The 111332-nt window shown below is 67.6% G+C and carries 112 protein-coding genes and 1 pseudogene (1 of these 113 running past the window's edge); 61 read left to right on the forward strand and 52 right to left on the reverse strand.

Going from position 1 to position 111332, the window contains the following annotated elements:
- The 3 genes from EV652_RS05625 to rsgA all read left to right on the forward strand — a co-directional run.
- Positions 1-168, forward strand: partial view of a DoxX family protein gene (locus tag EV652_RS05625; protein WP_132207918.1) — the end only. Its footprint begins 411 nt before the window's first position; only the last 168 of its 579 coding nucleotides appear in the window; the start codon falls outside the window, past its left edge; it ends in the stop codon at positions 166-168.
- A 108-nt stretch (positions 169-276) separates the two neighbouring features.
- The gene (gene aroA / locus EV652_RS05630) at positions 277-1551 is read left to right on the forward strand and encodes a 3-phosphoshikimate 1-carboxyvinyltransferase (protein ID WP_132207919.1); all 1275 of its coding nucleotides are present in this window, start codon (positions 277-279) and stop codon (positions 1549-1551) included.
- A gap of 66 nt (positions 1552-1617) precedes the next feature.
- Positions 1618-2631 carry a ribosome small subunit-dependent GTPase A gene (gene rsgA, locus EV652_RS05635; protein ID WP_132207920.1) on the forward strand — a complete coding sequence of 338 codons (1014 nt, stop codon included), beginning with the start codon at positions 1618-1620 and terminating at the stop codon, positions 2629-2631.
- Here the strand turns inward: rsgA and EV652_RS05640 are convergent.
- Positions 2624-3118 (reverse strand): DUF2231 domain-containing protein, encoded by a 495-nt coding sequence (locus EV652_RS05640; RefSeq protein WP_132207921.1) that lies wholly within the window; start codon positions 3116-3118, stop codon positions 2624-2626. The genes rsgA and EV652_RS05640 overlap by 8 nt on opposite strands.
- A 191-nt stretch (positions 3119-3309) precedes the next feature.
- On the opposite strand from EV652_RS05640, the gene hisN reads away from it, so the two are divergent.
- Positions 3310-4089: a histidinol-phosphatase gene (gene hisN, locus EV652_RS05645; protein ID WP_132207922.1), complete on the forward strand. Its 780-nt coding sequence runs from the start codon at positions 3310-3312 to the stop codon at positions 4087-4089.
- Here the strand turns inward: hisN and EV652_RS05650 are convergent.
- Positions 4073-5311, reverse strand: a complete 1239-nt coding sequence (locus EV652_RS05650; RefSeq protein WP_242001587.1) for an RNA polymerase sigma factor — start codon at positions 5309-5311, stop codon at positions 4073-4075. The genes hisN and EV652_RS05650 overlap by 17 nt on opposite strands.
- Before the next feature lie 16 nt (positions 5312-5327).
- Positions 5328-5672 carry a YciI family protein gene (locus EV652_RS05655; protein ID WP_242001588.1) on the reverse strand — a complete coding sequence of 115 codons (345 nt, stop codon included), beginning with the start codon at positions 5670-5672 and terminating at the stop codon, positions 5328-5330.
- 127 nt (positions 5673-5799) lie between these two features.
- On the opposite strand from EV652_RS05655, the gene EV652_RS05660 reads away from it, so the two are divergent.
- Genes EV652_RS05660 through EV652_RS05670 form a run of 3 tightly spaced genes read left to right on the forward strand, consistent with a single transcriptional unit; the run spans position 5800 to position 8852 of the window.
- Positions 5800-7086, forward strand: a complete 1287-nt coding sequence (locus tag EV652_RS05660) for a M16 family metallopeptidase (protein ID WP_132207923.1) — start codon at positions 5800-5802, stop codon at positions 7084-7086.
- Complete coding sequence (locus tag EV652_RS05665; protein ID WP_132207924.1) at positions 7083-8432, forward strand: M16 family metallopeptidase; 1350 nt, start codon at positions 7083-7085, stop codon at positions 8430-8432. Before EV652_RS05660 ends, EV652_RS05665 begins: the two co-directional genes overlap by 4 nt.
- Before the next feature lie 51 nt (positions 8433-8483).
- Complete coding sequence (locus tag EV652_RS05670) at positions 8484-8852, forward strand: DUF4190 domain-containing protein (protein WP_132207925.1); 369 nt, start codon at positions 8484-8486, stop codon at positions 8850-8852.
- 21 nt (positions 8853-8873) lie between these two features.
- On the opposite strand, the gene EV652_RS05675 is transcribed toward EV652_RS05670, so the two are convergent.
- Both EV652_RS05675 and EV652_RS05680 read right to left on the reverse strand, forming a co-directional pair.
- Complete coding sequence (locus EV652_RS05675) at positions 8874-9299, reverse strand: CBS domain-containing protein (RefSeq protein ID WP_132207926.1); 426 nt, start codon at positions 9297-9299, stop codon at positions 8874-8876.
- 241 nt (positions 9300-9540) lie between these two features.
- A complete protein-coding gene (locus tag EV652_RS05680; protein ID WP_132207927.1) occupies positions 9541-10221 on the reverse strand; it encodes a YdcF family protein in 681 nt (226 codons plus the stop codon).
- A 336-nt stretch (positions 10222-10557) separates the two neighbouring features.
- Between EV652_RS05680 and EV652_RS05685 the strand changes: the two genes are divergently transcribed.
- A complete protein-coding gene (locus EV652_RS05685) occupies positions 10558-11247 on the forward strand; it encodes a hypothetical protein (RefSeq protein ID WP_132207928.1) in 690 nt (229 codons plus the stop codon).
- Between the two features lie 25 nt (positions 11248-11272).
- Here the strand turns inward: EV652_RS05685 and EV652_RS05690 are convergent, their stop codons facing one another.
- The 4 genes from EV652_RS05690 to EV652_RS05705 all read right to left on the reverse strand — a co-directional run bounded on the left by EV652_RS05690 (position 11273) and on the right by EV652_RS05705 (position 15689).
- A complete protein-coding gene (locus EV652_RS05690; RefSeq protein WP_132207929.1) occupies positions 11273-12100 on the reverse strand; it encodes a carbohydrate ABC transporter permease in 828 nt (275 codons plus the stop codon).
- Positions 12097-13038, reverse strand: coding sequence for a carbohydrate ABC transporter permease (locus EV652_RS05695; RefSeq protein ID WP_132207930.1), 942 nt, complete (start codon positions 13036-13038; stop codon positions 12097-12099). Before EV652_RS05695 ends, EV652_RS05690 begins: the two co-directional genes overlap by 4 nt.
- Before the next feature lie 27 nt (positions 13039-13065).
- Positions 13066-14463, reverse strand: coding sequence for an extracellular solute-binding protein (locus EV652_RS05700; protein WP_132207931.1), 1398 nt, complete (start codon positions 14461-14463; stop codon positions 13066-13068).
- Between the two features lie 182 nt (positions 14464-14645).
- Positions 14646-15689, reverse strand: coding sequence for an ABC transporter permease (locus tag EV652_RS05705; RefSeq protein WP_132207932.1), 1044 nt, complete (start codon positions 15687-15689; stop codon positions 14646-14648).
- Between the two features lie 107 nt (positions 15690-15796).
- Between EV652_RS05705 and EV652_RS05710 the strand changes: the two genes are divergently transcribed.
- The 3 genes from EV652_RS05710 to EV652_RS05720 all read left to right on the forward strand — a co-directional run bounded on the left by EV652_RS05710 (position 15797) and on the right by EV652_RS05720 (position 19751).
- Positions 15797-16393: a TetR/AcrR family transcriptional regulator gene (locus EV652_RS05710; protein ID WP_132207933.1), complete on the forward strand. Its 597-nt coding sequence runs from the start codon at positions 15797-15799 to the stop codon at positions 16391-16393.
- A 104-nt stretch (positions 16394-16497) separates the two neighbouring features.
- Entirely contained in the window at positions 16498-17283 is a 786-nt protein-coding gene (locus EV652_RS05715) for an ABC transporter ATP-binding protein (protein ID WP_132207934.1), read from the forward strand.
- The gene (locus EV652_RS05720) at positions 17280-19751 is read left to right on the forward strand and encodes an FtsX-like permease family protein (RefSeq protein WP_132207935.1); all 2472 of its coding nucleotides are present in this window, start codon (positions 17280-17282) and stop codon (positions 19749-19751) included. The genes EV652_RS05715 and EV652_RS05720 overlap by 4 nt, the downstream gene beginning before the upstream one ends.
- Before the next feature lie 67 nt (positions 19752-19818).
- On the opposite strand, the gene EV652_RS05725 is transcribed toward EV652_RS05720, so the two are convergent.
- Positions 19819-20433: an NADPH-dependent FMN reductase gene (locus tag EV652_RS05725; protein ID WP_132207936.1), complete on the reverse strand. Its 615-nt coding sequence runs from the start codon at positions 20431-20433 to the stop codon at positions 19819-19821.
- Positions 20434-20490: 57 nt separating this feature from the next.
- The gene (locus EV652_RS05730) at positions 20491-21168 is read right to left on the reverse strand and encodes a DedA family protein (RefSeq protein WP_132207937.1); all 678 of its coding nucleotides are present in this window, start codon (positions 21166-21168) and stop codon (positions 20491-20493) included.
- A gap of 133 nt (positions 21169-21301) precedes the next feature.
- Here EV652_RS05730 and EV652_RS05735 point away from each other — a divergent pair, with 133 nt between their 5' ends.
- On the forward strand, positions 21302-22510 hold the full coding sequence (locus tag EV652_RS05735) for a sensor histidine kinase (RefSeq protein WP_132207938.1): 1209 nt from the start codon (positions 21302-21304) through the stop codon (positions 22508-22510).
- Positions 22501-23160, forward strand: a complete 660-nt coding sequence (locus EV652_RS05740) for a response regulator transcription factor (protein WP_132207939.1) — start codon at positions 22501-22503, stop codon at positions 23158-23160. The genes EV652_RS05735 and EV652_RS05740 overlap by 10 nt, the downstream gene beginning before the upstream one ends.
- 412 nt (positions 23161-23572) lie before the next feature.
- Here the strand turns inward: EV652_RS05740 and EV652_RS05745 are convergent, their stop codons facing one another.
- From EV652_RS05745 to EV652_RS05755, 3 genes are all read right to left on the reverse strand, one after another.
- Positions 23573-24685 (reverse strand): ABC transporter substrate-binding protein, encoded by a 1113-nt coding sequence (locus tag EV652_RS05745; protein WP_132207940.1) that lies wholly within the window; start codon positions 24683-24685, stop codon positions 23573-23575.
- Positions 24686-24821: 136 nt separating this feature from the next.
- Entirely contained in the window at positions 24822-25433 is a 612-nt protein-coding gene (locus EV652_RS05750; RefSeq protein ID WP_132207941.1) for a hypothetical protein, read from the reverse strand.
- Between the two features lie 145 nt (positions 25434-25578).
- A complete protein-coding gene (locus EV652_RS05755; RefSeq protein ID WP_132207942.1) occupies positions 25579-26337 on the reverse strand; it encodes an SDR family oxidoreductase in 759 nt (252 codons plus the stop codon).
- Positions 26338-26385: 48 nt separating this feature from the next.
- On the opposite strand from EV652_RS05755, the gene EV652_RS05760 reads away from it, so the two are divergent.
- Positions 26386-26958, forward strand: coding sequence for a TetR/AcrR family transcriptional regulator (locus EV652_RS05760; RefSeq protein ID WP_132207943.1), 573 nt, complete (start codon positions 26386-26388; stop codon positions 26956-26958).
- 35 nt (positions 26959-26993) lie between these two features.
- Entirely contained in the window at positions 26994-27299 is a 306-nt protein-coding gene (locus EV652_RS05765; protein ID WP_132207944.1) for an ArsR/SmtB family transcription factor, read from the forward strand.
- 218 nt (positions 27300-27517) lie between these two features.
- Here EV652_RS05765 and EV652_RS05770 read toward each other — a convergent pair whose 3' ends face one another.
- A complete protein-coding gene (locus tag EV652_RS05770; protein WP_132207945.1) occupies positions 27518-28141 on the reverse strand; it encodes an antibiotic biosynthesis monooxygenase family protein in 624 nt (207 codons plus the stop codon).
- Between the two features lie 187 nt (positions 28142-28328).
- Entirely contained in the window at positions 28329-28784 is a 456-nt protein-coding gene (locus EV652_RS05775) for a hypothetical protein (protein ID WP_132207946.1), read from the reverse strand.
- A gap of 97 nt (positions 28785-28881) precedes the next feature.
- Here EV652_RS05775 and EV652_RS05780 point away from each other — a divergent pair, with 97 nt between their 5' ends.
- Positions 28882-29640, forward strand: a complete 759-nt coding sequence (locus EV652_RS05780) for an AlkZ-related protein (protein ID WP_132207947.1) — start codon at positions 28882-28884, stop codon at positions 29638-29640.
- On the opposite strand, the gene EV652_RS05785 is transcribed toward EV652_RS05780, so the two are convergent.
- From EV652_RS05785 to EV652_RS05800, 4 genes are all read right to left on the reverse strand, one after another.
- Positions 29637-29990, reverse strand: a complete 354-nt coding sequence (locus EV652_RS05785; RefSeq protein ID WP_132207948.1) for a VOC family protein — start codon at positions 29988-29990, stop codon at positions 29637-29639. The two genes, EV652_RS05780 and EV652_RS05785, sit on opposite strands and share 4 nt — an antisense overlap.
- Before the next feature lie 3 nt (positions 29991-29993).
- Positions 29994-30815 carry a MerR family transcriptional regulator gene (locus tag EV652_RS05790; RefSeq protein ID WP_132207949.1) on the reverse strand — a complete coding sequence of 274 codons (822 nt, stop codon included), beginning with the start codon at positions 30813-30815 and terminating at the stop codon, positions 29994-29996.
- A gap of 133 nt (positions 30816-30948) precedes the next feature.
- Entirely contained in the window at positions 30949-32319 is a 1371-nt protein-coding gene (locus EV652_RS45100) for a chitinase (protein ID WP_132207950.1), read from the reverse strand.
- The gene (locus EV652_RS05800) at positions 32319-34214 is read right to left on the reverse strand and encodes a ricin-type beta-trefoil lectin domain protein (protein WP_132207951.1); all 1896 of its coding nucleotides are present in this window, start codon (positions 34212-34214) and stop codon (positions 32319-32321) included. The genes EV652_RS45100 and EV652_RS05800 overlap by 1 nt, the downstream gene beginning before the upstream one ends.
- Before the next feature lie 399 nt (positions 34215-34613).
- On the opposite strand from EV652_RS05800, the gene EV652_RS05805 reads away from it, so the two are divergent.
- Positions 34614-35837, forward strand: coding sequence for a glycoside hydrolase family 16 protein (locus EV652_RS05805; RefSeq protein ID WP_132207952.1), 1224 nt, complete (start codon positions 34614-34616; stop codon positions 35835-35837).
- A 55-nt stretch (positions 35838-35892) separates the two neighbouring features.
- On the opposite strand, the gene EV652_RS05810 is transcribed toward EV652_RS05805, so the two are convergent.
- Positions 35893-37083 (reverse strand): ROK family protein, encoded by a 1191-nt coding sequence (locus tag EV652_RS05810; RefSeq protein WP_132207953.1) that lies wholly within the window; start codon positions 37081-37083, stop codon positions 35893-35895.
- 231 nt (positions 37084-37314) lie between these two features.
- On the opposite strand from EV652_RS05810, the gene EV652_RS05815 reads away from it, so the two are divergent.
- The 7 genes from EV652_RS05815 (at position 37315) to EV652_RS05845 (ending at position 45895) form a co-directional block, all read left to right on the forward strand.
- Positions 37315-38358 (forward strand): LacI family DNA-binding transcriptional regulator, encoded by a 1044-nt coding sequence (locus EV652_RS05815; protein ID WP_132207954.1) that lies wholly within the window; start codon positions 37315-37317, stop codon positions 38356-38358.
- Positions 38359-38522: 164 nt separating this feature from the next.
- Positions 38523-40205: an ABC transporter substrate-binding protein gene (locus EV652_RS05820; RefSeq protein ID WP_132207955.1), complete on the forward strand. Its 1683-nt coding sequence runs from the start codon at positions 38523-38525 to the stop codon at positions 40203-40205.
- Positions 40206-40302: 97 nt separating this feature from the next.
- Positions 40303-41343, forward strand: a complete 1041-nt coding sequence (locus tag EV652_RS05825) for an ABC transporter ATP-binding protein (protein WP_132207956.1) — start codon at positions 40303-40305, stop codon at positions 41341-41343.
- Positions 41340-42320 carry an ABC transporter permease gene (locus tag EV652_RS05830; protein WP_132207957.1) on the forward strand — a complete coding sequence of 327 codons (981 nt, stop codon included), beginning with the start codon at positions 41340-41342 and terminating at the stop codon, positions 42318-42320. Before EV652_RS05825 ends, EV652_RS05830 begins: the two co-directional genes overlap by 4 nt.
- Entirely contained in the window at positions 42320-43348 is a 1029-nt protein-coding gene (locus EV652_RS05835) for an ABC transporter permease (protein WP_132207958.1), read from the forward strand. The genes EV652_RS05830 and EV652_RS05835 overlap by 1 nt, the downstream gene beginning before the upstream one ends.
- Before the next feature lie 115 nt (positions 43349-43463).
- Positions 43464-44468 carry an ABC transporter ATP-binding protein gene (locus tag EV652_RS05840; RefSeq protein WP_132207959.1) on the forward strand — a complete coding sequence of 335 codons (1005 nt, stop codon included), beginning with the start codon at positions 43464-43466 and terminating at the stop codon, positions 44466-44468.
- Between the two features lie 29 nt (positions 44469-44497).
- On the forward strand, positions 44498-45895 hold the full coding sequence (locus tag EV652_RS05845; protein WP_132207960.1) for a GH1 family beta-glucosidase: 1398 nt from the start codon (positions 44498-44500) through the stop codon (positions 45893-45895).
- A gap of 170 nt (positions 45896-46065) precedes the next feature.
- Here the strand turns inward: EV652_RS05845 and EV652_RS05850 are convergent, their stop codons facing one another.
- Together EV652_RS05850 and EV652_RS05855 are read right to left on the reverse strand one after the other, a co-directional pair.
- Positions 46066-46356 carry an AzlD domain-containing protein gene (locus EV652_RS05850; RefSeq protein ID WP_242001642.1) on the reverse strand — a complete coding sequence of 97 codons (291 nt, stop codon included), beginning with the start codon at positions 46354-46356 and terminating at the stop codon, positions 46066-46068.
- Positions 46357-46370: 14 nt separating this feature from the next.
- The gene (locus EV652_RS05855) at positions 46371-47054 is read right to left on the reverse strand and encodes an AzlC family ABC transporter permease (protein WP_132207962.1); all 684 of its coding nucleotides are present in this window, start codon (positions 47052-47054) and stop codon (positions 46371-46373) included.
- A gap of 169 nt (positions 47055-47223) precedes the next feature.
- On the opposite strand from EV652_RS05855, the gene EV652_RS05860 reads away from it, so the two are divergent.
- Complete coding sequence (locus tag EV652_RS05860) at positions 47224-48393, forward strand: NAD(P)/FAD-dependent oxidoreductase (protein WP_132207963.1); 1170 nt, start codon at positions 47224-47226, stop codon at positions 48391-48393.
- Positions 48394-48412: 19 nt separating this feature from the next.
- Entirely contained in the window at positions 48413-48982 is a 570-nt protein-coding gene (locus EV652_RS05865) for an OsmC family protein (protein ID WP_132207964.1), read from the forward strand.
- A 37-nt stretch (positions 48983-49019) separates the two neighbouring features.
- On the opposite strand, the gene EV652_RS05870 is transcribed toward EV652_RS05865, so the two are convergent.
- Together EV652_RS05870 and EV652_RS05875 are read right to left on the reverse strand one after the other, a co-directional pair.
- A complete protein-coding gene (locus tag EV652_RS05870) occupies positions 49020-50564 on the reverse strand; it encodes an alpha/beta hydrolase (RefSeq protein WP_132207965.1) in 1545 nt (514 codons plus the stop codon).
- Between the two features lie 78 nt (positions 50565-50642).
- Positions 50643-52445: a bifunctional metallophosphatase/5'-nucleotidase gene (locus EV652_RS05875; RefSeq protein ID WP_242001589.1), complete on the reverse strand. Its 1803-nt coding sequence runs from the start codon at positions 52443-52445 to the stop codon at positions 50643-50645.
- Positions 52446-52672: 227 nt separating this feature from the next.
- Between EV652_RS05875 and EV652_RS05880 the strand changes: the two genes are divergently transcribed.
- Entirely contained in the window at positions 52673-54286 is a 1614-nt protein-coding gene (locus EV652_RS05880; protein ID WP_132207966.1) for a beta-N-acetylhexosaminidase, read from the forward strand.
- Here the strand turns inward: EV652_RS05880 and EV652_RS05885 are convergent.
- Genes EV652_RS05885 through EV652_RS05905 form a run of 5 tightly spaced genes read right to left on the reverse strand, consistent with a single transcriptional unit; the run spans position 54283 to position 61424 of the window.
- Positions 54283-56355, reverse strand: a complete 2073-nt coding sequence (locus EV652_RS05885; RefSeq protein ID WP_132207967.1) for an NPCBM/NEW2 domain-containing protein — start codon at positions 56353-56355, stop codon at positions 54283-54285. The genes EV652_RS05880 and EV652_RS05885 overlap by 4 nt on opposite strands.
- A 32-nt stretch (positions 56356-56387) precedes the next feature.
- Complete coding sequence (locus EV652_RS05890) at positions 56388-58382, reverse strand: alpha-galactosidase (protein WP_132207968.1); 1995 nt, start codon at positions 58380-58382, stop codon at positions 56388-56390.
- A complete protein-coding gene (locus EV652_RS05895; protein WP_132207969.1) occupies positions 58379-59200 on the reverse strand; it encodes a carbohydrate ABC transporter permease in 822 nt (273 codons plus the stop codon). The genes EV652_RS05890 and EV652_RS05895 overlap by 4 nt, the downstream gene beginning before the upstream one ends.
- Complete coding sequence (locus EV652_RS05900) at positions 59197-60144, reverse strand: carbohydrate ABC transporter permease (protein ID WP_242001590.1); 948 nt, start codon at positions 60142-60144, stop codon at positions 59197-59199. The genes EV652_RS05895 and EV652_RS05900 overlap by 4 nt, the downstream gene beginning before the upstream one ends.
- The gene (locus tag EV652_RS05905; protein WP_132207970.1) at positions 60141-61424 is read right to left on the reverse strand and encodes an ABC transporter substrate-binding protein; all 1284 of its coding nucleotides are present in this window, start codon (positions 61422-61424) and stop codon (positions 60141-60143) included. Before EV652_RS05905 ends, EV652_RS05900 begins: the two co-directional genes overlap by 4 nt.
- Positions 61425-61573: 149 nt before the next feature.
- On the opposite strand from EV652_RS05905, the gene EV652_RS05910 reads away from it, so the two are divergent.
- Genes EV652_RS05910 through EV652_RS05925 form a run of 4 tightly spaced genes read left to right on the forward strand, consistent with a single transcriptional unit; the run spans position 61574 to position 65125 of the window.
- A complete protein-coding gene (locus EV652_RS05910) occupies positions 61574-62356 on the forward strand; it encodes an SDR family NAD(P)-dependent oxidoreductase (RefSeq protein ID WP_242001591.1) in 783 nt (260 codons plus the stop codon).
- Positions 62353-63114 (forward strand): FadR/GntR family transcriptional regulator, encoded by a 762-nt coding sequence (locus tag EV652_RS05915; protein ID WP_132207971.1) that lies wholly within the window; start codon positions 62353-62355, stop codon positions 63112-63114. Before EV652_RS05910 ends, EV652_RS05915 begins: the two co-directional genes overlap by 4 nt.
- Positions 63111-64256, forward strand: coding sequence for a galactonate dehydratase (gene dgoD, locus EV652_RS05920; RefSeq protein WP_132207972.1), 1146 nt, complete (start codon positions 63111-63113; stop codon positions 64254-64256). Before EV652_RS05915 ends, dgoD begins: the two co-directional genes overlap by 4 nt.
- Before the next feature lie 20 nt (positions 64257-64276).
- Positions 64277-65125, forward strand: a complete 849-nt coding sequence (locus EV652_RS05925) for a hypothetical protein (RefSeq protein ID WP_199238038.1) — start codon at positions 64277-64279, stop codon at positions 65123-65125.
- A 5-nt stretch (positions 65126-65130) separates the two neighbouring features.
- Here EV652_RS05925 and EV652_RS45105 read toward each other — a convergent pair whose 3' ends face one another.
- Both EV652_RS45105 and EV652_RS45110 read right to left on the reverse strand, forming a co-directional pair.
- Positions 65131-65886, reverse strand: coding sequence for a LamG domain-containing protein (locus EV652_RS45105; RefSeq protein WP_242001643.1), 756 nt, complete (start codon positions 65884-65886; stop codon positions 65131-65133).
- Positions 65878-67071, reverse strand: a pseudogene (locus EV652_RS45110) (sialidase family protein); the annotation flags it as partial. The gene EV652_RS45105 and the pseudogene EV652_RS45110, both read right to left, overlap by 9 nt.
- Positions 67072-67219: 148 nt before the next feature.
- On the opposite strand from EV652_RS45110, the gene EV652_RS05935 reads away from it, so the two are divergent.
- The 5 genes from EV652_RS05935 to EV652_RS05955 all read left to right on the forward strand — a co-directional run bounded on the left by EV652_RS05935 (position 67220) and on the right by EV652_RS05955 (position 70781).
- Positions 67220-67849 carry a bifunctional 4-hydroxy-2-oxoglutarate aldolase/2-dehydro-3-deoxy-phosphogluconate aldolase gene (locus EV652_RS05935; protein WP_132207973.1) on the forward strand — a complete coding sequence of 210 codons (630 nt, stop codon included), beginning with the start codon at positions 67220-67222 and terminating at the stop codon, positions 67847-67849.
- Positions 67850-67950: 101 nt separating this feature from the next.
- A complete protein-coding gene (locus EV652_RS05940; RefSeq protein WP_132207974.1) occupies positions 67951-68883 on the forward strand; it encodes a sugar kinase in 933 nt (310 codons plus the stop codon).
- A 233-nt stretch (positions 68884-69116) separates the two neighbouring features.
- On the forward strand, positions 69117-69905 hold the full coding sequence (locus EV652_RS05945; protein ID WP_199238039.1) for a poly-gamma-glutamate hydrolase family protein: 789 nt from the start codon (positions 69117-69119) through the stop codon (positions 69903-69905).
- Positions 69906-70014: 109 nt separating this feature from the next.
- Positions 70015-70365, forward strand: a complete 351-nt coding sequence (locus EV652_RS05950) for a hypothetical protein (RefSeq protein ID WP_132207976.1) — start codon at positions 70015-70017, stop codon at positions 70363-70365.
- Complete coding sequence (locus tag EV652_RS05955; protein WP_132207977.1) at positions 70362-70781, forward strand: hypothetical protein; 420 nt, start codon at positions 70362-70364, stop codon at positions 70779-70781. Before EV652_RS05950 ends, EV652_RS05955 begins: the two co-directional genes overlap by 4 nt.
- A 96-nt stretch (positions 70782-70877) precedes the next feature.
- Here the strand turns inward: EV652_RS05955 and EV652_RS05960 are convergent, their stop codons facing one another.
- On the reverse strand, positions 70878-71213 hold the full coding sequence (locus tag EV652_RS05960) for a hypothetical protein (protein WP_132207978.1): 336 nt from the start codon (positions 71211-71213) through the stop codon (positions 70878-70880).
- Between the two features lie 69 nt (positions 71214-71282).
- On the opposite strand from EV652_RS05960, the gene EV652_RS05965 reads away from it, so the two are divergent.
- On the forward strand, positions 71283-71498 hold the full coding sequence (locus EV652_RS05965; protein ID WP_132207979.1) for a hypothetical protein: 216 nt from the start codon (positions 71283-71285) through the stop codon (positions 71496-71498).
- Between the two features lie 193 nt (positions 71499-71691).
- Here EV652_RS05965 and EV652_RS05970 read toward each other — a convergent pair whose 3' ends face one another.
- From EV652_RS05970 to EV652_RS05980, 3 genes are all read right to left on the reverse strand, one after another.
- The gene (locus EV652_RS05970; RefSeq protein WP_132207980.1) at positions 71692-73161 is read right to left on the reverse strand and encodes an ATP-binding protein; all 1470 of its coding nucleotides are present in this window, start codon (positions 73159-73161) and stop codon (positions 71692-71694) included.
- Positions 73161-74822: an NAD(P)/FAD-dependent oxidoreductase gene (locus tag EV652_RS05975; RefSeq protein WP_132207981.1), complete on the reverse strand. Its 1662-nt coding sequence runs from the start codon at positions 74820-74822 to the stop codon at positions 73161-73163. The genes EV652_RS05970 and EV652_RS05975 overlap by 1 nt, the downstream gene beginning before the upstream one ends.
- 94 nt (positions 74823-74916) lie before the next feature.
- Positions 74917-76677, reverse strand: coding sequence for a chitinase (locus EV652_RS05980; protein WP_132207982.1), 1761 nt, complete (start codon positions 76675-76677; stop codon positions 74917-74919).
- 118 nt (positions 76678-76795) lie between these two features.
- Here EV652_RS05980 and EV652_RS05985 point away from each other — a divergent pair, with 118 nt between their 5' ends.
- Complete coding sequence (locus tag EV652_RS05985; protein WP_158441095.1) at positions 76796-77566, forward strand: class I SAM-dependent methyltransferase; 771 nt, start codon at positions 76796-76798, stop codon at positions 77564-77566.
- Positions 77567-77581: 15 nt separating this feature from the next.
- Here EV652_RS05985 and EV652_RS46460 read toward each other — a convergent pair whose 3' ends face one another.
- Positions 77582-77938: a hypothetical protein gene (locus tag EV652_RS46460; RefSeq protein WP_500784486.1), complete on the reverse strand. Its 357-nt coding sequence runs from the start codon at positions 77936-77938 to the stop codon at positions 77582-77584.
- 147 nt (positions 77939-78085) lie between these two features.
- On the opposite strand from EV652_RS46460, the gene EV652_RS05995 reads away from it, so the two are divergent.
- Genes EV652_RS05995 through ligD form a run of 3 tightly spaced genes read left to right on the forward strand, consistent with a single transcriptional unit; the run spans position 78086 to position 81479 of the window.
- A complete protein-coding gene (locus tag EV652_RS05995) occupies positions 78086-79312 on the forward strand; it encodes a helix-turn-helix domain-containing protein (RefSeq protein ID WP_132207984.1) in 1227 nt (408 codons plus the stop codon).
- 19 nt (positions 79313-79331) lie between these two features.
- Positions 79332-80459 carry a branched-chain amino acid aminotransferase gene (locus EV652_RS06000; protein WP_132207985.1) on the forward strand — a complete coding sequence of 376 codons (1128 nt, stop codon included), beginning with the start codon at positions 79332-79334 and terminating at the stop codon, positions 80457-80459.
- Positions 80460-80498: 39 nt separating this feature from the next.
- Positions 80499-81479, forward strand: coding sequence for a non-homologous end-joining DNA ligase (gene ligD / locus EV652_RS06005; protein ID WP_132207986.1), 981 nt, complete (start codon positions 80499-80501; stop codon positions 81477-81479).
- A gap of 63 nt (positions 81480-81542) precedes the next feature.
- On the opposite strand, the gene EV652_RS06010 is transcribed toward ligD, so the two are convergent.
- Positions 81543-82178 (reverse strand): TetR/AcrR family transcriptional regulator, encoded by a 636-nt coding sequence (locus tag EV652_RS06010; RefSeq protein WP_199238040.1) that lies wholly within the window; start codon positions 82176-82178, stop codon positions 81543-81545.
- An 84-nt stretch (positions 82179-82262) separates the two neighbouring features.
- Here EV652_RS06010 and EV652_RS06015 point away from each other — a divergent pair, with 84 nt between their 5' ends.
- A complete protein-coding gene (locus tag EV652_RS06015; RefSeq protein ID WP_132207987.1) occupies positions 82263-83639 on the forward strand; it encodes an FAD-dependent monooxygenase in 1377 nt (458 codons plus the stop codon).
- On the opposite strand, the gene EV652_RS06020 is transcribed toward EV652_RS06015, so the two are convergent.
- Positions 83636-84703 carry a substrate-binding domain-containing protein gene (locus tag EV652_RS06020; protein WP_242001592.1) on the reverse strand — a complete coding sequence of 356 codons (1068 nt, stop codon included), beginning with the start codon at positions 84701-84703 and terminating at the stop codon, positions 83636-83638. The two genes, EV652_RS06015 and EV652_RS06020, sit on opposite strands and share 4 nt — an antisense overlap.
- 122 nt (positions 84704-84825) lie before the next feature.
- On the opposite strand from EV652_RS06020, the gene EV652_RS06025 reads away from it, so the two are divergent.
- The 9 genes from EV652_RS06025 (at position 84826) to EV652_RS06065 (ending at position 92170) form a co-directional block, all read left to right on the forward strand.
- Positions 84826-85221: a MarR family winged helix-turn-helix transcriptional regulator gene (locus tag EV652_RS06025; protein WP_132207988.1), complete on the forward strand. Its 396-nt coding sequence runs from the start codon at positions 84826-84828 to the stop codon at positions 85219-85221.
- Positions 85222-85323: 102 nt separating this feature from the next.
- On the forward strand, positions 85324-86976 hold the full coding sequence (locus EV652_RS06030; protein ID WP_132207989.1) for a purine-cytosine permease family protein: 1653 nt from the start codon (positions 85324-85326) through the stop codon (positions 86974-86976).
- Entirely contained in the window at positions 86973-87275 is a 303-nt protein-coding gene (locus EV652_RS06035; RefSeq protein WP_132207990.1) for an urease subunit gamma, read from the forward strand. The genes EV652_RS06030 and EV652_RS06035 overlap by 4 nt, the downstream gene beginning before the upstream one ends.
- A 10-nt stretch (positions 87276-87285) precedes the next feature.
- Positions 87286-87654, forward strand: coding sequence for an urease subunit beta (gene ureB, locus EV652_RS06040; RefSeq protein WP_132207991.1), 369 nt, complete (start codon positions 87286-87288; stop codon positions 87652-87654).
- Positions 87647-89350 carry an urease subunit alpha gene (locus EV652_RS06045; protein ID WP_132207992.1) on the forward strand — a complete coding sequence of 568 codons (1704 nt, stop codon included), beginning with the start codon at positions 87647-87649 and terminating at the stop codon, positions 89348-89350. Before ureB ends, EV652_RS06045 begins: the two co-directional genes overlap by 8 nt.
- The gene (locus EV652_RS06050; RefSeq protein WP_132207993.1) at positions 89350-90156 is read left to right on the forward strand and encodes an urease accessory protein UreF; all 807 of its coding nucleotides are present in this window, start codon (positions 89350-89352) and stop codon (positions 90154-90156) included. Before EV652_RS06045 ends, EV652_RS06050 begins: the two co-directional genes overlap by 1 nt.
- The gene (gene ureG / locus EV652_RS06055; protein WP_132207994.1) at positions 90149-90868 is read left to right on the forward strand and encodes an urease accessory protein UreG; all 720 of its coding nucleotides are present in this window, start codon (positions 90149-90151) and stop codon (positions 90866-90868) included. Before EV652_RS06050 ends, ureG begins: the two co-directional genes overlap by 8 nt.
- A complete protein-coding gene (locus EV652_RS06060) occupies positions 90852-91520 on the forward strand; it encodes an urease accessory protein UreD (RefSeq protein WP_132207995.1) in 669 nt (222 codons plus the stop codon). The genes ureG and EV652_RS06060 overlap by 17 nt, the downstream gene beginning before the upstream one ends.
- Before the next feature lie 17 nt (positions 91521-91537).
- Entirely contained in the window at positions 91538-92170 is a 633-nt protein-coding gene (locus EV652_RS06065) for a nucleoside/nucleotide kinase family protein (RefSeq protein ID WP_132207996.1), read from the forward strand.
- Here EV652_RS06065 and EV652_RS06070 read toward each other — a convergent pair.
- Positions 92158-92898, reverse strand: coding sequence for a TetR/AcrR family transcriptional regulator (locus tag EV652_RS06070; protein WP_132208473.1), 741 nt, complete (start codon positions 92896-92898; stop codon positions 92158-92160). The genes EV652_RS06065 and EV652_RS06070 overlap by 13 nt on opposite strands.
- Before the next feature lie 104 nt (positions 92899-93002).
- On the opposite strand from EV652_RS06070, the gene EV652_RS06075 reads away from it, so the two are divergent.
- The 5 genes from EV652_RS06075 to EV652_RS06095 all read left to right on the forward strand — a co-directional run bounded on the left by EV652_RS06075 (position 93003) and on the right by EV652_RS06095 (position 97422).
- Positions 93003-93914 (forward strand): ATP-binding cassette domain-containing protein, encoded by a 912-nt coding sequence (locus tag EV652_RS06075; protein WP_132207997.1) that lies wholly within the window; start codon positions 93003-93005, stop codon positions 93912-93914.
- Between the two features lie 4 nt (positions 93915-93918).
- Positions 93919-94692, forward strand: a complete 774-nt coding sequence (locus tag EV652_RS06080; RefSeq protein WP_132207998.1) for an ABC transporter permease — start codon at positions 93919-93921, stop codon at positions 94690-94692.
- 406 nt (positions 94693-95098) lie between these two features.
- Positions 95099-95332 (forward strand): hypothetical protein, encoded by a 234-nt coding sequence (locus EV652_RS06085; protein WP_132207999.1) that lies wholly within the window; start codon positions 95099-95101, stop codon positions 95330-95332.
- Between the two features lie 174 nt (positions 95333-95506).
- Complete coding sequence (locus EV652_RS06090) at positions 95507-96778, forward strand: sensor histidine kinase (RefSeq protein WP_242001593.1); 1272 nt, start codon at positions 95507-95509, stop codon at positions 96776-96778.
- On the forward strand, positions 96769-97422 hold the full coding sequence (locus tag EV652_RS06095; RefSeq protein ID WP_132208001.1) for a response regulator transcription factor: 654 nt from the start codon (positions 96769-96771) through the stop codon (positions 97420-97422). Before EV652_RS06090 ends, EV652_RS06095 begins: the two co-directional genes overlap by 10 nt.
- On the opposite strand, the gene EV652_RS06100 is transcribed toward EV652_RS06095, so the two are convergent.
- From EV652_RS06100 to EV652_RS06130, 7 genes are read right to left on the reverse strand one after another with little or no spacing between them, the layout of a single operon-like run.
- A complete protein-coding gene (locus EV652_RS06100; protein ID WP_132208002.1) occupies positions 97394-98221 on the reverse strand; it encodes an alpha/beta hydrolase family protein in 828 nt (275 codons plus the stop codon). The two genes, EV652_RS06095 and EV652_RS06100, sit on opposite strands and share 29 nt — an antisense overlap.
- Positions 98218-99045, reverse strand: coding sequence for an ABC transporter ATP-binding protein (locus EV652_RS06105; RefSeq protein WP_132208003.1), 828 nt, complete (start codon positions 99043-99045; stop codon positions 98218-98220). Before EV652_RS06105 ends, EV652_RS06100 begins: the two co-directional genes overlap by 4 nt.
- Entirely contained in the window at positions 99042-99836 is a 795-nt protein-coding gene (locus EV652_RS06110) for an ABC transporter ATP-binding protein (protein ID WP_132208004.1), read from the reverse strand. Before EV652_RS06110 ends, EV652_RS06105 begins: the two co-directional genes overlap by 4 nt.
- Positions 99833-100675 (reverse strand): ABC transporter permease, encoded by an 843-nt coding sequence (locus EV652_RS06115; protein WP_132208005.1) that lies wholly within the window; start codon positions 100673-100675, stop codon positions 99833-99835. Before EV652_RS06115 ends, EV652_RS06110 begins: the two co-directional genes overlap by 4 nt.
- Entirely contained in the window at positions 100672-101616 is a 945-nt protein-coding gene (locus EV652_RS06120) for an ABC transporter permease (RefSeq protein WP_132208006.1), read from the reverse strand. Before EV652_RS06120 ends, EV652_RS06115 begins: the two co-directional genes overlap by 4 nt.
- A 5-nt stretch (positions 101617-101621) precedes the next feature.
- Positions 101622-103244: an ABC transporter substrate-binding protein gene (locus tag EV652_RS06125; RefSeq protein ID WP_132208007.1), complete on the reverse strand. Its 1623-nt coding sequence runs from the start codon at positions 103242-103244 to the stop codon at positions 101622-101624.
- Between the two features lie 8 nt (positions 103245-103252).
- Complete coding sequence (locus EV652_RS06130) at positions 103253-104338, reverse strand: C45 family autoproteolytic acyltransferase/hydrolase (protein WP_132208008.1); 1086 nt, start codon at positions 104336-104338, stop codon at positions 103253-103255.
- Positions 104339-104419: 81 nt separating this feature from the next.
- Here EV652_RS06130 and EV652_RS06135 point away from each other — a divergent pair, with 81 nt between their 5' ends.
- From EV652_RS06135 to EV652_RS06145, 3 genes are read left to right on the forward strand one after another with little or no spacing between them, the layout of a single operon-like run.
- Positions 104420-105310 (forward strand): MurR/RpiR family transcriptional regulator, encoded by an 891-nt coding sequence (locus EV652_RS06135; RefSeq protein WP_132208009.1) that lies wholly within the window; start codon positions 104420-104422, stop codon positions 105308-105310.
- A complete protein-coding gene (locus EV652_RS06140; protein ID WP_132208010.1) occupies positions 105310-106296 on the forward strand; it encodes a proline racemase family protein in 987 nt (328 codons plus the stop codon). The genes EV652_RS06135 and EV652_RS06140 overlap by 1 nt, the downstream gene beginning before the upstream one ends.
- A 17-nt stretch (positions 106297-106313) precedes the next feature.
- Positions 106314-106637, forward strand: a complete 324-nt coding sequence (locus EV652_RS06145; RefSeq protein WP_132208011.1) for a putative quinol monooxygenase — start codon at positions 106314-106316, stop codon at positions 106635-106637.
- A gap of 64 nt (positions 106638-106701) precedes the next feature.
- On the opposite strand, the gene EV652_RS06150 is transcribed toward EV652_RS06145, so the two are convergent.
- The 4 genes from EV652_RS06150 to EV652_RS43940 form a co-directional block, all read right to left on the reverse strand.
- A complete protein-coding gene (locus EV652_RS06150) occupies positions 106702-107124 on the reverse strand; it encodes an SgcJ/EcaC family oxidoreductase (protein ID WP_132208012.1) in 423 nt (140 codons plus the stop codon).
- Positions 107125-107141: 17 nt separating this feature from the next.
- Positions 107142-108230, reverse strand: coding sequence for a flavin-containing monooxygenase (locus EV652_RS06155; protein WP_132208013.1), 1089 nt, complete (start codon positions 108228-108230; stop codon positions 107142-107144).
- Between the two features lie 89 nt (positions 108231-108319).
- On the reverse strand, positions 108320-109888 hold the full coding sequence (locus EV652_RS06160) for a helix-turn-helix transcriptional regulator (RefSeq protein ID WP_158441096.1): 1569 nt from the start codon (positions 109886-109888) through the stop codon (positions 108320-108322).
- 10 nt (positions 109889-109898) lie between these two features.
- Positions 109899-110072, reverse strand: coding sequence for a hypothetical protein (locus tag EV652_RS43940; protein WP_158441097.1), 174 nt, complete (start codon positions 110070-110072; stop codon positions 109899-109901).
- 86 nt (positions 110073-110158) lie between these two features.
- Here EV652_RS43940 and EV652_RS44490 point away from each other — a divergent pair, with 86 nt between their 5' ends.
- Together EV652_RS44490 and EV652_RS06165 are read left to right on the forward strand one after the other, a co-directional pair.
- Positions 110159-110344, forward strand: a complete 186-nt coding sequence (locus EV652_RS44490) for an exonuclease/endonuclease/phosphatase family protein (RefSeq protein WP_199238041.1) — start codon at positions 110159-110161, stop codon at positions 110342-110344.
- Positions 110341-110940 (forward strand): endonuclease/exonuclease/phosphatase family protein, encoded by a 600-nt coding sequence (locus EV652_RS06165; protein WP_199238042.1) that lies wholly within the window; start codon positions 110341-110343, stop codon positions 110938-110940. Before EV652_RS44490 ends, EV652_RS06165 begins: the two co-directional genes overlap by 4 nt.
- Before the next feature lie 188 nt (positions 110941-111128).
- Here EV652_RS06165 and EV652_RS44495 read toward each other — a convergent pair whose 3' ends face one another.
- Positions 111129-111302, reverse strand: coding sequence for a hypothetical protein (locus EV652_RS44495; RefSeq protein ID WP_199238043.1), 174 nt, complete (start codon positions 111300-111302; stop codon positions 111129-111131).
- Between the last annotated feature and the right edge of the window lie 30 nt (positions 111303-111332).

Below are 111332 nucleotides of genomic sequence, written 5' to 3' on the forward strand. Positions count from 1 at the left end.
GACACCGAGGGCCAGCCGGGTATCGCCTGGCGGGCCACGCACGGCGCCCGGGCGGCGAAGCGCGAGACCAAGCGCGGCGCCAAGGCGGCCAAGCGGGAAGCCAAGCAGCTCGCCCACGAGGCCAAGCAGACGGCCCGACTCGCGAAGGCTGAGTTCCACCTGAGCTGATCTGCCGAAGCCCGCCCTCGGCAGAACACCCCCTCACTCACGCTCCCGGAAGGCCGCCGGGTGCAGTAACGCTAGGCTCAGTCCTGAGAATCGAGCCGAAGGAGTGGGATGAGCGAGCAGCAGGGCTGGGCGGCACCGCGGGCACAAGGACCGGTCACTGGCCGGGTCACGGTCCCCGGATCGAAGTCGATCAGTAACCGCGCGCTCATCCTGGCCGCGATCGCTGACGGCCCGTCCCACCTGACCGGCCTGCTCGCGGCCCGCGACACCTCGCTGATGCGGTCCGCCCTGGTCTCGCTCGGCGTCGGCATCGCCGAGAACGGCGCCCAGGTCACCGTGACCCCCGGCTCGCTCAAGGGCCCGGCGAGCGTCGACTGCGGTCTGGCCGGCACCGTTATGCGGTTCGTCCCGCCGGTGGCCGCGCTGGCCGACGGCGTGATCGAGTTCGACGGCGACCCGTACGCCCGCGAGCGGCCGATGAACGTCATCCTCGGCGCCCTGCGCACCCTCGGCGTGCAGATCGACGACCACGGCACCGGCCGGATGCCCTACGCCGTCTCCGGCGCGGGCTCGGTCCGCGGCGGCAAGGTCACCTTGGACGCGTCCGGCTCCAGCCAGTTCGTCTCCGCCCTGCTGCTCGCCGGAGCCCGGTACGACGAGGGCGTCGACATCCGCCACGACGGGAAGCCGGTGCCGTCGCAACCGCATCTGGACATGTCGGTCGCGATGCTGCGCGAGCGCGGCGTCCAGGTGGACGACAGCGAGCCGAACCGGTGGGTCGTTGCCCCCAGCCCCATTCGGGCGCTGGACACCGCGATCGAGCCGGATCTGTCCAACGCCGCGCCGTTCCTGGCCGCGGCCGTCCTCACCGGCGGCGAGGTCACCGTGACCGGCTGGCCGGCGCAGACCACCCAGCCGGGCGATCACCTGCGCGATATCTTCAGTCATTTCGGCGCCGAGGTGACCCGCACCGACGACGGTCTGACCGTGCGTGGCACCGGCAGGGTGCAGGGTGTCGATCTCGATCTGGGCGAGGTCGGTGAGCTCTCGCCGGTCATCGCGGCGGTGGCTGCGTTCGCGGACGGGCCGTCGTACCTGCGGGGGATCGCTCATCTGCGCAACCACGAGACGGACCGGCTGGCGGCGCTCGAGCAGGAGTTCAACGCGCTCGGCGGGGACGTGACGCAGACGGCCGACGGGCTGGAGATTCGGCCGAAGCCCTTGCACGGTGGGCTTTTCGGCACGTACCACGACCACCGGATGGCGCACGCGGCCGCCGTACTCGGGCTACTCGTCGACGGCCTGCAGATCGAGAACATCGGGACCACGGCGAAGACGCTGCCCGAGTTCCCCGAGCTCTGGTCGGGGCTAAGCCGTGTGTGACGGTCCAGCGCCTACTGCGCGGCACTCGGCACGGCGCTGGACCGTCACACACGGCTTGGCCGGCTGATGTCGCGGTACGACGAGGAGGCCCGGTACGACCGGCCGAAGCGCCGGACCCGGCCGCGGACGAAAGACCGCCCCTCGTACGACGACGCCGCCACCGGCTTCGTCATCACCCGCGACCGCGGCCGCTACACCTGCTGGGTCGAGCCCGGCGATCGGGTCGTCACCGCGATGAAGGCCCGGCAGCTCGGCCGCAAGGGCGTGATCGTCGGCGACCTGGTCAAACTCGACGGCGACGCGAGCGGCAGCGAAGGCAGCCTGGCCCGGATCGTTGAGGTCCTCCCCCGGACGACGCTGCTACGCCGCTCGGCCGATGACGACGACCCGGTCGAACGCCCGCTGGTGGCGAACGCGGACCAACTCGTCATCGTCGTCGCCGTCGCCAACCCCGAACCCCGGACCGGCCTGATCGACCGCTTCCTCGTCGCCGCGTACGACGCCGGGATGCGCCCACTGCTCTGCCTGACCAAGACCGACCTCGCCGACCCGGATCCGTTGCTGTCGATCTACCGCCCACTCGGTGTGGAGTCGGTGGCAACCCAGCAAGGCGGCGACCTCAGCGCACTCCACGAGCAACTCGACAACCGCACCAGCGTCCTCGTTGGCCACTCCGGCGTCGGCAAGTCGACCCTGGTCAACGGGCTCATCCCGGGCGCCGACCGAGCGATCGGCGTGGTCAACGAGGTGACCGGCCGTGGACGTCACACCTCGGTCACTGCCCTGGTACTGCGCTTGCCCGATGGCGGCTGGATCATCGACACCCCGGGCATCCGCTCGTTCGGCCTGGCGCACATCGATCCGGACAAGCTGATCCTTGCCTTCCCCGACCTGGCCGAGGTCGCCGAGGACTGCCCCCGCGGCTGCACCCACACCGAGACCGCACCCGATTGCGCGCTCGACGAGGCCGAGGGCGTCGACCGGGAACGCGTCGCGTCCTTCCGGCGCCTGCTCGCCAGCCGCGAAGGTCGCGAGAGTCCCCCCGCCCAGCAAGAATCTACGCAGCAAGAAGCTACTTAGGCGGCAGTTGCCCGTCCCACACGGCCTTGGCGCCGGCGTCGCCGGTGCGGATCGTCTGCCAGATGACCAGGACGCCGATCACCACGACGGCGGCGCTGGTGATCAGCTCCAGCGGCTTGCTCTTCGTTGCCTTCGCACCCTTTCCGCTGGCCAGCGCGGACGTGCCGCCGAGCAGCAGGAACGCGGCCAGCGCGACCACGGCGAAGATCAGGCAGTACCAGAACAGCAGGTCGCCCCGCTGCTGGTGCAGCCGCACCGCCTGCTCCAGGGTCGGAACCGCGGCGACGAACGCCTCCCCGCTCTCCTTCGCGACGTACGCGAGTACCAGCGCACCGACCCCGAGCAGCAGGGCCGGCCAGCGGAGCAGCCAGCGCCAGCGCGGCAGTACGGCGAAGGCGATCGCGGTGAGGGCGGCCACCGGCAGTACGACCACCGCGGCGTGGATCACCAGCACGTGCAGTGGCAGGTCACCGAAGCGCTCGAACATTGACGCCTCCAGGGCAGTCGTCGACGTGATCAGACACAGTGTCCCGTGCGTGACGTGGCTTGACGCTACCGACGCACGGGACACTTACTGCACGTTCAATGACCGCGTTCGGTTCAATCCGCGCCGCAACCGTTCCGCAACCTTTGCGGACACCTGGCCCGCTGAGCGGGGGTTCAGGCTAGCCTTCCGGCATGCCTTCGCACACGGATGACCTGCGGCTCGCCCACATCCTGGCCGACGACGCGGACTCGACCACGATGGACCGCTACAAGGCGCTCGACCTGCACGTGGCCACCAAGCCGGACCTCACCCCGGTGAGCGAGTCGGACAAGAAGGTCGAGGACGTGATGCGCAAGACGCTCTCCCGGGCCCGCCCGCGGGACGCGTTCGTGGGCGAGGAGGACGGCACCTCCGGCTGGGGTGTGCGCCGCTGGGTGGTCGACCCGATCGACGGCACCAAGAACTACATCCGTGGCGTCCCGGTCTGGGCGACGCTGATCAGCCTGATGATCGAGGACCAGGTCGTCGTCGGCGTGGTGTCCGCTCCGGCACTCGGGAAGCGCTGGTGGGCGTCGTACGGCGACGGCGCCTGGACCGGTCGCGCACTGCACTCCTCCCAGCCGTGCCGGGTCAGCGACGTGAGCAAGATCGAGGACGCGTCACTGTCCTACGCCTCACTCAAGGGCTGGGAGAAGCTCGGCAAGAAGAACCAGTGGGCCGACCTGATGGACTCCTGCTGGCGGACCCGCGCGTACGGCGACTTCTGGTCGTACATGCTGGTCGCGGAGGGCGCTGTCGACATCGCCGCCGAGCCCGAGCTCAACCTGTACGACATGGCCGCGCTGGCCATCATCGTCGAGGAGGCCGGCGGCAAGTTCACCTCGGTCGACGGCGTCTCCGGCCCGAACGGCCCGAACGCGGTCGCCACCAACGGCCGCCTGCACGACGAGGTCCTCAAGCGTCTCGCCTGATCCGCCGCATCAGGAACTCAGCCTCGACAACGTTGCTCGTGAACGCCAACGCCTCCTCGTACGCCGCACGCGACTCGGCGTCCCGGCCAGTACGACGAAGTAGCTCGGCCCGCGTGGACGCGAGGTACGGATACGTGGACAACGCCGGGTTGTCGGCCAACAACTGCAACGCGACCAGCCCCGCCTCCGGGCCGTCGACATAACTCAACGCCACCACGCGATTGAGCGCGACCACGGGCGACGGCCAGCGAGCCAGCAGCAAGTCGTACAACCCGAGGATCTCCGCCCAGTCGGTGTCCTCCCACCGCTCAGCCTCAGCGTGTACGGCGGCAATCGCGGCCATCAACCCGAATCGCCCGGCGGGCCGCGCCAGCGCCTCGTGCACCAGCTCCAGCCCCTCGGCGATCAGCGATCGATCCCACACCGCCCGGTCCTGGTCCTCCATCAACACCAACTGCCCGGCACCGTCGACCCGCGCTGCCTGCCGCGCCTGCGTCAGCAAAATCAGCGCAAGCAGCGCCGCCGCCTCACCGCTGTCAGGCAGTAGCAGTCGCACCATCCGGGCGAGATCAAGCCCACGCCGCGCGAGGTCCGGCCGCGTCAGCCCATCACCGTCCGCCGCCGTGTGCCCCGCGGTGTAGACCAGGTGTACGACGTCGAGCACCACGTCGATGCGCTCCGGCAGATCGGTCAGCCGCGGAATCCGGTAGGCGATGCCCGTCTGGGAGATCTTGTGCTTCGCCCGGGTGATCCGCGCCTGCATCGCGGTTTCCTTCACCAGGAACGCCTTCGCGATCTCGCCAGACGACAACCCGCAGACGAGCCGCAGGGTCAGGGCGATCTGAGCTTCCTGAGCCAGCGCCGGATGGCAGCAGGTGAACACGAGCCGCAGCCGGTCGTCCGGGAATACACCGGCCGCGACCTCGGCGTCGTCCACCGGATCCGGCATCAGGAGCGGGAGCTTGCGCTCCGACACCGCGGCCCGCCGCCGGTGCTCGAGAGCCCGGCGGGTGGCCACGGTCGTCAGCCACGCACCCGGTCGGCGCGGGATGCCCTGCTCCTGCCAGTGCACGAGTGCCTTGGCGTAGGCATCCTGAACACAGTCCTCGGCCAGATCCAGGTCAGCCGCGACCCGGGCCGTGGCCGCCAGGACGAAGGCCCATTCGCTCTCATGAGCCTCCTGGACCGCCCTGGCGACCGCGCCGGTACTGATGGTGTTCACATGCCGAGGCTGTTCATCACATGCCGATGATGGGCCGCACTTCGACCCCGCCCATCGGGGACGGCACCTGCTTGGCGATCGTCAGCGCCTCGTCCAGGTCCGCCGCCTCGATGACGTAGTACCCGCCGATCACTTCCTTGGTCTCGGCGAAGGTCCCGTCGGTGACCAGGAACCCACCGTTGCCGTCGGAGCGGATCGAGGTCGCGGTGTTGCTCTCCGCCAGCTGCGCACCGCCCCGCAGTGCCGACCCGTTGGCCTCCGCGAACGCCTGGTGGCGCTTGTGGTTGAGCTCGGCCGCCGAGGGGTCCGCCGCGGCCCAGGCCGACTCGTCGTCGTAGATCATCACCAGGTACTTGCCCACTGGTATCACCTCTCCTTGGAAGGTCCGGACCCGCTTCCTGGGTCCAGCATCTACCACTCCGATGCGTGAGCCTGCGCCAGATCGACATCACACGCGGAGAATTCTCGGACCACGTAGGGTGGCTGGCATGTCCTTGACCTACCCCATCGCGGAACAGACGCTGGACAACGGCTTACGCGTCGTCGTCAGCTCGGACCGCGCCGTACCGATCGTCGCCGTGAACCTCTGGTACGACGTCGGATCGCGCCACGAGCCGCCGGGACTGACCGGCTTTGCGCACCTGTTCGAGCACCTGATGTTCCAGGGATCGCGCAACGTCGCGTCCGGCCAGCACTTCAGCCTGCTGGAGACCGCCGGTGCGAGCCTGAACGCGAGCACCTTCTTCGACCGGACCAACTACTTCGAGTCGCTGCCCAGTGGCGGACTCGACCTGGCCCTGTGGCTCGAGGCGGACCGGATGGGCTACCTGCTCGACGCGGTCAACCAGGAGAACCTGGACAACCAGCGCGACGTGGTCAAGGAGGAGAAGCGGCAGAGCTACGACAACCGCCCGTACGGCGATTCCTACGAGCGGCTGGTCAAGCTCACCTTCCCCGACGACCACCCGTACGCGCATATGACGATCGGCTCGATGGCCGACCTCGACGCCGCCTCGGTGGAGGACGTGCACGCGTTCTTCCGCAAGTACTACGGCCCGAACAACGCGGTCCTGACGATCGTCGGTGACGTCTCCGAGGAGGACGCCTTCGACGCGGCCAAGCGGTACTTCGGCCACCTGCCGGCGATCCCCAAGCCACCGGCCGCTCCGGACGGCACGATCGGACCGCTGACCGAGGTACTACGCGACGACGTCGTCTCCGACGTACCGTCCGACCTGATCACGATGATGTTCCGGCTGCCGGTCGACGGGACGCCGGAGCTGGACGCGGCCGGTCTCGCGCTCGACATCCTCGCCGCCGGCCAGAGCGGCCGGCTGAACCGCCGCCTGGTCCGCGACGAGCAGATCGCGCAGTCGGTGTCCGGCGGTGCGCTTCCGTTGATCGGCGGCGTCTCGTTCGGCACGCTGACCGGGATCGCCTCCGACGGCGTCGACCTGCAGAAGGTCGAGGACGCGCTGCTCGAGGAGATCGAGAAGCTGGCCGAGGGCGGCATCACCGAGGACGAACTGGCCACCGTTCAGGCGCAGGCCGAGCGGGACTGGCTGGAGCAGTTGGCCACGTGCGCCGGGCGGGCCGACGAGATCTCCCACCACGCGCTGCTGTTCGGCGACCCGAACCGGATCAACACCCGGATCGACCAGGTCCGCGCAGTCACCGTCGAGCAGGTGCAGGCCGCGGCGGCCAAGTGGCTCCGCGCGTCCGGTCGCGCTCAGGTGACCTACCGCCGTACCGAGACGGCAGGAGAGCAGGCATGAACCAGGTTCTGACCACCCCACCGGCCGTCGGCGCTCCCCGCCCGTGGAAGTTCCCGGCGTCGACCACGACGACGACCGCCACCGGGACCCCGGTGCACGTCTTCGACCGCCCGGGCCAGTACGTCGCCACCGTCCGGGTGACGATCGCAATGCCGCTGATCGCCGAGCCGCGTGAGCTCGAGGGCGTCGCGACGATCATGTCCCGGACCCTCGACGAGGGCACCGAGCTGCGGTCGGCGAACGAGTTCGCGGCTGCCCTCGAGCGGCACGGAGCGGCGTACGGCGTGGATGTCAGCTCGGACGCGCTGCACGTGGAGATCTCGGTGCCGGTGTCACACCTGGCCCCGGCGGTGCAGCTGCTCGCCGAGGCGGTCACCCGGCCCGCGTTCAACCAGGCCGACGTCGGCCGGCACGTGACGATCCGGCTCGGCGAGATCAACCAGGAGCGGGCGAACGCCGGCTACCGCGCCCGCGAGGCGTTCGCGGCGAACCTGTTCGACCAGTCGACGCGGCGCTCCCGCCCGACCGCGGGTACGCCGGACACGGTCCGGCCGCTGACCAATGTGCAGGTGGCCGAGTTCTACCGGGACAACATCGGCCCGGGCCGGGCGCAGATCCTGTTCGCGGGTGACGCGACCGGCGTCGACGTGGCCGGGATCATCGACGAGGCGTTCGGCGGCTGGACCTCCGCGGCGGGGCCGGCGGTGGAGACGCCCGAGCCGCTCTTCATCCCGGGCGATCGCGTCGTACTGGTCGACCGGCCGGGTTCAGTGCAGAGCCAGCTCTTGATCGGCTGCGCCGGTCCGGACCGCCGCGATCCCGCCTGGGGCGCGGCCGCGGTCGCGAACCACGTGGTCGGTGGCACGATCACCTCTCGCGTCGACACCGTGCTGCGCGAGGAGAAGGGCTACACCTACGGCACGCGGACCAGCTTCGCCGCACCGCGGAAGGGCGGCACGTTCAGCCTCGGCGGCGCCGTCCGCACCGAGGTGACCGGCGCCGCGATCAGCGACGCGCTCCGGATCCTGCGGGAGGCGCGCGACGGGCTGACCGAGCAGGAGGTCCAGGAGGCTAAGGACAGCCTGATCCGGACGGCCCCGCTGCGGTACGAGCAGGCCGACTCGGTCGCCCAGCAGGTCGGCAGCAACATCGCGAACGGCGTACCGATCGGCTTCGCCGACACCTACCTGACCCAGATCGCCGCCACCACCGCCGACCAGGCCACCGAGGCCTACCGCCGGTACGTCGGAACCAACGGCCTACTGGTCGTCGTCGTAGGGGAAGCGAAGGACGTCCGGCCCCAGCTCACCGAGCTGGCGTTGGGCGACCTGATCGAACTGAGCTGACGGACCTGCCCTCCTCTGCTCAGTCACCGGGGCACTGAGCAGAGGAGCGGCATGTCGTTCACGGATCGTCCCACCGACGCGACGGACCGGACCCACACTTTCTGGGGGCCGACGTACCCGCTCCAGCCCGGATTCCCGAACCAGCCCGCGTACGGCATCCTGCGGGACCACTCGCAGGCCACCGTCTCACTCGTGCTCGGCGCGATCGCGCTGTGCACCGGCCTGCTGATCGTCTCGCCGGTGGCCTGGTGGCTCGGCAGCCAAGCCCTCGCCGAGATCGACGCGTCGCCCGGCGTCTACAACAACCGGGGCATGGCTCAGGCCGGGCAGATCTGCGGCCTCATCGGCACCGCACTGCTCGGCATCGGCCTGCTGATCGTCTTGGGGATGTTCGCGCTGTTCGCCTTCTCTGCGGCCTAGCTGCTGCTGTAGCCGCTCCGCCTACCTGCTGATGTAGTTCGACAGTTGCTCGCGCTCGAACTCGAGCTCGCCGATCCGGGACTTGACCACGTCGCCGATGCTGACCAGACCGGTCAGCGAACCGTCGACCACGACCGGAACGTGCCGGATCCGGCGGTCCGTCATCAGCCGCATCAGGTTGTCGATGTGGTCGTCCGGGCCGCAGGTGGCGACGTCGGCCGTCATGATCGAGCTGACCCGGACGTCTCCCGCGTCCGGGGTGGCGTTCCAGAGCCGGACGACGTCGCGCTCGGAGACGATACCGGCCACGGAGGACCCGTCCGGGCTCACGACCACGGCGCCGATGTTGTGGTCGGCCAGCAGGCTGAGCAGCTCGGTGATTGTGGCTTCTGGGGAGATGGTGACGACCTGGTTGCCCTTGCCGCGCAGTACGTCGTTGATCTTCACGGAGCCTCCTGCAGATCGAGGGACCAATACCCAAAGGTAGCGAAATCCGCCCCGAAGCGGCAGCCCTCACCGGTCACACCTTGTGATGAATCCCTGCATATCCACGTCACGCTCAGTAGCCAATCGCGAGGGCTTCCCCTCCATCGCCCCACCGCAACCCAGAACACCCCCGCCACCGCGCCACCAACGAACGACACTGCCGGACCCGGAGTAGTGACGAGGGCATCGACGCCTTGCGCCATCAGGTCACGAGCCGGCTGGTGAATCCCGCGTCGACGAGTCGGTTGTACGCAGCAAGGACATCGCCCGGGACGTCCTGCTCGACCGCGAAGCCGAGTGCCGGGTACTCGATGACTCGTTGGAGGTCGCCCACCAACATCTCGACGACCAGCGCCGCATCGCCGATGCTGCGCAGATACTCGGAGAACTCGATCGGCTCCGAAGCACAGACGACCTGAACTTCCGGCCAGAGCTTGCGACACGTGGCAAAGGCACGCCGCTCCATGTACGGCTTGGAGATCAGCAGAACCGACTCGACCTGCACGCCTTCACGTGCGAGCAGATCCCTGGTGTGGGTGATGTTCTGTCCCGTGTTGGCGGCCTGGACTTCGACCGAGATCGCAGCCGCGGGAACCCCGAGCCCGATCGCGTGCTCGCGGTAGTGAATCGCCTCGCCCCGGGGAAACCGCCCGGCCGTCGTCGCACTGTTCGCACCAGTGAACACGAGCCTGGGAAACAGTTCGCGCCGGTACAGCTGAGCTGCCAACGCCGCGACACCCAGATCATGACTACCAAGACCGATCCCCACTGACGCCGACCGCAGCTCGTGATGCATCTGGTGGTAATCCCAGATCAACCGCGCATCCTCGTCCTGCCCATCGGACAACCAACGCGCACGCTCCGCGCCGAGCTCGCCAACCATCGCTCAAGGCTAATCCAGCCACCGAACGCAACTCTCGTCCGGAGCGTCGCTCGAGCACTGTCGTCGAGTCGTGGATTCACGTCGTCCGACGGGCCAGTTCTCGACCGAAATCCACGACTCGGCGCAGGCCGCAGCTGGTCAGCCCTTGATCACTGCCGCGATCACTCAGCAGACACCGAGAGTTGACCGCACACGGCGCCAACCGCGCCGACCTGTCCACACCCGTCCGCGCACTGCGCCGAAGGCGGTCAGTAAGTCAGCCGCCGCGAAGCGGCGTCCTTTCACCGGGATCGCGGTTGTGGTCGCGTTGGGCTGGGACGTGCGTAGGGTGGGTGGGTGAGCTCAATCGTTCCGGGTCCCCAGAAGAAGCTCGAAGAGGAGATCACCGCGGCGCGCGCCGGCGCCAAGCCGCTCAACGCGGGTGACCTCAACCCGTCCGCGCCGAAGCAGGAACAGCTCGTCGGCCTCGACGACTGGCCGCCGACCGTGCGGACCGTGGTCGAGGCAGACCACGACCGCGTAGCCGCACTGGTGAGCAACCGGCGGAGGACCGCCGATCACTCAGTGCCCGAGGTCGTCCGCGGCCTGGACGAGTTGCTCGACCAGATCGCCGAACGGCTCCAGGCCGACAAACCACGCCTGCTGCGCAAGCCCACGGCGGCCGCCACCGAGGTCGAGCTGGACGATGTGGCAGAGCTCCTCGGCATCCCGCCCGACGAGCTCGCCGCGGCACCAGGCCGGGCCGAACGTCGTACGGCGCTGCGCACGATCAAACAGCTCCGCGGCGAGCTGAAGGAGCTCGAGACTTCACACGACCACTCCCGGCTCACCCGGCTGGTCACCTTCGTCGTCCGACTGGCCCTGGTCATCGACGGCGTCCCGGAAACAGCCGGCGCGTTGGCCCCGATCGCCCTGGACCGCTACGCCAACGCCGTGCCGGACGTCCAGTGGGACTGGACCTTCCAGCAAAAACTCGAGTTCTGGCAGGAGACCCACAAGACGCTGGCGGCGCGGTCCAGCAGCTGATCGACCGGCCGCCGCGCAGCGGTGTCTAACCCTTGATCGCGCCGCCCAGCGCGAACGCGCCGCCGAGCTTCCTGCTGAGGAGCAGGTAGAGCAGGAGGACCGGGGTGGTGTAGATGAGGGAGTACGCCGCCAGCTGCCCGTAGTTGGGTTCGCCGTACTGGCCGAAGAACGTGAAGATGCTGACGGAGGCGGGGAGGCGTTCCGGGGAGAGCAGGAGCATGAAGGGGACGAAGAAGTTGCCCCACATGCCGATGAAGGTGAAGATCAGCACCACCGCGATCCCCGGCCACATCAGTGGCAGGACGATGCTGCGCAGAGCCTGCATGCTGCCGGCGCCGTCCACCCAGGCGGCTTCCTCGAGGGAGATCGGTACGCCGTCCATGAACGTCTTGGTCAGCCAGATCGCGAACGGCAGCGAACTGGTCGCCATGAACATGATCGTGCCGCCGAGCGTGTCGATCAGGTTGAGCTGAACGAACAGGCCGTACACCGGCACCATGACCGCGGTGATCGGCAACCCGGTGCAGAACAGCACGGTCAGCAGGAACGGCCGGTTGAACTTCGACTTGAAGCGGGACAGCGGGTACGCCGCCAGCACCGCACAAATCATCGTGAGCAGTGCCGCCCCACCACACAGCACCACGCCGTTGAACACGGGCCGGTACGTCGTGTCAGTGTTCAGCACCGCCTTGAAGTTCCCCAGCGTCGGGCTGGTCGGGAACTCCACCCGTAGGCCGGCGGTCCGGTTGATCGAGGCGAACAGCACCCAGAGCAGCGGCAGCACGAACAGTACGCCGATCGCCAGCAGGACAAGGTTCGCGCTCAGCTTGCTGATCCGATCGCGGGCGATCATGCGGCCTCCGAGTTCAGTCCACGCAGGTAGATCAGCGAGAACACCGCGCCGATCAGCAGCATCACCAGGGCGATCGCCGTACCGTAGCCGATCTGGGAGAAGCTGAACGCCTGCTCGTACATGTACAGCGGCAGCGTCTGGCTCTTGGTGCCGGGGCCACCGCGGGTCATCGCGTAGATGAGACCGAACACGCTCAGCGTCTGCAGCGTGATCAGCATCAGGTTGGTCATGATCGCCCGGCTGATCATCGGCAGCGTGACGAAGATCAGCCGCCGCAGACCGGTCGCGCCGTCCATCTCGGCCGACTCCTCGATCTCCTTCGGTACTTCGCTCAAGGCTGCCGAGTACACCAGCATCGAGAACGCCGTACCGCGCCAGATGTTGGCCAGCGAGACCGCGATGATCGGTGCCGCGTACAACCAGTCCTGGTCGGGCAGGCCGACCGCGTGCAGCATCACGTTCAGCGTGCCCTCGTCGTTGAAGAACGCGCTGAGCAGGTACGCCGCCACCACCTCGGGCAGCACCCAGGCACCGATCACCGCCGTACCGACGAAGTTGCGGATCACCTTGGTGGACTTGCGCATCAGCAAGGCCAGGCCGAGCCCGAGGGTGTTCTGGCCGATGATCGCGGAGATCAGCGTGAACACCAGGGTCAGCCAGATCGCGTTGGTGAACGCGCCGCTGCCGAAGGCCTTCCGGAAGTTGTCCAGTCCGACGAAACTCACGTTCGCGGCGCCGGTGCCGGTGAGCGCCATGTTGGTGAACGCGGCGTACAGGCAGTAGATGATCGGGCCGGCCAGGAAGACCAGCATCAGCCCGATCGCCGGTGTCAGCGGCAACATCTTGGCCAGTTTGGCGCCTCGCGGCCGCCCGTTCCGTCCGGACTTCTTACCGGACGGAGCGGGCTTGGCCGAGGCCGGGGCGACTGTCGTCGTCACAGGGGCAGTTCCTTCGTCAGACCGGCGCTACTGGCCGCCGCTGTCGGTGGTCGTCTTGTCCTTGCTGACAATGCCTTCGACGGCCTCGTCGTAGTTCTTCGCGGCCTCGTCCGGCGACGACTGCCCGGTCATCACCGCCTCCATCGCGGTGATGATCTCGTTGGAGACCTTCGGGTACTCCGCGTAGGCCGGCCGGTACACGGTGACCGAGACCAGGTCGGTGAAGAACTGGGTGCTCTTCGCGGACGACTTGTACGCCGCGTCGGAGGCGACGTCCTTGCGGACCGCGATCTGCGCACCCTCGGTGGCGTACTTGGCCGCGTTCTTCTGGGTCTGCAGCGTCTTGATCAGGTTCCAGGCCGCATCCGGGTTCTTCGACTTGGCCGGGATGGCCCAGGTCCAGCCGCCGGAGAGGCTGACCTTGCCCTTGCCGCCGCCGTCCTGCGTCGGCATCGCGGTCTGGCCGAGCACCTCACTCCACTGCGGCCACGGCTTCGCACCGGTCTTCTGCCAGTTCCCGTAGATCCACGAACCGTCCAGCGCGATCCCCAGCTTGCCGCCGGGAAGCAGTTCGGTTCCGACCTTGCTGCCCATGTTCGGGTCGAGCGCCTGCTTCGGTGTGGGTGCGAGACCCTCGCTGTAGATGGTCTTGATGAAGTTCAGCGAGTCCTTGAAGCCCTGGCTGCCGACGACCCACTTCTGCTGGTCGTTGTTGTAGAGGGTGTCCTTGGTGCCGTAGAGCAGCATCTCGAAGCCCTGCATGGCCGAGGCCTCACCCATCGGCTTGCCGGAGTACACGTTCAGCGGGATCACGCCGGGAACCTTCTGCTTGATGGCCCGGGCGGCGGTGAGGACGTCGTCCCAAGTCTTCGGCTGCCAGTCGGCAGGCAGTCCGGCCTTGGCGAAGAGTTGCTTGTTGTACCAGAGCGCACGCGTGTCGGTGCCGTCCGGGACGCCGTACGTCTTGCCGTCCAGCGCCTTCGCGGCACCCTTGGCAGTGTCCTCGAACTGGCCCCACTGGTCCCAGCCCTTGATGTAGTCGTCGAGCGGCCGCAGGTAGCCGGCGGTGATGTCGGAGTTGATCAGGAAGGTGTCCTCGTAGACCACGTCCGGTGCGGTGTTCGGCGACCGCATCATCAGCTGCAGCTTGGTGTAGTAGTCGTTCTCGCTGGCCACGATGGGCAGGATCTCGACCTTCGATCCGGGGTTGGCCGCCTCGTACTCGGTCTTGACACCGGCGAGGAAGTTCTTCATCACCGTGCCCGGACCCCACTGCTGGTACGCGATCTTGATGTTCGCCGGACCGGCGCTCTGCGAGCCGCCCGCCTCCGGTTCCTTGGTCGTCGACCCCTGGCTGCAGGCCGAGACCGCCAGCAGCAGCGCACTCACGGCGGCGGCTGCTTTGAAACGTTTCCTTGTCACCATCACGTCCACCTTCGGGCAATCGTTGTCATCCCGGTACCACGACCCAAACCCGCTGGGCTTTCTCGCGACCGTAGGAGGCCGAGGTGGCCGAAGTCAATGCTTGACAGACAACGTTGTCCCGGTCTGTGGGCGCTGACGCGGTGACCGGCACGTAACGATCCGGTCACCTCATTGTCATACCTTCAGACAGTAACGGGCTTCGCCTCGTGGCGGGGATGTACGACGCGCTGGGACCGCAGAGCGCCGAGGCCACACAGCGTGAGACCGGCGACGAGCCAGCAGCTCAGTACGACGAGAGGCCCGGCCGCTCCGGCGCCGTCGAAGAAGCTCACCGAACGGAGCGCCGTACCCGCGGCTCCCGGCGGAAGCAGTTGCCCCAGCGCACCCCAGCCGCTCGGCAGCATCTCGGGCGCACTCGTCAGACCGGATAGCGGATTGCCGAGCAGCATCATCATGGCCGCGCCGAGCGCGAGTCCCGCGCGACCGAGCAGCCATTCCAGACCCAGCAGCGTGAGACTGACCGCCGCGATCGACAGCGCGATGACCCCCGAGTTGGAAAGGTAGCTGCCCTCGAACGATCCGAGCCAGAACTGCAGTACGGCGGCCAACGCGAGACCGCCGGTGATCGCGAAGGTCACCGCACCGACCATCCGCTTCGCCCCGCTCCTCACGAGCTGAGTCAGCAACGCGGCCGCGATGATCCCGCCGAGCACCAGCGGCAGCGCACCCGCGGCGAGCCCCGCACCACGCGGGTCGTCAGCCGGCAGCGGTACGACGTCCGTCACCTTCGCCGGCGTCTCGGGCGACAGCCGCGTCGCCAACTGCGTGATGATCTGCGCGACCGCGGGACCACCGGCCGACGCGGTCAGCACCTCCGGCTGCTGCGGGTCGAGCACGATGGCGCCGTACACCTCCCGGTCCTCGATCTTCTGCACCGCGGCAGCCCGATCCGGTACGGCGGAGAGCTCGAATCCACCGGGCATCGCTTGCTCGAGCCCCTTCTCGACCTGGGCGACAGCCGGCGCGGGCCCCACCACGGCGAGCGGGACGTCGCGCGGTTCGGAGCGCGCAGCCGGCCACGCGAACGCGATCAGCAGCACGGTGAGCAGTGCGGTCAGCAGCGTGATGACGACGACCAGCGGGGGCCGCTGACGGTTGTCTGCGGCGTGTTCCGGGGCATGTTCGGGCGCCTGGTCGGGGTGGTGCCCGGTCAGCTGAGCGGACATGGGGGACTCCTTGTTCCGTGAAACCGAATGACCGTTCTTTATTGATTCGAGCGTGACTCCTCTGGCGGCGACTTGTCAAGAACGGACATTCGTTTTATGTTCCGGATATGCCGAAGGTCACCGAGGAACACCGCCTGGCCCGCCGTCAGCAGATCGTGGCGGCGGCCCGCCTCTGCGTGGTCGAGCAGGGTTTCCACAAGACGACGATGGCCGACGTGATCCGTGAGTCCGGGATGTCCGCGGGTGCGGTGTACGGGTACTTCAAGAGCAAGGAGGAGATCGTCGCGGCCATCGCCGAGGAAGCACTCAGCACGGTCGACGAGCTCTTCGAGAAGATCCTCGCGACCGAGGAGCCGCTGACCCCGCTCGCCGCCCTGGAGGCCGCGCTCAACCACATCGTCGCGGTCGCCGAGCGCCCCGGCGGCGATGTGACCCGGGTAGCGATCCAGGCCTGGGCGGAGGCGCTGCGCAATCCGGCCATCAAGGCGACCGCACAGGGCAAGTACATCCAGGTCCGCGCCCACTTCGAGGCCGTGGCGCGTCGTGCCCAGGCCGACGGCACTGTGGACGCCTCGGTCGACCCCCACTACATCGCCCAGGTGCTCTTCGGCTTCCTCCCCGGCTTCATCCTCCAACGCCTCCTCATCGGCGACGTCTCCCCCGACACCTATACGGCCGGACTGCGCGCACTGCTCCAGCCCTAGGTGGACCTACACCCACCATCGGCGGCGGTCCAGCACCATGGGGACCGCGGCTCGCGCTCCGTAGCGTCAATGGCGTCCACCTGAAGACGCAAGGAGCCCAACGCATGAGGCGCAAGCGGGAAGTTGTGAGCAGGAGCGATCACTCGGTCGTCCTGCAAGACGTACGGCGGGTCTACGGCCGCGGCGGCAACGCGGTGACCGCGCTCGACGGCATCTCCATCAGCTTCGCCCGCGGCACCTTCACCGCAGTGATGGGCCCGTCCGGTTCCGGGAAGAGCACCTTCCTGCACTGTGCCGCCGGCCTCGACCGGCCGACCTCGGGCACCGTCCACATCGACGGCCAAGCCCTTGCCAGCCTCAACGAACGCAAGCTCACCGAGCTCCGCCGCGAGCGCATCGGCTTCGTGTTCCAGTCGTTCAACCTGCTGCCCGCGCTGACTGTCTGGCAGAACGTCTGCCTGCCGCAAGAACTCGACGGCCGCCGCGCCAATCGCAACGCGGTCCGCGAGGTGCTCGACCGCGTCGGCCTCGGCGATCGCTCCAAGAACCGTCCGGGCGAACTCTCCGGCGGTCAGCAGCAGCGCGTCGCGATCGCCCGTGCTCTGGTCGCGCGACCCGCCGTGATCTTCGCCGACGAACCGACCGGTGCACTCGACACCCAGACCGCCGCCGACGTCCTCGAGTTGCTCCGCGAGCCGGTTCGCACCCAAGGCCAGACGGTCGTCATGGTCACCCACGACCCGGTCGCCGCTTCGTACGCCGACCAGGTCGTCTTCCTGGCCGACGGCGTACTGGCCGGCAGCCTGACCGCGCCGACCGCCGAGCAGGTCGCCGACCGCATGACCCACCTGGGCGCCCGTTCCAGGCTCTCGATGGCGGTTGCTCGATGATGCGCCTGGCTGTCCGCACTCTGCGGTTCCGCAAGGGCGGCTTCGTCGCCACGTTCATCGCGGTCGTCTTCGGTACGGCGATCGTGATGGCCTGCGGCGGTCTGATGGAAACCGGCATCCGTTCCAACGTCGCACCGGAACGCCTCGCCGCGGCCCCGATCGTTGTCTCCGGCAAACAGTCTCACCTTCGGCCTGGCGCCGAGGACGCGACCCCACTGCCCGAACGCGTCGGCGTCCCGGCTTCAGTTGTGGACAAGATTCGTTCTGTGGACGGCGTTTCGGAAGCCATCGGCGACTACACGTTTGCAGCCTTCGGGGCGGGTGCGACCGAGGGCCACAATTGGTCGAGTGCGGCGTTGGCGCCGTACCGGCTGACGTCGGGCCGTGCTCCTCGGGCCGGTCAGGTCGTCGTACCCGGGTCTGATGCGAAGGTCGGCGATCGCGTCACCTTCCTGATCAAGGGCGAGCCCGCGACCTTCACTGTCAGTGGTCTGGCCTCCGGTCCGGCGGGTCACAGCTTCTTCTCCGACCGCGACGCCGCCCGCTGTGTCGACAATCCGACCAGCTTCGCGGGCGTCGGCGTACTGGTTGCCCCCGGCACCGATGTCGAGGCGATCAAGGACCGGATCGAGGCACTCGACACCGGGATCACTGTCAGCACGGGGATCGACCGGGGCTTGGCCGAGCACGTCGGCGGGGAGTCACAGCGGGTCGCTCTGATCTCGATCGCGGGCTCGTTCGGTGGTATCGCGACGATGACGATGATGTTCGTGGTCGCCTCCACGCTGGCGCTGTCCGCCCAGCACCGCGAGCGCGAGTTCGCCCTGCTACGCGGCATCGGTACGACGCCAGGCCAGGTACGGCGGATGATCCTCGGCGAGTCCCTGCTCGTCTCGATCCCGGCCGTGCTGCTGGGCGCCGTACCCGGTGTCTTCCTCGGCCGCTTCCTCTTCGAGCAACTCGGCTCGCACGGTGTCGCCTCGCCGTTCGTCGAGTTCTCCCAGGGCTGGCTCCCGTTCGTCGCCGGCGCGGGAGCCGCCGTACTCGCGTCCATCGGCGCCGCCCTGATCGCGGCCCGCAAGTCGGCCAAGATCCGTCCGGTCGAGGCGCTGATGGAGGCGTCGCTGCAGCGGAAGTGGTTCAGCTGGGTCCGTCTGCTCTTCGGACTGCTGTTCCTTGGCGGCGGTCTGGCCCTGCTGATCGTCACCGCGACAGTGATGACCGGGCCGCTCGCCGGTGCGACTGCCGGGCCGTCGATCCTGTGCTGGGCGATCGGTGTCGCGTTGCTCGGCCCGTTCTGGACCAAGGTGGTTCTACTGCTGTGGCGTTGGCCGGTGCAGTTGCTGACCCGGGTCAACGGACGGCTCGCGATCCTCAACGTCACGGCCCGATCAGTGGCGATGTCGGCCGCGGTCATGCCGGTGATGCTTGCCGTCGGCATCTCGACCGCCAACCTGTACATGCAGACCACGCAGGTCCACGCCGCCTCCGAAGCCTTCACCCGGGATCTGCGCGCGGACGCCGTACTAGTCTCCGAAGCAGGTCTGTCGCCTGCGTTGCTGAACGAGGTGCGGGAGGCACCGGGTGTGGCGAGTGCTTCGGCCTTCGTCCGCAGTACGGCGGTCATCGACGAACCGCGCAACGCTCCCTTCGACGAGGACGGCGCTCCCGTGCTGGGCGTCGACGCCCAGGGTCACGACGGTACGGCGCCTGTCCGCTTGACCGCCGGATCGCTGTCGGGCCTGGTCGGATCGACCGTGGCGCTGCCCGAATACGTGGCATCCAAGATGGATCGCGGTATCGGGTCAGAGATCACCATGACGTTGGGCGACGGCGCATCGGTGAGGTTGCGGGTGGTCGCATTGTTCGCGGCCGAGCGCGGCTACGAATCGATCGTCCTGCCTGCTTCACTGGTCGCCGCTCACACCACGGACGGTCTGACCAAGCAGATCCTGGTCCGCTCCGAGCCTGGGAGCGACGTACGCCCGGCACTCGCTGCAGTCGCTGCCAAGCACCCCGGCGTACAGGTCGCGGACCGGGACACCCTGGTCGCCTCGAATGCGGAAGATCTGCAGACGCAGGCGTGGATCAACTACATGCTCGTCGGGATGCTGATCGCGTACACCGCGGTCTCGGTCATCAACACGCTGGTCTCGACCACCCTGCGCCGGCGGCGCGAGTTCGCCCTCCAACGCCTCACCGGCTCCACCCGCGCCCAGGTCCTTCGCATGCTGACCACCGAAAGCACCCTGATCTGGCTAGCCGGCATCACCCTCGGCACCCTGGTAGCCCTGGCCTGCCTACTCCCCTACTCCGCCACCGTCTCGACGTCTTCTCTCCCCACCGGCCCGCTGTGGATCTACTTGGCGATCATCGGTGCCGCAGGCGCCCTCACCTTCACCTCAACCCTCCTCCCCGCCACCACCACCCTGCGCCACTCCCCCACCCAACCCACCCACGCCGACTAACGACCTGAGCGGGTGTCCTCCACCAAGGACACCCGCGCGGGCAACACACCAACCGGTGTGAGCTGACCTACTTCGCCGGAGTCGGCTCAGCTACCGGCTGCAGCGCGATGGTCGTGGCCTGGACGATGCCTGCGTTGTTGCGCAGCCAGCCGGACAGCACCACCTGCAGATCCTCGAGATCCCGCTCCTCCAGGATCACCCCAGGCACCGGCACACTCGCCCCCAGCTCCGCCAGCACCGGCCGCAGGTGCTGATCCGCCAGCAACTTGTGGCTGGGCGCCGCGGACACTGTGACCGGCACCACCACCGCACCCGCCAACGCCTGCGGCCGCAAGACATCCAGGAAGCTCTTCAGCAACCCGGTATAACTCCCCTTGTACACCGGCGTCGCGATCACGATCACGGACGCCGACGACACCAGATCGATCGCGTTCTCCAGCGCCGCCCGCTCCTCCTGCCCTGCGTTCTCCCCCTGGAAGATCGCCGACGCGAACGTCACCAAGTCGACCAGTTCATCGATCCGGTACGGCGTACCGAGCTCAGACGCCAGCAGTTCGGCGACGGATGCGGCGGCCACCGCCGTCCGCGAACCAGCCCTGGGGTTGCCGACCACGGTGACGACAGACTGCGGCCACACCGGCGGATCCGGTACGACCTGCGCTTCGAACGCGACTGAGGGCATCTGACCCATCTCCTGAGCTTGGCAGTGATGGATCGAGAGTAGCCAAAGTCGAGCTTGCTACTTGACTTTCTCAGATTCTGAACGCCCGGCTCGAACCTTGACAACCACGAACCACACCACGGCCGCCACCGCACCCGCGAGCACGACCCATTGGAAGACGCCCACCGACGACTCCACCACATGCCACCGCTCACCGAGCTGGTACCCGGCGATGATCAGCAGCGAGTTCCAGATCAGGCTGCCCATTGCGGTCAGCGTCATGAACAGCGGCACCGACATCCGCTCCACCCCTGCCGGCACCGAGATCAGACTTCGCACCACCGGCACCAAACGGCCGATAAGCACCGCCTTCGGACCGTGCCGGGTGAACCAGCCCTCCGCCTTGTCGACATCCTCGATCTTGACCAGCGGCAGCTTCCCGGCCAGCGCTCTGGTCCGATCCCGGCCCAGCCCCGCACCAACGCCGTACAGGGCGAGCGCACCGACGATCGATCCGAAGGTCGTGAACACGATCGCGCTGATCAGCCCGAGATCACCGCGGCTGGCGGCGAAGCCGGCCAGCGGCAGGATCACCTCGCTGGGCAACGGCGGAAACAGGTTCTCCAGCGCCACCGCGAGCCCGGCACCGGGCGCACCGAGCCTCTCCATCAGGCCGATCGCCCATCCGGCCACTCCTCCGGTCGGTTCGTGCGTCGCCTGCAGCGCGGTCATCATCACCTGATTCGTCGTGAACATGTCGACGACGCTAGGCCCGCGAAGCGTGTCCGCACATTGAGGTCAACCGCCGTCTTTCGGGGGGATTTTCCACAGTACATAACTGTGGAAAACCACAGTTTCTTCTGGTCCTGTGCCCACTACTCTTGCGGGCATGCAGCCACGACACAGCCTCCTGCGAAGGAGCATCGCGACCCTGGCGGGTCTGATGTCCGGCGCGCTGACGGCCGTCGTCGAGCTGCTCTTCGTCCTTGTGTCGGCGGTCACACTGGTGCCGGTCATCGCAACACCGCGCGCCCGCCGTGCGCTGGAGGCGTTCATCCATCGTTGCGCACGGCAACTTGCGGCGATGGAACAGCGCCGCCTCGCCACGTTCCACAACATCCGGGATCTCGGTCCGTACTCCGATCGTTCGGCCTACGACTACATCCTCAGACGCTGGGCGATCGGCGGACTGGGAGGCCTCGTGGTGCTGTTACTTCTGTACGGGCTCGTCGTCGCGGGGACGATGGTGAGCGCCTGGGCCCTTGACGGGACCTGGGGCTTCATCGAGAGCGCCGGCCGAGTCAGCACGGCGACGCTGCTGGTGGCCGCTGTTCCCGGTGCCCTGTTGCTGTACCTGAACGTGATGGGCCTCATCGGCATAGTCGATCTCGACACCCGGCTCGCCCGTCGACACCTGATGCCGTCCGTCGAGGAGACCCTCACCCGCCGGATCTCGGAGCTGACCGTGAGCCGGGCAGAGGTGGTCGAGGTGGTGAACGACGAGCGCCGCCGGATCGAGCGTGATCTGCACGACGGCGTCCAACAACGCCTGGTCGCCCTCGGCCTGCTCCTCAGCCGCGCCCGCCGTACACGCGACCCGGCGCACGCTGCGGAGCTGGTCCGTCAAGCGCACAAGGAATCCGAGCAGGCCCTTGCGGATCTGCGCGACGTCGCCTGGCGCGTCTACCCCACCGTCCTCGACCAACTCGGCCTCCGCGATGTCATCGGAGTCCTCGCCGAACGCTCCAGCATCCCCGTCCGGCTGCACTACGACTTGCCCAACCGACCACCCGAGGGGATCGAGACCGTCGCCTACTTCGTCATCTCCGAAGCTCTCACCAACGCCGCTAAGCACTCCGACGCCACTCAGGTCGACGTGACGCTGTCCCGATCACACCTCTGCATCTCGGACGAGAAACGAGGGCACAACTCGCACGTGCTGATCACCGTGGCCGACAACGGCCGCGGCGGCGCCGACCCGCACGGCCGCGGCCTCACCGGCCTGGCCGGACGAGTCGCAGCCGGCGACGGTCACCTCACCATCACCAGCCCACCCGGCGGTCCCACTACGATCCAAGCGGAGTTCCCATGCGAGTGATCCTGGCGGAGGACTCGACACTCCTGCGGGAGGGACTCATGCGCCTCCTGCTGGAGGAAGGCCACGAGATCCCAGCCGCCGTCGGCGACGGAGATGCGCTGGTCGCCGCGGTGCGCGCAGCCGCCGACGCCGGCTCCCTGCCAGACGTCGTCTGCGTCGACGTCCGGATGCCACCGACCCACACCGACGAAGGACTCCGCGCCGCGCTCGCCATCCGCAAGAGCTGGCCGTCCGTCGGCGTCCTCGTCCTCTCGCAGTACGTCGAGAAGTCCTACGCCAGTGAGCTGATCACGTCCGGCCAAGACCGGATCGGGTACCTGCTGAAGGACCGGGTCATGCGCGTCGAGGAGTTCCTGGAGGCCCTCGAGCGAGTCGGCTCCGGCGGTGTCGCCCTAGACCCGGAGGTAGTCCGTCAACTCCTGTCCCGCACCACCCACTCCGACCCACTGCAGAAGCTCACCGCCCGCGAACGCGAAGTCCTCGCGGTCATGGCCGAAGGCCACAACAACATCGGCATCGCCGAGCGCCTGTTCATTTCCTCCAGCGCCGTCGAGAAACACGCCAACGCCATCTTCGACAAACTAGGCCTGACCCACACCCCCGGCTACAACCGCCGAGTCCAAGCCGTAGTCACCTACCTCACCAACTAGTCCCCCACTCCACCCCACGCGCACCCGAACGCCACCCGCTCCGCCACAGCGCAGGTACGTCGACGCCGTACCAAGCGGAACGCCACCGCGTGCGCCAGTGCGTATGCCCCCTGCACCCGGAACGCCACTCCGTCCGCCACCGTGCATCGGAACGGCACCCGTCGCCGGAACGCCACCGCGTGCGCCACGTGCACGTATGCAGGCCCGCCAGCGGCGGCCAGCAGGCCGGTAGGAGTCGGAACACCACCCGAACTCCAAGCGTCCCGGCGGTCGGGCTCCTCCGATAAGAGCCGTTGCCAGAGACGAGGCGGAATAGCGCCGGCTCCGAGAACGCCTACTCCCAACGCACCGTGCTCTCTCAACACACCGTGCTCTCTCGGCGTACCGCGCTCTCCCGGCGTACCGTGCTCTCTCAGCTGGTGTGGAGGATCCGAAAGCGATCGGGTTTCGCCGGATCTCGATCAACGACTTGGATTGGCGTCGAAGCCCATTGCCAAACGCTGATGCCTGGCGTGCGGGAGAACTGGATCTGCCCGCGGGTGCCTTCGACTGCAACGCGCGGCCAGGATTCGGCAATCCGCGCCCGGTCCGCGCCGTCAGAACGCAGCACATCGGCGAGGACGGCGACCGTGTCGTAGCCCTCGAAGGCGACGAAGGACGGCGCTTCGGCCAGCCGCTCGCGGAGGACCGTCTCGACTCGTGCACCGAGTGGGCTGAGGCGCTCGGGCAGGTAGCGCAAGAACGGGATCGCGACGCTGTCGTCGCCCAGCAACGTCGCCCATTCGGCGAACTCCGGTTGCCCGGCCGGAGCACCAATCATGATCTCGGTGAGGCGCTGGTCGCCGCGGACAGACTTGACGATCGATACCGCCGGCTCCGGGTTGCCGACGAGAAGAAGGAGGGCTGTCGCGCGATTGTCGATGAGTTCGTCGCACACGGCCGTAGGGGCGAGCGCGCGCATGTCGAGTTCGATGACGGTGCCGCCGCGTGAAGCGAGGTAGTCCCGCAGAATGCGGACTCCAGATGCCCAGTAGACACTCGGCTCGGTTGCTACGGCGATTCGAGTGTGGCCCGCGCTGAGGAGGAAGTCCGCGTAGAGCTGCCAGCCGCGGGACTGCGGCGGGGCGAGGCGCGCGACCCATTCCGTCGGCTGTTCGGTGAGCGCGTCGAGAACCGCTGACGAGCAGAGGAACGGCAGGCCGAGGGCGTCGGCCCTTGCGGCAGCGGCGCGAGCGACGACGCTGTGATACTCCCCCGCCAAGGCAGCCACGCCCAGACGAGCCAATTCGTCGACGGCTGCCGCGGCCCTCTGTGGATCAGCCGCGGTGTCTCGGACCACCAACTCGAGCGGTCTTCCGACGATCCCGCCGGCGTCGTTGACGTCGCGAACAGCCAACTCGAGTCCAGCGAGCAGATGTTGGCCTGCCTCGACCCAGCCAGGCCGAGTCAGCGGAACGAGAGCGCCGATCTGGACGGCTGATGTGTCAGTCCGCTCGGCTCGAGGTGGCGGCTGTGGCGTACTCATGCGTTGGCGTCTCCCGAGTGCCGATTCGGTTGCAGTACCCGGATCGCAGGCCGAACGTCAGTGGCGCCGAGAGTAGCCGAGCCGAGAACGGCCAGCCTCGGCGCCGTCCCGTGGCCGTCAGCCCGCCCGGCGCTGATCAATAGCAGGACCAGTCGGAGATCGCCGGCGATGTGCCCAGCAGAACTGGCACCTCGGCTGGCAGATAGTCGGAGGCTAGAGCCATCGCTGTGAGTCTCGTGTGACCTTCAAGAACCACAATCGGATGACCGTCACCGGCACGCACGCAGATGATCGGCTCCCAGGCGGCTCCTTCCCGCATGGAATCGGCAACAGCGAGGAAGTGCCCGGTGGGCATGTGGCCAAAGACGAGGCCTCCGCCGCGGATGAACCGGGCGGCGTCGCTTGGTCGCCGGGTTCCGTTGGTCAGTGCGGTCCAGTAGCTGTAGTCGATGTACAGCACCTCCAGCAACTCGGATGGCGACATCAGGACCTGCTGCCAGCTGAGTTCGTCAGGGAAGCCGGTGAACAGTTCGCGATTCTGGCGGTAGCCCCGGAACTCGCCCAGCACCCGACCTCGCTGCTCGTTCTCCTCGGGGTCGGACAGGTTCGCGTTGGTGAGAAGCGTCTTCGGCTGCCCGTGGCTTGCCAGGATCCGCGCGATGGTCGGTCCAAACCGCTCCGAGCTCAGTTCGCCGACGAGAAAGCTCGCGACCATCTCGGCCTCTGAACCCGTCCCGATGATTCGCATGCGTCCTATCCTGCCGACCTCCCGAATCCCGCATGGTTCCGACAACACTCACTCCCAACGCACGTACGTCGGAACGCCACACGTGCGGGGGCACGTCATCGGATGCGTGGGGCGGGCGCGTGTCTCGACGTGGGGAGGCGTGGGCTCAGGCGGCCCGGGGGCCCAGGAACAGGCCGCCGCTGGCGTCGATGGTTTGGCCGGTGATCCAGCGGGCGTTGTCGGAGGCAAGGAACGCGACCACGTCGGCGACATCCTCAGCACGTCCGAGCCGATCGAGCGCCGTCAGGGCAGTGATGGCGTCGGTCAGTCCTGGAGTATCGAACAGCGCCACGTTCGCCTCGGTCGCGGTTGCGCCGGGGGCGACCGCGTTGACGGTGATGCCAAGGGCACCCAGCGATTGCGCCAGCGTGAGCGTCATCGTTTCGAGGGCACCCTTCGTCATGGCGTACGACGTCTGGATCGAGTTCGCCATGCGGGTGGCGACGGAAGTGATCGAGATGATCCGGCCGCCGTCGCGCACCATCGGAAGGGCCCGCTGGATGAGGAAGTACGGCGCTCGCACGTTCACCGCGATCAGACGATCGAACTGGTCCATGGTGTCGGTCTCGATCGGTCCTGCCGGAGGTGCGGCCGCATTGTTGACCAGGATGTCCAGTGGTCGCCCATCAAGACCGGACTCGAGTTGCGCGAACAGTTCATCGATGTCGCCTGGCACCCCAAGCTCCGCCCCGATCAAGAACCCACGCCCGATTCGATCCAGCGTCTCGGCGGCGCCTTCCTTGTCGCGGTTGTAGTGCACCGCCACCTCGGCCCCGTCCGCCGCCAACCGCTCCGCGATCGCACGCCCGATGCCTTTCGACGCACCCGTCACCAACGCGACCTTGCCGCTCAGCTCCGCTCTCATCGCCCCTCCTAGAGTGTTAGAAACTAACAAGTTGTTAGAATCTAACACATGAGTATCCGGGAGCGCCGCCGAGCCGAGACGCGGAACACGATCCAGCGGCAGGCGATCCGGCTGTTCGTCGACCGCGGGTACGACGCGACCACGGTGAACGACGTCGCCGTCGCCGTCGGCATCTCGGCGATGACGGTCTACCGGCATTTCGCCACGAAGGAAGATCTGGTCCTGTACGACGAGTTCGACCAACTGGCCGCCACGACCATCACCGAACTCCCGGCAGACGAGCCACTCGTCGTACGCATCGCCCGAACCCTCGCGGCAACCTACGACCAGGCGATGGCCGACCGAGAGTTCCACCTCGCCCGGCTGCGCCTGATGATCTCGACGCCGGCCCTCCGTGCTCGTCATCTCGACAGCCAGTACGCCACCCAGGAGGCCCTCGTCACCGCGCTCTGCGCCGGATCCGAAGACTCCGCGCTGGAGTTCCAGGCTCGCGCCGCGGCGAGCGCATGCCTCGGGGTGCTCCACATCGCCGTACTCCGCTGGGCCGCCGAGGACGGCCGACCCGATCTGCGCAGACTCTTCGGTGAAGCCTTCACGGCAACGTTCGGCCACACGTTCTGAGCCCGGTTTCGAGGCCGCAGACGTATATTCCTCATATGGCAAGTACGTTTGAGGTGCTGGCGGAGGGGCGGCGGCGGGAGATCCTGGACCTGCTGCGCGCCGGCGAGCGCCCGGTCGGTGAGTTGGTCGAAGAACTCTCACTCAGCCAGCCCGCGGTCTCGAAACATTTGAAGGTACTGCGGGACGCCGGCCTCGTGGAGGTCCGCCAGGACGCCCAGCGCCGCTGGTACCGCCTCCGCCCAGCCCCACTGGCCGAGATCGACGCCTGGCTCGAGCCCTACCGCGACCTCTGGCGCACCCGCCTGGACGCCCTGGAGGCCCACCTCGACACGATGGACTAGACCCAGCAGCCCCAACCGAGGCGGGGCGAGGGGCTGCGCTGCCTACGGGGTGGTGGGTGGGATGAGCGAGGGGTTGTGCTGTGTGGGGGGTGGTGGGTGGGGTGAGCGACGGCCCGGATGGGGGTCCGGGCCGTGCTGCGTGGTTGGGCTGTTCGTGGGCCCGGGAGCGGGTTGCCCGGTCGGCCCGGTAGTTGGGCGGGGGTGTGCTAGCCGTCGGCTCAGGTGAGTTCGGGAACTCGGAGGTGGGCGATGGCTAGTTCGAACTCGCAGACGTCGAGGACTTCGGCGCCGGCTTCCTTGGCGGTGGCGGAGCGCATCGAGGCAGCGGCGTCGCGGTTGCTGTCCATCGCCTCCTGGCTGTCGTACGTGACGGACGAGACTGCACGACCGGAAGCGCGGTCGACCAGCAGGCTGGCGCTGCAGAAGCCGGCCAGGTCCTCGAGCCTCGGCAGTGACGCCAGTTTGTAGACGTCGATCGACCGGTCCAGGTTCGCCGGGTCGACCTTCACCCAGGTGGCTCGGACGCAGGCGCCCGCGGACGAGCGGTGATCACGGTGCAGTACGGCGATCTCCCACTCTTCCACCGTGGGAGTGCCGCCGCCCATCATGTCGGCGATCCGGTCGCGGATCGGGCGGAGCGCTTCGTCGGTGGCCCGCATCGCCTCCTCCGACTGCCAGGCGCTGGTGGCGATGCAGCGTCCTGATTCCCGGTCGGCCAGCATGGACAGCCCGATACAGCCATCCATGTCCAGGATCATGGGCATCACCTCGTCACGCAGCTGCGCGATGCCGGCGTCGATGGAACCCGGCTTGGCGTTGATCGTGGTGGAACGCGCGTACACGATCCACCCCCTTTACCCCTCAGGGCAGCGCCCCGGTGGCGCCACCGGACGCACCCCACATTGCTCCGCAAGCACAGCCCTGGCAATGCCCCGCGCAACCACACCCGAGCACCATGTCTCGCCGATCACAACCGCTCACGTTCGGTACGTCGACCAGCGCCCAGCGGCCCTTGCCACGAACAGCGGGTCACGTGTGAGCAACCGCTCGCGCAGTTCGGGCGTAGGACCGGAACATCTCCACGGACAAGGTGATGGCGACGAGGCCGGCGACTCCGTGGTACCACTGCCAGCCCACACCGATGCCGACGAACCCGTCCAGCATCATGATCCCGCCACCGCCGATGACGGACAGCGTCATCACAGCCAGCACGACCAGCATCACCGGCCTGGGTACGCCGCGCCCCAGCACGGTGACGCTGGCGACAGCGATGAACGCACCCAACACTCCGGACGCACAAGCGAGCCACTGCGCCGGAGCCGGATCGAGGAAGTAGTCCGCAGTCTCCGCGGCCGACACCGGCGGGCCGCCCGGGAACCCGAGCCGCGCCTGGAGCGCGAAGGCGGCCTTCCCCGCGGCGTAGCCGAGCAACAGCAGCGCCATCGCGTACGCCGGCCAGCGTCGTGGGCGACCAGGATCAGCCATGGCCCGACCATAGAACTCACCGCCCGGACGTCACTCCCCAGCGCGGGTGAGCCGCCTCCCCCGCACGAGGGTGGACGACCGGTGATTGACTGGCGCGATGACAGCTGAGCTCGGACAGGCCCGTGCCGCCCGCTGGTGGGTCCGGGGACGACGGATCGGGTCGATCGAGCGGGCCGGGGCGTTTGTCGACGACGTCGGGTTCGCTTTGTTGTTTCCGGCACCGCGGGCCGTCGTACCGTCACTGTGGGAGGCGGTGGCGGGCGAGGACGAGGAGCCGTTCGGGTCCGGCATGGGGACCAACGAGCAGCGCGTCTGGACGTGGAAGGACGAACTGCCGCGCCGCAGTCTTGCCTGGTACGGCGCCTATCTGGGCGGCCGAGGCACGTTCCTCGCACCGGAACTGCTCAACGCGCTCTACCCAGCCGCGGGTGACCCCAGCGACCACCAGTCGCTTGACCTGTCGCCGGCCGCGCACGAGATCGCCAAGGCGATCGCCGCCGAACCATTGCCGAGCGCAACCCTCCGGGCACTGATCGGCGATCGCAGCCGCTACCAGCGCGCGATCACCGAGCTCCAACGCAACCTGCTGGTCACCACGGCCGGCGTCCACGAGTCCGGATCCGGCTGGCCCGCCGCGCTGATCGCACTGACCTGCGAGCAGTTCGATGTCGGTGGCCGGACGGACCACGCACTGGCGACCGAGCGATACCTGGACACCATGCTGGAGACCACGCCAGGCGAACTCGGCCGCGCCTTCCGGTGGCCGGTGGCGCAGGCACGAGCCCGCCTGGACGAGCTGGTCGAGGACGGCCGGGCGGCGTTCGACGGCGCCCGGTACCAAAACCCGGCCCGCTAGCGGATCTCGGCGAGGTCGAAGAGGTTGCCTTCGGGGTCGGCGAAGGTGATCCAGTGGGTGCCGTACTCGTCGTACTCGTCGAGGCGCTTGGCACCGAGGCCGACGAGCCGGTCGATCTCGGCGGCCCAGTCGGCCGTGGCGAGGTCCAGGTGGATCCGGTTCTTGCCGTTGCGGCCCTCGGGGACCTTGATGAACATCAGCCCCGTACCGCGGTCGTCGACCCGGCCCACGGTGGCGACGAACTCGTTGCCGTAGTCATCGACCTTTCGCTCGAGAACGGCGGCCCAGAAGTCGGCGAGAGCGCGCGGGTTGTCGCTGTCGAAGGTGACTTGAGCGATGGAGATGGACATGTATCAGCCTTTCAGTGCAGGGATTCGCTGGATCGGCCAGCAGATCTCGGTTCGCCAGGCGGCCGGGTCATCCACGTCGCCGGGACTGACGACGTACAGCTCCCGGATCGGTCCGGGGGCGACCTCGCAGTGTTCCGCGACGTGGCTGCCGAGGGCGCCGTAGCTGCGGTCGAAGTCGGTCAGTGCTCCGGTGTGTACGGCGATCGCGAAGTAGCCACCCGAGATGTCGACCAGCTCGACGCCGTCGGCCGGCTCCTGATCGGGCGCGACCGGCAGGAACGCGACCACCTCACCTGCGTCCTCGGTGAAGAAATCATCGCTGTACGTCGCTCCGGAGGTGGCGAAGATGCCATGCTCCGCACCCGCCGCCCCCAACCGCCGGAAGACGCGCTCGCACCAGGGCCCGATCGCCGCACGCTCGACTTGGTCGCGTACGCCGTACGCCCGGAACGCGGGGATGAAGCGATAGTCGACATCCAGCGCCGGATGCCCAGGAGTCAGCATCTCGCGCAGCGACGTGACCACGTCACGGGTGTGTGCGAGCTCCTGCTCCATCCGCTCGAGGTGCGCCCGCAGCGTCTCCTCGCGCCGGGAGTCGTCGGACGTCTCGACGAGCTCGCGGACCTCCGGCAGTGGCATCCGGAGCTCCCGGAGCCGCCGGATCAGCAGGGCAGTGTCGACCTGGCCGGTCCCGTACCGCCGGTACCCCGACGCCGGGTCGACCGAGGCCGGCGCGAGCAAGCCGATCTCGTGATAGTGGTGCAGTGTCTTCACGCTGAGATGTGTCAGGCGGGAGAACTCCCCCACCGTCACCAAAGCCGCCATGTGCCTAACCTTCCACCCTCCGGTAACCGGAGAGTCAAACCTGGCATGAAACGACCCGCGACGTCGCGCGTCGCGGGTCGGGTGGAAGGAAATAGGTGGGGTGAGCGGAACCCGCCGCCCACCCCACGTCAGGTCAGCCGCGGTAGCGGCCGATGACCTTGGTGTAGTCCCAGGGTTGCTGGGGTACGCCGCTGCAACTGTCGGCCGGCCCGCCGGTGCACGGGCGGTCCCGGTTGACCGACCAGAAGGTGAACCGGGCCAGGTGGTGCTCGGACGCGTAGGCCAGCATCGACTCGAAGTCGGACAGGTTGACCCGCTCACCGGCGACATCGGTCAGCCCGTTCATCGACGAGATGCCGATCTTCCGGTACGCCGCGTCGTCGCTCAGCCCGTAGGCGTCACGCACCCGGTTCTTCAGCCCGTCGGCCGCCTGCCGGGTCAGCGCACCCATGTTGGTCGACCCACCACCGAAGTCGAACGGCATGATCACCCAGCCGTCCAGGTTCAGCCCGGAGGCCGCACCGCGCCGGATCAGGTCCTGCCCGTTGCCGTCCGGCCCGGAGGTCGTCGTACCGAAGGTCAGGTACGTCGCGATCCCCGGGTTGTTCTGCTCGACGATCTTCAGCGCGTCGATCACCCGCTGCCGAACCGTCGCGTTGCTGAACTCGGTCGCCTCGATGTCCACGTCGAACGCCTTCAGCGACAGCGCGTTGATGACCTTCTGGTACGCCGCCGCCAGCTCACCCGCACTACTGCAGCTCTCACCGAGTTTGTTCCCGGACCAGCCGCCGACCGAGACCACGATGTCGCCGCCGTTCGACCGGATCGCGTTGATCGCCTGCTGGTCGACGCCACCGGTCAACGGACGCTGACCGTCCCACATCGGGTTGCAGTACCCGTTGGACAGGATGAACGCCATCGTGAACCACTTCACCCCGGTCGCGTTCATCACCGTCGCCGGGTTCGGCGGGCTGCCCCAGCCTTGGTACAGGTACGGCGCTGCCGCCATCGGAGCGCCACCGGTCGGCGGCGGACCGTCGTCGGCAGCAGGGACGTTCCACTTCTGGTTCGCCGCACCGGTGCACGACCACAACTGCAACGGCGTGGAGTTCGCCGAGTTGTTGCCGGTGACATCGAGACACTTGTTCGCCTGCGGGTTCACCAGGTCGCGGCCGGACGTGTAGGTCCACTGCTGAGCCGCGCTCCCGTTACACGTCCACAGCTGAACCCGTGCGCCGTTGGCGGTCGAACCACCACTGACGTCCAAACACTTGCCCAGGGCACGAAGCGTCCCATCGGTCGACCGGCTCCACGATTGCGCGGCCGATCCGTTGCAGTCATACAGCTGTACGACGGTGCCGTCCGCACTGTTGGCGCCGGCAACATCCGCGCACTTCCCGGCCAGCCCGGTGATCGTCCCGGTCGCCGCCTGAGCCGGTGCTGCCGTGACAAGCAGCCCTGCGCCGAGCATCACCGCCGCGGCCACCGCCGCTACCCGGCGCATCAGACTGTCCACTTCTGGTTCGCCGCGCCCGTGCAGGTCCAGATCTGCAGCGGTGTCGCGTTCGCGGAATTGTTGCCGGTGACATCAAGACACTTGTTCGCCTGTGGATTCACCAGGTCACGCCCTGACGTATAGGTCCACTGTTGTGCGGCACTCCCATTGCACGAATACAGCTGGACGCGAGCACCATCGGCGACCGATCCGGCGTTCACATCAAGGCACTTACCCAAGGCCCGGATCGTCCCGTCACCAGGCCGGGTCCACTGCTGTGCCGCCGACCCGTTGCAGTCATACAGCTGTACGCCGGTCCCATCGGCACTGTTGGCCCCGGCAACGTCGATGCACTTCCCGGCCAGCCCGGTGATCGCCGTACCGGTGCCGCCACCGCCCTGCGAACCCGACCAGGTGAAGGTCGCCGAGGTCTTGGTCGGCAGGGTGTAGATGAACGACTGCGATCCCCAGTTCACCCGCACCGACTGCGAGCTGCCGGTCGTGTTGAACGCGATCAGCGCCTTCGATCCGTCCGGGTTCTTCCATGCCACGTTCTTCACCGAGTTGTTCGCGGACGAGTCGATCCGGACCGCACCCGGCTTCACGAACTTGGTCAGGTGACCCATCGTGTAGTACTCGACCGTCTTGTCCACCTGGCCCGCGCTGCTGCCACCACGCTGCACCGTCACCAGACCCGTGCACACGTTGCAGCCGGCGCCGACGTACGGCAGGTGGTTCTGGTCGAGCGCGAGGCTCCACTTCACCCAGGACTTGCTCCAGTTGCGGGTGTAGTCGATGAGGTTGTTCATGTCCTCGACCTGCTGGTTCGCGATCCAGGTGCCGCCGGAGTGCTCGGTCATGTAGTGGTTCACCGCCGGGTACTGGTTGTGCACCTGGGTCTGCAGGTTCACGTCACCGCCGTACCCGTGCCAGGCGATCCCGCCGAACAGCGGGTCGTTCCGCAGTGCGGCGTCCGCCAGCGGCACCGAGCCAAGGTCGTTGTAGTTGCCCCAGTTGTAGTCCAGGATCATCACCTTCGTGGTGATACCGGCCGCCCGGAACGCGGGGATCAGGTGGTTCTTGGTGAACTCGAGCAGACCCGAGCCGTTCCAGTTCATCGACGCGTAGCCGGTGTCGTCGGTCCCGCAACAGGTCGGCTCGTTCTGCACCGACACGTAGTCGATGTGGTTGCCCTGGGCCTCGTTCTGCTGGACGTACTTGACGAAGTACTGGGCGTACATCGGGTAGTACTCCCACTTCAGCCAGCCGCGGTTGGTGAACTTGTTGTTGTCCTTCATCCAGGCCGGCGAGCTCCACGGCGCGCCCTTCACCTTCAGCGCCGGGTTCAGCTGCTTCGCCTGCTTTGTCAGCGGTACGACGTCCGCCAGGTCATGGCCGATGCTGAAGTCGCTCAGATCGCAGCACGTGTCGTCGTAGGAGTAGTTGAACCGGGCCAGGTCGGAGGCGCCCATCGGGTTGCGCGTGAAGGCCAGCCCGATCCCGTTGACCGGGTCGAACAGGTCCCTCATCACCTGGTCGCGGGTGGCGGCCGTGATCGTGTTGCTGCTGTTCAGCAGCCAGGCGGCGCTGTCGGTGAACGACGCGCCACCGCCTTCGAACGACTGGTACGTCGTGTTCTCGTTGACCGTGACGGTCTGGTTCGCCGTACCTCCGGCCGGGCCGAAGTTGACCGGCGTCTGCTGCTGCAGACCGCGGGTGACGTTGCGGCCGGCGGCGTCGTTCGTGGTGGTCAGCCAGATGTTGACCTGCTCACCGGCGGCCTGGGCGGATGGTGCGGTACCGAATCCGAGTCCGGTGGCGGCGACACAGACAGCGGCCACCGCGGCCGGCAGGAGGCGTCGTCGCCAGGGGCGGGCGCGACGAAGGGTCCCGTTCGCGGGCATGGGCGGATCTCCCTTGTGTGGAAGGGTTTTCAGACAACAGGGAGTTGTCGGCGTCTGCCCGCGCCGCAACAGGTGGTCAGCACGAGGTAACCATCCGTATATCACCGTGTCAACGCCGGACCCGTACTTTTTTCACGTCTTTTATTTAGTCCCGACCTTGACGTGGGAGCGTTCTCACACGAAGATCCGGCCAGGGTATGCCTCCTCATCCCTGCAGTCGCGAGCAGGTGCTCGGTGCGGTAGCTCGGTGTGCTGGAGCGAAGGTCTCGATGTGGTTTCCATCGTGGCCTTTGCTCCAGTGCAGCGAGGTGCCGTGCCGAGTGCCGCGCAGCACGCAGGGGATGAGGGGACATGCCCTCGCCCTGTCTCCCGACCGCCCCCGCGAGAAATGAGGCATCCATGAAGCATTCCCGGATCACGGCGCTCGTCGCGATCAGCGCCGCACTCCTCGGCACGGCCCTCCTGCAGTCCCCCGCCAACGCCCGCCCGGAAACCGCTGCCGCCCCGACGGCGACGATCTGGGAGGACAACTTCGACGGCCCGGCCGGTCAGGCGCCGGACCAGTCCAAGTGGAGATACGACATCGGCGGCTCCGGCTGGGGCAACAACGAGCGCCAGTACTACACCAACAGCACCAACAACTCCGCTCTCGACGGCAACGGCAACCTGGTGATCACCGCGCGCCGCGAGAGCGGCGGCCACCAATGCCACTACGGCACCTGCGAGTACACGTCGGCCCGGTTGCTCACCGCGCAGACCTTCACCCAGACGTACGGCCGGTTCGAGGCCCGGATCAAGATCCCCAGGACACAAGGGATCTGGCCGGCGTTCTGGATGCTCGGCGGCGGCAACTGGCCGAACGACGGCGAGATCGACATCATGGAGAACATCGGCCGCGAGCCCGCGACCGTGCACGGCACGATCCACGGACCGGGGTACTCCGGTGCCGGTGGCATCGGTGCGGCCTACAACCATCCGAACGGATGGGCGTTCGCCGACGACTTCCACACCTTCCGGGTCGACTGGGAGGCGAACGCGATCACCTGGTACGTCGACGGGGTCCAGTACCAGCGCCGGACACCGGCCGACCTCGGCGGCAACACCTGGGTCTTCAACCACCCGTTCTTCATGATCATGAACGTCGCGGTCGGCGGCAACTGGCCGGGCTACCCCGACGGTACGACGGTCCTGCCGCAGACGATGACGATCGACTACGTCCGTGTGTCCACCCTGGGCAGCAGCTCAGGCGGTACGCCGATCACCGGGCTGGCCGGCAAGTGCATCGACGTCGCCGCCGCGAACACCGCGGACGGGACACCGGTCCAGCTCTACGACTGCAACGGCACCAACGCCCAGCAGTGGACCCGGCCGGGTGACGGCACGATCCGGGCCCTGGGCAAGTGTCTCGACGTGAACGCGGGATCCGTTGCCGACGGCGCCAAAGTCCAGCTCTGGACCTGCAACGGATCTGCTGCCCAGCAATGGGTTTACAGCTCCGGCCGGGACCTGGTGAACCCACAGGCCAACAAGTGCCTCGATGTCACCGGCAACAACTCGGCCAACGCAACCCCACTCCAAACCTGGACCTGCACCGGAGCAGCCAACCAGAAGTGGACCGTCTGACCCAGCCTTCCGGAGGATTGGTGCCACCCGGTGGCACCAATCCTCCGGAAAGCGGCTATCGCGACGGCACAGCGCCGCCATCGCGGAGTAATCGCAGTACCGGCAGGGTCGCGGCGCCCAGTGCGACCGCGTCCCTGCCGAGCTCGCACAGCTCGATCGAGACCTGCGCATACGGCTGACGCAACGCGTGCTCGCCGACAGCCTCGCGCAACCGCGGCAGGTACCGCTCCCCCAGCAGCAGCCCGGCCCACCCGCCGAGCACGATCCGCTCGGGGTTGACCAAGTTCACCAGATTCGCGACTCCCGCGGCCAGATACCCGATCGTGTCGTCCACGATCGTTGCCGCGACTTCCGACGTACCGGCGGCGTCGAGCAACTCGACGAAGGCGACCTCCTCGTCAGTAGTCTCCACAACTCCGCCGGCCTCCCGGTATCGTTCGAGCACCGCCTCGGCGCCGACGTATGCCTCCAGGCATCCGAGCGCTCCACACCGGCACCGACGACCGCCGTACGCGATCGTCATATGGCCCCATTCGCCCGCACTGCTGCGAGTTCCGCGATAACTGGAGCCATCGGCAACCAATGCCGCGCCCACACCGGAGCCGATCAGGGCAACCACCGCATCCGTCGCGCCGCGGCCGGCGCCGAACCACATCTCCGCCTGCCCCAGCATGTTCGCGCCGTTGTCCACCTGGATCGGAATATCGGTGCCGTCGGCAAGCATCTGCCGCAGCGGTACGGCGTCCCACCCGAGCGTCTGCGCGTCGACGACGGCGTTCCCCTCGACCACACCGGCGACCGCGACACCGAGGCCGAGGATCAACTCGGAGCGCACGCCGGACGAGGCGATCACCACCGCAAGCCCTTCCAGCACATGCTTCACGACGACCGAGGGCGACGGCGTGTCGATCGGATAGTCCGCCTGAGCGAGCACCTTCATCGCCAGGTCGAACAACTCGACCCGCACCCGTGTCTCGCCGACCTCTGCGCCGACGACGTACCGGAACGTCGGTGAGACCCGCAGCAGGATGCGCGGCCGGCCGCCCTCGGAGTCGACCGATCCGGCCTCTTCGACGACGCCTTCGGCGATCAGCTCGCTGACCAGGTTGCTCACGCTCGCGGCACTCAGCGAGGTCCGGTGACCCAGTTCGTACCGGCTGAGCGGACCGTCCCGGTAGATGGTGGTCAGCAGCGCCGACCGGTTGGACCGCCGCATGTCGCGCACAGTGGTCCGCCGAACGTCCATGCCGTCTACCCCTACCTGGTCCGGCCTCAGGCAGGCCGCTCCCGCAGAGTTCATCACGCCGTACCGCCGCCCGGAAGACTGACCTTCCTCCAGGTCGTGAACTAAGCAGTGATTCGTTACCGTCCCGTGATTGACGGTGACCGACGCACTCGGCTTCACTTTACGGAACCGCTTCCGAAACCGGTTCCGGCCTCAGGTCACGCAGCCCCACCCGCCCGAGGGGAGCAAGCAGTGTCGATCACCATCGCCGATGTCGCGGCGCGTGCCGGTGTCAGCAAGACGACCGTCTCGCGCGTCCTCAACGGCAAGGGCGAGCTCGACCTGCGGACCGCCGAGCGGGTTCGTCAGGTGATCGCCGAGCTCGGCTACGTGCCGAGCGCTCGTGCGGTCGGCCTGGCCCGTGGCCGGACCCGGATCGTCGGCATGCTGGTCCCGTCGCTCACCTGGCCCTGGATGGGCGAGGTGCTGCAGGGCGCCGTCGACGTGGTCGAGAGTGAGGGTTACGGACTGCTGCTCTTCACCTTCAACCGGGGTGAGGAGTCGATGCACCAGTTCGCGTCCCAGGTCTCGGCCCAGTCGTTCGACGGCCTGCTGGTGATCGAGCCCGAGGGCACCCTGACCTACATCGAGCAACTGCATGCGCGCGGCCTGCCGGTGGTCCTGATCGACGACCGCGCCAAGCGCCCTCAGTTCCCGTCCGTCGCCACCACCAACCTGGCCGGCGGTGAGTCCGCCGCCCGGCACCTGCTGGAGCTCGGCCGCCACCGGCCGCTGGTGATCACCGGCGTCGAGCGGTTCGGCTGTACCCACGAACGCCTGGACGGCTTCCGCGACACCTATGCCGAAGCCGGCATCGAGCTCGATCCGAAGCTCGTGTTCGAAGGCGATTTCACCCACGACAGCGGGCGCCGCGGCGTGCAGTACGCGCTCGACCAGCGGCTTGAGTTCGACGCGATCTTCGCCCACAACGACCTGTCCGCCGGCGGTGCCATCCAGGCCGTCCGGGAGTCCGGGCGGAACGTACCGAACGACGTCTCGGTGGTCGGGTTCGACGACATCCCGTACGCCGAGCACACCGAGCCGCCGCTGACCACGGTGCATCAGCCGATGCGCCAGATGGGTCAGGCGGCGGCCCGGATGCTGATGGGGTACTTCGGCGGCACCCCGCTGCCCGAGGACCCCCAAGTGCTGCCGACGACGCTGATCGTCCGCAGCTCAACCGCCCCGAAGGCCGCCACGAGGACCAAACCCGCCCCGAGAACCCGGTCCCACTGAGACTCCGGCGGCGGGGCAGCTGCCCCTGTCCCGCCGCCGGTGAACCCCTCGATATCGATCCGTTAAGGCGTCCGCTCTTCCCATGAGAGCGCTTTCACGCCACGATGCAACTCGCTCGCGCGGCTCAGGCGCGAGCATCCGCCAAAAGAACACAGGAGGAACCGATGCGAGCACGACGCACTGTCGCGCTGGCCCTCACGGGCCTGCTCGCGGCAGCCACCCTGGCTGCCTGTAGTAGCGGGGACGGGAACACCACGAACAGCGGATCCAACAGCGCCGCGACGGTGCTGAACGTCGGGATGCCGAACGGCCCGCAGACCGAGAACCACAACCCGTTCCTCGGCTCCTCCTCGGGTGCCTCGCTGGGGTACCGGTGGATGATCTTCGAGCCGCTGGTGATGATCAACGGCATCAAGCCGACCGAGGCCGGCAAGCCGTGGCTGGCCACCGAGTGGAAGTGGGCCGACAACTTCACCAAGCTGTCGCTGACCATCCGCGACGGCGTCAAGTTCTCCGACGGCAAGCCGATGACGGCCGAGGACGTCGCCTACTCGTTCCAGCTGCGCAAGGACAACGAGGGGCTGAACCAGGACGCCATCCCGTACGGCACCATCGCGGCGTCGGGTAACAAGGTCGACCTGACCTTCACCCGGTCCCAGTTCGTCAACCAGAACAAGATCCTGACCGTGTTCGTCGTACCGAAGCACCAGTGGTCGACGCTGAAGGACCCGAGCCAGGACACGCTGAAGAGCCCGATCGGCACCGGGCCGTACACGGTGAAGTCGTTCACCCCGCAGACGACGACGCTGGTCGTGCGGGACGCGTACTGGCAGGACCTGCCGAAGGTGAAGGAGCTGCGGTACACGTCGTACAACGACAACAACGCGCAGACCACCGCGCTGGCCAACGGCGCGTCGGAGTGGAGCTTCGTCTTCGTCCCGAACGTGAAGGCCGTCTACCAGGACAAGGACCCGGAGCACCACAAACTGTGGTTCCCGGCGAACCTCGGCATCCACGGTCTGTGGATCAACACCACCCGCAAGCCGTTCGACAACCCGGCGCTGCGGCGGGCGATGGACAAGGTGATCAACCGCGACGACATCTTCATGCAGGGTGAGGCCGGCTACTTCTACCCGAAGGTCGAGTCCGTCACCGGTATCCCGACCCCGGCCGGTGAGTCGTTCATCGCGCCGGACTTCAAGGATAAGAAGCACTCGGTCGACGTCGACGCCGCGAAGAAGGAGCTGACCGACGCCGGCTTCAAGCTCGAGGGCGACGTACTGAAGGACCCGACCGGCAAGCCGGTGACCATCACGCTGACCGACCCGGCCGGCTGGTCGGACTACATCACCGACCTGGAGATCATCAAGGACAACCTGTCCACGATCGGGATCAAGGCGACCGTCGACAAGGCCAACCAGGACGCCTGGTTCAAGGCCTTCGACGAGGGCAACTTCGACGCCGGGATGCACTGGACCAACGGCGGCGCGACGCCGTACGACATCTACCAGAACATCATGGACGGCAAGATCCTGAAGCCGGTCGGCAAGGGTGGCGTGAGCGGCAACTACGGCCGGTTCAACAGCCCGGAGGCGACCAAGGCGCTGGACGAGTACGCCAACGCGACCGATGACGCGACGCGGACCGCGGCGCTGAACACGCTGCAGAAGATCATGGTCGAGCAGATGCCGGTGGTGCCCACCTCGGCCTCCAACGTCGGCGGTCTCTACAGCACCAAGAACTGGGAGGGCTGGCCGGACGAGCAGAACCAGTACGCGCCTGCTCAGCCGACCCAGCAGAACGCGCTGCAGATCGTCCTGAACCTGAAGCCCGCCGGCGCCCAGTGAGGCCGGACCGCGGCGCCGGACTCTCCTGTCTGGCGCCGCGGTACCACGATCTCAGCCACCACAGCCGGCGAGCGCAGCGAGCCGTGATTGGAGCTCCATGACGGTGACCGACACCGAGGTGGTTCTCGAGGCCGAGGGCCTCACCAAGCATTTCCCGGTCCGGCGGGGAGTCCGCGACCTGCTCACCAAGGACCGCAAGGTCGTGCACGCGGTGGACGACATCCGGATCACGTTGCGCCGGGGCCGCGTCACCGCCCTTGTCGGCGAATCCGGCTCGGGCAAGTCGACCGTCGCCCGGCTGCTCGCCCAGCTCTACGGCCGTACGTCGGGTGACATCCGGCTGCACGGCGAGTCCGTCACCGTGAAGGGCGGCCGCAGGTTCCGGGCGTACTGCCGCCGGGTGCAGATGATCTTCCAGGACCCGTTCGCGTCGCTGAACCCGACGCACACCGTCCGGTACCACCTGACCCGCGCGCTGAAGATCCACGGCCGGGCCGGCAACGGTCCGGCCGAGCTCGAGGAGAACCTCCGCGACCTGCTGCTCCGGGTGCAGCTCACTCCCCCGGAGCGCTACCTGGACAAGTTCCCGCACGAACTCTCCGGCGGTCAGCGTCAGCGGGTGTCGATCGCCCGCGCGCTCGGCGCCGACCCGGAGGCGCTGCTGGCCGACGAGCCCGTGTCGATGCTGGATGTGTCGATCCGGCTCGGCGTACTGAACCTGCTGCGGGATCTGAAGGAACGGCTCAACCTCGCCATCCTCTACATCACCCACGACATCGCGTCGGCCCGCTACTTCGCCGACGAGACCCTCGTCATGTACGCCGGCCGGATGGTCGAAGGCGGGGACTCGGAGACGGTCACGCAGAACCCGGCCCACCCGTACACCCGGCTGCTGATCGAGAGTGCCCCCGATCCGGACCGGCTCGACCGGGTCGGCGACGCGCGCGAGGTCCCGGAGGACGAGGGACGCGGCGAACCGCCGAGCCTGATCGCCCCGCCGACCGGCTGCCGGTTCCACCCGCGCTGCGTCCACGCCATGCCGAAGTGCTCGACCGACCTTCCACCGCGCTTCGACCTGCCCACCAATCACGGTCACTGGGCGGCGTGCTGGCTGTACGAGGAAGGAGCGGCCAAGTGAAGTTCCTCCTGCAGCGCATCGCGTTCTACCTGTTCACCGCGTGGGCCGCACTCACCATCAACTTCTTCATCCCGCGAATGATCCCCGGCGACCCGGTCACCTCGCTGATCAACAAGTTCCAGGGCCAGATGAGCACCGAGGCGATCAACTCGCTCTACGTGCTGTTCGGCCTGGACAAGGATGCCGGCCTCTGGAGCCAGTACGTCGACTACTGGGGCCAGGTGTTCCGCGGTGACCTCGGCTTGTCGTTCACCTTCTTCCCCACGCCGGTCTCGGAGATCCTGAGCCAGAGTCTGCCGTGGACGATCGCGCTGGTCGGCATCACCACTTTCGCCAGTTTCATGATCGGTACGTCGCTCGGCGTCGTGGCCGGCTGGCGCCGCGGCTCCTGGCTGGACGGACTGTTGCCGGTGACAACATTCCTGTCCTCGATCCCGTACTTCTGGCTCGGCCTGCTGGCGATCACGCTGCTGGCCGGCCCGGACAGCATCTTCCCGTCGTCCGGCGGCTACGAGCCCGGCCTGGTGCCGTCGTGGAACGCCGAGTTCATCCGTAGCGCGATCCAGCACAGCCTGCTGCCGGCCCTCACGATCCTGATCTCGTCGGTCAGCGGCTGGATCCTGAGCATGCGGAACATGATGGTGACGGTCGCCTCGGAGGACTACATCACCGTTGCCCACGCCAAGGGTCTGCCCGAGCGCCGGGTGATGGTCAGCTACGCGGCCCGCAACGCGCTGCTGCCGAACGTCTCCGGCTTCGCGTTGTCGCTCGGCTTCATCGTCGGTGGCACGCTGCTGGTGGAGATCGTCTTCTCCTACCCGGGGATCGGCTACAACCTCTTCCAGGCGGTCGGGGCCAAGGACTACCCGCTGATGCAGGGCATCTTCCTGGTCATCACGCTGTCGGTCCTGGTCGCCAACCTGATGGCCGACATCGCCTACCTGCTGCTCGATCCGCGCACCCGGAAGGAGGGCTGATGTCCGCACCAGCCAGCACCATCACCGCGGTCACTCCGGGAGGTCCCGAGGTCGCGATAGCTCCGGCGAAACGCCGCCGGTTGCGGTTCGTCGCGAACCCGAAGGCCGCGACCGGCCTGATCGTGCTCGCGTTCTTCTGCCTGATCGCGATCATCGGCCCGTGGATCGCGCCGTACGACCCGTCCGCCCGCAGCAGTGACCTGATCCAGCCGCCGTCCGGCAAGCACTGGTTCGGCACGACGCACCTCGGGCAGGACATCTTCAGCCAGGTCCTCGTGGGCACGCGCGGCGTGATGTTCGTCGGTCTGCTGGCCGGCATCGTCGCGACCGCGTTGTCCGTCCTGATCGGGGTCAGCGCCGGCTTCCTCGGCGGCGCCGCGGACGAGAGCCTGTCGGCCTTGTCCAACGTCTTCCTGGTGATCCCGGCGCTGCCGCTGATCATCATCGTTGCCTCGACCATCCCTTCGGCCGGTGATCTCATGGTTGCCTTGGTCATCGGTTTGACCTCGTGGGCCTGGGGTGCGCGCGTGCTGAGGGCACAGACTTTGTCATTGCGCCGCCGCGACTATGTCGAGGCCGCGCGGGCGACCGGCGAGAGCACCTGGCGGATCATCACCGCCGAGATCATGCCGAACCTGACCGCGATTATCGCCTCCGGTTTCGTCGGCACGGTGATCTTCGCGGTGATGTCTGAGATCACCCTGGCCTTCATCGGTATCTCCACCATCTCCGAGTGGAACTGGGGCACGATCCTGTTCTGGGCGCAGAGCCAGCAGGCCCTGGCCCAGGGGGCCTGGTGGTGGTTCGTCCCGGCCGGTCTGGCGATCGCGATCCTCGGTACGGCGCTGTCGCTGATCAACTTCGGCATCGACGAGTTCGTCAGCCCGCGGTTGCGCAGCAGCGGCCACACCCGGGTGAAGACGAAAGACGGCCAATCGGTCCGGATGCGGGTCGGCTTCACGCCGGTCCTCGGGTCCAAGGAGCTGCGCGCGACTCCCGTCGTACGGCGTAAGAAGGAGGCCGCATGACTGTGCACATTGCCTCGCTACCGCTCGGCGGGTCATTGGGCTGGAACTCCCGGCCTTCCCTCGTCGCTCCAGTCGCTTCGCTCCCTCCGCTCCTCAGTCCAGGCCGGGAGGCCCAATGACCAGGCCGGTGCTGGAGATCAAGGACTTCTGCGTCGACTACGGTCTCGGCGACGAGGCGGTGCAGGCGGTTCGCGATGTCACGCTGACGCTGCATCGCGGTGAGGTGCTCGGGCTGGCCGGCGAGAGCGGTAGCGGCAAGTCGACCCTCGCGTACGGCGTCACGCGACTGCTCCCACCGCCCGGTGTGATCAGCGGCGGCTCGGTCGTCTACCACCCGCCGAGCGGTGATGCGTACGACGTGATGGCCCTGACCGACCCCGAGTTGCGGGCGTTCCGCTGGGCCGAGACGTCGATCGTGTTCCAGGGCGCGATGAACTCGCTGAACCCGGTGCACAAGGTCTCGACCCAGATGCTCGACGTGATCAGGGCGCACGAGCCGCAACTCTCGTCGCAGGCACGGACCGCGCGGGCCCAGGAGATGCTCAAGCTGGTCGGGATCTCGGCCGACCGGATGGACGCCTACCCGCATCAGCTGTCCGGCGGGATGCGGCAGCGAGTCATGATCGGGATGGCACTCGTCCTCGAACCGCAGATCGTCATCATGGACGAGCCGACCACCGCGCTCGACGTGGTGATGCAACGCCAGATCCTCGCCCAGCTGGTCGAACTGCGCGAGCGGCTCGGGTTCTCGGTTCTCTTCATCACTCACGACCTGTCGCTGCTGGTCGAGTTCTCCGACCGGATCGCGATCATGTACGGCGGCCGGATCGTGGAGGAGGCGCGATCGGCAGACCTGTACAAGGACTCGCTGCATCCGTACAGCGAGGGGTTGCTGAAGTCCTTTCCCGCGCTGCGCGGACCGCGGCGAGAGCTGTCCGGGATCCCCGGATCGCCACCCGACCTGCGCGGGATGCCGTCAGGCTGTTCGTTCCATCCGCGCTGCCCGCACGCGTTCGACCGCTGCTCGGCGGAGATCCCGCTGCTCGGCATCCCGTCGGCGCGTAACGATCCCAGCCGTTCCGTCGCCTGTTGGCTGCCCGGCCGCGTGCCGGTCGGCTGACCCTTACCTCTTACCTCTGAAGGGCGATTATGAGCACAACTTCTGTCTCGGGGGACGCCGAACTGATCGCGGGCTTGCCGGCCGGATTCCGGTGGGGTGTCGCGACGTCGGCGTACCAGATCGAGGGCGCGGTCGCTGTCGACGGCCGGACGCCGTCGATCTGGGACACCTACTGCCGGGTGCCCGGTGCGATCGACAACGGCGACACCGGTGACATCGCCTGCGACCACTACCACCGGATGCCTGCCGATGTTGCCTTGATCAAGGATCTCGGGCTGGACACGTACCGGTTCTCGGTCGCGTGGCCGCGGGTGCAGCCGCGCGGGAAGGGGCCGGTGAACCCGGCCGGGATCGCGTTTTACGACCGGCTGGTCGACGAGCTGCTTGTCCACGGCATCGACCCGTGGGTGACGCTGTACCACTGGGATCTGCCCCAGGAGCTGGAGGACACAGGCGGCTGGCCGGTGCGCGACACGGCGTACCGGTTCGCTGATTACTCGATGCTCGTCTTCGACGCGTTGAGCGATCGCGTCGACACCTGGACCACGCTGAACGAGCCGTGGTGCTCGGCCATGCTCGGCTACGCGTACGGCGCTCATGCTCCGGGCCGGCGTGAGTACCCGGCGGCGCTGGCGGCTGTGCATCACCTGCTGCTCGGGCACGGGCTTGCCACGGTCCGGATGCGCGAGGCGGCTCCACGCAAGGTGGACATCGGCATCACGCTCAACGTCGCAACGGCGTACCCGGCAAGTTCCTCGGAGCCTGACGTCGAGGCGGCCCGGCATGCGGACGGCATGGGCCGGCGGATCTATCTCGACCCGCTCGTGCACGGTCACTATCCCGCCGACGTGGTCGCCGACCTCGCCGCCGAGGGAGTCGAGCTGCCCGTCGAGGACGGTGACCTCGAGCTGATCTCCGCGCCGATCGACGTACTCGGGGTGAACTACTACTTCAGCCAGAAGTTCACCGGATACGCCGAGGACGGCCGGACCGTGGACGACGCCGGCCAGCCGATCAGCCGGACGATCCCGTTGGACAAGCCGCGCACCGCGATGGACTGGGAGATCGTCCCCGAAGGTTTCACCGACCTCCTGGTGAGCATCGCCCGCGACTACCCAGGTCTGCCGATGGTGATCACCGAGAACGGCTCTGCCTTCGAAGACCACGCCGACGCTTCCGGCTTCGTCGCCGACACCGACCGCACCGCCTACTTCACCTCCCACCTGGCAGCCGTCGCCGAGGCAATCCGCCAAGGCGCCGACATCCGCGGCTACCTGGCCTGGTCCCTGATGGACAACTTCGAATGGGCCTACGGCTACGCCAAACGCTTTGGCATCATCCGGGTCGACTACGAAACCCAAGCCCGCACCCCCAAGCAAAGCGCCCTGTACCTGAAGGACCTCGCCCAGAGGCACCGCGGGCAGTAGACCCGAACCCCCAGGCCATCACATCCGGCGCATCCGTCCATCGCCCAGCGGCGCAACTCCCGCGACGGACAGATGTAATGGCCTGGCGGTCCGGGCCTGCCCACATCCTCCTCGACAACTCCACCCACAGCCGGGCCTCGCCAACTTCGACGAAGCCCTGACCGACCTGTTCACAGTGTCAGGATGAGCACTGTCCCGACGCCGAGGGCGCAGGCGATCGAGATGTTCCGGGTGCGATAGGCCACGAGGCCGATCGCGACTCCAGCTCCCAGCAGTACGACGGCATCGACCGGCTCGGCGTCACGAACCAGCGCGATGAGCTCGACGGCCACGATGGCCGCGAGCACTGCCGGCGCGAGGTACTCGAGGTCGTTCTGCAGCCGGGCCGGCAGGCGCTCCGCCGGTAGCAGGGTGATGAACGCGATCCGGAACACCCAGCTGACCGCTCCGAGCACCAGCATCGACACCAGCGCGATCATCGCCGTGCCGCCGATCCGGCCATCAGGCCCGCGATCGCTCCACCCACGATGCCGAGCTCCGGTCGAACGAGACCGACCACAGCGGCCACGAGTCCCCCGGCGACCGCGGCCGCGACGGCCGGACGATTCGTCAGCCGTGGCGCGAGCATGCCCACGAACATGGCGGTGCCGACGAAGACAAGGTGCGGCAGGTCCGGTAGAGCAGGACCGGCGACCATGCCAGCGGCGACCGACGTCGACCAGACCACGAGGACGAAGAACCCGAGGCAGCCCCAGTACCGCCGGAACGTTCGTGGGTCGAGATCCGGCCGGGCGTTCGACAGCAGGTACGTCTGGTCGATGAGGAAGTGCGGCGCCAGCCAGCGGAACCACGCCGGCTGACCGCTGAACCGCGGCGCCAAGGACGCGCTGTACAAGAGCAGGCGCGAGTTCACGATGGCGGCCGACGCGACAACGACGGCGAGCCCCGCGCCCTGATCGACCAGCGTGACCGCGGTGAGTTGCGCACTACCGGCGTACACGACAGGCGCGCCGACCAGTCCGGGCAACGCGCCGAAGCCGAGCACGGACATCGTGACGCCGAGTGTCACGCCGAACGCGACCAAACCGAGCGCGATCGAGACGGTGTCGCGCCGCGCGAGTACAGCCGGCGGCGCCGCTTTGTCGAGTACAGACGTCATGACCCCAACGGTCGGTCCGCTTTCGCCCACGGGCTTGGCGGCCGGGCGGTGGAAATGTGGAGGAATCGTGGAGACCGGTCCTCCAACCAGCCTCCACCTCGCCGCCAAGGTTCACGCGGCGAGCCGTCGCAGAGTCGTCCCATCGACGACTTGAGTTTGGGGGCGGATCATGTACGACGTTGTCGTGGTCGGGGCGCGGTGTGCCGGGGCCGCCACCGCGATGTTGCTGGCGAGGATGGGCCACGACGTCGTGATGGTGGACAAGGCGCGACTGCCGAGCGACACCCTGTCGACGCACGGGCTCGTTCGCGGCGGTGTGGTCCAGCTGTCCCGCTGGGGGCTGCTCGATCGCGTCCTCGCGAGCGGCGCGCCGGCGGTCACGCAGGTGATGTTTGACCGCGAAGGCGAGACGAAGGTACGGCGGATCAAGCCGCGTGCCGGCGTGGACATGCTGGTCGCGCCACGTCGCCAGGTGCTCGACAGCCTGCTCGCCGATGCCGCGGTGGAGTCGGGTGCGGAGCTCCGGACCGGCGTGACCGCGACCGATCTGCTGCGATCGGACAACGGACGGGTCGTCGGCGTCATCGGCCGTTCCGCGAGCGGCGTCGTCGAGCTCCCCGCCCGCATCGTCGTCGGCGCGGACGGTCGCCGGTCGCGGATGGCCGAACACTTCGGCGCCGAGACGCTGGAGCAGTTCACCTCGCCGTGCGCGGCCTTCTACACCTATGTGACCGGTCTCGCCCCCGACACCTACGAGTTCCACCTCGCGCCGGATACGTTCGCCGGTGTCTTCCCGACGCATGGCGATCAGGCGTGTGTCTGGCTGATCCGGCCAACCTCGCTCCTGGAGCCGATCCGTACGGCGGGCGCCCGACGCACGGACGCATTCGTCGATCAGCTCGAACTGCTCGTGCCCAACCTCGGCCACCGAGTCCGGACCGACCGCATCACCGCACAGCTGCGCGGGGCCGCCGAGCTGCCGAACTTCCGTCGTCAGTCCCACGGCCCGGGGTGGGCGCTCGTCGGCGACGCCGGGCAGCACCGAGATCCGATCACCGGGCATGGCATCACCGATGCGTTCCGCGATGCGGAACTGCTGGCGACCGCGATCGACCACAGCCTCCGCGATCCGACGGTCGAGCCCGCCGCGATGTCGTCGTACCAGGAGATCCGGGACGCGATGGCGGGCGAGGTTTTCGACCTGACCTGCGCGTTGACCGGCTTCCCACCACCCGACCGCTTCGTCGAGCTGCAGATCCGGCTCGGCGAGGCACTCGAACAGGAGGCCGACCAGCTGGCCTCGTTTCCCGGCCGCGAGGCCATCAGCTCAGCCGCCTGATCTTGAAAGGAACCGCACCATGACCACCACCGCAACGCACAGCGGCCGCAACGGCGTCGACACCGCCACGCTCTTCGCCACGCTGGACGCCGTCAAGGCCCAGCCCGAGATCGCCCGCTTCCAGTTCCGCGCCACCAACCGGTGGATCAGCGGCACTCACAATCGCGGCACGATCAACGGGTTCTACGGCGCCGGGCAGGAACAGAGGCGTCCGGCGGACTTCGAGTTCGACGCCGACCACCCGCCGGTACTCGTCGGCAACGACAACGGCCCGACCCCGGCCGAGCACCTCCTGCACGCACTGGCCGCCTGCCTCACCAGCGGTCTGGCGAACATCGCCGCCGCCCGCGGCATCGACCTCGAGGAGGTCACCTCGACGGTCGAGGGCGACATCAACCTGCTCGGCATCCTTGGGCTGGACCCCGAGGTGCGCAACGGGTACGAGGCCATCCGCGTCGTGTTCCACGTCAAGGGCGATGCGGAAGCCGCGAAGCTGGCGGCACTGGTCGAGCAGTCGAGCAAGCGCTCGGCCGTGTACGACGTCATCACCCACGGCGTCCCGGTGTCGATCGACGTCGCGACCGCCTGATCACTGCCCACCGGCCGGCCCTTGCTCGGGCCGGCCGTCAGTGCGCGGCGACCGCCCGGAACACCGGTTCACCCCCGTCGACCTGCTCGATCACGACACCCGAACCGGCCAGCAAGTCACGCACGCCGGGAGTGATCCACAGCGATCCGGGTGCGGCCTGGTCGGCGAGTGCGATGGCGGCATGGACGCCGTACGCGTCGAGCTCGGTCTCGTCACGCGGGACCTCGGCGATCGCGACGCCGAGCTTGTCGTCGCCATGCAACTGCGCGAGTCCGGCCCGCACCGCAGTGGCGGGACCGTCGAAGAGCACCACCGTCCGGCCACCCGGGCCTGAGCATTGGCGCCCACCCGCCGCGGCCAGACTCGATGCCAGGTCACCCGCGCCCGGTCCGGCCGGCGCGGTCACGGCCGCCAATGCCAGTGGACGGGCCGCCTGACTCGGCAGCTCCCGCAAGAACCGCTCGATCGGGTCGAGGATCTGGTCCGGGTTCCCCGAGACGAAGTGATCGGCGCCCTCGAGCAGTTCCAGCCGCGCACCCGGAATGCGCTCGGCGATGAAGTGGGCTCCCCCGACATCGATGAGCCCGTCATCGACCCGATGGAGCACCAGCGTCGGGACCCGCACCGCGGGCAACGCGTCCCGCACGTCCACGAGCGAGTTCATCACCAGCAGCGCCCGCACGGTGGAAGGTGTCGCGGACGCTCGCATGCGCTGTGCCCACCACCGCTGCATCGGTACGTCGGCCGACGGGCAGCGCAACCGCATGTCCTCCTCCCAGTCCCACCGGTTCACCAGCCGATCGGTGTAGTCCTTCCAGACTTCCTGGGTCTGCGCCCATGGATAGTCCTTCGACCAGACCCGCTTGGCGTAACTGCCGTACAGGACCAGCCCCGCGACCCGCTCGGGATGTGTGGCCGCACAGAGGATCGCCATCGGCCCACCCTCGGAGTACCCGACGAGGACCGCCCGGCGCGATCCGACCGCGTCCATGACGGCGAGCACGTCATGCATCCGCGTCTCGAGATCCGGCAGACCGGACGGGCGGTCCGACATCCCGGTACCACGTTTGTCGAACCGGATGAGCCGGCCGTACGACCCGAGCCGGTGCAGGAAGTGGGCGTGCCGGGGATCGGCCCAGTCCAGCTCCAGGTGCGACACGAACCCGGAGATCAGCACGATGTCGAGCTCACCGCCGCCGGTCACCTGATACGCGATATGGAGACCGTCGCTGACGGTGTAGCGGATCGGCTCGGGCGCCCGCAGCTCGGACCGCGCCTCGACCGGCGCCACGAAACGATAGCCCCGGCCGTGCAGCGTCCGGATCATCCGCTGACTGTGGCCGTCGTCCCCGAGCGCTCGTCGTACCTGCTTGATCCGGCTCGTCACCGCCGTCTCGCTGACGAACCGCCCGCCCCAGACCCCGTCCATCAGTTCCTCTTTCGCAACCACCCGGTCACGGTGCGAAACGAGATAGGCCAGAACATCGAACGCTTGCGGCTCCAACGGCACCGGCACCCCCGCCCGGCGAACCTCGAACAACACCGGGTCGAACTCCAGATCCCCATCGAACGCGAGCACCACAGCACGACCATGACACCGGAGCGCCCGTCAGACCAGACAGTCGTCGACTGTTTCGTCCGACGGGCGCGCGCCGGACGCTTAGCCCTTCTGGGTCACCCGCGTCAGAGGTGCCGGGGTCAGGGTCTTGTGGGTCCTGAGGTAGGCGGCGAAGGTCTCGTGGTCGGTGTTGTTGCGGACGGGGTTGGTGTAGCTCTTGAAGGCGGAGTAACCGTCCGCACCGATCACGGTGTAGGCCAGCGCGGCGATCCGGTAGGTCTTGGCCGGGTCCAGTGCCGCGCCGTCGATCTTCACGTCGGCCGGGTCAACCTTCTGACCAACCGGCTTGGCGGCGTCGAAGGAGTAGGCGACATTGCCCGACACCGCCAGCGGGGCGAACTTCACCGTGCCGTCGGCCTGCGTCTGCCACTGCTGCTCGAGTACGGCGTCCAACTGCGCACCGGTGAGGCTGACAGTCAGCACCGGGTTGCCGTAGCCGTACGCATCCCACGACTCACCAAGCAGCACCCGGCCGTCCGCGTCACCCGGCTTGTTGCTGTTGGCAACCAGGAGGTCACCACGCAACGCCGTCGACCCGGTCGCCGGCTTGGCGGCGATGATGCCGAGGTCGGCGGGCCCGTTCTGGCGAGCGGTCCACAGGTGTACGTCGGCCGCGAGATCGGCCAAGGTGCTTTCTCCTACGGCGTTCGCCGTACGAGTGAAGTCGCCGGTGATGGTCGCGACGGGCTCGGCGTACTTGCGTTCGCCGGCGGTGGTCCAGTAGTCGACGATGCTCTGGATCTTCGGATCGGGTGTGACGTCGCGGGTGACCGCGTGGTTGGTCGACGTGGTCTGATCCCGCAAGACCTCACCGGTCCGGGGGTCGAGCTGGACGTTGATCTCGTTGATCAGGCGGCCGTGGTTCGCCGCCTCGACGACCGGGCGCGGGTTGCCGGCCGGGTCCGGGATGCTGCAGTTGAAGGCTGCGTGCCAGTGACCGGTGACGATCGCGTCGATCTGCGGAGTCACCTGACGGGCCAGGTCGATCGCCGGACCGCTCGGGTTGACGCAGTTGTCGTACGTCGCCGAGCCGTCCGTACCGCCGTCGTGCATGTTGAGCACGATCGCCTTCACGCCACGCCTGGTCAGCTCGGCCGCGGCGGCGTTGGCCGATGCGACCGGGTCGAGCGCCTTGAGGTCGGGCTGGAACGAGGTGGAGCCGACGGGAGTGTCAGGGACGGTCAGACCGATGAAGCCGATCGGGTACGCGCGGCCATTGTCCTGGACCCAGCGGATCGTGTACGGCGCCACGATCGTGCGGCCCTTGGAGTCGACGATGTTGGCCGACTGGAAGGTGAAGTCGGCACCGTGGAAGCGGCGGCCGGTCGAGTCGGTGAAGCAGCTGTCCACACCGATCGTGCCGAAGCACGTGCCGCGGGCCATGTGGTCGACCAGGAAGCTCTTCGACACGTCCAGCTCGTGGTTGCCGACGCTGGAGAACTCGACGCCGAGCGCGTTCATCACCTCGATCGTCGGCTCGTCCGCGTGGGCGTCGACCTCGAACGGCCAGCCGGAGAAGCTGTCGCCGTCGGCGAAGAAGATCGAGTTCTGCTTCCCGGCCCGGATGGTGTTCAGATGCGTGGCCAGGTACGCCGCTCCGCCGACGACCTGAGCTTTGCCGTCAGGACCGGTGATGGTGCCGCCGTCCGCGGTGGACGGCGGGCGCAGATAACCGTGGAAATCGGTCATCGAGACCAGTTGCACCGGTACGGAGGTGGCAGCGGGATCCGGTACCGATGTGGTAACGGCCTCGGCGGCGGAGGCCGGCGCCGCGGGGGCCAGGCCGGCGGTCAGGATCGCCGCAAGAGCGGTAGCGATCGCGCGGGAGGGGCGGTCTCTGCGCACAATTGTCTCCTCAACTGTCTGTGCAAGCACTTTCCGACAGAATGAGACTGCCTTACGATGAACGCGAAGTCACCACCAAACGGCGAGTCGTCGAATCCGGAAAGAATCTGACCGCCCCGGTCCTGAGACACCCCGCTGACGCCGCGCCCGGCATCTGATCAAATACCAACGTGGTGGCCGGTGGTCCCGCGAAGCCTCCGGCCACCACCCCGCCCGACTGGAGCCTGATGAACCTTCCAGTGATCCCCGCACCCGCGACCGCGACCGCTCATGACGGGACATTGATCGTCGGGGCCGCTCTCGGAGTCGTCGTACAGTCGGCGGATCTCGCCGAGGTCGCCGCGCGATTCGTCGAGGACATCCAAGTCGACGCCGGTATCGCACTCTCGCCCGAGTCGGCCGGTATCACCTTGCTGATCGACGGCGACGGCATCGATGACATCGCACCCGCGGCAGGTCTTCGCGCCGACGGTCAGGCGATCACCGACGCGGACGAACGGTACGGACTCGAGATCACCGGCGAGGGCGTACGCGTCTGGGGCCGGACCGCGGAGGCGGTGCACCGCGGGCTCACCACGCTCCGCCAACTCATCACGACCCACGCCCAGGACGGCACCGCGGCGTTGCCGACCACCCGCATCGTCGACGGGCCTCGATTCGCGTGGCGCGGGCTGTCGCTCGACGTCGTCCGCACCTTCCACGCTCCGGACGTCGTACGGCGGGTGATCGACATGTGCTCGCTGTACAAGCTCAACGTGCTGCACCTCCACCTCACCGACGACCAGGGGTGGCGGATCGAGGTGCCGTCGCGGCCGGCGCTCACCGAGGTCGGCGCCACCGGCGCGGTTGGCGACCGTCCGGGCGGCTTCTACTCGCAGAGCGAGGTGGCCGCGCTCGTCGCGTACGCGGCGGAGCGCTTCGTGACGGTGGTGCCCGAGATCGACATGCCCGGCCATACGTCGGCGGTGTTCAGCGCGTACCCCGAGCTCGCGCCGGCGGAGATCCGCTCCATCGATCTCGGCAACGGGTCCAGCATCCAGCTCAGCACCCTTGACCCTGATCGGGACGAGACGTGGGCGTTCGTCGAGGACGTGCTGGATGCCGTGATCCCGCAGTTCCCGCAGAGCGCGTACGTGCACATCGGTGCGGACGAGACATGGGGTATGTCCGACGAGGCGCACGCATCCTTCGTCGAGCAGGCCGCCGCGCTCGTCCGGGCCCGCGGGAAGCGGGTGGTCGGCTGGCAGGAGGTCGCCCGAGCCGCGATCAGCTCCGATGACGTAGTGCAGTACTGGATGGATGTCGCCGAGGCCGAGTCGGCGGACAGCGACAAGGCTGCCTCGATGCTGCCGCCGGACCTGCTGCCGATCCTCGTCGAGGGTCTGCGGAAGGCGAAGCACGACGCCCCGAAGGCACTCGCCCAGGGCGCTCGACTGCTCGTCTCGCCGACCACCTGGCTGTACTTCGACCGTCCGCACGCCGACGCGTCGTCCGATCCGGGGCAGGAGGAGGCACGGAAGCGGGTCGGCCTGCCGTTCTACCCGGCGGCGTCGATTCGCGACGGCGTCGAGTGGGACCCGGTCGAGAACACGCCGGGAGTGCAGACAGAGGATCAGCTCGCCGGCGTCGAAGCAGCTGTCTGGTGCGAAACCATCGCGACGTCCGACGAGCTCGAGTTCACGCTGCTCCCCCGTCTCGCCGGCGCCGCGGAGAAGGCCTGGACCCGCCAGACCTCCACCGACTGGTCCGATTACGCCACCCGCCTGGGCCGCCAGTCTCTGACCTGGAAGCACCGCGGCTGGACCTGGTTCCAGTCGGTGGAGATCAACTGGGCGCCTTAACAGGTCGCGGTCGGCGCGGCCCAGTCGGCCCGGTCGTTGTACCCGCCGTCGCCCGCATCGCCGACGAAGAGGTCGAGGACGCGTACGCCGGTGAGGTCGACGTCGACCGGCTTCGGGTGGTCCCGATCGACAACGCCGCTGTCATACAGAACCTTGCCGTCACCAATCACCTGGAACGTCGCGGTACCGCCTTCCGGCCCGACGTTCCGTACCGCGTCGTCGATGCCGACAGTCGCGGTCAGCCGCGTGCAGGCCTTGCCCAGGTAGTAGCGGACAGTCGACGGCGAAGCGACACCGATACCAGTCGGGTACGTCGTCCCGGCCAGGCTGATCGGGGATCCGCCACCGACGCTCTCGTCCACGGTCGGCGACATCCAGCCGCTGGTCGCGGTGATCCAGTCGTGGTGGGACAGAGCGACCGTTCCGTCCGGCGGCTCCGGTGCGACCACGACAGGTGACACGGTCGTCTGCCGCTGGACGCCGTACCCGATGGTCTCGTACGACGTCGATGCGGTGAGGCTCGCGGATCCGGGGGCGGCGCCGGCGGGGAGCTTCACGGTGAATGTGAAGGTCGCCTGCTCGCCGCCGGGGAGGTACTCCGGTGCCGTGGTCAACGACTTCACGGTCCACCCGCTGCCACCAGCAACCTTCACCGCCGGCTTGAAGACCGGCAGCAGGCCATCGTTGCGGACAGCAACCTGAACGGTCAGTTCGTCGCCACCGGCAACCACCGGTGCGACACCCTCGGGCTGCGCGTCCGTGCCGACCTTGGTCACCTGCGGAATCCCCGCAGTCACATGCGGGATGCCGGGTACGCCGCGAGCCGGCTGGACGCGGAAGAGCGCCGTACCGTGGGCCGGGACCGCCGCGCTGATCGTGCCGGCGCTCTCGGTGACGGCGTTCGTCCAGGCGTTCTTCAGCGTGAACCGCGCACCCGACAGACCGACCGCGGCAGCCGTCGTGGTCACGGTCTTCGCGCTGTCACCACGGTTCAGCAGGACGACTGCGCGCCCGCCGTCCGCGAGTCGCTTCACCCACGTCTCCGTCGTACCGGCCGCGCCGACACGAACGGCCTGGACCGCGGCCCGGTCCTGGTTGATCGCGATCACATCCGGATCGGTCAGGGTGGCAATCGAGGTCGTGCTCAGCTTGCGGACATCGCTACCGATGACGAGCGGCGCCGCGGCCACGGCCCACAGCGTGAACTGACTGCGGAACTCCTCGTCCGACATACCGAGCTCAGGACCGAGGTAGTCGGGGTCGCTGAACGCACCCGGCTTCACGACCTCGGGGTGACGCGCGTTGGCGTCGTAGTTGCGCAGTACGTCCTTGAACTTGATGTCACCGAGGAACCCGACGTCGGTGTACGTCCGCCACGATTGCGCGATCCCGGGAGCGTACGACCACGAGTTGATCGACTGCTGGGACTCCGGGTAGTTGCCCCAGTCCGGCGAGGTGACCGGGTTGCAGAGGTTGAAGATCATCGGCCGGTGGCTCGCGTTGTTCCGCAGGGCCTGGGCGAACTCGGTGAACACGGTCTTCGGATCGAGGTCCGCCGCGATGCCGCAGAGGTAGTCGACCTTGACCGCGTCGAAGCCCCAGGCCGCGAACTGGTCCGCGTCACGCTGGTAGTAGCCGCCGCTGCCGAGCCCGCACTTGCCGGGGATGTACGGACCGGCGTCGGTGTAGATGCCGGCTTTCAGCCCCTTGCTGTGGATGTAGTCGACGAGCGGCTTCAGCCCGTTCGGGAACTTCGCCGCGTTCGGCTGCAGGTCACCGGCCGCACTCCGCGGTACGTCGGCCTGCCAGCCACCGTCGAGCCAGACGATGTCGTAGCCGGCTTTCGCCAGCCCGCGGCTCACCAACGAGTCGGCGACCGACTTGATCGTGTCCTCGGTGAAGTCGCCGGCGAGACCGTAGTACGTGTTCCAGCCCATGTACGGCGTCGGGCTCACTACGTCGGTCTGTTGCGTTGTACTCGTTGTCGTCGCGGTGGCCGACGTCGTACTGGTGACGAGTGCGGCGGTCACCAGGACGGCCGCGATCACCCGACCGAGAAGTCGCTTCATCTGTTGTCCTTTGCTGCCGTTGAGCGGAACGGTCAGTCGAGTGCTTCGACGACCAGGCAGTTCGAGTCGGTCGAGCCGTCCCAGCGGACGCCGACCTGCAGCAGATAGCTGCCCGGGTGGATCTCGTCGCCCACCCGGTAGTTCGTCGCGGGATCCAACTGGACGAGCGGCACGCGTCGCGGCCTGGTCGGCAACGTCCCGCGCACGTTGCCGTCACCCGTCTCCCACAGAAACACCACGGACCGGTCGGCACCGACGTACTGCAGACCGGCGCCCAGGTCATACACGTTGCCGTTAACAACCACATCGCGGATCGTCTTGTACTGGGCGATATGGCGTTGCGCCGTCTTGAGCTGATCGTCGGTCCACCGGGACAGGTCGGCGCCGATCCCGAGCACACCCGACATCGCCACGTGGAACCGGAAGTCGAGCGACCGCTCGCGGCCGTCATGGGTACCGACGGCATCGGTCACCCACGAGCTCATCAGGTGCGGCGCGTAGCCGGTCAGGAAACCCCGCTGGATCCTGAGCCGATCCAGCGGGGCCGTGTTGTCACTCGGCCACAGCGTATCGACCCGGGCGGCTATCCCGAGGTCGACGCGTGCGCCGCCGCCTGCGCAGCCCTCGACGTACACGCCGGGATGCTCGGCCCGCAGCCGGTCGAGGATCGCGTACAGGTTGGCGACAACGCGACCGTCGAGGTCCCGTCGCTGATCGCCGGCGTCGAGCCGCGGCCGGTTCGCATCCCACTTCAGATACTTGATCTGGTACGACGACAGCAGCCGATCGAGCGTCGCCCAGATGAACTCGGCGACATCGTCACGGCTCAGATCGAGCAGCAGCTGGTTGCGAACCTGGAGCGGCTCCCGACCGTCGGTGCGCAGGATCCAGTCCGGATGCTCGGCCGCCAGCGCCGACCCCGGGCTGACCGACTCCGGCTCGACCCACAACCCGAAGTCCAGCCCGATCTCGTCGAGTTGCGTGATGAACGTGTCGAGACCGTCGGGGAACTTGGCCGGATCGACCTCCCAGTCCCCGAGTCCATGGCGGTCGTCAGTCCGCCCGGTGAACCAGCCGTCGTCGACCACGAACGTTTCCACGCCGATGGCCGCGGCCTTTTGAGCCAGCTCGAGCTGCTGCTCCGCGCGTACGTCGAACTCGGTCGCGAACCAGGAGTTGTACAGAATCTTCGGCGTGCTTCGGCGGGAGAAGGTCCGCTGATAGTCGTGGAAGGCGCGCGCCACGCCCTCGAGTCCCTCGGCGCTGCACACCCCGACGGCCTTCGGCGAGACCCACGACTCCTCCGGCGCCAGCCGCAGCCCCAATGTGGACGGAGCCCGCCCTGCCTGGATCCGCGTCTGCCCAGTGGTGTCCACCTCGGCCGACATCTCCCACGACCCAGTCCACGCCAGCTGCACGCCGTACGACGCGTCACTGCCTTCGACCGAGAGGAACGGGGAGTAGGAGTGCCCGGTGATCCCCTGTTGACTGCCGATGCTGAATCGCCCGCGATCGAGCGTCACCTCGGCCTGCTCGAACTCGCTGTTCCACTCGCCCCACAGATACCGGAGCGGCCCTCTCGTGGGGATCACGAAGGCGGCCGAGTCGTGCCGGTGCAGGGTGAGCTCATCGGCACTGTCGTTGTGCACCGAGACCCACCGCTCCACCGCATCCCCGACCATCCGGTAGTGCAGCACAACCCACACCGACCGCAGCTCGTCCTGGAACTCCAGTTGCAGCTCATCCCCCGACTGCACACCGGCGAACGTCGGACGAAGTTCGTCGGAGCCCTCGGCGCCGGTGACAACCAGCTCTACAGGCGACGCGAACCGGACGCCTCGGGCTGCGTACTCCAGCGGCTCGACATCGGCTCGTGGGAGGAAGTGTTCAGTGCCAACCGGGGCAACCGTCGAGGGGCCTTCGGCCACCGCATGTGGGCCCCAGGCAACCAGCTCGGCCCATTGACCGTGCTCCGGGACACCGACGACGTACGATGTCGTTGCACCGCGCACCGTCCACGTCTTCACTTGACGGCTCCGATCGCGAGTCCGCCGACGAAGTGCTTCTGGAACCGGAGGAAGACGGCGACGGTCGGGACCGCGGCGATCACGGTACCGGCGGCGATCACGTTCCAGGACGAGACGAACAGCCCTTGCAGACCGAGCAGCGCCGGCGTGACCGGCATCTTCTCGCCGGAGCGAATGACCGTGATCGACCAGAGCAGATCGTTGAAGATCCAGGTGAACGACAGCGCACCGAGCGCCGCCAGCGCCGGCCGGGTCAGCGGCAGGATCACACTCGCGTAGATCTTCCCCGGCCCGGCCCCGTCGATCGTCGCCGCCTCCTGGATCTCCCGCGGCAGGTCCCGCATGAAGCCGTGCAGCACGAACGTGTAGAACCCCAGGCCGAAGCCGACGTGGACGGCGATCAGTGCGATGAGTGTGTCGTAGTACCCGATCAGTTCCACGAACCGCGAGATCGGGATCAGCAGGATCTGCGGCGGCAGCAGGTTCCCCATCAACATCAGCAGCAGCACGGTCCGCCGGAACGGAATGTTGTACCTCGCCAGCCCGTACGCCGCCACCGACGCGAGCCCGAGACTGAGGAGCACCGCCGGGATCGTCACCAGCAGACTGTTGATCAAGGCCCGGAACTCGTCCGCGTCCTCCCACGCCGACCTGTACGTCGAGAACGTGAACGAATGCGGCAGCGACCCGAGCCCGTTCGCCGCGACATCGTCGAAGCTGCGGAACGAGATCACGATCACCCAGAGGATCGGCGCGACCCACAGGAAGGAGACCAGCCCCATCGCCACGTGGTAGCCGGAGGTCTTGAGGCGATTCATGTCTCCTCCCGGAAGGCACGGATCAGGTAGCCGAGGATCACGGCCAGTGCGAGCAGGAAGATCACCACGGCCAGCGCGGACGCGTACCCCAGCTGGGTGGACTGGAACGCGGTCGAGTACATGTACGTGCTGAGCAGCTCGGACGAGTGGTACGGGCCGCCTTTCGTCATCGACCAGACGATGTCGAACGACCGGAGCGAGTCGATCACGATCACCGACAGCACGACCGAGTTCACGCCCTTGAGCTGCGGGATCGTCACGTACAAGGTCCGCTGCCAGGCCGAGGCGCCGTCCACCTTCGCCGCTTCGTACAGCGCGGGGTCGACAGCCTTGAGGCCGGCCAGGTACAGCACCATCACGTAGCCGATCTGACGCCAGAGGGCCGGCACGATCACGGCGTACAGGGCGGTGTCGGGGTCAGCGAGCCACGGCCGGATGAAGTCACCCAGACCCACGGTCCGCAGGACGGTGTCGACCAGGCCGTCCGGCTGGTAGAAGACGCGCCAGATCAGCGCGGTGACCACCAGCGAGAAGACGACCGGTGTGAACAGCGCGGCGCGGTAGATGCCGACGCCGCGGCGTTCCCGCTGCAGCAGCAACGCCATCCCGAACCCGCCGACCACACTCAGCCCGCCGAACAGCACGAGCCAGATCGCGGTGTTCTTCAGCGCGGTCCGGAAGATCGGATCCGACACCATGTCGCTGAAGTTGCCGACGCCGACGAACCTCGGCGCCGACAACCCGTCCCAGCTGGTCAACGCCAGCCAGAACCCCTGCAGCGCCGGCCAGAACACCCACACTGCCTCAACCGCGAACGGCACAAACACGAACACGAGGATGAGCGGGGAGAAGCGCCGCTGCCGGGTACGGCGGGACGCTCCTCCGCCGGCCCGAGGCGCGGACCGGCGCGGAGGCGACGCCGTCTCGGTCACCGTGGAAGTCACGCTTTGAAGACCTTTTCGGCCGCTGCCTGCCAGTCCTTCAGGATCTTGTCGATCTGGTCCGGCTTGTCCAGGAACTTGGTGAGGGCGGCGTCGGCGGTCGGCTGCAGGGCGTCACTCGAGTCGCGGTTGAAGAACTGCGTCAACTCGGCCGCGCTCTCGATCATCGCCTTGCCCTTCTTGACCAGCGGTGTGTCGGCGGCCTTCCCGTCCGGGTTCGCCGGGATCGCCGTACCCGAGGAGTTCTGCACATAGATCTCCTGCGCCTCGGCCGTTGCCAGCCAGGTCATGAACTTCTTCACCGCCTCCGGGTCCTTCGCCTTCTTCGACGCGAAGTACCCGTCCGTCGGCGCTTCTTCGGCCACCGGTACGCCCGCATCGATGATCGGGAACTGGAAGAAGTCGATGTCGTCCAGCGCGTCCTTCGGCGCGGAGTCGGCGAAGAACGTGCCGATCAGGAACATCCCGGTCTTACCCGCCAGCAGCGCCGACGTCGCCTCCTGGAACGGGAACGACTTGCCCTTCGGGTCGAAGTACGGCAGCACCTCGCGCCACTTGGTGAAGACCGCCTTCACCTTCGGGTCGTCGAAGCGGCCCTCGCCGGCCAGCAACTGCCGGTGGAACGGCGCGCCGTTGATCCGGATGTTCAGGTAGTCGAACCAGGCCGACGCGACCCACGGCGTGTCACCGAGACCGATGCCGATCGGCGGGATGCCCTTGCCCTGGATCGTCTTGCAGACCTGGACGAACTCGTCCCACGTCTTCGGCGGCGTCACGCCCCACTTGGCGAAGTTCGACTTCCGGTAGAACATGCCCCACCAGTAGTAGCTGGTCGGTACGAAGATCTTCTGCCCGTTGCTGCTGGTGGACAGCGTCTGCATCGACTGCGGGTAGTTCTTCAGCCCGTCCCACACGCTGGTGACGTCGAGCAGCAGGTCCTTCTTCGCGTACGAGTCCGCGACCGAACCGGCGTACCAGGTGTAGACGTCCGGCGGATTCGCCGAGGTGAGGTACGTCGGCAGCTGGGTCCGGAAGATCTCCGACGCGACCGTGTTCAACTTGACCTGAGAACCGCCGGTTTTGTTGTACGCAGCAACGAGCTTCTCCATCGCGGCCTTCGCCTGCTCACTGGAGAGGTTCGACTGCAGCGCGAGCTCCCCAGTGGCCGCACTACCGCTGCCCGGACTCTTCGTCGAGGTCGCACAGCCGGGCACAAGGGCGGCTGCCCCGAGCACTCCGAGCCCCTTGAGGAACGTCCGCCGATCTGCTGCCAGACCCGTCATTGCCAACTCCTGAAATCGCCTCGCCGGCCGTGCCAGTCGAGTGAGTGGTGTGTTGCCGACGATCTTGCGGCGAGCGCTCGCAGGTGTCAATATTAATTCGTAAATTACGAGCAAATCACTTGACCTGGCGAGGGCATCACGGTCAACTGGTGCCTCGTTCATCGGTGCACGGCTCGTTGTCGGAGCCGGGTTGGCCTGAGGAGGCGCGGGTGCGGTTGGCGGGGCGGGTGATCGTGGTGACCGGGGCCGCGTCCGGAATCGGTGCGGCCTGCGTCGAGCGGCTGCTGGCCGACGGCGCGTCGGTGGTGCAGGTCGACGTACAGCCGTGCAAGGAGGTCCCGGGCCGGGCGATCGCCGTACTGGGTGATGTCGCGGCGCCCGACACCTGGGCCGAGGTGCGCTCACGCGGCCGCGACGAGCTCGGCCCGATCGACGGACTCGTCAGCAACGCGGTCTTCGTCGACGTGAAACCGGCCCACGAACTGTCGCCGCCGTCCTGGCAACGGCAGCTCGACGTCAACCTGACCGCAGCCTTCCTCGGCTTCCAGACCTTGTACGACGACCTCGCGGCCGGCGCCGGGTCCGTCGTGCTGGTTTCGTCGGTGCACGCGCTGATCGGCCTACCGGGCCACCCTGCCTACGCGGCGACCAAGGGCGCCTTGATTGCGCTCGGACGCCAACTCGCCGTCGAGTACGGCGGCTCCATCCGGGTGAACACTGTGCTGCCTGGCCCGATCGAGACCGCGATGTGGGACCGTGTCGATGACGAGGGCCGGGAACAGAGTGCGAAGGCGACGGCGGTCGGGCGGCTCGGGCGGCCGGACGAGGTGGGGCAGGTGGTGGCATTCCTCTTGTCGGAGGAAGCGTCGTACGTGACCGCCGCCAGTCTGGTGGTCGACGGTGGTTGGTCCGCGGTGAAGGACTCGGCATGAGGGAGAGCAAGGTGACGGGGATTCAGCGCGGCGTGCCGCGGGGACTGCACGGGCAGATCGTGCAGGTGATGGCGCAGCGCATCCTGTCCGGGCAGATCCCGGAGGGCGCGACCATCAACGTGCCCGACCTGCAGGCCGATCTCGGTGTCAGCCTGACCGCGGTCCGCGAGGCGTTGAAGGTACTGACCGCCAAGGGGCTCGTCGACGCGCGGCAGAAGCGCGGGACCTTCGTCCGGCCGCGATCGGACTGGAACCTGCTCGATGCGGACATGATCCGCTGGCACTTCGACGACGACGTACGCCCGGAACTGCTCGAGGAACTGCACGAGGTGCGCGGGATCGTCGAGCCGGCCGCCGCCCGGCTGGCCGCACTGCGTGCGGAGTCGTCGCACCTGGAGGCGTTGGACGCCGCGATGGCTTCGATGGAGTCGGCCACGGACGACCAGGCTGCGGTGGCGTCGGACCTTGCCTTCCACCGCGCGTTGCTGGCGGCAACGGGGAACGAACTACTGACGAAAATGGAAGTGATCATGGAGACCGGGCTCGCCGATCGCGACCGGCTGGTGCACAAGGTGAAGCCTTCGGACGACCCGCTGCCGAGCCACCGGCGGGTGCTGGAGGCCATCCGTTCCGGCGACCCTGTTGCGGCCGAATCGGCGATGCGTGAACTGCTGGCGAAGGCTGCCGAGGACTTGACCGAGGTTCGCGGGACGTCTGGACCTGCGGCTGGCTCGCGGCAGGGTCGGCGTCGCTCGTGAAGATCGAAAGGATCGAGACGTTCCTGGTCCCGCCGCGCTGGTTGTTCTGCCGGATCGAGACGAGCGACGGCGTCGTCGGCTGGGGTGAACCCGTGGTCGAGGGACGGGCCGAGGTTGTCCGGACCGCGATCGAGACTTTGTCGGAGTACCTGATCGGCCAGGACCCGTTGCAGATCGAGCGGCACTGGCAGGTGCTGTCGAAGGGCGGCTTCTACCGCGGCGGACCGGTGCTGAGCAGCGCGGTCGCCGGGCTCGACCACGCGCTGTGGGACATCGCCGGCAAGGTGTACGGCGCTCCGGTCGCATCGTTACTCGGTGGACGGGTGCGCGATCGCGTCCGCGTGTATGCGTGGGTCGGCGGTGACGAGCCGGCCGCCGTGGCGGATGCAGTTGCCGAACAGGTCGAGGCCGGCATGACCGCAGTCAAGATGAACGGCAGCGGGCGGATCCAGCCTTCGCCGTCTGTTGCCGAGATCAACGACATAGTCGCCCGGTTGAGCGCGGCGCGTGGTGCACTGGGTGACACGCGCGACGTGGCGATCGATCTGCACGGTCGGGTTGGGGTCGCCGGCGCTCGGCGGATCCTGCGTGCTGTCGAGGAGTTGCAGCCGTTCTTCGTGGAAGAGCCGGTGTTGCCGGAGCACATGGTGCATCTGGCGGAGGTGGTCGGTGCCTCGACCGTTCCGGTGGCGCTTGGCGAGCGGCTTTACCATCGCGCTGACTTCGTGGCTCCGCTGAGTGCGGGTGTCGCGGTTGTGCAGCCGGATGTGTCGCATGCGGGTGGGATCTCGGAGCTTCGCCGGATCGCGGTCTTTGCCGATACGCATGGTGCGATGGTGGCGCCGCATTGTCCGCTGGGGCCGATCTCGCTGGCGGCGAGTCTGCAGGTCGCGTTCGCTACGCCCAACTTCCTGATCCAGGAGCAGAGCCGGGGTCTCCACTACAACGTTGCGAGCGACCTCACGTCGTACGTGACGGACCCGACGCCGTTCACCTGGGTCAACGGTCATGCCGAGTGGAATCCGCTGCCCGGCCTGGGAATCACGGTCGATGAGGCCGCCGTCCGCGCGGCTGACAAGACCGGCCACGCTTGGCGCAACCCGGTCTGGACCCACGAAGACGGCTCCTTCGCCGAATGGTGACCGGTTCTCGTGATGCGCGCGTGACCGGTTCTGGTGGTGCGGCGGTGAACGGTTCTGGTGGTGCGGCGGTGACCATCGACCTGGCCGACGGCGGCCGGTGGACGTCTCTTCGGTTGGCCGGCCGTGAGTGGCTCTGGGCGGGTCCAGGTCTCGTGTCTGGCCCTCGCACCGGCCACTCCTCGTTCACCGACGCCGGTGGGCTCGACGAGTGTTTGCCCACCGTCCGCGGCACACCAGACCACGGCGGCCTGTGGAACCAGCCGTGGGAAACCTCGGTCAGCTACGGCGAGGCGACCCTCACTCGTACCTTCACCGAACACCCGCCGGACCCGACCGACCCTCAACTCGACCAGATCACCGTCGACTACCACCTCCACGCTCCGCCGGGCTACCAGTTCGTCTGGGCCGCCCACGCATTGCTGGACTGCGCAGACGGAGCAACTATCTCGGCGCCCGATGGCACCGCTTGCCGCCTCTACCCCGAGGCCGCCGGGCTGTTGCCGTCTGCTTGGCCGGCTGACGCGCCTTGGGTCGCGACGGCTTGGCCGACACCGCTCAACCTGGCCACCTACGGACCCTCTGATGGCACCGCCGTCGGCGCGGTCCTGGTCGACTGTCCGAGCGTTTCCGTGCACGACCGCGATGCCGTCTTGGTGTTCGAACTGAGTTGCCCCGGGCAACCAGTCTCGACCGCGTTGTGGCGTAACCAGGCCGGCTTCCCGGTCGGGGCGCCGTACCGGAGCCTCGGTGTGGAGCCGATGCTCGGTCGCGTCTTCGACCTCGCGGAAGCCGGGCCGGGCGACGCGGCCGTCGTACCGGCGAGCGGTCAGCTGGCCTGGCGGTTGACCGTCTCCGCCAGGCCGGTCTAGTGGTGCTATCCGAACGGCAGATCGAGTACGACGTTGGCCACCGCGGTGCTGTTCGTCGTACGGATGCTGTTGAGCTCGGTCGCGGTCAGCGCCCGCTTGTAGATCCGGACCTCGTCCATCGAGCCGTCGAAGTGATGCGCGCCGTCGAGCCGCTGGCCGACGTACATCTTGAAGGGCCGTCCCGGACTGACCGAACCGGCAGGGGCGGTGACGCTGGCGGCCTGGACCCCGTCCACCCAGATCGACAGCGTTCCGGCCTTCCGCTCGAGTGCGACGTGGTGCCAGGAGTTGTCGTTGTAGGCCTTGGTCGTGGTGACGGACGCGGTGTTGCCGTTGGTGGTGATCAGACCGCGGATCCGGCTGTCCGCTGGTTCGGCTCGCAACCAGAACTGGGAGAACTCGTTGATGTTGTATCCCCAGAAGATGGCCTGGTTCGCCGTACTCGCGCCGTACTTGATCCACGCCATCGCAGTGAAGTCCCCGGCGCCGACCGCCAGCGACTCCGCGAACGGCAACTGGATCGCGTCGTCGATCCCGTCGAGATCCCGCGCCTGCCCGAACTTCCCGGCGACCGTGGTCGTCCCGCCGCGCAGGTAGCTGTCATTGTCGAGCCCGGAAACGTCGGGCGTCGTCGTACCGAATGGCGCATCCGGGTGGCCGATGTCGGTCTCGGTGAACCGCGCGAACCGGATCTGATCACGCGCGTCCACGGTGCCGCCCTCGTACAGCAGCCCGATCTCGCCGGTGTCGAGGATCGCCATATCGGAGTACCCGGACCAGTCGCTGGTGATCCTGGTGCCGTCGGCAACGGATTGCCACGTCTTGCCCTCGTCGAAACTCGACCGGATCGTCATGTACCGGCGCCGCTCCGGATCAGCCGGCGCGGCGAACAGGATGCGGTTGTACTTGTCACCACGATCCACCGCTTTGAGGCGCTGCAGCGAACTCTGCACGACCGGCGTGGTCAGCCCGGAGATCGTGGCGTACGGCGCTGCGTATGTCTGACCACCGTCGTTGCTGACTGCAAACATCCGGCTGGCACCGGCTGCCCCGGCGTTGTTGCGGGCAACCGCATAGATGCCGCCGTCAACCTTCTCGACGACACTGATCTCCTGCGGTACGGCCCCGTCGGTCCTGAGGTCCGTCGCACCCCTGTGCCACGTCTCGCCGTGGTCGTCGCTGTAGACGAGTTACCCGGCCTGGCCACCTGCGCCGTTGTCGTAGTTCGTACCGGCCACCAGTCGTCCTGCATGGGCACCCCGCGTCAGTTGAATGCCATGCACCGGACCGGTCGCGTACCAACCCCAGGCCGGATCATCGATTTGATCACCGATATTTCCCGCCGTACTCCAGGTCCTGCCGTCATCATCACTGACCTGCACGTACGGCGTCCTGGGCCGCGTCGTCGTACCGGGATCCATCGTGCTGAGCAACACGATCCGACCGGTCTCATAGTCGACAATCGGCGCAGGGTTGCCGCGGGTGGCGACGGCGTTCGGGTCGGAGTCGGTCCCGGACAACACGGTCTGCGTAGCCGACCAGGTTCGTCCGTCATCGTCGGATCGACGTATCACCAGGTCGATCTCCTGCGAGTCGGCGCACCAGGCCCGCCGCGCCTCGGCGAACGCGAGCAACGTGCCGGCCTTGGTCCTCACGATGGCGGGAATCCGGTAGCAGCCGTACCCGGCATCTCCTTTGTTGAACAGCACGGTCTGTGTGATGGCAGCCGGCTCGAAGGTTTGCGCGGCGGATGTCTCGGCCGGCGGTCGAGCCGCTGCTTGGACCGGCAGCTGGGCCGGTTCGGCTGCCGTCGGATCCGGCACGCTTTCGACCCGGGCCGGGTTGCCGATCGTTTCGTCGCCACCGGGTGGGCGGGCTGCGGCGGCGGTGGGCACGCTGGGTATCAGGAGCGTGAGGGCAATGAGGAATGGAAGGCGTATGGGCATGGTCGGATGCCTCCAGATGAACTGAAAGTAAACAACGGGGCGGGTTGTTCACTCCGCAACTTGTCCACTCGACTACCGTCCAAAACCGAACACATCGGACGTCCTATGGGTGGATCGATCCAATAGCGTGGACCCCGAGGAGGAACCCATGGATCTGCTTGCCGAACTCCGGCACCGCAAGGTGCTCGCCATCATCCGCACCGACGGCCCCGACCGCGCCCTCGAATGCATTCACACCCTGGTCGACGCGGGTATCACCGCTCTCGAGGTGTCGCTCACCACCCCGGGCGGCGCCGACGCGATCGCCAAGGCGCGGTCCGAGTACGACCCGTCCGTCCTGATCGGCGCGGGCACCGTCATCACCTCCGCCCAGGCCGACGAGGTCGCCGCCGCCGGCGCGGGCTTCGCGGTCACCCCCGCGATCACCCGCGGCGCCCACCGCAGCGTCGAACTCGGCCTCCCACTCCTCTGCGGCGCCCTCACCCCCACCGAGGTGGTCGCCGCCCTCGACCTGGGCGCCACCGCCGTCAAGATCTTCCCCGCCAAGGTCTACGGCCCCAGCTACCTCCGCGAACTCCGCGCCCCACTCCCCGACGCCCCGCTCATCGCCGTCGGCGGCGTCGACGCCAAAACCGCTCCCGAGTACCTAGCCGCAGGCGCCCTAGCCGTCGGCGTAGCCTCGCCCCTCCTAGGCGACGCCGCCACCGGCGGCTCCCAAGCCGACCTAGCCGCCCGCGCCAAAGCCTTCCTCACCGCCGTAGCCGCCCCCCACCCATGACCACCCCGCGCACAGGGACAGCACCCACCCCGCCCCACACGGGCAGCGCCTCGGGTGCAGTCACTCAGTTCTCCCACTGACGGCCACCACGGAGTAGACCGATGACCGACCTCCTCACCATTGGCGAGACGATGGTTTCGTTGCGCACCGCCCGCCCGATGCGGCTCGGCGGTGACGCTCACCTGTCGATCGCCGGCTCGGAGAGCAACGTCGCCATCGGCGTGTCCCGTCTCGGACACCAGGTTGCCTGGCTAGGTGCTGTGGGCAACGACGAGCCAGGCCGTCTGATCCAGCGCACACTGCGGGCCGAGGGCGTCGACACCAGCTGGCTGAGGTTCTCGGACGAGTCGTTCACCGGGTTCATAGCCTTCGACCAGCCGTCGCACGACATCACCCGCGTCAGCTACCACCGCCGCGGCTCAGCCGGTTCCACGCTGACCAGCGCGGAGTGCCTCACCGCCCTGCAGGCAGCATCGCCACGCCTCCTCCACGTCACCGGCATCACCCCGGCCCTCTCCGGCTCCACCCGCGCCGCGGTGCTGGACGTCGTACGCGCAGCCTCAGACTCCGACGTACGCGTATCCCTGGACGTCAACTACCGCGCCCGCCTGTGGTCACGCACCGAGGCAACCGCCCTGCGTGAGCTACTCCCCTACGTACACACGGTCTTCGCCTCGGACGACGAACTCGACATCCTCACCGACGCATCCGAACCAGTCCGCGACCTGCTGACCAGCGGCACCGCCGAAGTCGTCGTCACCGCAGGCGGCAAGGGCGCCCGGGCACACACCGAGGCAGGCACCATCCACCGCCCCGCCCTCCCCGTCACCGTCGTCGACAGCATTGGCGCCGGCGACGCATTCGTCTCCGGCTACCTCTCCGCCACCCTCGACAACCTCTCCCCCGAGTCCCGCCTAGACCGCGCCACCACCTCCGGCGCCTTCTGCGTCACCGCCACCGGCGACTGGGAATCCCTCCCCACCCGCACCGACCTAACCCTCCTAACCCACTCCCAAGGCACCGCCCTCCGCTAACCCCAACCCCCGCCCTTCCGCACCCCTGGACCATTCCGCCCCCACCCAGGACAGTTCCGCGCCCTGTCTGCACCGTCCCGCGCCGCTGGACCGCTCGGTGGCCCTGCACGTAGGCGATCGGCAGCGGATCGCAACACGCGCCTGGGGTGTTCGGTGGCTTGTGGATGGCCCAGAGTGGGTGAGGTCAGGTGGAGGGAGCTGGGATGGGGACCACGCGGCGGAGCTTTTTGGGGATGACGGATGTGGCAGACACCGGTTCACAAGTGCCGGAAGCGTCGGCGACTGTCGCAGCCGACGGCTACCCGTCTAACACCGCGCTGTACGCCGACACGTCCTTGACTGAAGGTGTCGACTACTCGCGCCGGTACCGCCGGCATCCGTGGTTCGACGACGACCTCACCCAGCGGTACGCCGTACAGCGCACGGCGATCCTGGCACCGCACGGAGGCGGCATCGAAACCGGTACGTCGGAACTGTGCCTGGCCATCGCCGGCTACCACCCAGCCGATCTCGCACCAACGCCGACGGCCGGCCCGTTCCACGACTACTGGATGTTCGAGGGACTGCTGTCCTCCGGCAACACCCGACTGCACGTCACATCCACCAACTGCGACGACACTGTCGCCCGAGCCATCGCCGGCGGCTCACTCAACGCCATCGGCCTCCACGGCTGCAAACCTGAACAGGCCGACCTCCCAGCCGGCACTCAGGCCGTCCTCGTAGGCGGCCGCAGCACAGCCCTGAAATCCCATCTCCTCACCAGGCTGACCGCCGCCGGCCTCCAAGCCATCGACGCCAACTCGCTCCCCGACCTCAACGGCGATGAACCCACCAACATCGCCAACCGCACCCTCCTGGCCGCCGGCGCCCAACTGGAACTCACGACACCGTTGCGTCAGGCAATGTTCGGCACCAACACCCGAGAGGACCGCAAGAACACCACCCTCCCAGTGTTCTGGTCCTTCACCACCGCCACCCGAGCAGCCATAGCCGACCTGGAGGCAACCCAACCCTTCCCTTAGCCGATCGCGTCCGCCCCCGCACCACAAACCACCGCACCTCCATCAGCCAGCCGGCAGCCACAACAGTGACGAGTTCCTCGGGTGGCTAGTGCCTCTCCTGGACGGTAGGGTGCGTTCGTTTCCGGATCTGGTCGAAGTGGTGGCGGTGTACGGCAAGAAGCGGTGGATCGGGTGGGTGGTGATCACCGTAGGCGCCTTCATACTATCGACTGCGACCTCGCTGTTGGCGGACTGGATCGCCGATAGTCTGACGTCGAACGAACCGGCCCCAAGCTATGCCTGGGCTCTTGCCTTCACACCGCTCGCCGCGGTCGGCGTCAACTTTCTCGTTGCGGAGTTCCGGAGGGTCAGGCGCAACCAGCAGCCGCCCCCCGTATGGACCGTGGCCGACCAGGCCTGGAGCGAGGCGCTGGCGGCTCGCGAGAGCCTGCCGCGCGGCACGAAGGAGGTGTCCACGTGACGCGCGCCGTCCCGAATCGACGTCCGACCGGCAGCGACCCAGACGACGATTGGGCAGCAGCTCTTCCCTGGCACGAAGAGGCGCGCGACGAGGGTCAGACCATCATCCGGCGTCACACTGTTGACCTGCGAGACGAAGCCGAACGCATCGCCAGACGCGCTGGAGCCGTCACCGTCTCGCAGGCGTTCGTCCGCCGGGCCAGCGAGCACGCCGGCCTGTACACACCTTCCGGCAGCTCAGACGTTCTCCTCGGAATAGGTGGACTGCTGCTCGGCATCGCCGGCGGATTCGGCGCCGCGCTGCTGATCACACCTGTCGAGGTCACGACTCTCCTGGCGGTCATCGCTGTCCTCGTTGTGGTGGCAGGGACCGCGGCGTTCACAGTCGGCGCGACGCTCAAGATGAAGCGGCGCTGACCGCCGGAGCGCAGACCCGGACGGCCGTGGTGAGCCTGGCGGCAACCGCTCGTCTCTTCTCAGCACTCGTCGAGGACCTCAGCGCTCGTCTCTTTCTCAGTGCTCGTCGACGACCTCGCCGTTTGCGGCGGCCGCGTTGGTGGTGAGCGCCCAGGCCGCACCCGCCTCGGGCGACTGGGCCATCGGGAAGGCGGCGGCCATGGTCTGGAAGGAGTCCCAGCTCCAGGTGTCTGTGTAGGTGCCGTCTTCGAGGCGGAGGAGCCGGGTCGAGGTCAGGCCGGGGTGAGCCGCGCGGATCAGGTCGATCACCGTGGCGCGGCGCTTGAGGAACTCGGACCGGTCTGCCGGATCGACGGCGTACGTGTGGATCCGCACAACTCCTGCGGCTACGACGGTGTCCCGCTCTGCTGTCAACTGCTGAGACGTCTGCATGATCTTCTCCTCGCGGTTTCGGGTACGTCCAGTTGACGAATCCCGGCGAGGAGGTGTGACACAGCTCAGGTGTCCCCGACGGCGGCTCTCCACCGGGAAGGCGATGGGCCGGAGTACCGCAACGGCCTGGTGCTCGGCGCCCTGCACTTCGCCAAGTCGTGGAATCTTGCTCTCGACACCCCACGGCAGCGAGCAGGAATCCACGACTCGGCAGCAGCTGAGCAGACGGGCAGGCAATACGCGGCGAATCGGATGAGGTCGTTCGAGGTGAACGAGCCGGGATGAGCCCCACCGACCTGTCGGCGGCCGACATACAGGGGTGGACATCGCCGCCAACGGCCGGCCCGGGCTGGGGCTGCGCGACGCCGGGGCTGCGCGTAGCCGGGGCTGCCCGGGGCGGTGGGCGCGCAGCGGGACGTGCGCGGTCTCCGCTGGGGCGTCGCGTGGTGGCGCGGGGTGGTGGGGTCGGGGGCCGGGGTTAGCCGAGGAGGTCTGGGTTGGATTCGAGTTCTTCGTCGGGTTCCAGGGGGAGGACGATTTTGAAGCGGGTGTCGCCGGGTTGGGATTCGACTCGGAGGTCGCCGTGGTGTTTCTTGACCACGATGCGCCAGGAGATGTCCAGGCCCAGGCCGGTGCCTTCGCCGATGGGTTTGGTGGTGAAGAACGGCTCGAAGATGCGGCGGCGGATCTCCGGTGGGATACCCGGTCCGGTGTCGCCGATCTCGACGACCGCGTACTCGCCATCCTTCTTGGTCCGGATCGTCAGGGTGCCCGATCCGCCCATTGCGCTGACCGCGTTGTCGATGATGTTGGTCCACACCTGGTTGAGCTCGGCCGCGTACGCCGGGATGGCCGGCAGCTCCGGATCGAAGTCCTTCACCACCTCGTAACCCTGCAACTTGCCCGACATCATCACCAGCGTTGACTTGAGCAGCTCGCGCAGGTCGACGATCTGGTACGGCGCCCTGTCGATCTGCGAGTACTGCTTCGCGGCACCGACCAGCGTCGAGATCCGGGTGACGGAGTCGTCGATCTCGTTCATCAGCGACTCGGTGTCGATCGTGTACATCAGCCAGCGGACCGCGCCCTCGAGGTACGTCGGCCCGACCGCGGCGAGCACCTCCTCCATCCACGGCACATCCAGTCCGGCCGCGGCGAGCACCGGAGCGACGTCCCAACTGGCCTGAACATCGTGGTCGTCCAGCCAGTCGGTCAGCGAGTCCTCGGCGTCAGACAGATCCATCGGCGAGATGTCCTTGTCCTTCGTCTTGTCCAGCCGCTCGACCGCCGCCTCCTGCAGCTCGACGATCTGGTGCAGTTTGGTGGCGTCCAAGGTGCCGTCGGCAAGCATCGCCAGCTTGGACCGCATCCCCGCGACCCGTTGCCGCAGCGTCGCCGCAGCGCGGACAGCCGCAGCGGCCGGGTTGTTGAGCTCGTGGGTGAGGCCGGCCGACAAGGAGCCGAGGGCAAGCAACCGCTCGCGCTCCCCCAACGTCTCGTTGGTCCGGCGCACCCCCATGATGAAGCCCTCGATCAGGTGCACCGCCATCGGGAACCAGGTGTTCATCATCGTCGCCATCGTGACGGCGTCGATGACGAAGAACTCCGAGGGCTCGGTCACGCGCATCGTGGCGGTGTAGTTCTTCTTCTTTTCGTCGGCTCCGAAGAAGGCGTTGAAGGCACCGGAATACACCCCGCGCTGCCGGGTCCGGTTGATCTCGACCTCTTCGCCGTGTGACAGCTTGCAGAGCCGCAGCTCGCCGGACAGCAGGATGTAGCAGCAGGTGGCCGGATCGCCCTCGGCGAAGACGATCCCTTCCTGGACCTCCTCGACGTACCCGGTGTCGGAGAGCCACTGCAGCTGCTCGTCGGCCAGGCTCTCGAACAGGAACAGCGTGCGCAGTTCGTCGATGCTCAGCCGTCGCGGCTCATCGGTGTGGACAGTCATCAGAGCATCTCCAGGTATCGGTGCACCAGTGTCACGGCCATCGCTCCGTCGCCGACCGCGGAGGCGACCCGCTTCACCGACTCGGCCCGTACGTCCCCGGCGGCGAAGACGCCCGGCATGCTCGTCTCCAGGTGGTACGGCTCCCGCTCCAGCGCCCAGCCCGGTGGTCTGCCACGCAGGTCCGGACCGGTGAGCACGAACCCGCGCTCATCGCGGAGCAGGTCACCCGGCAGCCAGTCCGTCCGCGGGGCCGCACCGATGAACACGAACATCCACTCCGTGTCCACCTCGCGCGTCTCGCCGGTCGCACTGTTCCGCAGGGTCGCCCGTTCGAGGTGGTCCGAACCCTTGCAGTCGACCACCTGCGTACAGGTGTGGACCTCGACGTTGTCGATCTCGTCGATCTGATTGATCAGGTACGTCGACATCGTCGCCGTCAGCGATGGTCCTCTGACCAGCATATGCACGCGTTTGGCATGTTTCGAGAAATACACCGCAGCCTGGCCGGCGGAGTTCGCCCCGCCGATGATGTAGACCTCCTGGCCGGCGCAACTCGGCCCTTCGGTCGTCGCCGAGCCGTAGTAGATGCCCCGGCCGCACAGGTCGTCGACACCGGGCGCCTCGAGCGTCCGGTACGAAACTCCGGTCGCCAGGATCACCGAGTGCGACGAGATCTCGCTGCCGTCCGAGAACCGCAGGCGCCGGGCGGACCCGAGCGTCTCCAGACCGACCACCTCACGCGCGGTCAGCAGCTCGGCTCCGAACCGCACCGCCTGCCGTCGGGCCCGATCGGTCAGCTGAGCACCGGAGACGCCGTCCGGGAAGCCGAGATAGTTCTCGATCCGGCTCGACTGACCAGCCTGACCGCCGGTGGCCAGTTGCTCGACCAGCACAGTGCGCAGCCCTTCACTGGCGCCGTACACAGCCGCGCCGAGGCCGGCCGGGCCGCCACCGACCACGACGAGGTCGTAGAACTCCTCGGCCGGCGCGGTCGACAGTCCTACCTTGTTCGCCAGCTCGGCCTCGCTCGGTGCCACCATCACCGTGCCGTCAGGCGTGATGACCACCGGGAGGGTCGAGCCGTCGACGCCGGCCGCCTCCAGCAGCCGTTTGCTCTCCTCGTCGTCAACGCCGTACCAGCGATAGGGCACGGCGTTGCGGGCGAGGAAGTCGCGGGCCGCGAACGACGGCGCCGACCAGCGGTGGCCGATCACTCGGGTCTCGTCGGTGGACGGCTCCGGGGTCGACCTCCACAGGTCGAGCATCGCGTCGACCACCGGGTAGAGCTTCTCCTCCGGCGGGTTCCACGGTTTCAGCAGGTAGTGGTCGAGGTCGACCACGTTGATGGCCTGGATCGCCGCGTCGGTGTCGGCGTACGCGGTGAGCAGGACGCGGCGGGCCAGCGGGAACAGGTCCATCGCGGCCTCGAGGAACTCGATACCGGACATCTGGGGCATCCGGTAATCGGCCAGCAGCAGCGCGACCGGCTCGCCGCGCAGCTTGAGCTCGCGCAGCGCCTCGAGCGCCTGCGGCCCGTTCTCCGCGCGGACGATGCGGTTGGCCTCGGCGTAGCGGCGGCGAAGGTCACGGGCGATCGACCGGGAAACACCGGGGTCGTCGTCCACGGTGAGGATCACCGGGCGGGTCGTTGACGCTGTCATGCCTCCTTCATACCAGCGCGGGACCAACATCCGGGAAGGGTAATCTCCACACACTTCCGCTGTGGTTTCCCGCAGTACGCACCTGCGGGAAACCTCAGGGCAGGGCCGCGAGGTACGGCGCGTGGCTGTTCTTGAACTCCCAGTCGTAGTACCGATCCCAGTTGATCGACCACGTCATCAGCCCGCGGAAGGCCGGCGACGCCCCGCCGCGAAGGCTGTAGCCAGCGCAGTTCTGGCCCTTGACCAGGCAGTCGAGCGCTTGGTGAACGGCGGCCGGGGCGGTGTAGCCGTTGCCCGCACTGACCGCCGCCGGGAGTCCGAACGCGATCTGGTCCTCCCGCAGTCCGGGGAAGGTCTGGCCGGTGCTCGCGACCGGGAATCCGGCCTTGATCATGTCGGTCATCGCGATGTGGAAGTCCGCGCCGCCCATGTTGTGGTACTGGTTGTCGAGCCCCATCACGGGCCCCGAGTTGTAGTCCTGGACGTGCAACACAGTCAGCGCATCGCGCAGCGCGTGGATCACCGGTAGGTACGACCCGGTCCGGTTGTCGCCACCGCCGGCACCGCCGTAGAACTGGTACCCGACCTGCACGAAGAACGTCTCCGGCGCCATCGTCAGCACGAACTGCGCGCCGTACTTCGCCTTGAGCGTCTTCAGCGCCGAGATCAGATTGACGATCACCGGCGTGGTCGGGTTGCGGAAGTCGGTGTCACCCGAGTTGAGGTACAGCGAATGCCCTTCGAAGTCGATGTCCAGCCCGTCGAGACCGTAGCGGTCGATGATCGCGCTGACCGAGCTCACGAACGCGTCCCGCGCGGCAGTGGTCGTGAGCTGCACCTGACCGTTGGCGCCACCGATCGAGATCAGCACCTTCTTCCCGGCGGCCTGCTTGGCCCGGATCGCGCTGATGAACTCGGCCTCGCTCTCCACGTTCGGGCACTCAGCGGCCGGGCAACGGTTGAACCTGATGTCGCCCGAGGTCACTGACGTCGGTTCACCGAACGCCAGGTTGATGATGTTCCACTCGACCGGTACGTCGGCCATCCGCACGTACCCGGATCCGTTGGCAAAGCTGGCGTGGAGGTATCCGATCAGCGCGTGTTTCGGCAACCCCGTGCTTGTGCAGCCGCCCGTCGTACCTGTGACAGCTGCAGACTTGGCCGACTCACCTGAGCTGTCGTAGGCCGCTACCGAGTAGGTGTGGCTAGTGCACGCTCCCAGTCCACTGAGCGTTGCCGTCGTGCCAGTGACGGTCTGTACGACGCTGCTGCCTTCGTAAACCCGGTAACCCGTGACTGTGCCCGTGGATGCGCCCCAACTCAGCGAGATGCTGCTGTTCGTCGTACCGCTGACTGACGGCGTACCAGGAACACCAGGACCGGACGGGTTGCCACCAGGGCCGTCGAGAGTGATGTCATCCGCCTGGTACGCCGGTTGGCCGTACCAGCCATGCACATACACCTGGACCGACGTCTGACTGGCACCTGTCGTGAAGGAGACACTCAACTGCGTGTAGCTCGTGGCAGATGGCGTCCACGTGGACGAGCCACCCGTGACACCCAGATATACGTAGGACCCACGCACCCAGCCCGACAAGGTGTACGCCGTACTCGGCTGCACCGCCACCGTCTGAATGCACTGTGCATAGTCAGAACTCGACACAGCCCCGTTGAGCGCGTAGCCACCGGTGCGCACCGGGCTGCTGACGACAGAGCCTCCCGAGCATGTCCAACCGCTCAGCGACCCGGTCTCGAAGCCCGGGTTGGTCAGGACGTTCGCCGCCTGCGCGGACTGGGTCCCGCCGACCAGCAGCAGGAGCAGACCAAGGACGACAGCAAGGCACCGTGAACGCATGGGCGGACCTCCCGGGGCGGTTGGGGTCCATTTAGTAGAGATGCTCCATAACTACCTGGTCAATGCGCGGCCGCTGTCGGCTTCCCGACCGTGTCCGGAAGCCGCCTACGGTGGGGCCATGAATCAGCTCGACTGGGGCCAGGGACGGTACGAATCGACTGCTCCGGACCTGCTGCCGGCGGCGCGCGAACTGGTCGCGGCGGCCCGGATCCAACCGGGTGAGCACGTGGTCGACGTCGGCGCCGGCACCGGCAACGTCGCCCTGCTCGCCGCCGACCTCGGCGCCCGCGTGACCGCAGTCGAGCCGGCTGCCCGTCTCCGCGAGGTGATCCAGCAAGGCGGACGCGACCTGACTGTCGTCGACGGCACCGCGGCCTCCATGCCGCTGCCCGACGGCTCGGCCGACGTACTGCTCTCCAACTTCGCCGTCATCTTCGCCCCCGACCCCAAGGCCGCCATCGCCGAACTGGCCCGCGTCTCCGCACCGAACGGACGCATCCTCCTCACCGCCTGGCTCCCCGGCGTACTCGACGAAGTCCTCGGAATCCTCATCAATGCGGTCACGGAGGTGATCGGCAGCGATCCAACCGAAGGCGGCATCGACTGGTCTGACCCCGCCGTGCTCACCACGTTGCTGGAACCGCACGGCTTCCAGGTCACCGGCACCACCAAGGACCTGACCATCACCACCCACTCCGCCGAGGACTACTGGTCCACACGGATCGCCGGCCACCCAATGGGCGTCGCCGCCCTCCCCCTCCTCGAGCAGGCCGGCGTACTGGCCGACGTTCGCTCCCGCACGCTGACCCTGATCACCGCCAACTGGACCACCCCGTCCGGTGTAGTTCGCCTCCCCGCTCCATACCTCCTGGCCGAAGCCGTGCGCTGACCACCTGTTGATGCCTCAGCGGCAGAGAGTTGGGCATGGCCAGGGTTGGCCGCAGCGGGGGCAGTGACCGTTGAGAGTTGGGGCTGGTAGCCAGAGTGGGGCGGTTTGTACGGCGGTCTGCGCCGTGCGACTGAGCACGGGTTGTGGGCTGCTCGGGAACCAGTGGACTTGGGTGCGGCCGCCGTTGCCGTGGGCGGCCAGGAGGGCTTCGATGCCGCCGTCCCAGGTGGACGTGCTGGGCCAGCGGCCGCGCCAGCGCACGGCTACCGTGCCGTCGGACCACTCGACGCCCTCTGCCAGGGTGCCTGTGCCGCGCACGCCGGATGCATCGGTGTGGCGCACCAACCGGAAGAGTCGAGGCTGCCGCTGCATCGTGTTCACTTCTGCAGCTTTGCTCGGCACCCGCTGGCTACAACAGGTGTGGTCTGTGGGCTGTGTGAACAGCCCACAGACCACAGGACGGTTTTGTCAGTGAGGGCTTGTACTGTCCGTTTCACGCTAGTGAGCGGGGGTGATCCTGTGGCTGAGGCGACGTTCGGCGCGCAGTTGAGGGAGTGCAGGCAAGCGGTCGGCTTGAGTCTGCGGCAACTTGCTACGCGGGTCGGCTACGACCACAGCTACTTGTCGCAGGTGGAGCGCGGCCAACGACCGGGCTCTGCCGAGCTGGCCCGGCTCTGCGACCGTGAGCTCGGGACCGGCAACGAGCTGACCGGCACCTTCGAGCAGCGGCGCCGGTCGACGCCGGCGGCCCTCGCACCAGCTGATCCGCTGGAGCCGGCTGAGCCGTTGGCGGCGGCTGATCGCGTGCAGTCGGCCGATCCGTTGGCGGCAGCTGATCCGTTGTCGGCGGCCTGGCACGGGCTCGTCACGGCATTCGGCGGCACGGACACGACTGCTGCGCTCGGAGACTTCCGGAGCGTTCCGCCGGCCCGCCTGCTGCCGGAGCTCATCACGGATCTCCGCATGGCGCCGGCCCAGTCCGCGGTCGTTGCAGCCCAACTGAGCGTGCTGACCGCGCAGACCCTGACCAGCCTTGGGCAGCCGAGCACTGCCCGGCGGTGGTGGCAGGCAGCGCGGACCGCCGCGGACAGCTCGGCAGACACCTCTGTGCAGAGTTCGGTGCGGGCCCGAGAGGCAATCAGCGGGCTGGCCGAGCGGCGACCGCTGACGCAACTACTGGAGACAGCCGACGAAGCTCTCGCGGTCGCAAGTGGTGGAGCCGTGGTGCAGGCGCACGCTGCCCGAGCGTGGGTGCTGGCAGAGCTACGGCACCACGGACAGGCTCATCGAGCGCTGCAGGAGTTGATCGGGGTTGCGGATGAGTTGCCTTCGGCAAGTACGTCGTCCGGTCCGCTGAGCGACTGGGCGCCGTACGAGGTGCATGGTGTGGAGGGACGGGTGTGCGCGAGTCTGGGGTACGGCGCCGCCGGGTGCGTGCTGCTGGCTCGGGCCATCGAGCTGTGTCCAGAGGACTGGCTCGGTGAGCGGGCCAGGCTGCAGATGGGGCTGGCAGAGTGCCTGGTCGTCGACGGAGAAGTCGCGGCGGGTGTCGCGCTGGCTCTGCGGGTTCTGGTCGAACTGCCGGACGAGTGGCACACCTATTACTTGTACGACGACGCCGCGCGGGTGCTGAACGCCGTACGCACCAGACAACCCGGAATGGCGGCGACACTGCAGGAGCTCCTTGGACGGAGGCCGTACCTGGACAGCCGGAGTGTGGGCACTGGGTCGAGCTCACTGCTGTGAGAGGGGTAACGTGCCGGGAGTGAGTAGTGAAACGGCAGTGACAGACGTGTGGGACTTTGCGGTTGAGCTGCGCAGCGATCCGGCAACTGCGGAGGCGCGGACGGCTGTACTGGCCGAGCCTGCGTTCGGACAGGCGTTCACTGACCACATGGTCGTGGCCAACTGGACGGCAGACGATGGCTGGCACGACCAGAAGGTGACTGGGTACGCACCAATCAAGGTGAGCCCGGCCGCCGCCGTACTGCACTACTCGCAGGAGATCTTCGAAGGACTCAAGGCCTACCGGCACGCGGACGGGTCGGTGTGGGCGTTCCGGCCTGATCGCAACGCCGCACGGTTCACCGCGAGCGCTGCGCGGCTTGCCCTGCCGCAGGTGCCTGAGGACGCGTTCATCTCGGCGCTGCGGGCGCTGGTGACAGTCGACGAGCCATGGGTGCCGTCTGCTGACAGTGGCGAGACCAGCCTCTACATCCGGCCATACATGATCGCCACCGAGGCGGCACTCAGCGTGCGGCCGGCCCGTGAGGTGCTCTTCGGCGTCATCGCTTCTCCTGCCGGTCCGTACTTCGACACCGGCCCCAAGCCCGTGTCGATCTGGCTGACGACCTCGACCATCCGCGCGACCCCCGGTGGGACCGGTGCAGCCAAGTGTGGCGGGAACTACGCGGCTAGCCTCGCCGGTCTGGCCGAAGCGGTCGCCAACAACTGCGAGCAGGTCGCCTTCGTCGATGCGGTCGAGCACAAGTGGCTCGAGGAGATCGGCAGCATGAATATGTTCTTCGTGTACGCCGACGGGCGCATCGTCACCCCGGAGCTGTCCGGCTCGATCCTCGAGGGCGTCACCCGGGCCTCCGTGATCGAGCTCGCCGCCGACCTCGGCCACAAGGTCGAGGAGCGCCAGATCTCCGCCGACGAGTGGAAGGACGGCGTCCGCAGCGGCGAGATCACCGAGGTCTTCGCCTCCGGCACCGCCGCCGTGATCACCCCGATCGGCCGGCTGGCCTGGCCCGACGGCGACCTGACCATCGGCGACCACTCCGTCGACTACGGCGTCGGCCCAGTCACCAAGTCCATCCGCTCCAGCCTCCTGGACCTGCAGTACGGCCACATCCCCGACCATCGAGGCTGGCTGACCCGGCTGGCGTAGTTACTGCCGGTTGTCCCTGCCGGCGGTTAGGTTGAGGTCATGGCTGAGTCCAAGGCGGGGAAGGCTAAGACTCCGGCGATCGAGCTGGAGGTGGGTGAGCGCACGGTGCGGATCTCCAATCCGGACCGGGTGTACTTCCCCGCGCGCGGCGAGACCAAGCTGGATCTGGTCAAGTACTACCTGTCCGTCGGCGACGGAATCGTGCGGGCGCTGAGGGAGCGGCCGTGCATGCTGCATCGGTTCCCGGAGGGTGTTTCCGGGGAGAAGGTGCACCAGAAGCGGTTGCCGCACGGGGCGCCGCCCTGGATGGAGACCGTGCGGGTGAAGTTCCCGCGGTACAACCGGACAGCGGACGAGCTGTGCGTCACCGAGGTCGCACACGTGGTCTGGGCGGTGCAGATGTCGACCGTCGAGTTCCACCCCTGGAACTCCCGTCGCGCCGACACCGAGAAGCCTGACGAGTGGCGGATCGACCTGGACCCGATGCCGGAGTGCCCGTTCGATCGGGTCCGCCGGGTCGCGCACGTCGTCCACGAGGTGCTGGACGATCTCGGAGTGGTCGGCTTCCCGAAGACGTCCGGCGGGTCGGGGATCCACGTCTATGTGCGGGTCAAGCCGGAGCACGGGTTCTCCGACGTACGACGGGCTGCGTTGGCGTTCGCGCGGGAGGTCGAGCGGCGCGCACCGGAGGACGTGACGACGACGTGGTGGCGCAAGGATCGCGACCCGAAGAAGTTGTTCGTCGACTACAACCAGAACGCCCGGGATCACACGATCGCTAGTGCGTACTCGGTCCGCGGGAATCCGGAAGGAACGGTCTCGACGCCGATCCGGTGGGACGAGATCGACGACGTGGATCCGAAGGCGTTCACGATCCAGACGGTGCCGGCTCGCTTCGCCGAGCTCGGCGACCTGCACGAGACGATCGACGACAACGTCTACACCCTCGACACCCTGCTGGAGTGGGCCGAGCGGGACGAACGCGAAGGCGCCGAGGAACCACCTCCGCCGGAGGAATAGGCGGACGCCCAGGCCATCACGATCGCGGCACGCGAGGCGCCTACCCGCGCACGAGCAACAGTCTCACGCAGTTGTGATGGTGTGGCCGTCCGCACTCTCGCCGGCCAGCCCGTGGTGGAGGAGGTTGGTGAGGGTGTCGATCGCGGTTTCGTCGGAGATGGTGCGGCCGTCGGACGGGTTGACCACCAGCCAGGTGTAGGCGAAGCCCTCCATCAGGGCGTTCATGGCCGAGATGGTCACCAGTGGGTCGGCCGGCGGGTTCGGCAGGTGGGTGAAGTGCTCGATCATGTGGGTGTCGTCGTCGGCCATGATCCGCTGCAGCCGGCGGCCTAGCTCCGGGTCGACCATCGACGCCTGTTTCACCGCGACCATCTCCGGCAGGTGCTCGCGGTAGAACCGCCAGAACGCCGCGACATGCCAGCGGATCGACGAGATCTTGCTGAAGTCGGGGTCGTGACCGGCGTCGTCGAAGACTGCCTCGTCCGCCGCCGCGAGCATGTCGGTGAGGAGCGCCTCGAGCAGCTCCTCCTTGCTCGCGAAGTGGTTGTAGAACGATCCCGTCGCCCGGCTCGCGGCCGCGGTGATGTCGGTGATCTTCGTGTTCAGGTATCCGCGCTCGGCGAACACCTCCCGGGCCGCCTGCTTCAGCGCCGCCTCGGTCCCGGCCGCCCGTTCCCGGCGGCTCACCGTGTCCGTCACCAGAACCTCCTTGACACCGAACCCTAGCCACCTCCATAGTGAATTCAGATTCAGTGAATCATAATTCACCCAAAGGAGACAAGGATGACTGTCCTCATCGCAGGTGCGGGTCCGACCGGCCTGACCCTGGCGATCGACCTCGCCCGGCGCGGGATCGCCGTACGGCTGATCGACAAGGCGACCGAGTACTTCAACGGTTCGCGCGGCGACGGGCTGCAGCCGCGGACACTGGAGGTCTTCGACGACCTCGGCATCATCGACGAGGTACTCCGCCAAGGCCGCTCACTACCGCTGATGCGCATCTACCTCGACGGCAAAGTGGCCGACGAGCGCCGGATGGCTCCGATCCTCGAGCCGACCCCGGACATCCCGTACCCGAACGCGTGGATGCTTGGGCAGTCACGCACCGAGCAGATCCTGCGCGACAAGTTGGCGGAGTACGGCGTACGCGTCGAACTGGACACCGCCATCGTCGGCTTCTCCCAGCACGCCGGCACGGTGACGGCCGACCTGTCCACCGGAGAGACGGTCGAAGCGCAGTACCTGGTCGGCGCGGACGGCGGCCGGAGCTTCGTCCGCAAGCACCTCGGGATCGCGTTCGAGGGTACGACGGACGAGTCGATCCGGATGCTGCTCGGCGATGTCGCGGCGGACGGACTCGACCACGAGTACGGCTACTGGTTCGCGACGCGGGACAACCCGATGGCGGGCATCGCGCTGACACCGCTGTCCGGCGGGGATCAGTTCCAGTTCGGCGCGCCGCTGGACGACGATCAGGTCGACCCCTCGCTCGAGACTCTGCAGCAACGCGTCGACCACTACGCCGGCCCTGGCGTGGCCAAGCTTCGTGATCTGACCTGGTCGACCGTTTGGCGGCCGAACGTCCGGTTGGCCGCGCGGTTCCGGGTCGGGCGCGTGTTCATCGCGGGCGACGCCGCGCACGTCCACCCGCCGACCGGTGGGCAGGGACTCAACACGGGCGTCCAGGATGCGTACAACCTGGGCTGGAAGCTGGCCGACGGGCGTGAGGAGGTGCTGGCGACGTACGAGATCGAGCGTCGTACAAACGCGATGCGAGTCCTGGGGATCAGCGAGAAGCTGATGCAGAAGCACGTCGAGGGCGACGAGAGCGCGATGGAACGCGGCGAGAACACCCGCCAACTCGACGTCTCCTACCGCTCCCCGTCCGACAGCAGCGCCATGACCTCAGGCGATCGTGCCCCGGACGCTCCACTGGTCGATGCCGCCGGCAACAAGCTTCGCCTCTTCGACCTGTTCCGCGGTCCGCACTTCACACGGCTGCGCTTCACACCGACCACGCCGTCGACAGGTGAGCACACAGTTGACGTCGTACGACGGGATGCTGCGGACGGCACGTATGCGTCACCGGAGGCCTACGCCCACTACCACGCCCAGGACGGCGACGAGATCCTGATCCGCCCGGACGGCTATCTCGCCTAGGCGATCTGTTCCTGGATCTTGAACTCGAGCCCGTCGGCGGCGGCAAGGTAGACATCTTGATCGACGAGGTTGCCGTCGAGGCGCATCAGGCCTCGGGGGCTGTCATAGAAGTGGCCGGTGGGGAGGGCGGCTGACATGGCGATGGATCCGCTCACCTCGCCCAGGCGGGCGAGGAAGCGGATCGCTTCGTAGCAGGACTCGCCGACAGCGTTCAGCGCTGGGGCGTAGCGGCCGAAACGGGTGTAGTACTGCTGGGCGAACTCGCCGCTTTCCACGGTCTCCAGGCCGTCGAAGTACGCCGCCGCCGCATAGACGCCCTCGTTGGCTCCCGGGCCGGCGCCGAGGAGCGTGTTCTCCTCGATCGCGGGGCTGAGGCGGAGGAGCTTCTCACTAAGACCTTGGCGGGCGAACTGGCGGTTGAAATGTACGGCGTCCTGGCCCATCAGGAGCATGATCACGCCGTCGGCGTTCGCCTCGGCCACATCACCGAGGACCGTCTGGAAGTCCGAGGTGCCGAGCGGGACGTAGGCCGACTGGACGATCTCGGAACCCGTTCCCTGTAAGGATTCCTGGGCTACTGAGCCGGTCACTCGCGGGTACACATAGTCGTTGCCGACGACAACCCAGCGGCGGGCGCCGCGGTGCTCACGGATCCAATGAGTTGCCGGGAGCAACTGGTTGACCGGGCGCTCGCCGAGCATGAAGACGCCCGGGGTGTCGTCGCTGCCCTCGTGCATCGCGGCGAAGGCGTAGATGACGCGACCGCCGATGCGGCGGGTCAGGGCGACGCGTACGGCGGAGATGTGCCAGCCGGCGACCGCATCGACCCGGCCGGTGTCGACCAGACGGCCGACGTCTTCGGCGACGACGTCGGGTGCGCGACCGGCGTCGACCTGGACGAGTTCGACCTGGCGGCCGGCGATGCCGTTCCGTGCGTTGAGCTGCTCGACGGCGAGCTGACCGCAGGCCAAGCAGGACGGCCCGTAGATCCCGGTCGGCCCCTGCAGCGGCACCACGAACGCGATCGACACCACGTCGGAACGCCGCACAAGCACCTCCCTCATGTCAGCCAGCTCCACTGATAGTCAGTACGCCGTACCGGAGTCTGCCCAGTGTGGCGCAGGTGGAGGCGGATCTCCGAGCACTGGGCTATATTCCCAGCACCTACAACCGGGGAGGAGTGCGGATGCCGTCCAGCCTGCTCCTGCTGCTCAAGCAGGCCGAGCGCCGGATCGAGCTCGGTCTGCAGCCGTTGCTCGACGAGTTCGGGCTGTCCATCGAGCAGTGGCGGGTGATATCGGTGCTGCACGAGGAGCCCGGTCAACCGATGTCGATCCTGGCCGAGGCCGCCGTCCTGCCGGCCGCCAGCCTGACCCGGCACGTAGACAAGCTGGTCGAGCGCGGCCTGGTCCTGCGCCGGATCCACCCGGACGACAAGCGCCGCATCGTCACTGCCCTGTCCTCCGTCGGCGGTACCGTCGCCGATCGCATCGCCGCCGCTCAGCGCGACCTCGAGGCGGATCTCGCGGATTACTTCCAGATGGAAATACACGAACGTAGTCGATCGGCAACACCGCGGTAACAACCCGTTCCTAGGTTCCTTCCATTCGGGTGCATCCCGGCCGGCAGCGTCGCCGGTTCGCCGGAGCACCGCTCGCCCGAAGGTGCCGCAGGAGTTCCGCCAATGACTGTTGAACCCTCGCTCGACCACCGCGCCACCCCCGAACCACCCACTCCAACCGCCGCGACACGCGAGACCCTGGAGGACTACACCCTCCGGTTCGCGCCACGGAGCTACCGCAAGTGGTCGACCGGCGTCGTCGCCGTCTCGGCCCTCGGCGGGATCGCCTATCTGGCCGACTTCGCGATCGGTGCGAACATCGGCATCTCGTACGGAACCACGAACGCGCTGTGGGGAATCGCGATCTTCGCGGTGGTGATCTTCGCGACCGGCCTGCCGCTCGCGTACTACGCCGCGCGCTACAACATCGACCTCGACCTGATCACCCGCGGCAGCGGTTTCGGGTACTACGGCTCGGTCGTGACGAACGTGATCTTCGCATCGTTCACGTTCATCTTCTTCGCCCTCGAAGGCTCGATCATGGCGCAGGGTCTCGAGCTCGGGCTGCATATCCCGTTGTGGCTCGGCTATGCCGTGTCCACGCTGGTCATCTTTCCGCTGGTGATCTACGGGATGAAAGTGCTGTCGACACTGCAGGTGTGGACGACGCCGCTGTGGCTGATCCTGATGGTGCTGCCGTTCGTGTATCTCGTCGTGTCGCATCCGGATTCGGTGTCGACGTTCTTCGACTATCGCGGTCAGAACAACGAGGGCACGAATGTGGGTTCGATGTTGCTCGCGGCCGGCGTGTGTCTTTCGCTGATCGCGCAGATCGCCGAGCAGATCGACTATCTGCGGTTCATGCCGCCGAAGACGCCGGAGAACTCCCGCCGCTGGTGGACCGCGATGCTGCTGGCCGGGCCGGGCTGGGTGATCTTCGGTGCGATCAAGCAGGTGATCGGCCTGTTCCTCGCCGTCTACCTGATCGCCAACGTCGCCGACGGAGCGTCCGTCGCCAACGAACCCGTGCATCAGTTCCTCGAGATCTACGAAGGCTTCATGCCCGGCTGGCTCGCGATGGCGCTCGCCGTCGTACTGGTCGTGATCAGTCAGGTGAAGATCAACGTGACGAACGCCTACTCCGGTTCGCTCGCGTGGACGAACTCCTACACGCGGCTGACCCGGCACTACCCCGGCCGGCTGGTGTTCCTGGCGTTCAACCTGGTGATCGCGCTGGTGCTGATGGAGGCGAACATGTTCGACTTCCTCAACACCATCCTCGGTTTCTACGCGAACTGCGGGATGGCGTGGATCGTGGTCGTTGCCTCCGACATCGTCTTCAACAAGTACCTGCTGAAGCTGTCGCCGAAGGAGCCCGAGTTCCGCCGCGGCATGCTGTACGCCGTCAACCCGGTCGGCTTCGTGTCGATGGCCGCGGCCGCGGGGGTCTCGATCCTGGTGTTCTTCGGCGGACTCGGCGACACGATCAGGCCGTACTCACCACTCGTCGCGATCGGGCTCGCGGTCGTCCTGCCGCCGGTCCTGGCCGTTGCTACTCGCGGTAAGTACTACCTCCGCCGTACCGACGACGGACTCGACCTGCCCATGTACGACGAGCACGGCAACCCGTCGGGCGCTGTCCTGACCTGTCACGTGTGCCGGCAGGACTACGAGCGGCCGGACATGACCGCGTGCCAGACCCACGACGCGGCCGTCTGCTCGCTCTGCCTCAGCACCGACAAGGTGTCCGACCACGTCCTCCCGGCCACGCCGTGAACTTCACGCCCGCCGAAACCGAGAAGCTGCTGCTCTCCGTGGCCGGCATGGTCGCTCGCGACCGGCTGGCCCGGGGAGTCCGGCTCAACCACCCCGAAGCGGTCGCGCTGCTGAGTACCTGGGTGCTCGAGCGCGCCCGCGAAGGCGCCCGCGTCGCCGACCTGATGGAACGCGGCCGCACCGTCCTCACCCGCGACGACGTCATGCCCGGAGTCGCCGATCTCCTCACGGACGTCCAGATAGAAGCCACCTTCCCCGACGGCCGCAAGCTCGTCACTATCCACAGCCCAATAATTTAAGGGGGAATCGATGACGAGCAGGATTAGACTTAGCAATGAAGGACAGGGGGCGGGCAACGACGCAACCGGGCCGGGACCCGGTGCCGTCCGGGTCGCCCCCGGCACCATCCGGCTCAACGCCGACCGCACCGCCGACGAACGCCAGACCCTGGTGATCGTGAACACCGGCGACCGACCCGTGCAGATCGGCTCCCACCTGCACCTACCGGACGCCAACACCGCACTCTCCTTCGACCGGGCCGCCGCGCACGGCTTCCGGTTGGACATCCCGTCCGGTACGTCGCAGCGCTTCGAGCCCGGGGCATCTCGGGAAGTGGAGCTGGTGGCGTTGAAAGGCAATCGGCGGGTGCCGGGGATTCAGGTGAAGCGGGATGGTTGAGATCTCGCGGGCGGCGTATGCCGCGTTGTACGGGCCGACGGTTGGGGATCAGGTTCGGTTGGGGGACACGGACCTGTGGATCGAGGTGGAGCAGGACCTCACGGTCGGAGGTGAGGAGGTTGTGTTCGGCGGGGGAAAGTCGATCCGGGAGTCGATGGGGCAGGGTACGACGACCCGGGCGGAAGGCGCGCCGGATACCGTCATCACGAATGTGCTGGTCCTCGACTGGTGGGGCATCGTGCGCGCGGATGTGGGGATCCGCGACGGCCGCATCGTCGCGCTCGGGCGGGCCGGGAATCCGGACATCGCGGACGGCGTGCACCCCGAGCTGCGGATCGGACCGTCGACGGACGTGATCGCGGGCGAGGGGCGGATCCTCACCGCGGGCGCGATCGACTCCCACGTTCACCTGCTCTCGCCGTCGCAGCTGCATGAGGCGCTCGCCACCGGGATCACCACGATCGTCGGCGGCGGGACCGGGCCGAGCGAGGGGTCCAAGGCGACCACCGTGACGCCAGGTGCGTGGCATCTCGAGCAGATGCACCGGAGCCTCGACGCGTTCCCGCTCAACGTGTTGCTGCTGGGCAAGGGGAACACGGTGAGTGCCGAGGCGCTCGCCGAGCAGGCGCTGGCCGGTGCCGCCGGATACAAGGTGCACGAGGATTGGGGTTCGACCCCGGCCGCGATCGACACCGCGCTGCGGGCCGCGGACGAGTGGGGGCTCCAGGTTGCCCTCCACGCCGACAGCCTGAACGAGGCCGGCTTCGTCGAATCCACGCTGAACGCGATCGCCGGTCGCGGGATCCACGCCTTCCACGTCGAGGGCGCCGGCGGTGGGCATGCGCCGGACATCCTCTCGATCGCGTCGTACCCGCATGTCATCCCGGGCTCGACCAACCCGACGTTGCCGCACACGGTCAACACCGTCGCCGAGCACCTCGACATGCTGATGGTCTGCCATCACCTCAGCCCGGACCTGCCAGAGGATCTCGCGTTCGCCGAGTCGCGGATCCGGGCGACGACGATCGCGGCCGAGGACATCCTGCACGACCTGGGCGCGTTGTCCGTCACCTCGTCGGACGCGCAGGCGATGGGCCGGATCGGCGAGGTGATCACTCGTACGTGGCAGGTCGCGCACGTGATGAAGGACCGGCGCGGCCCACTCGGCACGAGCCTGCCGGCCGACAACGAGCGGGTACGGCGGTACGTCGCGAAGTACACGATCAACCCGGCAGTTGCCCATGGCATCGATCACGTGGTCGGCTCGGTGGAGAGCGGGAAGCTGGCGGATCTGACGCTGTGGGATCCGCGGTACTTCGGTGTCCGCCCGAGCCTGGTGATCAAGGGCGGCGCAATCGCGTGGGCGGCGTTGGGCGATCCGAACGCGTCGATCCCGACTCCGCAGCCGGTGCTGATGCGGCCGGCGTTCGGGGATGCGATCGGGGCGGATCTGTCGTTCACGTTCGTCTCCCCCGCCGCGTTGGACGATGGGTTGGCCGAGCGACTGCGGTTGCGTCGGCGGCTGCTCGCCGTACGGCCGACGCGGGAGATCGGCAAGGCGGACATGAAGAACAACGATGCGCTGCCGAGTATCGACATCGATCCCGAGACGTTCGCGATCAAGGTCGACGGAGACCTGGTGGAGCCGGCGCCGGCCGACGTACTGCCACTCGCCCAGCTCTATGCGATGTTCTGATGACCTCGCCTGAGGTGGTCGCGTTGATGCTGGCCGACGGCCGGTTGCCGACCGGCGGGCACACCCAGTCCGCCGGTCTCGAGCCGGCCGTCCGCGCCGGGCTAGGTGCCGACGGCAAGCAACTCGCCGACGTCGCCGCCTACGCCCGAGACCGTCTCCGCACAGTCACCCGAGTCGAAGCCGCCACCGCCGTACTCGCTCGCCACATCACCCTGGATGCTCCGTCGCCGAGTCGTGGATTTCTGCTGGAGAACGGGCCCTCAGCCGACGGAAATCCACGACTGAGTGTCGACTCAGCGGAGGACGAGGTGGGCGCGAGTGCTGGGGGTCCGACGGGTGCGGCGGCGGGACGATCGGGGCTCGCGGTGGTTGAGGGGGCCTGGGCGGCTCGGACGCCTTCTCAGGTGTTGCGGGGGGTGTCGCGGCGGCAAGGGCGGGCGTACTTGCGGCTGGCGGCGCGAGTTTGGCCCGATGTACTGCGGTATCTCAAGCGAGACAGTGAGGTCGCGAGGCCGATTGTGGTGGGGGTGATCGGGGGTGTGACAGGGCTGTCGGCGGAGCAGGTTGCCAGGTTGGTCGCGTACGACGACGTACAGACAGTGGTGGCCGCTTCGCTCAAGTTACTGCCAGTAGATCCAGCCGACGCGGCGACCTGGCTGGCCGGACTGCATGACGACATCGAGCGGCTCGTCACCGACGTCGCGCCGTTGACCGAGATCGACAAGTTGCCGGCGGACGGGGCGCCGCTGATCGACGTGTTCGCCCAGAACCACGCCAACGAAAGAATGAGGTTGTTCCATGCCTGAACACAGAACGCGTTCCTTCCGGCTGGGCGTCGCCGGCCCGGTGGGCACTGGGAAGAGCTCGTTGATTGCCACCGTCTGCCGGGAGCTGGCCGACGAACTGAGGCTCGGCGTGATCACCAACGACATCTACACCGACGAGGATGCGCGGTTGCTGCGGTCGGCCGGCGTCCTGGAGCCGGAGCGGATCCGCGCGGTGGAGACCGGCGCTTGCCCGCACACCGCGATCCGGGACGACGTGACGCCGAACCTGATCGCGGTCGAGGATCTCGAGCGGGACTTCGCGCCGCTGGATGTCGTCCTGGTGGAGTCCGGTGGTGACAACCTGACGGCGACCTTCTCCCCCGCGCTCGTCGATGCGCAGATCTTCGTCCTCGATGTCGCGGGCGGTGGGGACGTCGCGCGCAAGGGCGGTCCGGGGATCGCGCGAGCGGACTTACTCGTAGTAAATAAGACGGATCTCTCGCCGTACGTCGGGGTGGACGTCGAGCAGATGGTGAAGGATGCCGAGGCCGCGCGCGACGGTAAGCCGGTACTCGCGCTGTCCCGCAACGACCCGGCATCGGTCGCCCGGCTGAAGGAATGGGTGCTGTCCATGACAAGAGTCGTCCGCAGCGGTGAGCACACGCCCGTCGATCCCGGCCCGATGGCGCCGCATTCTCACGTCGGCGAGAACGGCGAGCTGATCACCCATACCCATGCCCACGCGCATTGAGGTTGTCGCCGACCCGGTTCGCGACCGATGTGTGCTGACGACTGATCACCTGTCACCCCGGCAGCTACCTGGGCCGCCCGGCGTCGTACGGATTGCGCTGGTCGCCGCTGGGGCCTTGTTGCTGGCCGGAGACCAGGTGCGGATCGAGGTCGTGGTGTCAGGGCCGGTGCGGGTGGAGATCGTCGAGACAGCCGGGACCGTTGCGTATGGGATGCGCGGCGGGTCGGCGCGGTGGGACGTCGACATCCGGCTCACCGACGGTGCGAGTCTGCGCTGGTACGGCGAACCGTTCGTCGTCTCGGCCGATGCGGCGGTGATGCGGTCGACCGTCGTACGGATGGAGAACGGGTGTACGGCGGAACTGCGGGAGTCACTCGTACTCGGGCGGCATGGAGAAGTCGGCGGCGCGCTGCAGACGATGACGCGGGCGTGGATCGGCGACGAGCTCACCCTGGCCGAAGACCTCGACCTGTCCCCCGACGCCCGCGACGGCTGGGCGGTCATGCACACCGCCCGTTGCCTGGACACCGTCACCTCGCTCGGCTTCCGCCTTCCTGAAGAGGCTCAGACCATGCAGCTCGAGGGGTGCGGTTCGATCGCGCGCCGATTGGTCCACGAGCATCACGAGAGCGACCTCCAGCAAGTGCGCTGAGCTTCTAGGATCGTGGGGTGCAGACACTCGACTCGGCGACCGCGTACGACCGTGCCGTCGACCTTGCCACGAAGGGCCGGCGTTCCATCCTCGGCATCACCGGTGCGCCGGCGGCCGGGAAGTCGACGTACGCCGAGCAGCTCACGGCGAAGCTGATCGCCGACGGGCACCGGGTCGCGCTGGTGCCGATGGACGGGTACCACCTGGCGCAGTCGGTGCTGGAGGACCTCGGTCTCGCCGAGGTGAAGGGGGCGCCGCACACGTTCGACGGGTACGGGTTCGTTGCCTTGCTCAAGAGGTTGAAGGAGGCACCGGACGAGCAGATCTGGGCGCCGCGCTTCGAACGCGGGTTGGAGGATTCGATTGCCGCGAGCATCGGAATCGCACCGGACGTCATGCTGGTCGTGACCGAGGGGAACTACCTGCTCTTCGACGAGATGCCGTGGGCAGCTGTCCGCACGTGGCTCGACCATTGCTGGTACGTCGAGGTACCCGAACAACTGCGGCACGACCGCCTGGAAGCCCGTCACCGCCGCTACGGCCGCTCCCCCGAGGAAGCCCGCGAGCGCACCTTCGGCACCGACGAACACAACGCCAGACTGATCGCCGCCACCGCGCCGGCTGCGGACGCGGTCATTCAGCTGTCCTGACAGACCCGCTCGATGAAACCGGCCACGCCGTCCAGGTAGAGCTGGAGGCCGAAGTCGAAGTCCTCGTCGCTCATCTCGTCGAAGTTGCTCACCTCGTCGAAGACACGGGCATCGAGGACCCGCGCCAGCGCGGGGAGTTGGCGGCTGTCGACCACGAGGGCGAGGATCTCGCCGTACTGGCTGAAGGCGGCGGGGTTCTCGCGGAATCCGGCGGCGAGGTCGAGGGAGAGCCGGATCTCGCCGTGGACATACGTCATCAGGCCCATCACGACGCCGACCTTGGCCCCCTCGGGCAGGCCGGTGTCCTTCAGCGCGCCGAGGGCGGAATCCAGCCAGGCGAGGTTGTTCGGCCCGGCCGGCGGGCCGGCGATCGGGAGCTTCGAATACCAGCGGTGTTTGCGGATGGCGACCATCACGCCCTCCGCCCAGAACGTCAGCCCGGTCCGCCAGTCGACACCGTCCGGCAGCGGATCGGGACGCTCGAGCGCGGCGTCCGACATCAGGACGAGCAGTTCATCCTTGCTCTTCACGTGCCGGTAGAGCGCCATCGTCGAGTTGCCCAGCCGCTCGGCCACCCGCGCCATCGAGACCGCGGCCAGGCCCTCGGCGTCGGCGAGGTCGATCGCCGCCCGGGTGATGTCGTCGACGGTCAGTGACGGCTTCGGCCCGCGCCGGCTGCCGTCCCGCAGTCGCCACATCAGCGCCACCTCGGCCGGCAACTCGCTCATCTCCACCGCCTCAGTCTAGGGAGCCACCAAGTAGGGCTTGCACATACATATAGCGTACATGCTACGCTATTTAGCGTATCTAATACGCAGTGGGGAGGGGAACGATGATCGTCGAGGCAACCGGCCTGCGGAAGTCCTTCGGGGCGACAGAGGTACTCACCGGGGTCGACCTGCAGGTCCCGGAGGGATCCGTGCTCGCCCTGCTCGGCCCGAACGGCGCCGGCAAAACCACCATCGTGCGGATCCTGACCACACTGACCAGGCCGGATGCCGGCCAGGCGACCATCGCCGGGTACGACGTACTGCGCGAGCCGGCCCAGGTTCGCGGCGTCATCAGCCTGACCGGGCAGTACGCCGCGGTCGACGAGAACCAGACCGGCCGGGAGAACCTGGTCATGGTCGGCCGGCTGATGCATCTCGGCCGGCCTGCCGCGCGACGCCGTACCGCCGAACTGCTCGAACAGTTCGGGTTGACCGATGCGATGGACCGCCGGGTGAAGACGTACTCCGGCGGGATGCGGCGGCGGCTCGACCTGGCGATGTGCCTGATCGCGCAGCCACGGGTGATCTTCCTGGACGAGCCGACCACCGGGCTCGACCCGGCCAGCAGGTCGACGATGTGGGACGCGATCGGCGAACTCGTCCGCGACGGCACCACCATCCTGCTGACCACGCAGTATCTCGAGGAGGCGGACCGGCTCGCCGACCAGATCGTGCTGCTCGACAAGGGCGGGATCGTCGCCACCGGCACCGCCGACGCACTGAAGGCCCAGATCGGCGGCGAGCGGATCGAGCTCCGGTTCGCCGACGAGATGCAGTTGCTGAAGGCAACCGGCGTACTGGACGGGATCGCCGATCAACTGGTGCTGAACATTCCGTCCGACGGTACGGCGGCGCACCTGCACCACGTCCTCGACGTACTGCGGGACAACGGGCTGCAACCGGAACGAGTGTCGTCCCACCGGCCGACGCTGGACGACGTCTTTCTGGCTCTGACCGCCTCAGATAGGAGCTGATCAAATGTCACATCAAGGAGCCGGCGCCGCGCTCTCCGACGCGGTCACCATGATCGACCGCTGCGTCCGGCTGATGCGCCGGAACGTGGACACCCTGTTCGTCTCGATCCTGTTGCCGATGCTGATGATGGCGCTGTTCGTCTATGTCTTCGGCGGCGCGATCGACACGGGCGCGGAATACATCAACTACGTCGTTCCGGGCATCCTGCTGCTCACCACCGGGTACGGCGCCTCGAACACGGCGATGGCGGTCGCGGACGACATGAACAGCGGAATGATCGATCGGCTGCGATCGCTGCCGATCCGCAGCTTCGCAGTGCTGACCGGTCACGTTACTGCGAGTGTCGCGCGTAACGCGGTGTCAACGGCGATCGTCATCCTCGCCTCGCTGGCGATGGGATTCCGGCCCGCCGCCGGCCCGGCCGACTGGCTCGCCGCGATCGGACTGCTCCTTCTCTATGTTCTCGCGCTGTCCTGGCTCGCGGCCGGTCTGGGCGTGATCGCGAAGTCGGTGGAGTCGGCCAGCACGCTGAGTTTCTTCATGTTGTTCCTGCCGTATCTGAGCAGCGCGTTCGTCCAGCCGGAGACGATGCCGTCGTGGTTGCGGCCGATCAGCGAGCACCAGCCGATCACGCCGGTGATCGAGACCGTGCGGAGCTTCCTGATCGGGACACCGATGGGGAACAACGGCTGGATCGCGCTCGCCTGGTGTACCGGTCTGCTCCTGTTTTCGGTCACGTTGGCGACATCGTTGTACCGCCGCCGCACCAGCCGCTGAACGCTTTTTTCATGCCGTTCGTAGAACGACTTTTGCCGAGGCGCGGATTTGGTTCGAACATGACCCCGCGGCCAGGTTACGGTTTAAGTCCCCCCAACGTGTGGTGGTCCCACTCCCCCCGGGACCCACACGGACAAGCGCCCCGATCTCTGATCGGGGCGCTCTGTTTTCCCCTGCAAATCATGGGAATTCCGGACTGTACCTCTATCGAGTGCCGGGGTCGAGCAGAGCGTCCGCCGTGCGACGGATGGGCTCCCCGGGGACCGTCGATGCGGCCGGAGGTGAACGCGGCGAGGGCGGCGTACGTGTGGCTGGACAACGGACCAGAAAAACTTGTCGAGGTGATGTCGAATCTGGCGGGTCTGGTCCGACGTATCAGTAAGAGCGACCAAAGGAGAGGGTCAGAATGAACATCACCGCCACCGTAGACACCGCCACCACCAACATGATCGTCACCATGCTCGCCGAGGGCAGCCCGGTCTGGTTCGTCGCCGGCATGGTCAAGATGCGCAACCACGACGTCTATCTGATCGGCCGGGCCGCCGGCTATCCGGACAAGGCGCAACTGCGCCGGGCCGTGTGGGCGCAGAAGAACCGCACCCGCGTCCCGCAAGCGCAGGCGCAGGCGCTAGCTGCCTGACACTCCTTCAGGTCGCTCCAAAAGCACCGTCGGCCGCTGCTGTCCCCCGGGGCAGCAGCGGCCGACGTCTGTCTGCACGTCAAAGGCTGACCGGCGCGGTATGTGGCTGAGCGCACGGTTGGGTGGGGCCAGGCCTACTTCGGGCCCGATCTGGCCGAATTCGCGGTTCGGGTGGTGCAGAGTGAAATCACCAACCGCAGCGAGGAAGAGGTTTCGATGTCGTGGGTGAAGAGTGCCTGCGTGGGGTTCGTCCGGGCGTGTGTTGTGACGGTGGTCAGCATGCTGGTCCCCGCCGTGTGGGCCGCCGCCGTGACGGTGGCGATCTGGTGGGCGGGCAACCCGTGGTCCTGGATCCCGTTGGTCGTGCTGGCCTGTGTCGGGACTCTCGCTCTGTCCCGGCCGGTCTGCCAGATGGTCCGCTCCCTGGTCGCGAAGTGGACGAGCACCGTGATCCCGGCCGGCTATCTGGAGGTCGGGCCGGTGACGCAGATGTCCACCGGGTACTGGTGGAACGGCACGTCGTACTCGCGCACCAGTAAGGAGGCTCGCGAGGACCAGGAGTTGCGGCTGCGGTTCAAGGACCCCGCCAATTGGCGTGACCTACGCTTCATCGCGATCGCACCGTTCACCGCGGGTCTGGTCGCGGCGATCCCGCCGGCCGGAGTCGTGGCCGGCGTACTCGGCTTCTCCCAGTCGGTGCCCCTTGTTGGCGTTCTTGGCCTGGTCGTGGCGATCGGCAGTGCGCCGTACGCGTGGCGGCCGATCGAGCCGGTCGCCGTACGGTTCCTCCGCCCGTCGGCGGCGATGGCGCTGGCGGACCGGGTCGACGAGTTGACAGCTCAGCGGGCGGACACGACCGTGGCGCAGGCTGCCGAGATCCGCCGGATCGAGCGGGACCTGCACGACGGAGCGCAAGCGCGACTGGTCGTGCTCGGGCTATCGCTGGCGACCGCGGAGAAGCTGATGGAGACTGACCCCGCACAGGCCAGGGCGCTGCTGCGCGAAGCCCGTGTCGGTGCCGCCACGTCACTTACCGAGCTCCGCGAACTGGTCCGGGGCATCAACCCACCGGTGCTGAACGAGCGCGGCCTCGTCGACGCCGTCCGTGCCCTGGCCATGGACAGCCCGCTCGAGACAGAGGTCAGCGCCGAGGTCGAGCTCAGGCTGGATCCGCCGATCGAGTCCGCCCTGTACTTCGGTATTGCCGAACTGCTGACCAACGCGATCAAGCACGCCCACGCGGCCCGAGCGCACATTTCCATCGCCCGGGACGACACAGCCATCGTGGTCGAGGTCGAGGACAATGGCCGGGGCGGAGCCGAGGTGAGCGCCGAGGGCGGACTCGCCGGATTGCGCCGCCGCCTCGCGGTGTTCGACGGCACCCTTGACCTCACCAGCCCGGCCGGCGGCCCGACCCGTGCGAGGATGACGGTGCCATGCGAATAGTCGTTGCCGAAGACCTCTACCTCCTGCGGGACGGAATGGTCCGCCTCATCGAGGCCTACGGGCACGAGGTCGTGGCGACGGCGACGACCGGTCCGGAGACCCTCGCCGCGTTGCTGAAGTGGCGGCCGGACGTCGCCGTCATCGACGTCCGGATGCCGCCGACCCAGTCGGACGAGGGCCTGAAGGCAGCGCTTGCCGCTCGTCTCGAAGTACCAGGACTACCAGTCCTGATCCTGTCCCAACACGTCGAGCAGCTGTACGCCCGCGAACTCCTGGCCAACGGCGCCAGCGGTATCGGCTATCTGCTCAAGGAGAGCGTGTTCGACGCCGATCAGTTCGTCGATGCGCTCGAACGCGTCGCCGCCGGCGGGACCGCCATGGACCCGGCCGTCATCACCAAGCTGATGTCCAGCGGCTCCTCGAACCGCCGGCTCGAGAAGCTCACCGAACGCGAACTGGCCGTCCTCAGTCTGATGGCCGAGGGCCTGTCCAATCAGGCGATCGGACAGCGGCTGTTCCTCAGTGACAGCGCCATCAGCAAGTACACGACGTCGCTGTTCGGCAAGCTCGGCATCACCGACGACGACAGCAGCAACCGGCGCGTCCTCGCCGTCCTCACGTACCTGGGTTTGACCGGTTCTTGAACTGGTCGGTGAAGAACCGCTCCACGGTCGGGAGGATCTTGCGGCCGGAGTGGGCCGCGCCGGGGACGACGTCGAAGGTGATGTCGAGGCCATGGGAGCGGTAGTTCTTCTCCAGCGTGCGCAGGCGCTCGATCCGGGTGGTGCCGGTGAGCTCGGCGCCGTCCATCCAGTTGGACTCGCCGCGATTCATGATCTCCCAGGTCTCGACGTCCTCGGAGCCGACCACGAGCTGGATCGGGACCCGGCGCAGCGCGTCGACGTCGATCGGCTGGCCGAACTTCTCCTCGAACCCCTTCGTGCCGAGCCACCACGGCAGGGCGTCGTCCAGTTGGGTGATCCGGCCGGGCGCACCGATCGAGGCGGCGGCCAGGCGGTCCGGGTGCAGGTAGAGGAACCGGTGCGTGAACTGCCCGCCGCCGGAGAAGCCGTGCAGGTAGAACTTCTCCGCCGCGACCGGGTACCGGGACGCGACCTCGTCCACGATCGACAGCAGCATCCGGTCGAACCGGATCCCCTGGTACTCGATGAACTTGAAGTTGTGCAGGTCGGTCGGATCGACCAGGCCGGCCGGGAAGATCGGCGTCAGGACGACGGCGCCCTGTTCGTCGGCGAACTCCTTCAACTGGTTGCGGTAGTTCGCCGCCGAGCGCGCGGTGCCGTGCTGAACGACCACCAACGGCGCGCGGTCGTCGTCGGCCAACTGGTGCGGCACGTACAGGCAGTAGTGCAGCCGCGGGTCGGCCTGGGACGCGAAGATCGGCGTCGCCCCGCGCTGGTAGAAGGTCGAGGTGTGTGTCATGGACGTCCTTCGGTGAGTGCGAACGCGGCTCTCAGCTCGCCGACCCGCTCCGGCTGCCAGCCGGGTCCGGGGGCGGAAGAGAGCAGCATCTGGGTGTAAGGGTGTTGGGGCCGGCGCAACAGCGCGTCGGTGTCGTCCTGCTCGACGTCGGCACCGCGGTACATCACCACGATCCGGTCGGTGACCTCACCGACCACGGCGAGGTCGTGGCTGACGAAGACCAGGGCGATGCCCAAGGACTCGCGGATCTCCTTGAGCAGGGCCAGGATCTTGGCCTGGACCGAGACGTCCAGGGCGGAGACGGCCTCGTCGAGGACGAGAACCTTCGGGTGTACGGCGAGGGCCCGCGCGATCGCGACGCGTTGCCGCTGGCCACCGCTCAGTTCATGGGGTCTCGACGTCAGGAATCGTTGCCCGAGGCCCACTTGATCGAGCAGCTTGCCGATCTCGTTGGCGGATGCGGACGGTCGATGCCGGCGCAGTACGTCGCGAAGGCAGCCTTCCACGGTCAGTCGGCGATCGAGCGAGGTGTACGGGTCCTGGAACACCATCTGGATCGCGCGAGCTCGTTGCAACCGCGCCGCACGACCACGTCCGGCCCGATGGAGCTCCACGCCGTCGATGGTGACGCTGCCCGTGTCGGGCGAGGTCAGTCCGACCAGCATCCGCGCGACCGTGGTCTTGCCCGAGCCGGATTCGCCGACCACCCCGAGCGATCCACCAGCCTCGACGGTGAAACTGATGTCGCGCGCGGCGACGGTCGGTGCCGCTCCGCGCCGTTCGCCGTACGTCTTGCCAAGTCCTTGTACCTGGAGCAGGGTCATGTCGGCACCTCCTCACGGTCCGGCAACTTGGGTACGGCGGCCGCCAGCGCCCGGGTGTACTCGTTGACAGGGTTCTCGAAGATCGTCTGCCCGGGCTGGTGATCGACGATCAGACCGTCCTTCATCACGTAGACGCGATCGCAGTACGCCGCCGCCAGGTGCAGGTCGTGGGTGATGAACAGCACCCCGAGGTCCCGCTCGGCCCGCAGCCGTCTCAGCAACGCGAGCACCTCGGCCTGCGTGGTCACGTCCAGCGCACTCGTCGCCTCGTCCGCCAGCAGCAGACGTGGGTCGATACTCAGCGCGGCCGCGATCACCACCCGCTGCAGCATGCCGCCGGACAGTTGATGCGGATACAACCGCAGCAACCGCTCCGGATCCCGCAACCCGACTTCGCCGAACAACTCAACGAGCTTGCCTCGTGCAACGTTCTTCCGTACGCCGTGCACCTGGACGAGCCGTTCGGTCGCCGAATCACCGATCCGCCGGACCGGGTTGAGCGCCGTCCGCGGAGCCTGGAAGATCATCGCGGCGTGGTTGGCCCGCACGTCCTGGACCTCAGCGGGCGGGCAGGTCAGCAGATCGGTGCCGCCGACAACGACCGCGCCCGACGTCGCCGCCTGGTCCGGGAAGAGTTTGAGCGCGGCGCGGGCCGTGGTCGACTTCCCGGAGCCCGATTCGCCGACCAGGCCGACGGTCTCGCCGGCCTCGACGGTGACGGAGATGCCTCGCAGGATCTCCGTGGTGCGGACGCTGACTTTCAGATCACTGATCTCCAGCAAGGTGGTCATCGTCGCACCGCCAGTTTGTCGGACAGCCGGACACCGACCACATTCGTCGCGACCACCACGATCGCGATGGTGAGACCGGGGACGAGCGCCGGTCCGACGATGCCCTGGATCACGCCGGTCCGGCCCTCCTGGACCATCAGTCCCCATTCCGAACTCGGCGGCTGGGACCCGAACCCCAGGAAGTTCAACGACGCGAGACTCATCAGTCCCTCGCCGAACAGCACCACGAGATACCCGACGAGCGCCGGCAACAGGTTCGGCAGCAGGTAGCGCAAGCACAGCACGAACCCGCCGACCCCCTGCAGCCGATAGGCGTCGACGTACGGGCGGGCGATCTCCTCCAACGCGATCGACCGGGTGAACTTGGCGATCGCGGGTGCATAGGCGAGCGCCATCCCGAGCACCGAGGTGAGCTCGCCGCGATCGAACACGGCGATACACAGAACGACGAACAACAGGCCCGGGAACGCGAACATCACATCCGTGATCCGGCTCAGCGCGGTATCGACCCATCCTTGTTTCCACGCGGCGGTCACGCCGATCAGTACGCCGAGCACCGTCGCCACGGCCAGCAGCGCGATCGCGCCGAGCAGGCTCGGCCGGGCGCCGTGGATGATCCGCGACAGCAGATCCCGGCCGAGCTGGTCGGTCCCGAGCCAGTGCGCCGGGCTGGCCGGCTGCCAGATCGCGCCGAAGTCGGTCTTCGCCGGGTCGTACGGCGCCACCCACGGAGCGAACACGGCCGCGAGTACGGCGATCACGAGGACGCCGGCACTCAGGTAGAACGGCCACTCGTGTTTGCGGCGTACCGTCACATCGGTCAGAACAGCGACTGTCATGCGGCACTCCTGGCGAGAACCCGTGCATCGAGCAACGGATAGATGAGGTCGACGATCACCGTGACCGCCATGTACGCGATCACCATGTAGAGCAGAATCGCCTGCACCACAGGGAAATCGTGAGTGTTGATTGCCTCGACCAACAGACTGCCGATGCCGTTGAGGCCGAAGACACCCTCGACCACGACCGTGCCGGCCAGCATGCCGGCCACGATCAGGCCGCACATCGTCACGATCGGGCCCAGCGAGTTGCGCAACACGTGTCTGGCCACCGTCTTGCGCTGCGCCAGACCGTAGCTGCGCGCCGCCTCGACGTGGTCGAGACTCTGCTGCTCGACCATCGTCTGCCGGGTCACGCGGCTGACCACCGCGATCGCGCCGAGGCACAGCGCGATCGCGGGCAGGGTCAGGTGGTGGATCCGGCCGAAGAACCCTTCGCCCGGACCCGACACCGCGAACCAGCGCAGCTTCACCGCGAAGACCGAGATCAGCACCACCGCGACGACGAAGTTCGGGATGGACGTCGCGAACGTCGTCACTCCGGTGATCAGGGCGTCCACGGCGGTCCCCCGGCGCAGTGCCGACCAGATGCCGAGGAGCACCCCGATCACGATGAACAACACCGACGCGTAGACGACCAGCGACAGCGTCACCGGCAACCGGCTGCCGAGCAGCGTCGTGACGGATTGCTGGTAGACCATCGACGTACCGAAGTCGCCGTGCAGCAGATCCTTCGCCCAGGTCAGGTACTGGGTGATGAACGGGTCGTCGAGGTGGTACTCGGCTCGCACCGCGGCGATCCGCTCCGGTGTCATGTTCTCCGGGTTCCCGATCAGGAACGACACCGGGTCCCCGGGCGCGGCGTACATGCCGGCGAAGATCACGAACGAGCTGATCACCAGGGTGAGCACCATCGCGCCGAGGCGCCGCAGTGCGACCATCTGTCTCAGGCCCCCTTCGTCCCGAGGTCGGCGGCCCACGGGTAGTAGCGGTAGCAGCCACTGGCCGGAACGCCGGTCACCTTGGTGGACAGCGCCACCGTGCTCGGGCTCTGCACCACCGGGATCCACGGCATCGCGTCGGTCCAGCGCTTGGCCAGCTCGATCGCGATCGTCGCCCGCTCCGCGTCCTCGAGCGCGGCCCGGCCCTTGCTCACGAGTTCGTCGTACGCCGGATCACGCAGCAGCCACTGCACCGACGAGTTGCTGGCACCGTTCTTGTAGAAGCCGACCGGGTCGTTCTTGGAGATGAAGTAGTCGTCGCTGAACAGGTCGGCCGTCGCCCGCACCGACGCGTCCGTCATGTCGTAGCCCTGGATCGGGATCTGCGTGATCGTTGCCTGCAGCCCGATCTTCTGGGCGGCGTCGACGACCGCGTTCGCGATCACGTTGCGGACCGGGCTGCCGTCGCTGGCGACCACGATCGGCTGGGTCTGACCGACCTCCTGGACCAGCTTCTTCGCCGCGTCGATGTCGGCCTGCTGCGGTGCTGCCGGCAAGCCGTCGATGGCGTCGTACGCAGCCTGGAACTTCGCCTTCTCGTAGCCCCAGGCGCCAGATCCGACCGGCTCCTTCCACGGTTGCCCGAGGCTGGAGAGTGCTGCCTTGGAGACGCCCTCGCGGTCGATCGCCAGCGCGAGTGCCTTGCGGAGCCGGACGTCCTTGAGGGCGCCCTTCTCGGTGACCATCAGGTTCCAGACCCGAGTGTCGGGGCCCTGGCTGACGGTGGTGACCGTACCGCCCGCGAGCTGGGTCGCCGAGGACAGGTTCTCCAGGTACGAGCCGGTCGCGGCGCCGGTGACGAGCGAGTTGACGATGACGTCGTCACTACCCCACTTGAAGGTGATCTTGTCGGTCTTGGCCGCCTTCTCCGGGTCCCAGTACGTGGCGGACTTGGTCAGCACGATCTGCTTGCCCGGCGCCCACTCCGACAGCTCGAACGGGCCGGTGCAGGCGTCGGTGCCGTCCGGCGTACCGAACTTCTTGCCCTGGGCCTCGACCAACTTGCGGCTGAAGACCACACCCGCGTCACCGGCGATCGCCTCGACGAAGACGGCGTCCGGCTGCTTGAACTTCACGGTGATCTCGTTCGGCCCGGTCTTCGCGACACCGGTCACGTTGACGTACTCGTCGGACTCCGAGGCGCCGTCGGCCGAGTGCCGTTGCAGGCTCCACAGCACGTCGTCGGCGGTCAGGGCGCTGCCGTCGTGGAACTTCACGCCCTGCCGGATGGTGAAGACCAGGCTGGTCTTGTCCTTCCACTCGTACTTCTCGGCCAGACCCGGCTTGAGGGTCAAGTCGGGCTGGAGCTGCAGCAGGCGGTCGCAGACGTTCGCCATGATCAGGTCGCTCTGCGAGTTCGCCGCGTCCGCGTCGAGGTCGAGCGACCGCGGTTCCTTCGGCATGAACCAGGTCGCCTGGTCGAGCTGACCGGCCGCGGCCGGCGTGCTGTCGACGAGCTTGACCTGGTCCTTGACGGGCGACTGTGCGGCGTTCTGGCCACCACCACACCCTGCGAGGACGAGTACGGCGGAGGCACAGAGCGCCGTACCAAGGTGTTTGCCGGACATTGATACTCCTAGTCGTAAAGATTGAACGGAATGAGCTCGTACTCGTGCTCGCAGGGAGTCCCGGGCGCGACGTAGTACTCGCCGGTGGTCAGGTCGACGCAGCTGGACAGCAGGGTCGACCACTGGCGCAGCTCGTGCAGTCGCTCGTCGGGGTGGGCGCACAACGAGTCGGGCAGACCGAGGTGGTCCGACATCGCGGTGCGGATGGCTTTGCGTACGTCGGTCGCCGTCAACGCCTCGCGCAGACCCTGTTGGGCTCGCGGGACGCGGAGCAGGGAGTCGGGCGACATCGGGCGGTGGTTCGCCGCCAGTTGGGGCGGGACGAACGCCTGGTAGTGGTTGCCGTGGACCAGCAGCCCGCCGGTGGGGTACTCCCAGCCGTGGGCGCCAGGGGTGGTCTCGAGGTCGATGCTGTAGCCGGATCGATCGGTCAGCAGCGCGTTGCTCGCGATGTGCGCGCGAGTCTTGACCAGGACCTTGAGCGCGTCGGAGATCGAGGCCGAGTCGAGGACGAGACGGCGGATGATGGTCTGCGGTACGCCGATGGTGTCGTCGAACCGGCCGCCGAGGCCGTTGGCGTTGAGCGCGAACCCGAGCGAGTTGGCGCCGTGCCGGCCGATCTGGCCCGCCTCGACCTGCATGACGATGGTGGGTTTCGGGGGCTGGACGATGCGGAGGATGACGACGGTGTCGCGGACGGCGTGGCGCCAGTCCCAGTTCTGGCCGGTGTAGACATGACCGTCACCGGCTGTCAGCGAGTACGACGTACAGCCGTCGGGGACGTCTTCTTCTTCGGGCAGTGGTGCGTCGTACACGATCTCGCCGCGGCAGTTCAGCACCACGATCTCGCGGACGCTGACGCCGGCGCCGTCCGCGATACCGCGGATCTCGTCGTACAACTCGGGGAACTCGCTGCTGATCAGCTGCTCCCAGGGGGCGGACTGCTGGAGGATCTGCGCCCAGGTCCGTCCGGTCTGCAGTTCGAACGCCCGGCCGTAGTACTCGATCGCCGTGCCGATCAGGTCCGCCGCAGCGCGACCGTACTGCCGTCCGCGATCATGGGCCGAGGGGCTGGACACTTCGATGATCCGCATCAGCTTCCTTTGACGATGTGTTACAGAACTGGTGTGCTTGGATGAGTTGTTACAACCGCGATGGGAACGGATGATACACAGATGGCCGATGATGTAACAGGGGTTACGAGAAATCCGGCGATTGCCGAGCTCCGGGCCCGCATCCGGGACCACTGGGACGACTTCACGCCCGCCTCCCGCGCGGTCTGCCGGTCGCTGTCGGAGATCTCGCCGGAGCGGCTGCTGTATCTGTCCGCGGCCGAGCTCGGCCAGGCGAGCAAGACCAGCAACGCCACCGTCGTCCGCACCCTGCAGTCCCTCGGGTACGCCGGGCTGGCCGAGCTCAAGGACCGCGTCGCCTCACCGTTCCAGCACCCGAGCCGACGGGAGGAGCGGCTGCGGAGCCGGATCGAGTCCACCGGCGGGGACCCCAAGCACGTCTGGGACCGGGTGATCACGGAGGCGATCGAGCGGATCGAGTTCCTCAACCAGCACATGGCGATGGACGCCTACCAGGAGGCGGTCCGGCTGATGCTCGACGCGCGCGAGATCGCGACGTACGGGTTCGGCGCCAACTACGTGGCGGCGGAGCACCTGACGCTGAAGCTGCGCCGGTTCGGCCGGCGCAGCCGCTGCATCCAGACCGCCGGGTTCCGGCTCGCCGACGACCTGCTCGCGATCGGGGCCGACGACGTGGTGATCGTGATCGCCCCCGGCCGCCTCGTCATCGACGCGGAGATCGTGATCGACCGGGCCCGCGCGGTCGGCGCCGGGATCATCCTGCTCAGCGAGCAGCTGATCGCCGAACGACTGGCCGCCGACGTGACGGTGGCGATCCACGTCCCGAACACGGTCACCGGGATCACCGCGGAGGTGCTGACCACGATCGTCACCACCGACGCGCTGGCGCAGGCGGTGGCGGCCGCGGACACCGAGCGGACGATGGAGTCGGCGCACACCCTCGAGTCCCTCCGACAGCAGCTGGGATTCTGATGCTTCCGGTCAGCACGGTCGATTACCACGCCGCCGGGGAGCCGTTCCGGATCGTGACATCGGTGGAGATTCCGGGTGCTTCGGTGCCGGAGCGACGGGTGTTCGCCCAGACGTCGCCGACTGTCGATGCGGTCCGGCAGCTACTGGTGAACGAGCCGCGCGGGCACGCGGACATGTACGGCGGGTTCGTTGTTCCGGCCAACGATGACGATGCGCATTTCGGCGTGCTCTTCTGGCACAAGGACGGGTATTCGACGGCCTGCGGGCACGGGACGATTGCCCTGGGCACCTGGGCGGTCGAAAGCGGTCTGGTGCCCGCTTCCCCTGATGGGGTTACGGATGTGGTGATCGACGTACCGTCCGGACGGGTGGTTGCCCGGGTCACCTGTACCGGTGGAGCGGTGTCCGGCGTTGCCTTTCGCAACGTTCCGTCGTACGTCGCTGGCCTCGGTCTGGCGGTGTCGACGTCGCGTGGGGATGTCGTCGCCGATCTGAGTTTCGGTGGCGCTTTCTACGCCTCCGTCCCGGCGTCATCGGTCGGGTTGTCGGTGACACCTGCCTGCTACGCCGACCTCATCGCGGTGGGGCGGGAGATCAAGTGGGCGCTCGACACGCAGGCCGTCCACCCCGTCGACCCGCGGCTGAACGGTGTTTACGGGACGATCTTCTACGACGACCTGGGTTCCTCGGACAGTGGACCGCACCAGCGCAACGTCGCAATCTTCGCCGACGGGGAGGTGGACCGGTCGCCGTGCGGCTCCGGTACGTCGGCGCGCCTTGCGCTGCTGTACGACGAGGGCCGACTGGCCGACGGTCAGGTGCTGCGGCACGAGTCGATCGTGGGGACCACGTTCCTAGGGCGTGTGGTGGAGGTTGTCGACGGTGGGGTGATCACCGAGGTCGAGGGCGCGGCGTACCGGACCGGCACGGCCACCTTCACCCTCGACCCCCGCGACCCCCTCGGCACCGGCTTCACGCTGCGCTGAGGGCTAGCATCGGGCGCATGATCTTCATTACCGCGAAGTTCCGCGTTCAGCCCGAGCATGCCTCGAACTGGCCGTCCATCAGTGCCGAGTTCACCCAGGCCACCCGGGCCGAGCCGGGCTGCCTGTGGTTCGACTGGTCCCGTTCCCTCGACGACACCGACGAGTACGTCCTGGTCGAGGCCTTCGCCGACGACGACGCGGCCACGGCCCACGTCACCTCGGCCCATTTCAAGGCCGCTCAGCAGCACCTCCCGCAGTACCTGGTGGAGACCCCACGCATCGTCAACTTCAAGCTCCCCCAGGACGACTGGTCCGAACTCGGCGAACTCGCGGTGAAGTAGCTCGTCAACCCGCGACTCAACCCGCGACTCACTCCGGGACTCACTCCGCGACTCACTCCGCGACTCACTCCGCGACGACGACGGTGTTCTGCGCCGCCGCGATCTGCCAGGTGTCCCCGTTCTTGGCGAGGAAGTAGACCGGGCTGCCGTGTTCGGCCGGCAGCTCGGTGGTCGAGCCGTCGCGACGGACGTAGGTCTGGTTGACGTTGACGACGGCTATGTCGGGCCGGACGAACAGCAGGTGGTCCGGGACGTAGGTGGCGTACGAATCCTTCGTCGCCCCGGGCAGCACCCGGCTGGTGAACTCCGCAATGGTGTCCCGCCCGTACAGCCGCTTGCCGTGCCCCGTCACCCACAGCGCGTCCTTGCGGAACAGTGCGATGAACGCGTCCACGTCCTCGTTGCTCTGGGCATCCTGTACGGCGTCGACCAGCGCCAGGATCGCATCGACATCGGCCTGACTCGGGATCTGTCCTTCGATCTTCATGCCGCCGATCCTGCTAGCTAAACCTCGCTTGAGGTCAACAGGTGTGGTGCGTTGTGCTTGGCGATCTGCCGGACGACGTACGCCGCGTCCTTGCCGACGCCGCCGACCGTGTGCGAGTTGAACATGTACTGGAACTCCTGGCCCAGCACGTAGAGCCCCGGCTGCCCGGTGACACAGCCTCGCTCGTTGGCGATCCGCCCGGACGAGTCCAGGCCGGGCAGGTCGATCCAGCCGAAGTCGGGCGTGAATCCGGTGCACCAGATCACGTTGGCGACGTCGAGCAGTACGCCGTCCTCGGTCTGCGGCCGTCCGTCGACGACACCGGCGATGCGCGGGACGCGTTCGATGCCGACGGCGAGCAGGTCCTTCTCCTTCTGCCGGATCAGGAACTCGCCGTGGCCCTCGAGCGCCTCGGCCTGCACCTTGCGGCCCGGCTTCTTGTCCTCGGTCAGGATGTGCTCCCACACCCACCAGACCAGCGGGAACATCAGCTTGCCCTGCCAGCCGCGCATCTCGATCGGCAGGTAGCCGACGTTGCGGCCGGCCAGCTGGACCTTGTGCGTCCTGCCGACCTCGACCCCGATCTCGGCACCGGAGTTCCCCGCGCCGACAATCAGCACGGTGCCCGGCCGCAACTGTCCGGGGTTGCGGTAGTCGGCCGTGTGCAGTTGGACGATGTCAGGCGAGAGTTCACCGGCGAAGGCCGGGATCTTCGGCACCCGGTGTACGCCGGTCGCCAGGATGACGTTGTCCGCTTCGAACGACTCGGTGCCCGCGGTGACGCGGTATCCGTCACCCTCGCGGAACAGTCCGTCCACCTTGGTGTTCAGGCGGATCGGTAGCGCGAACTGTTCGGCGTACCGCTCCAGGTAGGCGACCATCTCGTCCTTCGACGGGAAGGTGTAGCCACCCCCGAACTTGGCCCCGGGCAGGCTGTCGCGGTTGGCCGGCGTGAACAGGGCCAGCGAGTCCCAGCGGTTCAGCCACGACCCTCCGACCCGGTCCGCGGCGTCCAGGATGACGAACGGCTTGCCGCGCTCGGCGAGGTGGTACCCGGCCGACAGACCCGCTTGTCCGGCCCCGATCACAACTGTCTCGTACCTCATGTCTTCCTCCCTCGTGTTGTATCGAAGGTAGGAATCCGCGCTGCTGTGCCGCGTCGGTGAAAGTACCCAACACCGTGAATGGGTACCGCTCAGACCAGCTTGTGCTCGAGACCGTACGCCGTCGCGGCAGACCGCGACGAGACGCCGAGCTTGGTGAAGATGTTGCTGACGTGCCGATCTACGGTCCGCTCACTCAGCACCAGTTGATCGGCGATCACGCGGTTGGTGGCTCCGGTGGCGACGAGCCGTAGTACCTCGATCTCGCGCGGCGAAAGCAGTCCCTCCGGCCTTCTCGGCTCGGCCACAGCGCCGAGGTTCTCCAGCGTCTGTCGCGCTGTCGATGTCTCGCGGTCCGCCGACTCGTTGTCGCCCAGCGCACGGCAGGCATCCGCGATCAGCAACCGCGTGCGAGCTTCCTGGTACGGCGCTCGCAGCTCGACCCACCGGCGCAGGGCAGCGCGGGCCGGCGTCAGTGCGGAGTCCGGGCGGCCTTCGGCGAGGCGGATCATCGCCTGGGCCTGTTCCTGGAGCGCGTAGACGATCGTGGTACGACACTTGCTCGCGAGATCGGCGAGGGCGTCGACTGCTTTCTCGGCCGCTTCGAGGTCGCCCGACGCCACCAGGATCTCGGCAGCGGCGAACTGGACCTCCACGCGCTTGGCGTCGTTCTGCGACTCGGAGAGACATCGGCGGATCATCGCAGCCGCCGCCTGCACACTGCCCTGCTGCAGCCGTAGCAGAGCCAGTCCGGGCTGCGGGTCATAGCCGAGCCGGCTCGCCTCGGTGAAGCACTCCTCGGCATCGGCGAAGTGTCCCTGCAGTCGGTCGAGATCCCCACGCACGTACGCCGCGCAACCGGCAGCCCACAAGTCGATGTCGGCTGTGCTCACGCCGGCCAGATCCTTGCGGGCGTCGGTCCACGCGCCACGCAGTTGCTTGAGCTCGGCCCGACGTACCTTGCACTCGCCGGTGAAGTTGGCCAACTCGGGCTGCGCGTCGCACCACCGGGTCATCGCGGCGGTCCACTCCTCCGCCCTCCGAAGCTCGTACACCGTCCAGCAGCCGGAGATCGCACCGCAGTAGACGATGCCGGTCACCATCGGCGAGAGCGAGCCGGAGGTGAGCTCGACCATGGCCTCGTCCAGCTTCGCCAGGCCGTTCGCCGTACGACCGAGCTCTAGCAGGAACAGTCCTTCCTGGTGCAGCGCCAGCCCGACCAAGTCCCTGTTGCCAAGCCGGCGCCCGGCTGCGACCGCCTCATTGCTGATCGCCAGCGCCTGCTCCAGGTCTGCTGCCCCGAAGGCCTCACTCATCCTCAGGACGGCGGCGGGTACCGAGTCGGTCCCGTCCTCCTCGATCAGCCGTGCGGCGCGGGCCAGCCAGCCGCCACCGACCACCACGTCGCCGGACACCATCCGCTGAAGCCCGGACCAGAGCGCGGCGGACGCTGCGCCGAGCAGGTCGTGTTGTGCGAGCAACTGCTCGTAGGCGCGCTCACGGATGGCGTAGTAGTCATCCATCCGACCCAGCAGCATCGCCGCGACGGCATACCGGTCCAGGTCGTCGGCGTCCAGGGTTCCCGCGGCCGCCAACAGCTCGTACGCCCGCGCCCAGGCCCGTGCGTCGTACGCACTCCTGGCCTCGGCGACAGCGTCCACGTGCCCAGTATCAGCCTCCATGCTCGATCCGGTACTGCTCCTCGAGCTCCTCGAACCGACCAGGCGCGCCCTCCGCCAGCACAACCTCCCGCCCACCGACAACGCGCCGTACCCGCTCGACTACCTCGCCCGGCGCCTCGTCGGTCCCGGCGAACCCCCGGATCGTCACCTCAAAAGTCATCACCCACCCGAACCTACTGAAGGACGCCCCGCAACCACATCAGGGTTTCCCGCGGCAACTACCCTGACTCGGGATACGACTGGAGGACCATGAGCGGCCTGACTGTTGCCTCACTCAACACCCGGGGCATCCCGCTCCGCGGCTCGCGACTGGGCGAGCGGTGCACGGCGATTGCCGCAGTGTTCGAAGCGTCCGCGGTGGATGTCGTCAACTTCCAGGAGGTACTGACCTACTACCACCTCCGGCAGTTGGTGCGACGTCGTACCGCTTCGTGAACTTCCGCCGCTCGGCGGCCGGGCCGGCCGGCGGGTTGGTGACCGTGTCGCGGAGACCTGTCGCCGGGAGCAGCTACCACCGCTTCCCGATCCCGTCAGCCGCTGACATGGCCGGACTGCCCCGGCTGTACCGGCTGACGGCGGCCATGAAGGGATCGCTGGTGACCAGACTGGCGGGGATCAGCATCGTGAACACCCACCTGCTGGCCAACCGCGACGGCGACTGGTCACAGACGAACCGCTTCTACCGCCTGCACCAGGGCCAGTTGGCCGCGCTCGGCCAGTACGTCGGCACAGTACAGCAGCCCGCGATCGTGTCCGGCGACTTCAACATTGCCCGCGACAGTTCGCTGTACCGCGACTCCATCCGCGACACCGGCCTGCTCGATGCCTTCGGCGACGACTGTCCTCCGACGTTCCATGCGGCGTACCTCGAGCCGGGCAAGATCTCGAACTGCATCGACTTCTTGCTGCTCTCGAATCCGTCGATCACGGTCGAGGCGGCGGAACTGACCTTCACCGGCGAACTGCCGATGCCCGGTGGTCCGGGGTACCTCTCCGACCACCTGGGGCTGCAGGTACGGGTCAAGTTCTAACGCCCGCGTTCGTCGCCCTTGTCCCGGTTCAGTTTCGCCATACCCCAACCCCTTCACGCCGACCCGAGCCACCGCCGCCATCCAGGCCGGCACCGCCAGCATCCTCCACCACCTCACCGGCATCGTCATCTGGCTCACGTAACAAGCGCCCGGAACCTGTGGTCCGGGCGCTTGTTGCTGCGTGTTCGTCAGCGGCGTCGGCCCCACTTGCGGGCAGTGCCGACACCGGCCAGGTGAAGTGCAACGCACAGAAGACCAGCGGTGAGAAGTGTCTGCGGCGTGAATGCGTCGCTGGCCCGGACGTTGGCCCAGTCCAGGATGAGCGCGAGCCCGAAGATAACTGCGGCGATGATCGCGAACATCGAATGCTCCTTGTCGGAAGTCGGGCGGAT

This window comes from Kribbella steppae (assembly GCF_004342025.1).
GTDB lineage: Bacteria > Actinomycetota > Actinomycetes > Propionibacteriales > Kribbellaceae > Kribbella > Kribbella steppae.

What these genes read in the sequence shown, in the direction of transcription:
- aroA (WP_132207919.1), top strand. Translation starts at nt 277, where the DNA reads ATGAGCGAGCAGCAGGGCTGGGCGGCACCGCGGGCACAAGGACCGGTC.
- ureG (WP_132207994.1), top strand. Translation starts at nt 90,149, where the DNA reads ATGCCTGAACACAGAACGCGTTCCTTCCGGCTGGGCGTCGCCGGCCCG.
- EV652_RS06145 (WP_132208011.1), top strand. Translation starts at nt 106,314, where the DNA reads ATGATCTTCATTACCGCGAAGTTCCGCGTTCAGCCCGAGCATGCCTCG.
- EV652_RS05865 (WP_132207964.1), top strand. Translation starts at nt 48,413, where the DNA reads ATGACCACCACCGCAACGCACAGCGGCCGCAACGGCGTCGACACCGCC.
- EV652_RS06100 (WP_132208002.1), bottom strand. Translation starts at nt 98,221, where the DNA reads ATGACACACACCTCGACCTTCTACCAGCGCGGGGCGACGCCGATCTTC.
- EV652_RS05805 (WP_132207952.1), top strand. Translation starts at nt 34,614, where the DNA reads ATGAAGCATTCCCGGATCACGGCGCTCGTCGCGATCAGCGCCGCACTC.
- EV652_RS05705 (WP_132207932.1), bottom strand. Translation starts at nt 15,689, where the DNA reads ATGTCCGCTCAGCTGACCGGGCACCACCCCGACCAGGCGCCCGAACAT.
- EV652_RS06130 (WP_132208008.1), bottom strand. Translation starts at nt 104,338, where the DNA reads ATGCGGATCATCGAAGTGTCCAGCCCCTCGGCCCATGATCGCGGACGG.
- EV652_RS06080 (WP_132207998.1), top strand. Translation starts at nt 93,919, where the DNA reads ATGTCACATCAAGGAGCCGGCGCCGCGCTCTCCGACGCGGTCACCATG.
- hisN (WP_132207922.1), top strand. Translation starts at nt 3,310, where the DNA reads ATGCCTTCGCACACGGATGACCTGCGGCTCGCCCACATCCTGGCCGAC.
- EV652_RS05940 (WP_132207974.1), top strand. Translation starts at nt 67,951, where the DNA reads ATGACCGACCTCCTCACCATTGGCGAGACGATGGTTTCGTTGCGCACC.
- EV652_RS05690 (WP_132207929.1), bottom strand. Translation starts at nt 12,100, where the DNA reads ATGATCGCCCGCGATCGGATCAGCAAGCTGAGCGCGAACCTTGTCCTG.
- EV652_RS06025 (WP_132207988.1), top strand. Translation starts at nt 84,826, where the DNA reads ATGCCGTCCAGCCTGCTCCTGCTGCTCAAGCAGGCCGAGCGCCGGATC.
- EV652_RS06105 (WP_132208003.1), bottom strand. Translation starts at nt 99,045, where the DNA reads ATGACCCTGCTCCAGGTACAAGGACTTGGCAAGACGTACGGCGAACGG.
- EV652_RS05980 (WP_132207982.1), bottom strand. Translation starts at nt 76,677, where the DNA reads ATGCGTTCACGGTGCCTTGCTGTCGTCCTTGGTCTGCTCCTGCTGCTG.
- EV652_RS44495 (WP_199238043.1), bottom strand. Translation starts at nt 111,302, where the DNA reads ATGTTCGCGATCATCGCCGCAGTTATCTTCGGGCTCGCGCTCATCCTG.
- EV652_RS05775 (WP_132207946.1), bottom strand. Translation starts at nt 28,784, where the DNA reads ATGGCTGATCCTGGTCGCCCACGACGCTGGCCGGCGTACGCGATGGCG.
- EV652_RS05905 (WP_132207970.1), bottom strand. Translation starts at nt 61,424, where the DNA reads ATGACGGGTCTGGCAGCAGATCGGCGGACGTTCCTCAAGGGGCTCGGA.
- EV652_RS06095 (WP_132208001.1), top strand. Translation starts at nt 96,769, where the DNA reads ATGCGAATAGTCGTTGCCGAAGACCTCTACCTCCTGCGGGACGGAATG.
- EV652_RS06085 (WP_132207999.1), top strand. Translation starts at nt 95,099, where the DNA reads ATGAACATCACCGCCACCGTAGACACCGCCACCACCAACATGATCGTC.
- EV652_RS06125 (WP_132208007.1), bottom strand. Translation starts at nt 103,244, where the DNA reads ATGTCCGGCAAACACCTTGGTACGGCGCTCTGTGCCTCCGCCGTACTC.
- EV652_RS05750 (WP_132207941.1), bottom strand. Translation starts at nt 25,433, where the DNA reads ATGCGAATCATCGGGACGGGTTCAGAGGCCGAGATGGTCGCGAGCTTT.
- EV652_RS06155 (WP_132208013.1), bottom strand. Translation starts at nt 108,230, where the DNA reads ATGAGGTACGAGACAGTTGTGATCGGGGCCGGACAAGCGGGTCTGTCG.
- EV652_RS05720 (WP_132207935.1), top strand. Translation starts at nt 17,280, where the DNA reads ATGATGCGCCTGGCTGTCCGCACTCTGCGGTTCCGCAAGGGCGGCTTC.
- EV652_RS05935 (WP_132207973.1), top strand. Translation starts at nt 67,220, where the DNA reads ATGGATCTGCTTGCCGAACTCCGGCACCGCAAGGTGCTCGCCATCATC.
- EV652_RS05985 (WP_158441095.1), top strand. Translation starts at nt 76,796, where the DNA reads ATGAATCAGCTCGACTGGGGCCAGGGACGGTACGAATCGACTGCTCCG.
- EV652_RS05880 (WP_132207966.1), top strand. Translation starts at nt 52,673, where the DNA reads ATGAACCTTCCAGTGATCCCCGCACCCGCGACCGCGACCGCTCATGAC.
- ureB (WP_132207991.1), top strand. Translation starts at nt 87,286, where the DNA reads ATGACGAGCAGGATTAGACTTAGCAATGAAGGACAGGGGGCGGGCAAC.
- EV652_RS05855 (WP_132207962.1), bottom strand. Translation starts at nt 47,054, where the DNA reads ATGACGTCTGTACTCGACAAAGCGGCGCCGCCGGCTGTACTCGCGCGG.
- EV652_RS05700 (WP_132207931.1), bottom strand. Translation starts at nt 14,463, where the DNA reads ATGGTGACAAGGAAACGTTTCAAAGCAGCCGCCGCCGTGAGTGCGCTG.
- EV652_RS05760 (WP_132207943.1), top strand. Translation starts at nt 26,386, where the DNA reads ATGAGTATCCGGGAGCGCCGCCGAGCCGAGACGCGGAACACGATCCAG.
- EV652_RS05785 (WP_132207948.1), bottom strand. Translation starts at nt 29,990, where the DNA reads ATGTCCATCTCCATCGCTCAAGTCACCTTCGACAGCGACAACCCGCGC.
- EV652_RS06110 (WP_132208004.1), bottom strand. Translation starts at nt 99,836, where the DNA reads ATGACCACCTTGCTGGAGATCAGTGATCTGAAAGTCAGCGTCCGCACC.
- EV652_RS05640 (WP_132207921.1), bottom strand. Translation starts at nt 3,118, where the DNA reads ATGTTCGAGCGCTTCGGTGACCTGCCACTGCACGTGCTGGTGATCCAC.
- EV652_RS05970 (WP_132207980.1), bottom strand. Translation starts at nt 73,161, where the DNA reads ATGACTGTCCACACCGATGAGCCGCGACGGCTGAGCATCGACGAACTG.
- EV652_RS05825 (WP_132207956.1), top strand. Translation starts at nt 40,303, where the DNA reads ATGACGGTGACCGACACCGAGGTGGTTCTCGAGGCCGAGGGCCTCACC.
- EV652_RS05960 (WP_132207978.1), bottom strand. Translation starts at nt 71,213, where the DNA reads ATGCAGACGTCTCAGCAGTTGACAGCAGAGCGGGACACCGTCGTAGCC.
- EV652_RS05710 (WP_132207933.1), top strand. Translation starts at nt 15,797, where the DNA reads ATGCCGAAGGTCACCGAGGAACACCGCCTGGCCCGCCGTCAGCAGATC.
- EV652_RS05755 (WP_132207942.1), bottom strand. Translation starts at nt 26,337, where the DNA reads ATGAGAGCGGAGCTGAGCGGCAAGGTCGCGTTGGTGACGGGTGCGTCG.
- EV652_RS05780 (WP_132207947.1), top strand. Translation starts at nt 28,882, where the DNA reads ATGACAGCTGAGCTCGGACAGGCCCGTGCCGCCCGCTGGTGGGTCCGG.
- EV652_RS06075 (WP_132207997.1), top strand. Translation starts at nt 93,003, where the DNA reads ATGATCGTCGAGGCAACCGGCCTGCGGAAGTCCTTCGGGGCGACAGAG.
- EV652_RS06070 (WP_132208473.1), bottom strand. Translation starts at nt 92,898, where the DNA reads ATGAGCGAGTTGCCGGCCGAGGTGGCGCTGATGTGGCGACTGCGGGAC.
- EV652_RS06140 (WP_132208010.1), top strand. Translation starts at nt 105,310, where the DNA reads ATGCTTCCGGTCAGCACGGTCGATTACCACGCCGCCGGGGAGCCGTTC.
- EV652_RS06050 (WP_132207993.1), top strand. Translation starts at nt 89,350, where the DNA reads ATGACCTCGCCTGAGGTGGTCGCGTTGATGCTGGCCGACGGCCGGTTG.
- EV652_RS46460 (WP_500784486.1), bottom strand. Translation starts at nt 77,938, where the DNA reads ATGCAGCGGCAGCCTCGACTCTTCCGGTTGGTGCGCCACACCGATGCA.
- EV652_RS44490 (WP_199238041.1), top strand. Translation starts at nt 110,159, where the DNA reads ATGAGCGGCCTGACTGTTGCCTCACTCAACACCCGGGGCATCCCGCTC.
- EV652_RS45105 (WP_242001643.1), bottom strand. Translation starts at nt 65,886, where the DNA reads ATGGCGATCCTCGACACCGGCGAGATCGGGCTGCTGTACGAGGGCGGC.
- EV652_RS05745 (WP_132207940.1), bottom strand. Translation starts at nt 24,685, where the DNA reads ATGAGTACGCCACAGCCGCCACCTCGAGCCGAGCGGACTGACACATCA.
- EV652_RS05810 (WP_132207953.1), bottom strand. Translation starts at nt 37,083, where the DNA reads ATGGACGTTCGGCGGACCACTGTGCGCGACATGCGGCGGTCCAACCGG.
- EV652_RS05840 (WP_132207959.1), top strand. Translation starts at nt 43,464, where the DNA reads ATGACCAGGCCGGTGCTGGAGATCAAGGACTTCTGCGTCGACTACGGT.
- EV652_RS06020 (WP_242001592.1), bottom strand. Translation starts at nt 84,703, where the DNA reads ATGAGGGAGGTGCTTGTGCGGCGTTCCGACGTGGTGTCGATCGCGTTC.
- EV652_RS05885 (WP_132207967.1), bottom strand. Translation starts at nt 56,355, where the DNA reads ATGAAGCGACTTCTCGGTCGGGTGATCGCGGCCGTCCTGGTGACCGCC.
- EV652_RS05800 (WP_132207951.1), bottom strand. Translation starts at nt 34,214, where the DNA reads ATGCCCGCGAACGGGACCCTTCGTCGCGCCCGCCCCTGGCGACGACGC.
- EV652_RS06120 (WP_132208006.1), bottom strand. Translation starts at nt 101,616, where the DNA reads ATGGTCGCACTGCGGCGCCTCGGCGCGATGGTGCTCACCCTGGTGATC.
- EV652_RS05730 (WP_132207937.1), bottom strand. Translation starts at nt 21,168, where the DNA reads ATGTTCACGACGAATCAGGTGATGATGACCGCGCTGCAGGCGACGCAC.
- EV652_RS05765 (WP_132207944.1), top strand. Translation starts at nt 26,994, where the DNA reads ATGGCAAGTACGTTTGAGGTGCTGGCGGAGGGGCGGCGGCGGGAGATC.
- EV652_RS06060 (WP_132207995.1), top strand. Translation starts at nt 90,852, where the DNA reads ATGCCCACGCGCATTGAGGTTGTCGCCGACCCGGTTCGCGACCGATGT.
- EV652_RS05915 (WP_132207971.1), top strand. Translation starts at nt 62,353, where the DNA reads ATGAGGGAGAGCAAGGTGACGGGGATTCAGCGCGGCGTGCCGCGGGGA.
- EV652_RS06135 (WP_132208009.1), top strand. Translation starts at nt 104,420, where the DNA reads ATGGCCGATGATGTAACAGGGGTTACGAGAAATCCGGCGATTGCCGAG.
- EV652_RS05790 (WP_132207949.1), bottom strand. Translation starts at nt 30,815, where the DNA reads ATGGCGGCTTTGGTGACGGTGGGGGAGTTCTCCCGCCTGACACATCTC.
- EV652_RS05895 (WP_132207969.1), bottom strand. Translation starts at nt 59,200, where the DNA reads ATGAATCGCCTCAAGACCTCCGGCTACCACGTGGCGATGGGGCTGGTC.
- EV652_RS06015 (WP_132207987.1), top strand. Translation starts at nt 82,263, where the DNA reads ATGACTGTCCTCATCGCAGGTGCGGGTCCGACCGGCCTGACCCTGGCG.
- EV652_RS05725 (WP_132207936.1), bottom strand. Translation starts at nt 20,433, where the DNA reads ATGCCCTCAGTCGCGTTCGAAGCGCAGGTCGTACCGGATCCGCCGGTG.
- EV652_RS05670 (WP_132207925.1), top strand. Translation starts at nt 8,484, where the DNA reads ATGTCGTTCACGGATCGTCCCACCGACGCGACGGACCGGACCCACACT.
- EV652_RS05850 (WP_242001642.1), bottom strand. Translation starts at nt 46,356, where the DNA reads ATGCTGGTGCTCGGAGCGGTCAGCTGGGTGTTCCGGATCGCGTTCATC.
- EV652_RS06150 (WP_132208012.1), bottom strand. Translation starts at nt 107,124, where the DNA reads ATGAAGATCGAAGGACAGATCCCGAGTCAGGCCGATGTCGATGCGATC.
- ligD (WP_132207986.1), top strand. Translation starts at nt 80,499, where the DNA reads ATGGCTGAGTCCAAGGCGGGGAAGGCTAAGACTCCGGCGATCGAGCTG.
- EV652_RS05665 (WP_132207924.1), top strand. Translation starts at nt 7,083, where the DNA reads ATGAACCAGGTTCTGACCACCCCACCGGCCGTCGGCGCTCCCCGCCCG.
- EV652_RS05975 (WP_132207981.1), bottom strand. Translation starts at nt 74,822, where the DNA reads ATGACAGCGTCAACGACCCGCCCGGTGATCCTCACCGTGGACGACGAC.
- EV652_RS05945 (WP_199238039.1), top strand. Translation starts at nt 69,117, where the DNA reads ATGACGGATGTGGCAGACACCGGTTCACAAGTGCCGGAAGCGTCGGCG.
- EV652_RS05860 (WP_132207963.1), top strand. Translation starts at nt 47,224, where the DNA reads ATGTACGACGTTGTCGTGGTCGGGGCGCGGTGTGCCGGGGCCGCCACC.
- EV652_RS05740 (WP_132207939.1), top strand. Translation starts at nt 22,501, where the DNA reads ATGCGAGTGATCCTGGCGGAGGACTCGACACTCCTGCGGGAGGGACTC.
- EV652_RS05660 (WP_132207923.1), top strand. Translation starts at nt 5,800, where the DNA reads ATGTCCTTGACCTACCCCATCGCGGAACAGACGCTGGACAACGGCTTA.
- EV652_RS05680 (WP_132207927.1), bottom strand. Translation starts at nt 10,221, where the DNA reads ATGGTTGGCGAGCTCGGCGCGGAGCGTGCGCGTTGGTTGTCCGATGGG.
- EV652_RS06030 (WP_132207989.1), top strand. Translation starts at nt 85,324, where the DNA reads ATGACTGTTGAACCCTCGCTCGACCACCGCGCCACCCCCGAACCACCC.
- EV652_RS05735 (WP_132207938.1), top strand. Translation starts at nt 21,302, where the DNA reads ATGCAGCCACGACACAGCCTCCTGCGAAGGAGCATCGCGACCCTGGCG.
- EV652_RS05715 (WP_132207934.1), top strand. Translation starts at nt 16,498, where the DNA reads ATGAGGCGCAAGCGGGAAGTTGTGAGCAGGAGCGATCACTCGGTCGTC.
- rsgA (WP_132207920.1), top strand. Translation starts at nt 1,618, where the DNA reads ATGTCGCGGTACGACGAGGAGGCCCGGTACGACCGGCCGAAGCGCCGG.
- EV652_RS45100 (WP_132207950.1), bottom strand. Translation starts at nt 32,319, where the DNA reads ATGCGCCGGGTAGCGGCGGTGGCCGCGGCGGTGATGCTCGGCGCAGGG.
- EV652_RS06045 (WP_132207992.1), top strand. Translation starts at nt 87,647, where the DNA reads ATGGTTGAGATCTCGCGGGCGGCGTATGCCGCGTTGTACGGGCCGACG.
- EV652_RS05835 (WP_132207958.1), top strand. Translation starts at nt 42,320, where the DNA reads ATGTCCGCACCAGCCAGCACCATCACCGCGGTCACTCCGGGAGGTCCC.
- EV652_RS05820 (WP_132207955.1), top strand. Translation starts at nt 38,523, where the DNA reads ATGCGAGCACGACGCACTGTCGCGCTGGCCCTCACGGGCCTGCTCGCG.
- EV652_RS05845 (WP_132207960.1), top strand. Translation starts at nt 44,498, where the DNA reads ATGAGCACAACTTCTGTCTCGGGGGACGCCGAACTGATCGCGGGCTTG.
- EV652_RS06115 (WP_132208005.1), bottom strand. Translation starts at nt 100,675, where the DNA reads ATGACAGTCGCTGTTCTGACCGATGTGACGGTACGCCGCAAACACGAG.